Below are 115,343 nucleotides of genomic sequence, written 5' to 3' on the forward strand. Positions count from 1 at the left end.
AGCTCTGCATTAAATGCCATCTCGAAAGACGCGTTACTTTTTGCAATCCTGGAGTAGTTTAAAAAAGCATCGTCTCTCTGGTTGTTAGCTTCCTGTAGTTGCGCGAGAATATAAGTCCACCGTATTCTATACTTCTTAGGAGGATTTGTATCCAGGGCTTTTCCGAGCACTTCAAGTGCTTGTGGTGCCTTGCCTGTTCGTATCAGGAGCTGGGCATAAGACGTATAAACTTCAGTTGCCTGTTTGCTGGAAGAGTCAAGATACTTGAGCGCACTGTCAATGGTAGCTCCTGCTTCTTCAAGATAGTTCAGCTGAATTAGCGCCCGTGTTTTCCATGCCAGTGAGGAGAGCTTGAGTTCTTTCTCCGCAGGATATGTTTTAATTACGTAAGAGAAAAATTCTGAAGCATCGTAAAAATTCGCTTTCAAATAGTTAGCCTTGGCTATCAGATAGTAAGCATCATCAATATATTTACTTTGAGTCTTTTCATTAACGATGGTATTTGCTTTCTTAATCGCCGAATCAATAATGGGAGCTACAGAAGGGGCCTCCCTTTCAGAGGGGTCTTTATATATGGGTAATATCTGACTGAAATCATCATAGTATGTGTTTTCGATAGTAAGCAGACTCTCTTCAAGAAGCAAATTAGCATTGTATAGAATATTGTAACGTGTGGTAAGGTTCTGAAGGCCACGGTTTAATGTAGTATCTTTCTGTGATCTGCATCCTATGGACAGAATACAAAAAAGAGCCATGCCGGGAATATATTTTAAAGATGAGAAGATTTTCAAACTAAAGTAATTTGGTTCTAAACAAAAATACGATTTTCACAGATACGAAGCTGTATAACTCTTGTACGCAGAACATAGGAAAGGTTTACAGAAAATAGAATATTCATTATCGGAGTTCAGTCATCGGGGGCCTTAAGACAGTCGTTTCGTCGTAAGGGGTGGAGGGTAAACTTGTTTTTAAATACAAGTTTATCTAAGTTTGAAGCTGTATAATCCCGGAGGAGATGGCAGACGAGAAGAGTAACAGCACGGACCAAAATCAAAGCAGCGGAAAGAAGGCGCTTAACAGTTATGCCTACTACACCAGTATGGGTTTTCAAATGATTGCTGTGATAGGAGTTTTTGCGTTTATCGGATATAAAATTGATGAGGGGCAGGCTTCGAAAACTCCGCTTTTTACTGCATTCTTCAGTCTTGCGGGGGTTTTCATATCCTTGTATCTGGTTATCCGCTCTGTTAAAAAAAATAAATCTTGAGTATACTTCGCTTTACTTTTTTATTCGCTGTTTTTGTAACCTGTATCGGTTTACTTTTTGTGCTTTTAGATTCTGGCTTAGGTATTTCACTTTTAATCCCTAAATTCTGGGTCATTTTCGGCGGGCTCGCAGTCCTTACCTTAATGGCCTATTATTTCTCATTGACAGGCATCCGAAAAGGCGGCGAATTTTCTGTATATGCCATCCTTGGAGCCATCATTGTAAAGCTTTTGATTAGCATGCTTTTTGCTCTTGTTTACCTGCTCAGAATAAATGTTGATAAAGTGATTTTCGTCATTGATTTTATTTCAATTTATTTCTTGTTTAGTGGCTTTGAAATATGGGTGTTGTTAACTAACTTGCGCGACCAAAATAAATCGGAATAATCACGTATTAAATGGATTTTAGCGATATTTTTAAACTAAGAAAAACAGGGATAAGTGCAGTTGCCGCTCTTTTTTTATTTCTACTTAACGTTACCGACATAAAAGCCCAGCATCAAGACAGCGATACAACCTTTAGTTCTGCTGTTGAAAGTGATGCTCAGATTCCTGCTACCGAACATAAAGAAGGAGGGCATGCGGAGGGTAAATTTGATCCAACTTCAGCTATCATGGATCACATCGCAGATTCACATTACTGGCATCTTTGGGGAGAGACTTCTTTACCACTTCCGGTGATATTGATTACTGACAAAGGGGCGGAGGTTTTCTCATCTGCAAAATTCCATCATGGTGAGGATGCTTATGAAGGCAAGTACTACACATACAAGCTTATAGAAGACAAGATCTTTGCCGTTAATGCTTCGGGAGAGATAGACAAAGCTGCGTCTTCGAATGTATATGATTTTTCAATCACAAAAAATATCGCGGCGATATGGGTTGCCGTTATCCTGCTTGTACTGATATTCACGTCTGTATCCTCTGCTTATAAAAAGCGTGAAGGGAAGGCGCCGAAAGGATTTCAGTCGCTTATTGAGCCGATCATACTTTTTGTACGCGACGATATAGCAATTCCAAACATCGGTTACAAGTACACTAAATACATGCCGTTGTTATTGACGCTGTTCTTTTTCATCTGGATAAACAACATGCTTGGCCTGCTGCCTATCTTCCCGGGAGGAGCCAACGTTACGGGGAATATATTTATGACCTTCGTGCTGGCTTTTATAGTGCTTCTTGTCGTTAATTTTAGTGGTAACAAGTATTACTGGAAACATATCTTATTACCTGATGTACCCTGGTGGCTTTATCCAATCATGATCCCAGTTGAAATAATCGGTGTAATATCAAAGCCGTTTGCATTAATGATTCGTTTGTATGCGAATATTTCTGCGGGGCATATTATTGTACTTAGCTTAATTTCATTGATCTTCATCTTCAAGTCGCTCGCCATAGCGCCTGTCTCAGTCGCATTTGTACTGTTTATGGACGTTCTGGAGCTTCTGGTTGCATTTCTGCAGGCATTTATATTTACGATGCTTACAGCCCTGTTTATAGGGACTGCAGTTGATGAACATCATCATTAATAATAAGGAAACATTTTTAAACTATATAAATAACAACAATTATGGTAGGTTCAATAGCTGCAATTGGTGCAGGTTTAGCAGTAATCGGTGCTGGTTTAGGTATCGGTCAGGTTGGTGGTAAGGCAATGGAAGGTATTGCACGTCAGCCAGAGGCTGCTTCCAAAATTCAAACTGCTATGATCATCGCAGCGGCCCTTGTAGAAGGTGTTGCTCTGTTCGGTGTGGTAGTAGCCTTGTTGGGTAACAATCCTCAATAAGAAAGGGACTTCGGTCTGAAAAGAGGCCGGAGAATTAACGATTGGTTATTTTTCCGGCCTTTATTTATGAAGAAAAGACAATAAAAGATAGAAAAAATGGGAGAATTATTTGAGGGTATACTTAACCACCATTTAGGTTTTGTAGTTTGGTCGACTCTGGCATTCCTTCTGCTTTTGGTTATTTTAAGAAAATTCGCGTGGAAGCCTATCCTGAGTTCTATTAATGAACGCGAGCGTTCCATTGAAAATGCTCTTGCATCAGCTGAAAAGGCCAAGGAGGAAATGAGCAGGTTAACCAGCCAGAACGAAACTTTGCTGAAAGAGGCTCGTGCGGAACGTGACCATATTTTGAAGGAAGCAAAGGAGCTCAAAGATAAAATCATTGCTGAAGCCAGAACGAGTGCTCAAGCTGAAGGCACTAAGATGATTGAAAAGGCAAAACAGGAAATAGACAGTCAGAAAACGGCCGCCCTGAACGAAGTAAAAGGTCAGGTAGCTGCGTTATCGCTTGAGATCGCTGAGAAGGTATTACGCCGCCAGTTTGAAGATCATGCTAAACAGGAAGCACTGGTTACTGATTTGTTAAAAGAAGTAAAATTGAGTTAAGAGGTAAGAGTTAAGAGTTTAGAGTTTGCCAAATCAAAAACCCGCAACTCTGAACCTTGAACCTTGAACTAATAGAAGAAGATGTCTGAAATACAAGTAGCATCAAGATACGCTAAGTCATTAATAGATCTGGCTGAAGAGCAAAAGGCGCTTGAGCCTATTAAAGCTGATATCGATTCGTTTCTCCGTGTTGTGAAAATGAACTCGCAATTAGCTGCTATTCTCAGAAACCCTATTATCAGTCCTGATAAAAAACTTTCTATTCTGAATGAGCTGTTTGGAAAAACATTTCATAAAGTGGTTTTATCATTTTTCAGGATAGTAGTGAACAAAGGTCGTTCTGAAGTTCTTTACGCAACCGCAAGGGAGTTTGTAAATGAGTATAACCTGCGTAAAGGGATCATTAAGGCAACGGTAACTTCTGCCGCTCCTCTAAGTGAGTCGAACAGAAACCAAATCGTGCAGGCGGTTACAGAGGCTACCAAGTGTCAGGTAATTCTTGATGCGAAGGTGGATAAAGACCTGATAGGAGGCTTTGTACTCACGGTTGGCGACAAGCAGTATGATGCTACTATCCTGAACAGCTTGAACAAACTAAGGAAAGATTTCTCGCAGAAAGTGTCTGTTTAATCTACCCAATGAGATAATTAGAACAACAATTTTAAAGCATAAAATAAAAAATTAAGATAAAAAATATGGTAGAGGTAAGACCAGATGAAGTTTCGGCGATATTGCGTGAGCAGTTGTCGGGCTTTAAATCAGAGGCCGAACTTGAAGAAGTAGGTACCGTGTTACAGGTGGGCGATGGTATTGCCCGGGTATACGGCCTCACCAAAGTTCAATCAGGCGAGCTGGTTGAATTTGATAACGGACTACAAGGCGTGGTATTGAACCTTGAAGAGGATAACGTGGGTGTGGTTTTATTAGGCCCTGCTGATGAGGTTAAAGAAGGTGACACCATCAAGCGTACTAAGAGAATTGCTTCTATCCGGGTAGGAGAAGGTATGCTTGGCCGTGTTGTAAATACACTGGGACAGCCAATTGATGGTAAAGGTCCGATCACCGGCGAAACATATGAAATGCCGATCGAACGTAAAGCTCCGGGAGTAATTTATCGCCAGCCGGTAAATGAGCCTCTGCAGACTGGTATTAAAGCAATTGACGCAATGATACCGATCGGCCGCGGACAGCGCGAGCTGGTTATCGGCGATCGTCAGACTGGCAAGACTGCTGTTTGTATTGATACCATTATTAACCAGAAAGAGTTTCATGCTGCAGGAAAGCCTGTTTATTGTATTTATGTTGCTATAGGGCAGAAAAACTCTACCGTAGCCAACATTGTACGTACGCTTGAAGAAAACGGTGCTATGCCGTACTCTATAATAGTAGCTGCTTCTGCTGCAGATCCTGCTCCGATGCAGTTCTTTGCTCCGTTTGCCGGCGCTGCTATCGGCGAGTTCTTCCGCGATACCGGACGACCTGCACTTATCATTTATGATGATCTGTCAAAGCAGGCAGTTGCATACCGCGAAGTTTCCTTGTTACTTCGTCGTCCTCCGGGCCGTGAAGCTTATCCGGGTGACGTGTTCTATCTGCACAGCCGCTTGCTCGAAAGAGCAGCAAGAGTCACAAGTGCCGACAATATCGCCCGGCAGATGAATGACCTTCCGGATTCTATTAAGCACCTTGTAAAAGGTGGTGGTTCGCTTACAGCGCTTCCTATTATTGAAACTCAGGCAGGCGACGTATCGGCTTATATCCCGACCAACGTGATCTCTATTACCGATGGTCAGATATTTCTTGAATCTAACCTGTTTAACGCAGGGGTTCGCCCGGCGATTAACGTAGGTATTTCGGTATCCCGCGTAGGGGGAAATGCGCAGATCAAGTCGATGAAGAAAGTAGCAGGTACCTTAAAGCTCGATCAGGCTCAGTACCGCGAGTTGGAGGCCTTCTCTAAATTTGGATCCGACCTTGATGCGGCTACCAAATCGGTACTCGATAAGGGTGCGAGAAATGTGGAGATCCTAAAGCAGGGACAATTCTCACCAGTAACTGTAGAAAAGCAGGTAGCTATAATATATGCTGGTACGAAAGGCCTGTTACGTCAGGTACCTGTGAATAAAGTGAAACAGTTTGAAGCAGAATATACCCAGCAGCTGGAAGTACGTCATCCTGAAGTATTACAGGCACTAAAAGCTGGAAAATTTGATGACAGCATTACCGGCGTACTTGAAACAGTAGCTAAGGAATTGGCAGCAAATTATTAATGTAGTTATTAGATAGGAGAGGTGAGATAAGAGATAGGAGAACCAGTAACGGGTCTCAGGTCTCAGATCTCAGATCTCATATCTCATCAAAAGAGAATGGCTAATTTAAAAGAAGTAAGAAACAGGATCACATCTGTAAGTTCGACGCAGCAGATTACAAAAGCCATGAAGATGGTTTCGGCAGCAAAGCTTAAAAGAGCCACAAATGCCATTGTTCAACTGCGACCTTACGCCAACAAACTAAGAGATATACTGGGAAATCTTTCGGCAAGCCTTGAGGATTCGTCGTCCCCGTATATTCAGGAGCGTGAACCTGTAAGAGTGTTGATTGTTGCGGTTTCTTCAAACCGGGGACTTGCTGGTGCTTTTAATGCCAATGTTATTAAGTCGGTTAATCAGTTAATTGCTGATAAATACAAGGAGCAGTATCAGAATGGAAACGTGAGCATTGTAGCAATTGGAAAGAAGGTGCAGGATTATTTCGAACGGCGTAAATACAACGTTATTGGAAATAACACAGAACTATATACTGCACTTACTTTTGAGAATGTTTCTGCTGTTACAGAATCTATCATGCTGGGTTTCGTCAATGGAGATTACGACAGAGTAGAAGTGGTCTATAACCATTTCAGGAATGCGGCAGTTCAATATCTGATCACAGAACAGCTTCTTCCACTGCCCCGCAACACTGAAGCCCCCGACGCCGCAAAAGCTTCGAAGGTTGACTATATCCTTGAGCCTTCGCAGGAGGAGATTGTCAATGAACTGATTCCTAAGTCGATTAAGATTCAGTTATATAAAGCGGTACTAGACTCGCATGCCTCCGAGCATGGAGCCCGAATGACAGCTATGGATAAGGCGACTGATAATGCAGGCGAGTTAATACGCGCTCTTAAACTTTCGTATAACCAGGCTAGACAGGCAGCTATCACTACAGAACTTACTGAAATAGTAAGCGGCGCTGCAGCGCTATCAAACGGATAGTATTGCTATTTATCTAAAATTATTAAGTCAGCTACCCGAAGGTATACTTTCAGGTAGCTGACTTTTTTATGGGGTTATTTGTGTTTAGCAGATAGTCAGACAATGCCGTATTTACTGAGGATAGCTTTTATTTGGGGCTCTATTTTTTGCAGCATACGATCGAAACCCAGGTCGTTCGGATGAGTACCGTCAGTGGTACCTTCGTGGTCATCACCAATGAGCCCTTTGGCGTCGATAAAGTAAAGGTCTTTTACCCCCTGTTTTTGCAACAGCTCGTATTGCTTCCGCATATTTTCGTTTTGAAGTTTCATGCGGGATGTCCACTGCTTATCAATGAAACTGATTTCCCTGATAATGCTTTGAATTATGATGATTGGAGCTTTGGGATGCCTGGCTCTGATGCTTCGGACCAGGTAGGCCGTTCTTTCTGTGATCTCCTCCGGAGAAGAGTTGGGCACACAGTCGAGGATATAAGCATCAGCATCGAGTTCTGCCACCACATCAGCGACAGGTTTTTCCATTTTAGCGCTTCCGGAAAGCCCAAAGTTTATAAAATGAAGACCGGTACGTCGCGATAGTCGGGCTGGATAAGCCATGCCTGGCCGACTTGCTGAAGCGCCCTGAACAATGCTCGATCCATAGATCAGGATTCGCTTTTTAAACGGCTCAGCCCCAGCGTGGAGCTCAGATCCTTCTTCGATTCCAATTTCCAGTTTGTTCAGTTCGTCATATAGTGGGAGATAAAGGAGGAATTCTTTTGTTCCACCTTCCATGTTTTTGGTGATCTGATAGTTTGAGCACTGACCAGAAGGTCTGCCTACACCAGCAAATTGCCACTTGCCATCCCGTTTTACATATAAGTCAAGACCTTTATTGGCAATGGCTGTCATGTTTTCATTAGTCTTCGATTTAGAAACACACCATTTGGCCCATATTGTCGTACTACTGGTAGTAAAGGTCACGGCGATTCCGGCGGCATTTGTCAAAAGATGCTTTACACCGGGAGGTAGGGCCGGATAAGCGGCTGTATCAAGGCGATGAAACCCAGGAGCGTTTTCCTTTAATTTTCCGGTTATGTGAAGTGCAGAAGCCTCGGTATACTTGATTTCTTTTTGTGCAAAGGATGAATAGCTTATACCTGTCAGCAGAATAAGGATGATTAAAAAAGATTTCATGACTCTATGTAAATTGATTTTAGTGTTTGCTTTTTTTTAATGCCCTCCGATCTTTGCCTATCGAGCGGTTAGACATTGAGATATGTAGCAGGGCAAGGCTTCATATTGATGTTGATCTATATTCTGTCGTTGTTGCATTTAACTAATTTTCCCCGAGATGGGTGTTGCTAATTTATGCATTTTTAAGGTAAAGGCAGGTGCTTGAATCACCGCGCCGAAATGACCCTTTTTTGACGCCTTAAAGCCGATTAAAAACTTAATATTGTGCTGCGTGTTAGTCAAAATAAACAAATATGGAATACAGGAAATTAGGCGAATCTGACCTTGAGCTCTCCGTGATAACTTTTGGTTCGTGGGCTGCGGGAGGATGGATGTGGGGAGGTACTGAACGCTCAGATGCTGTGGATGCAATTAAAGCTTCTTATGATCTGGGAGTAACTTCAATTGACACAGCGCCAGTATATGGGCAGGGGTTAAGCGAAGAAATTGTAGGCGAAGCAATCAAGGGGCTACCCCGTGATAAGGTGCAAATACTCACCAAATACGGAATGCGATGGGATCTGGAAAAAGGGAGCCTTGCCTTTAAAAGCAAAAATAACGACGGGCAGGATATTGATATCTACAAATATGCTGGCAAGGAGAGTATAATTGAAGAATGTGAGAGCAGTCTGAGAAGGCTTGGAACTGATTATATAGATCTATATCAGATACACTGGCCTGATGTAACGACTCCGATCGAAGAAAGTATGGAAGCGGTGCAGCGACTGATTGAGCAAGGGAAGGTAAGGTACGCCGGCGTCTGCAATTATGATGCTGAACAGATGAAAACTGCTGAAAGTGCAATCCGTCTTGCTTCTAATCAGGTTCCCTATAGTATGGTAAACCGGGGGATAGAGGAGGTTGTTGTTCCATACTGCCTGGCTAATAAAAAGGCAGTTTTAGCTTACAGTCCCCTTGAGAGAGGCTTGTTAACCGGAAAGATAAAGCCGGGGCACCACTTTCAGGAGGGCGACCACCGGGCTCAGCATAAATATTTTAGTGAAGATAATGTAAAACGGGTGAATGTTTTTCTCGACAAACTACGGCCTATGGCTTTAGATAAGGGTGCATCGTTGGGCCAGTTGGTTCTGCGATGGACTATCGAGAAGCCCGGGATCACTGTTGCACTCGTAGGTGCCCGGAACGCGGAGCAAGCCGTTCAGAACGCCAAAGCTGTTGATGTGAAATTAAGCGCCGAAGAGCTCTCCTTTATCAGTCGGGAATTGTTGGCAATTGGCATTTAGGCCTTAACGGTTGGGTTTGGCAATTGGCTGTTAGCAATGGCATTTGATGGGTTGAGATTGCTTGAACTCTCAGAAGAATTGCTATTACCCAATCCCAATTGCCATACCCGGCTGCGATTCGCCTGCTATTTCTTTTTCGGTACTTTGGCGCCTTCTTCACGCGCTTCAGATAGTCCGATAGCAACTGCTTGTTTGGGGTTAGTTACTTTCTTGCCTGTGCCGGTCTTTAGCTTTCCTTCTTTCATCTCATGCATTGCTTCCTGCACCTTCTCCTGAGATTTCTCTGAATATTTTGCCATAGGATTGATTTTTAATGGTATAAACTATGTGTTGCTTGTTTTGTTTTTACCTTCAACTATAGCCTGATATCTATATCGGCATTTTTCATTGGCGGAATTTTTATAACTTAGCGGCAGTAAATAAAAAAATGGAAAACGTAAAAGAAACCTATAAAAAGAGCAGTGCGAGCGACAATGCTAACAATCCTGCTCATTACCGGCTACTAACACTTGGGATCATAATTATCATGATAGGTTGCTTACTTCGTTTTATGGGCGAATGGGCAATGATTGATATGGTATCAAACCTGATAACTATTGTTGGTATAGGTATTAGCTTGAAATCTGTTTACAATATTCTTCAGTAAGCATCCCTCTGTATGCTATAAATTCTTTCCATCTGCCTATGGAAAGGATAAACTATTTGCATCTCTTTATCGTTAATAATATGATATGATGAAGAGACTAATAATTTGTGCTACAGTACTTTTGACTGCTGCAAGCGTGTCGTTGGCAAGGGTAAAAGAGGAGCCTTTGAAAATCGGAAAATTGGTTCTTGAAAAGCGCCAGTCGCATTCTATTCAAGGGAGAGATTCTACTGTTACAATTGTAATAGATACGCTCATTATGAATGACAGATCTTCCCTGAGATTCTTCAATAAGAAAGATGTTAATCTCGTAATAAGATATGCCGTAATAGGAAAAGATTGTGTTATAGGTGGAGATGACGGAAAGAACAATGGTACCAATATCATTCTTTCTGCAAATTTCGTACAGCTGAAGAAGCTTTCTATTGATGTATCCGGCCTCGATGCTAAGATGTCGAACAGAAATTTTGACAATGGAAACGGGGGTAAAGTGGTGCTGAATTACCTTGCTGGCGGAGTAAAGCCGCAATTGTCAGATAGCCGCTCGGAAGGCTATGTAGAGATTAGCAACCACGCAGGTGGATACCGGACAAATGCTCAGAGCGATTTATATACTGTTTACAGCCGGCTGCAAAGCGGTGTTCCCGGACGGCCGCTCAGTCAGTTGCCAAACGGCAGAGTGTATTCGGGTGGCATAGGCAGGGATGGTAAATCAGATGTGATAGAAGTAAAAGAATTGCTTTCTTCTCCGGCATCCGGTACAGCCGGAAGCAAAGATTTTTAATGGTTTACTTGGGCTTATAATGCGAACGATTCAGGATTTCCTGGTATTTTGTATCCGCCATAAGTTGCTGTAGAGTGACATTTGGATTGCGTTCCATGTAATTCTTTACAATCTGCCAGCCTGTGAATAAGCCCAGCTTAGGAGCAGATTCATTCCCTGTTCCCAATCCAGGAGTAAAAGGGGCTTCCGACAGGTACTTCTGCACTTTCATATAATCCGTTTCATACAGCAGGTTTTCCTGAAGGAAATATCCCCATACGTCAGCTTCGTACGTTTCAATCCACTTTTGCTGGTCGGAGGTATAACCAATAATCGTAGAATCTGGTACTCCTGGCATGAAAGAACTCATTAAGAACAGGATTTTTCCGTTGTAGATCATCCTGTCGAGAAATGAATGATCGGTATCTGGTTCGGGAAACATATCTTCTCTTACAAAAGCTTCAATAACCCGGGGTGTAATGTTATCGGGCGTAAACCGCCGTGAGATATACAAAGGGATGCTTTCCCGGAGTGCCGGGTAGAACTTCGAGTCAGCTCCAAGAAACATGTCAAGACCGATGCCGATATAATTGTCGCCTACAGGTACCTGAACCGCGAACCCGGAGAAGAACGAAATAACTCTCGGGATCTTTTGCCCCGGGAAATAATACTTAACATGTTTAAAAGCGTCTCTAAGTTTTTCTTCGGTGGACGAGAGATCATTGAATTTTTCAGCTACCGAAGCCTGTAATGCCCGGTAATCAGTGTTGTTGATGACCGTCCTGAGATTCTTGTAGTACGTTGTATCGCTGGTATTGCCCACCCCTAACATTTCGGACATAAAATCATCATAGAAGGCGCCGTATTTCTTTTGAAGTGAAGGAACCTTTTCGATCAGGTTAACTGAGCTCACCTTTGCCAGGTCCTTATCGAAGCGCTCAATCTTTAGATCGAGTTCAATATTGCTAACATCCACCTCCTTCTTGTTCTTGCAGGAGCCGAGGGCTGCAGCAATTAAAAAAAACAAGTAGATTTGAAAACTTCTTTTGATTCTCATGTTTATATCAGAAGCGAAAATATGAAAAAACAACTTTTTATCCTCATGATGTTTTTCCTGCCCATATTGGCAGACGCTCAAACTACAACAGACAATGTACAATTAGGATTTACCACATCGCCGAATATCGGATGGCTCTCAATTGATAATAATACCAGCGGTATTGACGGCGATGGTGTGCGAACAGGATTTTCATATGGTGTACTGGCCGACATCGGCTTTGCGAGCAATTATTATTTTTCTACAGCATTTACATTGACCACAATAAACGGGAAGACGACCGAAAAGGCTTCGGGAATGTCATACAATAATATTTATAAGGTGGGGTATATAGAAGTGCCTGCAACGCTGAAGCTTAAAAGCAATCCCACCGCAATGGGAAGGTTCTATGGACAGTTCGGATTAAGCACAGGTATTAAGATAAAAGCAAAGGGAAGTTCGACTGAGAAGGTTTTAGGAGAGCCGGGTGTAGAGGGGGACAACTCGAATCTTTCGGATGTAAATACATTCAGACTCGGACTGGTAGCCGGCGCCGGCGCGGAATGGAATGTTAATGGGAATCTGAACATACTAACTGGAATTACATATAATAACGGATTCACGAGAGTTGTAAGCAAGGGACCGGATATGAGGAATTCGTATCTTTCATTAACTCTTGGGGTATTCTTTTAGACATTGCAGGATTTACAAGACGGGATGGAAGTTGACGGATCGGCGTCTGGCCGACTTTTATGGATCAAAATTACTACGAATCATCACTCAAATGAAAATAGCACTCGCTCAATTAAATTATCACATAGGAAACTTCGAATCGAATACTCAGAAGATTATCCAAACCATTCTGAAAGCAAAAGATCAGGGCGCAGACCTGGTAGTGTTTGCTGAATTAGCAGTATCGGGATACCCGCCGCGTGATTTTCTTGAATTTACGGAGTTTATCGAGCTATGCGAAGCCTCTGTAAACAAGATAACAGAAGCCTGTAGCGATATTGCGTGTATTATCGGAACGCCTACCCGTAATCCAAGGACCGAAGGGAAAGATCTGTTTAATTCTGCTGTTTTCATCACAGAAGGAAAAGTGAAAGCTACAGTTAACAAGGCATTGCTGCCTACGTATGATGTTTTTGATGAGTACCGTTATTTCGAGCCGTCGGCAGAGTTCGGTTGCATAGAGCTTAATGGTAAGAAGATAGCTCTTACGATATGCGAAGACCTCTGGAATATTAACGACAACCCTCTCTATATTACCGCTCCGATGGACCAGCTGATTGCTGAAGGTCCGGATATTATGATCAACATAGCCGCTTCTCCATTTGCCTATAATCATGATGACAACCGTGTAAAGGTGCTGAGTGATAACAGTAAGAAGTACAAGCTTCCTTTGCTGTACGTGAACCATGTAGGGGCACAGACAGAGATCATCTTCGACGGAGGCTCTTTTGTGTTTAATGAAAAGGGCGAAATGCTTGATCAGCTTAAATACTTTGAAGAGGATCTGCGGATCTACGAGTTCAATGATGGAAAGATACAGGGGCTGGAGCCTTTGCCGTATAGCCCTCTTCCTGACATTGAGCAGATCCACCAGGGCTTGCTGTTAGGAATTAAGGATTATTTTACCAAGTCGGGCTTTAGCAAGGCGGTACTGGGACTTTCGGGCGGGATCGATTCTGCAGTGGTGTGCGCCCTTGCTGCAGAAGCCTTAGGCGCCGAAAACGTTATGGCTGTATTGATGCCTTCCAAATACTCTACTGATCATTCCATCCAGGATGCTCTCGACCTGGTTGAGAATTTAGGCTGTCAGCACCACATAGTCGCTATAAAGGAAGCTGCCGATGCCTTTGAACATATGTTAGAGCCAGCGTTTAAAGGACTGCCTTTTAATGTTGCTGAAGAGAATATACAAGCGCGGTGCCGGGCTATTGTTGTTATGGCATTTTCGAATAAATTCGGTTATATTCTTCTGAATACATCGAATAAAAGTGAATGTGCTGTTGGTTACGGAACACTGTACGGCGATATGGCTGGCGCTATTTCCGTGTTGGGCGACGTATATAAAACGCAGGTTTACCAGCTCGCTAACTATATCAACCGCGAGCGGGAGATCATTCCACAAAACACTATTGTTAAACCTCCCTCCGCTGAACTCCGTCCTGGGCAAAAAGATAGTGACTCTCTGCCAGATTATGATGTGCTTGACAGTTTGCTCTATCAGTATGTTGAGCTCAAAAAGAGTTCGAGAGATATTATAGCGAAGGGTTTCGACGAAGAGCTTGTGCGGAAGGTTATAAAGATGGTAAATAAAGCCGAATTCAAGCGGTATCAAACGCCTCCAATACTCCGTGTCTCGCCTAAAGCATTTGGTATGGGCAGGAGAATGCCTATCGTAGGTAAGTATTTATCATAGACGGGTTGTTATAACCTAATCCTAAGCGGCATAAGTGTACGTTCAGAGGTTAAATCAAAAACTCTGAGCCTGGTATTTCTATGATTATAGGTTTTGCCTATAAAAGCATAGAATTAATTGATTATGATTATTTCTTCCGTTGTCCTAACTTTACAATACTCACAAAGAACAAATCATACCAAATTCATAAAAATGGAAAAAGAATCAAACGACATCAGTAAATGCCCGTTTCATAATGGGAGTATGAAACACAATGTCGGCGGTGGCGGCACCAAAAACCGGGACTGGTGGCCCAACCAGTTAAAATTAGGCATTCTTCGTCAGAACTCTCCCCTGTCAAATCCTATGGACGAGGATTTTAACTATGCCGAAGCTTTTAAGAGTCTCGACCTGGAAGCAGTAAAAAAGGATCTTCATGAACTTATGACGGATTCGCAGGACTGGTGGCCTGCGGATTTTGGCCACTATGGCGGACTATTTGTACGTATGGCATGGCACAGCGCAGGGACCTACCGTGTATGGGATGGTCGCGGTGGTGCAGGAGCAGGACAGCAACGTTTTGCGCCGCTTAACAGCTGGCCCGACAATGTAAGTCTGGATAAGGCGCGCAGGCTATTGTGGCCCATCAAACAGAAATATGGCCGGAACATCTCATGGGCTGACTTAATAATTCTCACAGGTAACGTGGCGCTGGAGTCTATGGGCTTCAAAACATTTGGATTCGCCGGTGGGCGTGCAGATGTTTGGGAAGCAGACGAGGCCGTATATTGGGGCTCGGAAAACACCTGGCTCGGGGGCGACCTTCGCTACGCACACGGATCTCCGGGAGTAGAAGGTCATGGTATCGTGGTGTCCGACGATGACGCCGATGGCGATGTTCATACCCGCGATCTCGAAAACCCCCTCGCTGCTGTACAAATGGGACTTATATACGTAAATCCCGAAGGTCCCGACGGTAATCCTGATCCTATCGCTGCGGCTAAAGACATCCGCGATACTTTCGGTCGTATGGCAATGAACGATGAAGAAACTGTTGCTCTTATTGCCGGCGGGCACAGCTTTGGAAAAACCCACGGTGCGGCTCCGGCGACGCATGTTGGCAAGGAACCTGAGGCAGCCGGTTTGGAAATGCAGGGATTGGGCTGGAGCAATAGTTATGGTTCAGGGAAGGGGCCTGATACGATTACAAGCGGTCTTGAGGTAACCTGGTCCAAAACTCCAACCCAGTGGAGTAACAGTTTCTTTGAGAACCTGTTCGGCTTTGAATGGGAGCTTTCTAAAAGTCCCGCAGGAGCACATCAATGGGTTGCTAAGAATGCAGATGCTATTATTCCGGATGCATTCGATGGCTCAAAAAAGCATATACCAACCATGCTGACCACCGACCTCTCTTTACGGTTTGATCCGGCTTATGAAAAAATCTCCCGTCGGTTCTTTGAGAATCCGGATGAGTTTGCCGATGCTTTTGCGCGGGCATGGTTTAAGCTAACACACCGTGATATGGGTCCGCGCTCACGTTATCTCGGTCCTGAAGTACCCGAAGAGGTTTTAATCTGGCAGGATCCTATCCCCGAGGTTGACCATGTATTGATAGATGAAAGCGACGTTGCCGCTCTGAAAGCGAAGATACTGGAGTCGGGGCTGAGCGTATCCGAGCTGGTATCCGCGGCCTGGGCTTCGGCCTCCACCTTCCGCGGGTCCGATAAACGGGGTGGAGCTAATGGTGCACGTATTCGGCTCGCTCCTCAGCGATACTGGCGGGTAAATAATCCAACGCAATTGCAGCGTGTTCTAAGTGTGCTGGAGTCTATTCAGAAAGAATTTAATGATGCGCAAACAGGGGGTAAAAAGGTTTCGCTGGCAGATCTGATAGTTCTGGCTGGTTGTGCAGCTGTTGTAAAAGCGGCGAAAGAGGCCGGGCATGTTATTACAGTTCCATTCACGCCGGGTCGCATGGACGCATCGCAGGAGCAAACAGACGTTGAATCGTTTGGTTATCTTGAGCCGGTAGCCGATGGCTTCCGCAATTACCGCAAGTCGAGGGGAGCTGTGCCTACCGAAGAATTGCTGATAGATAAAGCTCAGCTGCTGACACTAACGGCACCCGAATTGACAGTACTGATAGGAGGTATGCGTGTATTGAACACTAATTTTGACGGCTCCAGCCATGGTGTTTTCACGCAGCGCCCGGGTGTGCTCAGCAATGATTTCTTCGTAAATCTGCTGGACATGAGTACCGCCTGGAAAGCAGCATCCGATGACAAGGAGCTTTACCATGGTGTTGATCGCGCCACCGGTGAACCAAAATGGACTGCCACCCGCGCTGATCTGGTTATTGGATCACATGCAGAACTTAGAGCAGTTGCTGAAGTGTACGCCAGTGCAGATGGTCAGGAAAAATTCGTGAAAGACTTCGTAACGGCCTGGAATAAAGTGATGAACCTTGACCGGTTTGACATATCTTAATAAAACGACAAAACCCTCCAGATTTTCATCTGAAGGGTTTTCCTTTCTTGTGGAGGCTACTGGATTCGAACCAGTGACCCTCTGCTTGTAAGGCAGATGCTCTGAACCAGCTGAGCTCTCTCTATGCTTGTTTATTCATGTTTGCTTAATTGTTATTCAAACTACATTCAAACAAATAACCTGTTAATGTTCATTTATCACTCTTATAGAAGGGAAAAATAGCTATTGCTTATCATCTACATTGTTGGCCTAAAGTTAATATCACTATCAGTAATAATAACCACTTGAAATCGTCTGTTTGTCTTGCCATGTTTAATTAATTTCCATTAAAAAAGTCTTCTCTTTTTCGAATAACTTCTTGCCGTTCCAAATTCATATTTTTGTTTCTTAAATTCCAATTATTACTTTCTGCATAGACTAAATTGAATTTACATTCCTTTAATTCGCTTTTAGCCTCTTCCAATAATGCTTCCTTCTCTTGAATTGTCCTTTCTAACTGATAGATTTCCGCATCTTTACTTGCAATAGTTTCTTTAAATACTTTGTATTGCCAAACTAAACAGATCATTGAAGCTATTGATATTATAAATGGTAGTATGAATAGTTTCTTTATTTTACTATTTTCCATCTAGATGCTTTTCTATAATTTATTTGCTATACAATGAGCTTGCTCTTGAATAAGCCCATTAAATGGTTGACAGATTATCTGTTCATTCAATCTATTATCTTTAATAGTAATACTTTTTAGCTTTGTTGATTGAAACTTTAAAAACACAGTAGAAGAGAACTTATAATTACATTGATTTTGATTTATTCCTGTCATTGGTTGCGACAGATTAACATCCTCGGCTAAAAGAGAAATTTCTGTATTATCATCAAAGAGAAATACAAGCTGTCTTGGTACTAATGGCGACTTTGGTCTCCCGGCTAATACTTTGGCTATACAAGCGAATTTTAGGAGGTCTTTGTTATCTCCCTTTTGTACTACTACTAATTGGAAGAATGCTGTAAGCAATCCATTTTCTAAATCTTCATTCTTATAAATGCTTTCAGATTTAGCGACGTAGGCAATATCAGAATCTATTTCCGTCCTAGTTATACTACATTGTGCAAATGTGCTAATGCTTATAGCATTAATCAAGGTTGTTAAAAATAAAAAATATAATTTTCTCATAAGATTTGTACCAATGCAATTACAGATATTTCTTTTATTTTTCCATTTCTATTTGCTAAATTAATACATTTAATTAAGGTATTGCTACGTTCTTTTCAGGAGTTTAGTGGGGTCCAGATAAGCATTAGACCAGAAGCATTATTGAGGGATTCTGAAGATAAGCAACAACTTGGTTTTCTGAAGCTATATTTCTCGAAAACGGAGCTATTAACTAGAGATCGTGTAATCTACCCTAAAAACAGCTACGAAAATAAATGTAGTAGTTTTATAAATTTAGGGTAATGAAAAAAGGAAATTTCACAGAAGCACAAATCATCAAGATCTTGTCATTACAGGATTCAAGGAGGAGCGTATCGGACATTTGCCGGGAGCACGGCATAAGTCAGGCGACTTTTTACAATTGGAAGAGCAAGTATTCAGGGATGGAGGTATCTCAGCTCAAACAGATGAAAGAAATGGAGAAGGAGCTATCGCAGTATAAAAAGATTGTTGCCGAGCTAACTCTTCAAAACACGGTATTGAAGGATGTGATCGAAAAAAAGCTCTAGGGCCTGCCGAAAAGCGGGAGCTTGTCGGTTACGCCAGAGAAACGTACCGGCTGAGCCTTCGGCAGGCCTGCATGTTGTTTATGATCAGTACTCCGTTTATTATTATAAAGCAAGGAGGAAAGACGACAGCCAGGTGATGGAACAGCTTTCTTTATTGGCTGATCTGCATAAGACCTGGGGTTTCTGGATGATGTACCACCGATTGAGAAAGCTAAAGTACATGTGGAACCATAAGCGGGTATACCGTATTTATACCGCTATGCGTCTGAACCTTCGCAATAAAAGGAAGAAGCGGCTTCCAGGTCGTGTTAAAGTTCATTTAGTTTGCCCTATTGGGCCTAATATCACCTGGAGCCTGGACTTTATGCACGACACACTGACGAGTGGCAGGAGTGTGCGGACCCTCAATGTGATCGATGATTTCAATCGGGAAGCCCTCTCTATTGCCGTGGATACCAGCCTTCCGGCTCAGCGGGTGATACGGGAATTGGAACAATTGATCGAATGGCGAGGCAGGCCTGAAAAGATCCGCTCTGACAACGGACCGAATTTGTGGCTGGCATTTTAAGCAACTGGTGTCAGGACCAGGGAATTGAATGGGAGTATATTCAACCCGGAAAGCCGACGCAAAACAGCTTAATCGAGCGATTTAACAGAACATTTCGCCAGGACGTACTAGACAGTTATATGTTCGACAACCTGGTTGAGATCAGGAAATACGCCCAGGCATGGGCATGGATGTATAATAACGTCCGGCCACATTCAGCCTTAGGTCACCTCACCCCAGTGGAGTTCCTGTTGAAATATGGAAAACTCTCCGAGTTTCCCACATTCCAACAGGATAACAACAATAACAATTCTGATATTTCTCGCACCTCTGAACTGGCTTCGTAGTGCTTTGATTTTAGCATTGAATGATTCAGCTGAGGCATTGGTGCTTCTATTATCGAAGTAGTTCAGAATGTTCAGGTAATGATTTTGAATGGTGCGGGAAACAGTTTTGAAGGTGTCTATGTCAGCCTGCTCGACATCATTATGCCACCGGGCCAAACGGGTAAAGCCCACTACTTTGTCTTTGGTTTTACTAAAGATATAGGACAGCTTTCTGCTTAGCGTATAGGCTGTCTCCAGTCTTGGGTAGAGCCGGAAAAAGGGTTTCCGCCCGCTGATGTTGTGAAGGAGTCCATTTAGGTTCGTCCTTAAACAACAGGTAGCGGCTTCAGGTCAATAGTTGCTTGGTCGTGTCGCCATTCTCCAGGACGTCGGCAATATAGCTTTCTCCTACATCCTTGGCCATCGCTATCTCTTGGTTTTCCTGATCGATCCTGCCAGCGGTATTCTACCCGAAGCTGCTGTACGGCATCGGTGGCACCTTCTTTCCTTTGGCTGACTTATTAAATTACTACCGTATAAAGTTCTCCCTAGGACAGGCAGTTCTCGTCAATGCTCAGGTATTGTCCTATATTATCTTCGAATACCAACCAATCCTGAGCATGTTCCAGAGCCGTCCAGGACATGTAATCGCTTAAATAACGTACATATTGTTCCTGCAGCTGCTTGCCATCGAGCTGAAAGAACAATCCTATTGTCTTACAGCTCAGGGGATGGTTATCGATTAAATCCTTTTAAAAAAGCGGCAAACTCGATCGTTGCCGGGTGCCTTGAGCTACATGATGCCACTGATGATAGACCGTTTGGCCTGGTGTCATGATTCAGCCATTTGCAGCGCTTGAGATGAAGAAAAGAGGGTTTGCCACGAAGAGAGAAATTATGCAGCGTCGCTTCATCAAAAAATCCTTTCGATTCCAGATGCTGGCCCGTGTATTCCTTAGGGTGAATATTCTTTTCAGACAGGTAAAAGTGGTAGGAGTCTTCTTTCTTCTCCACTTTAGCCACATCAAACATCTCTAGTAAACCAGAGGGTAGCAGTAACGATAATAACTCTTTTTGGATCAAGCAAAAAAGTTGGGGAGGAATAGTTAAGAATCATAAGTTTGCAGGCAAAAAGGATTGGAAAAAGAACTACTAAGCTTATTACTGCCATCGGGATTAACAGAACTGTTTGAAGTGGAGCAGGTCGAGAAAAAGAACAATGAAATTCACTTGTACCTGTCACAGAAAAAATATCCCTCCAACGTCATATACAGGTCCCCTGTTATCCAAAGGATTCTTTGATGAGGTCACACTTCGGGACTTCCCGCTACGGGGAAAGCCCTGCTTTATTCATCTCAAGCGCTGCAAATGGCTGGATCAGGCCAGCGGAAAGATTGTTTTTCATGAGTGGGAGCAGGTGGCAGAAGGGACCCGTTTGACAGCAGAATTTGCTGCTTTTTTAAAAGGATTTAATCGATAATCATCCTGTAAGCTGTAAGATGGTGGGCCTGTTTTATCAGCTGGATGGCAAACGGTTGGAAGAACAATATGTACGTTACTTAAGTGACTTTATGGACTGGCCACAGCGGGACCATTCTCAGCAGTGGCTGATCTTTGAAGAGAATATAGGCCCCTACCTGAGTATCGATGAAACCAGTCTATCACAGGGTGAGCTTTATACCGTGGTAACCAACAAAGAGGCCAGGGGTAAAAAAGGTTCTCTGGTAGCCATTATAAAAGGAACTCAGAGTGAGAGGATTATTGAGGTCCTGAAACAAATATCTAAACGTAAGCGCAATAAAGTAAAGGAAGTTACCCTGGATCTGGCCCCTACTATGGAACGGATTGCCAGCAAAAGCTTTCCTAATGCTTCGCTGGTTTCCGACCGGTTCCATGTACAGCAGCTGGCCAGTGATGCCGTTCAGCAGCTGCGCATAGAGTACCGATGGCTGGCCATCGATCAGGAAAACAACGAGATGGCCCTGGCTAAGGAACTCAATAAAAATCATGTGCCGGACATTCTGGAAAATGGAGATACTTTAAAGCAACTACTGGCCCGTAGCCGCTATCTTTTATTTAAAGATGAATCTAAATGGGCCCCAAGCCAGGCACACCGGGCACAGATCCTCTTTCGATTATATCCTACACTGGAAACTGCCTATACCTTAAGCCGAAAGCTCTCTTACATCTTCTCTAATACAAAAGATAAAGGCATTGCCTTAACCAGACTGGCCCGCTGGTATGAAGCAGTAGAAAGGTCGGGTATTAAGGCTTTTGGAACCGTTTCCCGAAGCATTCAGAACCACTATCTCAATATTCTCAACTACTTTGACAACCGAAGTACCAACGCTTCCGCTGAATCATTCAACGCCAAGATTAAAGCGCTTCGTACACAGTTCAGAGGGGTCAGGAACATCTCTTTCTTCATGTACAGATTATCTAAAATTTATGCTTAGTCCCCAACTTTTTTGCTTGATCCCTCTTTTTCCAATGCGCTCTTTTAACACTCTCCCTCTCACACCCTGCCCCTCTCTCCAAATCCCCCTATAAACGACAAAACCCTCCAGATTTTCATCTGAAGGGTTTTCCTTTCTTGTGGAGGCTACTGGATTCGAACCAGTGACCCTCTGCTTGTAAGGCAGATGCTCTGAACCAGCTGAGCTAAGCCTCCTTCCCGTTTTAAGCAGCGTTGCTTGCGTTTGGGACTGCAAATATAGAATTGGAATTTAACTCTGCAAAATAAATTTTAACATTTTCTGCAAACCGCTTGACTACAAATACTTAGTGATTTCTGGTGACAGCGGTTTTACAGCAGACCGGAAACGGTGGATTAGTTTTCCGTTCTCGTCGATAAGGAATTTCTCGAAATTCCACTTGATCTCGCCCGTAAAATCAGGATTGCCTGCAGTTGTTAAATACTTAAACAACTCATCCATATCGTCGCCTTTTACGCTCACCTTCTCAGCCATCAGGAAGCTTACACCATAGTTCTGCTGACAGAACTCCTGGATCAGTGAATTTGTTCCCGGTTCCTGGCCGCCAAAATTATTTGCCGGAAAGCCGATGATAACGAGTTTGTCTTTATACTGCTGCGATAGTTTTTCAAGCTCTGCGTACTGTGGCGTAAAACCGCATTTTGAAGCAGTATTTACAATAAGGATCTTTTTTCCTTTGAATTTTGCAAGGTCTACCGTGCCACCATCAATAGCTGTGATCTTGAAATCATATACCGTCTTTAGAGGAAAGGCAAAAAGTGCCAAAATAATAAGTGCTGCTGTTTTCATTTCGATATGTATATAACAAAATTAAACAATTTTAACGGCTTTAATGGTTTTCTGGAACATTTACCGTTTCACCAGGCTCGACGGACTTACTGGCTCGCTTAGCAGCTTGCCAAATATCTCCCATCGTTTCTCAGGAGCTTGAGCCGTTCCTCCATTTTGCTCTACATAACGCTTTATCAAATCCTGCCCGTAGTTGTAGTTTATAACATAGCTGCGGTATTTTTTTATAAAGTCCAGTGATTTCTCTGCGGTTTCATTGTTCATCAGGCAGTACTTTTTAAGCCAGCTTAGCGCTTTGCTCCGGGTCATGGTATCGTTAATCAGTCCCCTGGCGACTTCATTTCTTGCGTAGTTGAGTTTTCCTTTTATTGCTAATGCACTAAAATAGGCAGTTACTCCCGTTGTATCACGTCCCGCCATTGGCAACAGTACGGTTTTAGCGAACGTCACCTTGTCATTCCCCGGAAAGGCTACCTCAATACCGTAATTTGCGCTGCCTTCAGCAATCAGGGATTGAGGGCTGAACAGGGGATATAAAGAAAGTTCCACCCAACCTCTGTCGTGGTAAAGGTGTTTCTCAAGCAGCATATTGTAAACGTGGTGCCCCGGATAGCTCTCATGGCTTCCGACATCAATTGCCCTGTCAATAGTGCTCTTTGTATCTGTGTTAATTTGTATTACGCTTCTGTAATTGCCTTTATACCAGTTATAACCCGACCATGGCTTGTCGGTGACAAATTCGAGCGTGAAGCTCTCTCCGGCTGGTAGCTGGTAGTGGCTTTTGGTGCGTTTGCGGGCTTCCGCGATGGCGGCCTTAGTTACCTGCTCAAGCTTGTCTTTAGGGATAACGAATTTACTGGCAAGCCTCTGGAAGCGGTCGTTCACATTTCCTTTGCCCGGCAAGATACCGTCGAGCTGCTTAACCAGAGCTTTAAAATGATTCTCCTCGTATACCGGAGCTACCACGCCAAAAAGCGCTTTTGATTCATCATCAAATGATTCGTATTCTTCGCTGAATATGCGGATGCGACGGTTAAAGGCTACTAACTGATCATACATCCAATTCGCCCTTATCTTATTTGAATCGCTGATCGAGCTGTGAGCTATCGAGCCCAGTTCATTCATTAGCTCATTTACCGATGCTACTAAGCTGTCCTTCGGAAAATCCTCTTCAGGCTCACGGCTGGGCTTTAAAGAATCTGGCCCATAATAGGCATCTACAAAGTCCTCGTCATATTGCCCGATGGTAAGGCCGAGCCGTACGTACTCCCCGGCAAGTTTGTTCAGCTTTTTATTTTCTTGTTCTTCTACCGGGTTCTTACATGCCAGAGCAAACAGGACAGAAACAATCAATAGTAAGTTTTTCATAGTTAAATATACAGGTTGCGTAAAGATCTTAATTATAACTCTATTCTTTAGATAGAATTTATAATGGAGATCTTCCGGCTACCTGTATCCGCTTGTGCTGCGCAATGCAAATAGAAATACCGGATGATTACCTGTTAAACCAAAAGTAAGCGCATCCGGTATTAGTTAATTATTTCTTCTTTTTCATTACGAGAGCGACTACAGCCGTCGTGATCAGTGCTCCAATGAATGCTTTTTGCACGAATGCTTTCCGGTTATATTTCCATTCGGATTTCAAGCCCTTCTCTGCAAAGAAGTTCGGAATGTGCCCGTGTTTCACATCATCGATGATGCCTTCTATAACGTTGATCTTGTCGGCTAATATCAATGGAAGCCAGTGTCCATAACTGCCTTCGCTGTATTTAAACGCAAACCTTCTGATCGACCCGCTAATTCCCGAAGGAGGCTGAGGTGTTCCAAATACAGCGCTCAAGTTAGGACGTTCATTTGAATGCAGTATTTCTACGTCTGCGCGTTGTTGTACCGGTCGTATCCAGTTAAGACGGTTATGATCGTCGCCGGTATACTTCTTCATTGGATATGTTGGTTCATTTTCAGGGTCGGCGTCTATGCCCCATCCCTTAATATGCGTGTAGTCCTTTGTTGTATTTTCCATAATAGTTGTTTTTATACTCTTGCCGATGGCGGGATAAGAATTGGCTTGATACAGTTGTCGAGCTTTGAAGAGAAGATATGGTAGGCTTCTGCTACTTCTTCCAGGGGAACTCTATGGGTGATGATACCCTTCGGGTTCAACACTCCTGACTTAACATGCTCTATCAGCCTCGGAAGGAGTCGTTTAACAGATGCCTGATTGGCCCGGATAGTGATTCCTTTGTTAACCACGTTCCCAATGGGAATAAGATTGCCTGTAGGGCCATATACTCCAACAATTGACACTATGCCCCCTTTTTTTACTGAATTTATTGCCCAGTGAAGAGCCGTAGCGGCGCCCGCCTGAAGCATGAGCTTTTTGCCTGTAATGGTTTGCAGTGCGCTTCCCGCGGCATCGGCACCAACGGCATCTATGCAGACATCGGCGCCGAACCAGCCGGTTGTTCGTTTTAAGAATACCACCGGATCTTCCAGGGATCTGAAGTTATAGGCTTCGCACTGTGCATACTTTCGGGCGAACTCCAGACGATATTCTATATGATCTATTATGATGACACGTGCAGCTCCGAATAACCACGAACATTTAGCCGCCATGATACCAACAGGACCTGCGCCAAAAACAACCACGGTGTCGCCTTTTTTTATACCACCCATTTCTGCGGCCTGGTATCCCGTCGGAGCCACGTCCGTTAACAGTACGGCATCATCCGGATCCATATCAGCTGGAATAACCGTTGGACCAACATCAGCATAGGGTACACGTACGTATTCCGCCTGTCCTCCGTCATAACCTCCGGCAGTGTGTGAATACCCGAATATCCCTCCCACAGCAGTGGCTTCGGGATTTGACTCATGACAATTTCCATAAAGCTCCTGCTTGCAGAAAGCGCACGTTCCGCAGGCAATGTTAAAGGGCACCAGGACGTTGTCGCCGACTTTAATGTTTTGGACAGTCGGGCCAATCTCCTCAACGACGCCAATAAATTCATGGCCGAAAGTGGTTCCCACCCGCGTATCAGGCACCAGGCCGTGATAAAGATGTAAATCCGACCCACAGATACAGGAACGAGTAACGCGCACAATTGCGTCATTCGGATGGAGCAGTTCGGGATGAGGTTTTTGGGATACGCGGATCCTGCGCGGTCCACGGTAATTCATAGCTAGCATAATTATAATCCTTCCTTTTTAAATTTCTGATCTTTTACCAGCACGAGGTAGACGATCTCAATGATTTCATAGTATAGATATGAATCAGGCTAAAAACCGTGCCACCAGGTAGTGGAAGGCCTGAAGTCATATAGAGATGTATGATTGTTAGAGTATAAGGGGCACATTTGCAGAAACAAGGCCTCTTTAGCTGTTCTATTCTGCATTTATTTCTATTCACTTGTTATAGAATAAAAGACACCAGGCAGGAAGAGGTAACTGGAATTCCCACTAGATGCGTAAGACCTGTCTGGAATTTAGTGTAAGAAAGATACGATAATCGTTGTACCCTGGTTCTGGAACTGTTCGGGGTGAGAGCACAGTGAGTGCACGGTGAGAGCACGGTGAGTGCACCTTTCTCCGGTAAAACGTGCACTCACTGTGCACTCACTGTGCTCTCACCCTGTAGTTACTCCGAACCATTCCTTTATCTTATCAGAACAAGGTTCATACAAATCTATACCTTTTCTTACTCCTTACCCAATGGTTATTATAGAAAGCGGGCAGAGACAGATAGAACCTGCGGCCTGAAAGCCGCCGCCACAGGTTTTTTAGAAGAGATGCTCCAGAGTACTTAAGTGGAAGACAGCAAAGAACGTATAAAATTGTATTTTTGCAACTTTAAACTCATAAATATGAACAGAGGACCAATTTCGCAGTTTATAGAAAAGAACTACCGGCATTTTAATGCCGCTGCGTTGCTTGATGCGGCAAAAGGGTATGAGACCCATCTTGCAGAAGGCGGGAAAATGATGATTACTCTCGCCGGTGCGATGAGTACCGCAGAACTCGGTATTTCTCTTGCAGAGATGATCAGGCAGGATAAAGTGGCAATTATCTCCTGTACCGGAGCTAATCTCGAAGAGGATATCATGAACCTTGTAGCTCATACTCATTATAAAAGAGTACCAAACTACCGCGATTTGAGTCCTCAGGAAGAGTGGGACCTTTTGGAAGAGGGGTTTAACCGGGTAACCGATACATGTATTCCGGAAGAAGAGGCTTTCAGGAGGATTCAGCGACATATTCATAAAATATGGAAAGATGCGGAGGATAAAGGCGAACGGTATTTTCCACATGAGTATATGTATAAGCTGCTGTTAAGCGGTGTTATGAAAGATACTTATGAAATACCGGTTGAGCATAGCTGGATGATTGCAGCTGCTGAGAAAAATCTTCCTATTGTCGTTCCGGGATGGGAAGACAGCACGATGGGGAACATCTTTGCGTCTTACGTTATAAAAGGCGAACTAAAGGCTTCCACCATGAAGAGCGGGATCGAATATATGGCCTGGCTAGCCGATTGGTATCGTGAGAATAGCGGAGGAAAGGGTATAGGCTTTTTCCAGATCGGCGGAGGCATAGCCGGCGACTTTCCAATTTGTGTTGTCCCTATGCTTTATCAGGACCTGGAGATGCACGATGTTCCATTCTGGAGCTATTTTTGCCAAATCTCAGACTCCACTACCTCCTATGGGTCATATTCAGGCGCAGTACCTAACGAAAAGATCACCTGGGGAAAGCTGGACATTCACACACCGAAGTTCATAGTGGAGTCGGATGCGACGATTGTAGCGCCTCTTATTTTCGCCTGGATTTTAAAACAATAACAAAAACCGAAATAACTCAAAACTGTATTCTCTATAAGAATCAGTAAACAAAATGTCAAAAAGGGGTTTCATTGATTAATGAAGCCGCTTTTTCTTGTTATTTAGAATGAGTATAAATTATTTTTACCGGTCATTATAGTGTCACACATCATTAAATTAATTATACTTTTGTCATCCGAAATTGTGATTTAGAGCACAATTTCTATTTTACATTTAAAATTTAGCGTAAAAATAGTATATGAGAAGCATCTCATTGGTTTTAAAAAGTGTTGCAAAATCATTCATCTTAGTTTCTGCTCTAAGTTTCGGTATCCAGGCTAATGCTCAAAATTCTCCGGCAGGCAATCCAGTTGCAGGGGAAGGTACTGCGGGAGCTGCTACGGCCGCAGCTGCAAGTGGAGCTGTAAAAGGCGATGCCAATGCGGGGTCTGCTCTCTTTAAGCAAAAGTGTACTTCTTGTCATGCGCTCAACCGCACTGTTGTTGGGCCGGCTTTGAAAGGTATACACGAGAGACGTGACGAAGCATGGCTTATCAAGTGGATTAAGAACTCTCAAGCTCTTGTTGCCTCGGGCGACCCTACTGCGGTTAAGGTGTTCAATGAATTCAACAAGACGGTAATGACGCCGTTCCCTGAATTAAGTGATGATGATATTAGAAACATCCTCGCCTATGTTCAGACGGAGGGAGACAAGCCCGAAGCAGCGGCAGGAGCCGCAGCGGGTGGAACTGGTACAGGTGCGGCCGGTTCTGGCCAGGGTGAAGTGAGCAACTTTATGCTTGGCGGGTTGATCGTAGTGGTTATCGTTGCCTTGCTTGTAATCCTTGTACTGAACAGAGTAATCAAAACACTGGAAAGGCTTTTACTCCAAAAGCAAGGTATTGTTATAGAAGAAGAGCCTGCAACTGCGTCAGATAGCGCTGCGGTAAGGTTTAGAAGACTGGCTAAGAACAAGAAATTTGTATTCTTTGCGGTTTTGCTCCTGATTATTTTCCTTGGATCCTGGGGCTGGACGGCAATGTGGAATACTGGTGTGCATCAGGGATACCAGCCGACTCAGCCTATTAAGTACTCGCATCAGCTGCATGCGGGTACATTGAAGATTGATTGTCAGTACTGCCATTTCGGAGCGTATAAATCTAAGAACGCATCTATTCCTTCTCTGAATGTGTGTATGAATTGCCATAACTATGTTCAGGCTACTGAAAAGTACAATGGAGAGATATCTCCGGAGATTATGAAGATCTATAAAGCGTTGGATTACGATCCTCAAAGCAAAAAATATGGATCAAATCCGAAACCGATTCAATGGGTACGAATTCATAATCTACAGGATTTTGCTTATTTCAATCACTCACAGCACGTAAGCGTAGGAGGAATACAGTGTCAGCAATGCCATGGTCCTATACAGACAATGCCTGAGGTATATCAGTTCTCGCCTCTGACAATGAAATGGTGCGTGAATTGCCACCGCCAGAACGATGTTAATTATAAGGGCAATGCCTATTATGATAAGATCATCGCAGTTCATGAGCAACTGAAGAAAGGCGAGAAAGTAACTCCCGCGGTTCTCGGTGGTCTTGAATGCGGAAAATGTCACTACTAATATTTAAAAAGAAATACGAATACAGTTTATATAGCTTAAATGGAAAGCAATAAAAAATACTGGAAAGGTTTAGAAGAGCTGCAAAGGACTCCTGAATTTGCGGAAATAAATAAGAATGAATTTGCTGAGGACCTTCCGCTGGAGGATGTACTGAGCGAATCAGGTTTAAATACAGTTACTCCCCGTCGCGATTTTCTTAAAGCATTAGGATTTGGATTAGGTGCGGTTTCACTGGCGGCGTGCCAGACAGCTCCCGTACATAAATCAATACCCTATTTAATTAAACCGGAAGAAGTCACTCCCGGTGTTCCTAATTACTATGTATCGAGCCATAACGGACAAAGTATTTTAGTGAAAACACGAGAAGGCCGCCCAATTAAAATTGAAGGAAACGCTTCCGGGCTTTATGGCAACCATGGTACGGATGCCACAACTCAGGCGTCGGTACTTGATCTTTATGATATATCAAAGTTAAAAGGGCCCAAACTAGACAATGCGGAGACCACATGGGATAAAATAGACTCTTTTGTAAAAGGGGAGCTGAATAAAGTACAAGCCTCAGGAAAGAAAATCCGGATTATCTCTTCTACTGTTAACAGTCCTTCTACTAAATCTGTTATTGCGGATTTCATAGCGCAATACCCTAACACTACACATATTCAAACGGATGCTGTTTCCTATGCCGGGATTATACAGGCTAATGGAACCAGTTTTGGGAAAGCAGTCCTTCCTCGTTACCGTTTCGACCGTGCCGATGTAATAGTAAGCTTCGGCGCTGATTTTCTCGGTACATGGATTGCCGGAGAAGAATTTACCAAACAGTATGTAAGCAACCGTAATACCGCTTCTCTGAAAAAGGGAAAAATGTCTCGCCATATCCAGTTTGAAACAGGTATGAGCATGACTGGTACTAATGCCGATTCGCGTATCCCTGTGAAGCCATCGGAGACTGGATCAGCAATTATCGCTTTATACAATGCCATTACCGGCAGCCAGCTTGCCGGTGGCCAGCTTCCGAACAACGCGATAGCTGATAAGGCAGTAAAGCTTGCAGCTAAAGAATTGCAAAATGCACGTGGGCGGGCCCTGGTGGTTTCCGGATCAAATGATGCTGCCGTCCAAACGCTGGTAAATGCTATAAATTCGGCTTTAGGCAGCTATGGAGCTACGATTGATCTTGACAATCCTTTTTACACAAATGCAGGTAGCGATGCATCTTTCGCATCCTTAATCGGTGAAATGAACAGGGGAGAAGTTGGTGCTGTTTTTATACTTAACAGTAATCCGGCTTATACCTACTTCAACAGCAAAGCGTTTACCGATAGCCTTGCTAAAGTGCCATTACGGATATCTTTCTCTGACAAAGAGGATGAGACAGCTTCTTTATGTAATGTAATCGCCCCGAACACTTATTATCTCGAATCATGGGGTGATGAAAATGTATTTGAAGGATATTATACTCTTATACAACCGGCTATAAATCCGGTGTTTAACAGCAGGCAGGCTGAGCAGAGCCTGTTGATATGGTCGGATAATCCTCAGAAGAATTATCACCAGTATGTGCGGGCTTATTGGGAGAAGAATCTTCTTCCTGCAGGAGGAAAAACGTGGAAGCAACTACTTCAAACGGGGTTTGTATATACCGGCGAAAAGCCAGCAACGAGCTATGCTTTTGCCGGAAATGCAGCGGCAGCGGCGCAATCAGTTGTTAATCAAAGTAAAACACTTGCAAAAGATATAGAGGTTCAGCTTTACCAGAGCGTAGCAATCAGGGACGGAAAACACGCAAACAATGCATTTCTGCAGGAGTTGCCTGATCCCGTTTCAAAAGTGACATGGGACAATTATGTTGCGGTGTCGCCAAAATTTGCTCAGGAACAAGGCTGGGAGGAATTTGATCTTGTCGACGTAAAAGGCGCCAACGGATATAGCATCACGCTTCCAGTGCTGCTTCAGCCGGGCCAGGCAAAGGGAACCGTCTCTATTGCTGTGGGCTACGGTCGTACAAAAGCAGGGAAGGCCGGTAATGAAGTTGGAAAAAACGCATACCCCTTGGCTGCGCTTACCAATGGTACGGTTCAATTTGATACAACCGCAACTATCAGTAAAACCGGCGGAAAGATGGAGCTTGCACAAACGCAAACGCACCACTCCTATGAAGGCCGGAATGTAATCAGAGAAACTTCTTTCAAAAAGTACCTTGCCGATCCGCATTCGGGTACAGGCAACCATCAAGGTGAGCATAAGACCTACGATCTGTGGCCTGAACATAAAGCTATCGGGCATAGCTGGGTTATGGCTATCGATTTGAATGCATGTACTGGCTGTGGTTCATGTGTTGTGGCTTGTAACGTAGAGAACAATATTCCTGTAGTTGGAAAAGATGAAGTACGCCGTCGTCGTGAAATGCATTGGATCAGGATCGACAGGTATTACAGCTTCAACGAAGGTAGCGAGTCGGTAACAGAAGAAAAGGAAATTGAGAAACTGGAAAACCTGGACGATGTTTCAGTTGTGCATCAGCCGATGCTTTGCCAGCATTGTGATCATGCTCCGTGTGAGACCGTTTGTCCGGTTATTGCCACCATGCACTCTTCTGATGGGTTGAACCACATGGCTTATAACCGTTGCGTAGGTACAAGGTATTGTGCAAACAACTGTCCATATAAAGTTCGTCGTTTCAACTGGTTTAACTACTGGAATGATTCGCGTTTTGATAATTACCTGAATAATGAATTCTCACAGCTGTTACTGAATCCTGATGTAACAACACGTTCACGCGGGGTAATGGAAAAATGTACCTTGTGTATTCAGCGTATTCAGGGAGGTCGTTTGCAGGCTAAAATGGAGAAACGTCCGTTGAAAGACGGCGAGATCATGGTTGCCTGTCAGCAGGCTTGTACTGCCGGAGCGATTATCTTTGGTGATTTTAACGATCCGAATTCTGCGGTTCGCAAGTCACTGGATAATGAACGTACCTACTACGTGCTTCAGGAACTAAATACTCAGCCAGGTGTTGGTTATCAGACAAAGGTTAGGAATACAGTTGAAGCTTAATTGATTTCATATAGGAAGTTTTATAATATATTATGTCAGCTCATAACGAATCAATATTAAGGGAACCGCTAATCACCGGTGAGAATATTACCTATTCTCAAATAACCGACGAAGTACTGGTTCCTGTAGAGAATAAGCCAAATAAAGCCTGGTGGATCGGTTTTGGCATTGCTGTTTTTTTTGCACTTACCTGGGTTGCAGCTATTAGTTATACTTTCTGGGAAGGTCTGGGCGTGTGGGGTTTGAATAAAACAGTAGGCTGGGCCTGGGATATTACCGGCTTCGTATGGTGGGTAGGTATCGGGCATGCCGGAACGCTGATCTCAGCCGTATTATTGTTATTCAGGCAGAACTGGAGAAATTCAATTAACCGTTCAGCTGAAGCGATGACGATTTTTGCGGTTATCTGCGCGGCTACTTACATTTTTGCACACATGGGGCGGCCCTGGCTGGCTTATTGGGTATTTCCTTTGCCGAATCAGTTTGGCTCTTTATGGGTGAACTTCAATTCTCCATTGGTGTGGGACGTATTCGCGATTTCCACGTATTTCTCAGTATCGCTTGTATTCTGGTACACCGGTTTACTGCCAGATATTGCAACAATACGTGATCGCGCCACTGGTGTCCGTCGCCGGATTTACTCTATCCTTTCTTTCGGCTGGGCGGGTTCTGTGAAGAACTGGCAAAGGTTTGAGTCGGTTTCACTGATACTTGCCGGTATTTCTACGCCGCTGGTACTTTCGGTACACACAATTGTATCTTTCGACTTTGCTACTTCGCTTGAGCCGGGATGGCACACAACCATTTTCCCTCCTTACTTCGTTGCCGGGGCAATATTTTCGGGATTTGCGATGGTTCAGACCCTGTTACTGGTAGCTCGTAAGGTTATGAAATGGGAAAACTACATTACCATGTTTCATATTGAATCGATGAATAAGGTAATTATCGTTACCGGTTCTATCGTGGGTATAGCCTATTTAACAGAGCTGTTTATAGCATGGTACTCAGGAGTTGAATATGAACAATATGCTTTCCTTAACCGTATCAGCGGTCCTTACTGGTGGGCATACTGGAGTATGATGACCTGTAACGTTATCTCTCCGCAGCTATTCTGGTTTAAAAAGATCCGGACAAGCATATGGGCGTCATGGGTGCTTTCTATTGTTGTGAACATCGGTATGTGGTTTGAGCGTTTTGTAATTATCGTTACATCGCTTCACCGCGACTTTATACCATCCAGCTGGGTGATGTTTTATCCAACAACGATAGATGTTCTTCTTTTTGTAGGATCTATCGGGGTATTCTTTACTCTATTCCTTTTATTCCTTCGCGTACTTCCTGGTATTGCCATCGCCGAAGTTAAATTGATCCTGAAGAGTTCAAGCGATCAGGCGAAACAAAAGCTGATCAGAGAAGGTGCTGTAGACAAGGAGCAGAGTGAATTATATCAAAAATCTTTAGAGAAGTACGATAGTGTGTCGAAGTCTGAATACGCTAATATTTAAAAAATGAGCAACATCAAATATATTTTAGGCCATTTTGAAGATCCTGATGAGATGATGCACGGGATCGGTAAGCTTCAAGAGAATAACATCAGTATTTATGATGTATACACGCCCATGCCTATCCATGGAATCGAGGAAAAGTTAGGGTATAAGAGGTCACGTCTTCCAATAGCAGCGTTCTGTTTTGGGATAACGGGTACAATTACAGCTATTTCAATGATTTATTATATGCTGGTTTATGACTGGCCTATGAATATTGGAGGGAAGCCATCATTTGCGATGCCCGATTTTGTTCCTATTACTTTTGAGCTCACTGTGCTGTTTGCAGCTTATGGAATGATGTTTACCTTTTTCTACGCTAATCATTTCTTCCCCGGTCGCGCTCCGAGAGTAATGGATCTGAGAGCAACCAACGACAGGTTTGTAATAGCCATCGATGCCAGACAAAACCCCTATCCAGATAAAATAGAGAATCTCTTAAAAGATGCCGGGGCAGTTGAAATAAAACACAACGAAAGGAAGTATGTTAGCTATGAATAAGGTCAGGATAATAAGTGCCACAGTTTTTACAGTTGCAGCAACGATTGTGATCTCGGCTTGTGGAGATAAAAAGACTCCGGGCCTCGAATTTGCCCGTAATATGTATGATCCGATTGCTTATAACCCGGATCAGCCAAATAAGAATTTTGCTAATGGACAGACTGCGCAGCTGCCACCGGAGGGTACAATGCCTGTAGGGTACGATCCTGTTGCTGATATATATCCCAATACGCCTGAAGGATATCTGGCGGCTAGTGAGAACCTTAAAAACCCGCTTCCTGCCAATCAGCAAAACCGACTGGAAGGAAGACAGCTATATCTCAGGATGTGTTCGCATTGCCATGGCAACCAGGGTAAGGGCGACGGGCCGATTGTTCAGCAGGAGTTTTTCCCGCCACCCCCATCGTATTCAACCGGTAATTCATCAAGAGGTGGGGCCATGAAAGATCTCACCGATGGCAAAATATTCCATACTATTACTTATGGTTTAAACCTGATGGGACCACACCGTACGCAGCTAAGTCCGTCGGAGAGATGGAAAATTGTTATGTACGTTCATGAATTGCAAAAGCTTCAATAGTAAATGTTTTAAGCCAAATGGGAACTCACAATCATCATACACATAATTTTAATCAACAATACGAATTCTCGGGAAAAGCTAAAACCTGGAGTTTAATTGCTATTGTAATCGGTATAGCAGCAATTGTCTATGGCTTTTTGATTGATTCGGCTGAGAATCATTCAGAACGTACCTTCGCCAATCTTCTGCTAATGAGTTATTACTTCACATGCGTGTGTGCAGCGGGAGCATTTTTCGTGGCCTTGCAGTATGTAGCTCAGGCAGGATGGCCGACCGGATTATTAAGGATTCCGCAGGCTTTCGCAAAAGTTCTGCCTGTCGCCGCTATCATATTAATCGTAGTTTGTTTAGCCGGATTGTTTACGCATAATCTTTACCACCACTGGCATCAGGAAGGGATAGCAGTAAAGGGAAGCGCGAACTATGATCCTATTATAGCAAATAAAGCAGGATATCTGAACGTTCCCTTTTTCACGATCCGTCAGGTAATTTTCTTGGGAGTATATAGCATTTTTGCAGTAGCTCTTGCACGCTTTTCTAATAGGGAAGATATCGAAGGGGGCCTGAAAAACTATAAGAAGAGCTTTAAGTTCTCTGTAATATTCCTGGTCATCTTCGGGTTTACAACGCCAATATGGGCGTTCGATACAATTATGTCGCTGGAGGCTCACTGGTTCTCAACTATGTTTGGATGGTATAATTTTGCTGCCTTATGGGTAAGCGGATTATGTGTAATAACAATAACCACCATTCTTCTGAAGAGATCGGGATATATGTCGTGGATCAACGACAGCCATCTTCATGATCTGGGCAAACTGATTTTCGGCTTCTCTATCTTCTGGACTTACCTGTGGTTTTCGCAGTTTTTGCTTACATGGTATGCGAACATTCCTGAAGAGACAGTTTATTTTTATAAGAGATGGGAAGATAATTATAAGCCATGGTTTTGGCTGAATATCGTTATCAACTTTGTAGCACCCGTTTTAATATTAATGACGAGGGATGCTAAAAGGCGAACTAACACGTTACTGTTTGTTTGTATACTTTTATTGATGGGACACTGGCTTGATTATTACATCATGATCATGCCCGGTACGGTAGAGGAGCATCCGGCTTTCGGCATCACTGAAATTGGAATTGCTATCGGTTTCGCCGGATTATTTAGTTTTCTGATGCTAAGCCAACTTAGCCGGAAGCCTCTTATTCCGAAGCAGCATCCGTTCCTTGAGGAGAGTTTGCACCATTCTATTTAATAGCTTAAGCAGATTTAAAATAACGAATAGTAGAAAGAAATGCGGTTTAATAAATTTTTGAATATCAGGAGCTTTTGCGCAGTACTCATTCTTTACATACTGGTAGGAAGCGCTAATGTATTTGCGCGGCAGACCGGTGGTACGACGGCGGGGGATATGGTTGCAGCGGATACTGCTCAGCAAATAAACTCGGAGACAGGGACAATAGGCGACACTCCTACTGCAGTGAGCGAGTCTGGGACGGATACGGGTACCACACTTGCAACGGCCGACGCAGTTGTAAAGAATACTACTCTTTATAAATCGGTTGCTTTTTATGTTACTCTCTTTTTGCTTCTATGTATATTTATAGGAGTGATCGGTAAAGTGCTCAAGGTATATGAGCTCACCCGGGAGATACAGGGTAAGCGCGAGGGTGTAAACTGGAATAAGGTACAGGCTGCTTTGTTTTTAGTTGCTCTTATTACAGGTTTCTACGGAACTTACTGGACATATGAGACCTGGGGAAATGTGGCATCAGGTGAATCTGCCTCAGAGCATGGTCTGCGAATTGATACCATGATGATGGTTACCATTACGCTAACCACCATTGTTTTCGTGATCACACAGTTCCTGTTGTTTACATTTGCATTTCGCTATAAAGGTTCAGAAAAGAGGAAGGCTTACTTTTATCCTCACAATAATGCGATTGAGCGGCTTTGGACTATCATACCTGCTCTCGTTCTTACAGCCCTTGTTGTATTTGGATTTTTCACATGGAGAAGCATTACCAATCCTCCCGAAGATGAGATGAAGAATGCCTTATCCATAGAGGTTACAGGTGAACAGTTTAAATGGAACGTTCGTTACGCAGGTGACGACAACCAGTTAGGAGTCCGTAATTATAAACTCACTACTCCGATTAACGGCCTGGGAATTGATTTTACCGACAGGAAAAGCTGGGACGATAAACTTGGCGGGGAGATCGTGATCCCGAAAGGCCGGCCCGTGCGTTTTACCATAAACTCGAAAGACATCCTTCATAGTTTTTATATTCCTGAGTTTAGGGTTCAAATGAATGCCGTTCCTGGAATGCCTACTTATTTCCAGTTTACTCCAAGGCTAACCACAGAAGAAATGCGTGAGAAAACGGGAAATGCGGCGTTTGATTTCGTATTGTTATGTAATAAGATCTGCGGTACCGGACATTATAATATGCAATATAAGGTAAGAGTGGTAGACGAAAAGGAGTTTAAAGATTGGTTAGTAAAACAGCCTTTATACTACAACGACGATATAAAAAAGGACATGCAGCAAAAGATGGTTCAGTCTAACGCCGCGTCGGATAATAAGAAAATAGCTTTAAACAATCAGTAAACAGATAGATCGAGAATATGTCAAGTACAGCGATTCATCATACATTAGAACATTCAGGGCATCAGCATGACGACCACGGTCATCATCATCAATCTTTTCTGACGAAGTATATATTCAGCCAGGATCACAAGATGATTGCCAAACAATTCCTGATCACAGGTATTATTATGGCCGTCATAGGGATGCTGTTGTCCATCGTTTTCAGGATTCAGCTCGGCTGGCCTGATCAAAGTTTTCCCTTACTCGAAACCTTCCTGGGCAAATGGGCAGAAGGCGGTCGTATAAAGCCGGATTTCTATCTTGCATTGGTCACTATCCATGGTACAATCATGGTATTTTTCGTGTTGACCGCAGGATTAAGTGGTACATTCAGTAATCTTTTGATCCCTCTGCAAATTGGAGCAAGAGATATGGCTTCGCCTCTGGTGAATATGCTGTCGTACTGGTTCTTCTTTTTAGCGTCCGTTATCATGCTGAGCTCTTTCTTCGTGGAGAGCGGACCTGCCAGTGCAGGCTGGACTATCTATCCTCCGCTATCAGCTTTGCCAAAAGCTATATCAGGATCGGGAACAGGTATGACGCTTTGGTTGATTAGTATGGTGATCTTTATAGCCTCTTCGCTAATGGGATCGCTCAATTATATCAGTACCATCCTGAATATGCGTACTAAGGGGATGGATCTTTGGAAAATGCCTCTTACTATATGGGCTCTGTTTTTGACAGCAGTCCTTGGGGTGCTTTCTTTTCCTGTTCTTGTGGCGGGTGTCGTATTGCTGATTTTCGACAGAAGTGCGGGTACTAGTTTCTATCTGTCAGACCTTGTTATTCAAGGGCAGATCATGCCGCAACAGGGTGGTAGCCCAATCCTTTTCCAGCATTTGTTCTGGTTCCTTGGTCACCCTGAAGTATACATCGTTATTATGCCGGCAATGGGTATAGCCTCTGAGGTTTTATCTGTTAATTCACGTAAACCGATATTTGGCTATCATGCAATGGTTTATTCCCTTATAGGAATAACGGTGCTGTCGTTTATCGTGTGGGGCCACCATATGTTTGTTACCGGGATGAATCCGTTTTTAGGTGGTGTATTCATGATAACCACCCTGATCATTGCAGTTCCTTCTGCGGTTAAAACATTCAACTGGCTCGCTACTTTATGGAGGGGAAACATTCGTTTTACTCCGGCGATGATGTTTGCAATCGGATTGGTGTCATTTTTCATCTCAGGAGGTTTAACCGGGATTTTCCTTGGAAATGCTTCACTTGATATAAACTTGCACGACACGTATTTCGTAGTAGCCCACTTCCACCTGGTTATGGGATCGGCAGCTATCTTCGGAATGTTGTGCGGTGTTTATCATTGGTTCCCGAAAATGTTCGGACGTATGATGGATGAGAAACTGGGTTATCTCCATTTCTGGTTAACATTTGTGGGCGCGTACCTGGTGTTTTTCCCAATGCACTTTATGGGACTTGATGGTGTGCCACGCCGGTATTATGCTTTTACAGAATTTGAATTCATGAAGGAATGGCTTACAGTGAATAAGTTCGTATCATGGGCTGCTATAATCGCTGCTTTGGGACAAGTTGCCTTCCTTTGGAACTTCTTCCATTCAATATTCTACGGTAAAAAGGCTACACAGAATCCCTGGCAGGCAAATACGCTTGAGTGGACCACTCCTGTGGAGAACCTGCACGGTAACTGGCCAGGAGAGATTCCTTCGGTATACAGATGGCCATACGATTATAGCAAACCTGGCCATGATGAAGATTATATTATGCAAACCACTCCATTCTCAGAAACGATGAGCTCTAATCTTCCTCATGACTTTGAGGGTAATCCTGAAGCTGAAAAGATACAGGTGGAGTGGCAGAAGATGCAGGAGGCTAACAGAAAGACGGAGGCCGATATTTAAAGTAAACTGTCCGGATACTCTGACGCTGCTAGCCGAACAGATATCCGGATAAATAATAATAGAAATACCTGGATACGGAATAGAAGAAGGTTTTGCTCTGTATCCAGCTAACAAAATCAATACTTTGCAATGAGAGAAGTCGTAACGGATATAAATTTGAGTGTGAATAAAGCGGTGGAGGGAACTTTTATTTCTGACTTCAAGAAACTTATTAAGCTTCGCCTGACTTTTCTCGTTGTTTTTTCCGCATCGGTATCGTTTCTCATCGGAAGCAAGGAGCAAGGCATGGTTAGCTGGTTTAACTGGATGATGCTAACGGTTGGAGGCTTTCTGGTTACCGGCGCAGCCAATGGCTTTAACGAAATTATTGAAAAGGATCTGGACAAGCTGATGAGCAGGACGAGTGACAGACCGATTCCCGCAGGACGTATGACTACGGGACAGGCTCTCGTGCTTAGTCTGTTCATGGGGATTATGGGAACGCTTATCCTTGTGCGGCTGAATATGCTTACAGGAGTTCTTGCACTCTTCTCTATCCTGCTGTATGCTGTTCTTTATACGCCTTCGAAAAGGAAATCGCCGATTGCTGTTTTTATAGGGGCTTTTCCGGGGGCATTGCCGCCGCTTATTGGATATTTTGCTGCTTTCGAAAACCCTCAGATATCCTGGATTCCAATTGTGCTGTTCCTCATTCAGTTTGTTTGGCAGTTTCCTCATTTCTGGGCGATAGCGTGGGTTCTCGACGACGACTATAAGAAAGCAGGGTTCAGGCTCTTACCCACGACGAAAAGAGACAGGGTGAGTGCATGGTTCACGGTATTTTCTACCGTCGTCCTTATTCCGGTAAGCCTTCTTCCAACCATTTTAGGCTTCGGGGGTTATACTATTGCCATTGCCTCGGTAATCCTGGGATTACTGTTTTGCTGGTATAGCATAAGCCTTTTAACCAAGCTGGATGTTGCCTCGGCAAGAAAAGTAATGTTTTGTTCATTTATTTATCTCCCGGTTGTTCAGTTAATAATGTTATTCGATTTTATTTGATAATTATGGTATCAACGACACAAGTGCCAATGGAGCAGGATAAGTTGAATTTAAGGCCAAAGAAGTTTTTGATGTGGTTGTTTGTAATTACCACATTTATGCTTTTTGCTGCTCTTACAAGTGGTTTTATCGTATATACTGCAGGCTCTCCGGCAAGGGGCATAAAAATGGTTCTTCCTGACATTTTTTTATATAGTACTTCTGTGATTCTATTAAGCAGTGTTACAATGTATTTGGCTTACAGAGCCGGCAAGACATTGCGTTTCGGTAAGCAAACACTGTTTCTGGTACTCACAATTTTATTAGGGGTATTATTCTGCATTCTGCAGATCAGATCCTGGCAGACATTTATTAACCAGGGTGTTTATTTTATAAATCCGAATGCTTCACAGTCCTTTCTTTATGTGTTTACAGGAGCACATCTACTGCATATTTTTGCGGGACTCTTAATGCTTATACATGCTTTAAGAGGAAGGCTGAGGAATATCCCCCAGGTTAAGAATTTATTTAATCTTGAGCTGACATCAATCTTCTGGCATTTTTTGGGCCTGCTGTGGCTCTATTTATACGTTTTTTTACTTTTGAATCAATAAATCAAAATGAGTACTACTGTTTCACAATTAGACGAGATTAAAACAGGTGCCTGGAGCGGCGGAAAATCGCCTGTAGATGCAGAATACGGAAAGCTGATGATGTGGTTTTTCCTGCTTTCTGATGCATTTACATTTTCAGCCTTACTAATTTATTATGGAGCACAGCGTTTTAGTAAACTTAGCTGGCCTGATCCGGATGAAGTTTTTCAGTCTATACCCGGAGTAGCTGATTCTGGCTATCCCCTTGTGTTTGTTGGTATAATGACTTTTATCCTGATTATGAGTTCTGTGACGATGGTTCTTGCTGTAGAGGCAGGGCACCGTGGCGCAAAAAAAGAGGTTGTGAACTGGATGATCCTGACGATATTGGGCGGGTTGATCTTCCTTGGCTGTCAGGCCGGTGAATGGTCGCATCTTCATCATGAAGGTTACTGGTGGGGAAGTATTCCTGAACATTATAAAGGAGTCGACGTTGTTGGCGCCACCCAATTTGCCAACCTGTTCTTTACCATCACAGGATTTCACGGCTTTCACGTGTTTAGCGGTGTCGTTATAAATATCATTATCTTACTTATGACAATAGGGAACGTTTTCGAGAAGAGAGGTACTTATTTAACAGTTGAGAAAGTTGGTTTATACTGGCACTTTGTGGACCTTGTGTGGGTCTTCGTATTTACGTTTTTCTATTTGGTTTAATTATTTAGCAGGGTTTAAAATGGCAACAGAACAACATACAAACGAACATGCGAGCATGTCAAAGAAGAAGATCTGGCAGGTGTTTTTTTACTTGCTTGGAATAACGGCACTTGAATTTTTCATTGCGCTCGTGCTCGTTAAGAATGAATATATACCACATGGATTTGCCAACTTTATTTATATTGTTCTAACTTTACTTAAGGCATATTATATAGTAGCTTATTTTATGCATTTGAAGTTTGAGAACATGACGCTTATAACAAGTATTGTGGTGTCGCTCATATTCATTGTGTATCTCATTGTGCTTCTATTAACTGAAGGATCATATTTGAACGTTCATATGAACTAATGAACAACCAGTCTTTAAAGAAAATATTAATCCTGGCAACCATACTTGCGGTGCCAGGATTTTTATATTATTTGCTACAGGAAAAAGGGAAGAACAGGTATCGTCCTCTCAGCATCTTTGGCCCTAAAGAGGTGGCCTCTACTTTTCATACGCGGCGCGGCCAACGCATTCCGGATACCATATATCATGTTATCAGTGATTTTAAGCTTACAGATCAATCAGGCAATGTAGTTTTGTTCCCTCCCGATAGCAATCATATTTCCGTTTTCAATTTCTTTTATACAAGGTGCGCCGACTGCAAGCAGATGAACAGAAGTATGGGTAAGATTGTGGAGCAGTATGAGCATAACAAAATGCTGCAATTTTATTCCATAAGTATTGATCCGGAAAATGATAGCCCCGCGGTTCTTAAAAGTTATTCTGCAGTGTTTAACATCAGGGCTGATAAATGGAGGTTTCTGACAGGTGACAGCAGCCTTATTTTCAAGCTTGCAAAGAACGACTTTCGGGTAAACGCGATGCCTGATAAAGAGAATCCCGGGAATATCATACATAGCAGGATGTTGATTCTGGTTGATCCTCAGAAACGGATAAGAGGATATTATGATTCTTCCAGTAAAGAGCAAATTGATAAATTAGCAGATGAAATTAAAGTTCTTATAGCTGAAGGGTTACGACAGGTAACGGGCCTTTAATCTATATTACAAACTTCACAGAATGAATGATAAAGTTATTTTTAGGATAATTACAGCAATATCCATTTTTGTTTTTGCTGTTGTTCTTATCCTTCAGAGCAGGGTAATCAGCCTGTTCCCGCCCGGTTCAGAGATCCCTTCGTGGGTGTTCTTTCTTCCCCGCCTCAATGCTATTATAAATGCTACCTGCAGTATTCTTCTGGTAGCTTCCCTGATCCAGATCAGGAGCAGGAATATCAAAACGCACAAGATTCTGAACATCATTACCTTTGTTCTCTCGTCTTTGTTCCTTGTTTCGTATATCATCTTTCACGCTACAGGTATTCAAACCACATATGGCGGAGCGGGAGCAGTGCGATATATATATTATTTTATACTTATAACACATATTATACTTGCTGCAGTTGTTTTGCCGTTAGTACTATTGAGCTTTTACAGTGGACTGCGGATGAATGTAGCCCGCCACAGGAGGCTGGTACGCTGGAGTTTTCCGGTATGGCTTTATGTTACTGTTACCGGAGTACTGGTTTATCTTATGATTTCGCCGTATTATACATTTTAGTTATAAAATAGGAGAAGGATATGAAAGTGATTAGATATTGGCTTGCGGTTATAACTTTCTTAGGAGTGCTTTCAATGCATACCGAAGTATCTGCTCAATGTGCTATGTGCACACTGAATGCTGAGAATTCAGTTAAAAATGGAAACACCCAGGGAAAAGGATTAAATAATGGTATTTTGTACTTGCTTGCAGCCCCCTACCTTGCCGTTGCCGGAGTAGGCTTCTTGTGGTACAAGAAATACCGGAAGAAGAACGTCAACCTGAATATGAAAGACCAGAAGATTAATTTAAACTAATCAGGTATAAGATGGGAAAGACGTCGCAAATGCAGGCTATTATTCATGCTAAATGCCCTAAATGTCGGAGAGGCGATGTTTATTCAGGGCCGATGTATGGATTGAAGCCCCAAAAAGTTAATGAAAGCTGCCCTCATTGTGGATTTCGCTTTGAAGTGGAGCCGGGATATTTTTACGCTGCTATGTATGTTAGTTATGCTTTGAATGTTGCAGAGATCGTAACGTCGGCTATTCTGACATTTTATTTAAGCGGTGGAAGCGAGTCGCCATGGCTCTACCTGGGCGTTTTGTTTGCCATCATTTTTATTCTCGCACCGTTTAATTTCAGATATTCACGCGTTATTCTACTGCACTGGCTGTCGCCTAAAGTGAAGTATAATCCCGAGCTCGACCGGTAACGTTTTTTCTGTTAGCTGTACAAATATATCGTCTTATGATTGCTTCTTCGACCTTGACTTTTTTAAAATCTGTTGCTGAGAACAATAACCGTGAGTGGTTTCAGGATCACAAGTCGGAGTACACGGCGGCGCGGGAGAATGTTCTTGATTTTACAGGAAAAGTTATCAAGGGACTAGCCCGCTTTGACCCCTCTATCCCATCAGATTTGCCGGCCAAAGATTGCGTGATGCGTATATACCGTGATATCAGGTTCAGCAAGGATAAATCGCCGCTCAAAACTAATTTTGGGATTGCCATCTCTTCTGCTGGTAAGAATTTCAAGGGGCCGGGCTATTATGTTCATATCAAGCCAGGCGAATGTTTCATTGCCGGGGGCTCCTGGTTCCCTCCTGCTGACGAACTTAAATCGATAAGACAGGAAATCGACTATAATGCGGAGGACTGGCACAGAGTTATTGATGATCCGGAGTTTGTAAGCCTTTTCGGTAGACCAGATACAGAAGGGAAACTTCGGACCGCCCCGAAAGGCTATACACCTGACCATCCGGAAATCGAGTTTTTAAAATTGAAAAGCTTCACTATGTTAAGGAAAGTATCCGAGAGGGACCTTACTTCGGATGAGTCTGTAGAATATGTAACGGGAATGTTTGAAAAATTATACCCTTTTATGCTTTTTTTGCGCAATGCGATTTCTTAATATTGTAGCATGAACAAATTAGTCCTCTTCTTATTTACAGCTCTTTTCCTGAGTTCCTGTGTCGTTTTATCACCCAAAAAGTATAAATCACTGCTGGCTCAGCGCGATTCGTTGTCTAATGGCTTAAACGAAGCGAATGCGAGGATTGAAAGTTTAGAGGAAGAGGTCTTTCGTCTTAAGTCGGATACTACACTGCTCCATAGCCAAATAGCCGATCTGACGTCAAAAATTAATGGTCTGAATAGTAATAATGCGAACCTTAGAGCAGCCAGTGATAAGTTATCTGAGAATTTGAAGCGCCGCGAGGCCCGTTTGAAAGAGGTTGAGGATATACTGCGTAAGCGGGATGAAGCTACGCTGGCGTTAAAGGACAAACTGCAAAAGGCGCTGCTCGGTTTTCAACAGAGCGGGCTTTCTGTCGAGATCAGGAACGGTAAAGTATATGTTTCATTAACAGATAAGCTTTTGTTTAGTACAGGAAGCATAATCATAGATGAAAAAGGCAAGCAAGCGCTGGCTGGGCTGGCTACTGTTCTGAAATCGCAGCCTGAGATTAACATTTCAGTTGAGGGACATACCGACAATCAAAGGGTTGTAAACCTTGGACAAATAAAAGATAACTGGGATCTTAGTGTATTACGCGCCACTTCGGTGGTTCGGTATCTGACCGACGTTCAGCAAATTGAGAGTGCGCGTCTTACAGCAACCGGTAAAGGCCAGTTTCAGCCTATCGAAGATGCAAATACCCCTGAAGCAAGAAGCAGGAACAGACGCATCGAAATAGTACTCTCTCCGAAGCTGGATGAGTTATACGACTTAATTAAATAGACTTCTGTTCTCACAAGAATAATGCGATTTTGCCAGAAAAATGCTTCAAGTCATTTTTTTTGGCAAGTTTCAGTCCTACTTTTATAGCAGTACTTCTGTTAGATAGTGATCTATTCTCAGAATCTATACAGAACTAACCTCTTATAGCCAGACAGGATGAAAATCGCTATTATTTACTGTTCTAAACATGGCACTACGGGTAAGATTGCAAAGCTGATTGCTGAAAAAAGGAGTGCAGACGACGTTGATCTTGTTAATCTCATGGACAGCGACGAGCCTGTGGTTGATCAATATGATCAGATAGTTATCGGGGGATCGATACATTACGGAAGGATACAGAAGAACATTAAACGTTTTTGTGAACGCAATACTGATAAATTAATACAAAAAGATCTTGGCCTGTTTATCTGTTGTATGCTCGACGAAAAGAAAGAGGAGCAATTTGAGAACGCATTTCCCTAGGTCTTAAGGCAACATAGCAAAGCCAAGGGTTGTTTTGGCGGAGAGTTCCTGATAGAGAAGATGAATTTTCTTGAAAAGCTTATCGTAAAAAAAGTAGCAAATACTACCGCAAGTTCTTCTCACATAAACTTTGACGAAGTGGATCATTTTATAGCGCAATTAGGTAAATAGGGCTATTGGTTTTGTTTTTTCTTGTTAGCGAGGGGCGTGTTTAACGTTCTGATCTTTTGTGATTAGTCTCTTCCAATTTAAAAAAATGTCGGAAATCATTTTTTTAAATTGAGAGGCAGTCTATTTTTACTTGCTCTAGCTGGTATATCCGGATCCTTGTTCTGAATCTATACAGTAGTAAAACTTTTATTAACATCAGAAATACAATGCAAGTAGCGATTGTTTACTGTTCTAAACACGGTGCAACAGAAAAGGTAGTGAAGCTAATTGGAGAGAAACACAACGATAATGAGGTTTATTTTTTTAATCTTCTAAAGGGCTCCGCTCCGGAGGTAAAAGAATTCGACAGGATTATAATTGGAGGCCCCATTTATTTCGGCATGATTCAAAACCCAATTAAGGATTTTTGCAAGCAGAATGCAAGGGCCCTTCTACGGAAAGAACTTGGTTTGTTCATTTGCTGCATGCTTGCTGAACAACAGAACGAGCTTTTCGAAAATGCCTTTCCCGAAAAACTACGCTTACACAGCAAGGCGAACGCTTGTTTTGGATGGGAACTGAATGTCGGAAATTTGAATTTTTTTGAAAAACTCATCGTTCAAAAGGTTGCAAATAGCCACGGCGGATCTCATATCGACATTCCGGAAATCGAGAGATTTGTAAACAGAATGAACTCGATAAGTAACAATCACACTGTTGCACACTAATCGATAAACTCCATCAAAGTATTAAAGAATACCAATTTGTTTTCGAAAGACTCCAGGAGCGGCCTGATAATTCCTGGCTCGTGAGCCTGCTTGAACATATGGTAGTTACCTATATTATTCGTTGTAACCTGGAGGCAGTAGGTCTCTCCCGCGTTTGGTGAATCAAGTACCTTTAATAATCTCTGAGAAATAAAGAGGTCTGTATTTGCGACCGCTGGGAGAAGCTTCTCATTCATCCATTCAAGCCATTCTGAATTGACTGTATCGTCAATGATAAAAGTGATATTGTATAAAATCATTTTGCGAAGATAGAACCGGGCAGTCATCTATCCAACATTATCTCCCCTTAAGTTTCTGAATCGTTTCCTTGCTTCGGTGACATAGAGGCTTCCGGGAAAAGCTGTTATCAATTTCTGGTAATACATTTTGGCTTTTTCAGGGTCATGCAATTTAGTTTCGTATGTTTCAGCAAGGATAAATAAGGCATCGTCTGCCCATACGTCATAGCTATAGAGTTCTGTTATGGCTAACAGGCATTCGACTGCTTTCTGTAGGTTATTTTGTTTCAGAAATACTTTTGATTTTGACATGAGGATGTCATCAGAAAGGGAGTTCCCGGGATATGCTTTATCAATGCTGTCAAGCGTTGATAAAGCCTCCTGGAGTTTCCCTGCGAAAATAAGCTTGTCGGCAAGCGCGTATTTTATCAGGGCATTTGTGTCGGCTAAAGATTCAGTGTTCTCAGAGATCAGGAGGCTCAGATTGAGGGCGTCATTGGCAATCAATTGCGAAGTAGAACTTTTTAATACGTCGAGCTGAGCCTTGGCCCATGCGAAATCTGCCTGGTAGTATGAAAGCTTTGCTTTCCGGTATTTGGCTTCCTGACCTATTGGCTGATCAGCAAATTCTTTTTCTGCTTGTCCGTAAATGAGAGCTGCTTCCCATAATTCGTCAGTTAAGATATAAACATCTCCCAGTTCAAGTTTTATTTGTCCGGTAACTGATGCCGGTAGTCCAGGCATTTTCAATATTTCTTCAAGCAGCGTTCTGGCTTCCGATGGTTTATTCAGATAATAAGCCTGCAGCCTCGCCAGTTCGCGCATGGCAAATACCGTCGTTTTTCCCTTGCCGGCTTCCTTCAGTAAAGTGGTATAGCTATCTTCAAGTTTTATTAAGTCTGCATCCGTAAACCTGCCTCCTGTTAGAAGATGCATGCGATGCTTCAGTATTTGCATTTTAGCTGGAATATAATATTCGCTCCCGGGGCCCTTTTTTATAAGATATTCAAGTCCTTCGATAGCCTGAAGAGATGCTTCATTGCCAATAAGCAGCGCCAGATCGTATACTCGCCCGCCATCTTCCCTGAGTCGTTTATCCGTAGCAATCACCTGCTTTAGCGCTGCTGAGTAGTCTTTTTGCTGAATATACGTCCATACCAGAAGATCTGAATATATCGTGTTGCCGGGCTCCTTCTCCATTTTTCTGAGCAGGGGGGCTTTCAAAATCGAGTAATCCTCTCCCGTCTCAAAAATAGTTGCGATCGAGCTTTTGGCCTGGCTGAGAAAACGCTCACCCTGGTCGCTGCCCAGGATATGCAGGTATTCATTAACGAGCATTTGTTTGTCTTTCTGATAGCGGTAGAGAGACAGGAGATCAAAAGAGAACGCGCTCTCGTCTTTAAGTAACTTTCGGCCATTCAGTAATGTTCTTATTGAATAGTTATAAGCGCTTGCACGATAAAACGCAACCGCGAGATCGCGGATATGATATTCATTGGGAGGAAGCTCTTTTATTAGTTTATTATACCATTCACCTGCTTTCTCCTGCTGCCCCTGATCCTGGAATATTCGTCCATAATCTACTTTATAAACATACGAATCGGGTTGAGCCTTTATCATTTGGCTAACCACTTGTTGAGCCTCTTCGTATTTTCTCAGCTTTAACAAGGTATTGAGATACTGGTCGTAATACTGGGGCTGGCGGCCTTCGTTGAACAACATTTGATAACGGGTAAAGGCCTTTTCCCAGTCGCCTGTTTGGTAATGCTGCATTGCAAGCTCATCGTCGTCCGGAAGTTGAGCAACCACCGTGAACGAAGATAAAATGACCAGCAAAACGCAACACAGCTTCTTCATTGGTATAAGAGCAAATATGAGTTAATATAACGATTGAAACAGCTTTCTTTGCATATATACGATATTTATATTTTGATGCTGGGATGACCACAGAGCTTAATTACGAGACTAAGCATCCGCTGTATTTTATTTGTTACGTGACTAAGTTAATAAAAGAAGTAATTTAGTGTTAAAATCCGCATTCTTGAACGGAGGGCTTATTGGGGAAATGTTTATGGAAAGAAAGTTTAAGACATATATGTTAATGATCGTGCTGTTCTTAATGGCTTCATGCAGCCGGGAGAAACATGCACGAATAATTCCGGTGGAAGACTTTTTCCGTAATCCCTATAAAAACTCTTTTCAAATATCGCCAGACGGGAAATATATATCATTTCTTCAGTCGTACAAGAACAGGATGAACGTTTTCGTGCAGAGCGTTAAAGGAGATAGCATTGTCAGGGTAAGTAATGAGTCGTGTTTTAACATCTCTTTTTATTTCTGGGCTAATAACAACGAAATAGTATACATGAAAGACAGCGGTAAAGGGAGAAATCCCGAATTATTCGCTGTCAACAGAAACGGGAGGGACTTCAGGCAGTTGCTGACGGAGCAGAATGTGAGGCTGAAATTTATAAATCAAAACAATGTTATAAATAATGAGATATTAATAGCGCTGAACAAACGCGATTCTACCGTTTTTGATGCATATCGCTTAAATATAAAAACCGGAGATCTTAAAATTGCCGAAAGAAATCCAGGCAATATCATACGATGGTTTTCTGATGAAAATGGAAAACTCAGGCTTGCTCTCTCGGGTGATGGAGTTAATGAAACGCTTTTGTACAGGTCAGCAGAAAGTGAGACTTTCAACCCTGTGATTACAAGCAATTTCAAAACGCGGATAACGCCGGTTGGCTTCTGCTCAGGCAACACGAGTTGCATTTACGCATTGTCTAACCTTAACCGCGACAGGAGTGCCCTTGTCGAGATAGACTGCTCCCAGGGAAAGGAAACAAAAACAATTTTTAGTCACGATTCGGTGGATATTTCCGAAGCAGGCTATTCTTCCTTGCAGCGTAAGCTTCTTTATGCAGGTTTTGAAACATGGAAAGGGCAGAGATATTATCTGGATGATTCGACCAGGAATATTTACAACTATCTCGAAAAACTGCTGCCGAACACTGAAGTTAGAATTACGGGGCAGGATAAAGCTGAAGAGAACTTTATAGTGCGAACATTTACCGACAAATCGCCGGGCACGTTCTATTTGTATAAGAGGCCAACACGCGAACTTGTAAAGCTGAGTGATATTAATCCGGCATTACCTGCCAGTCAGATGTGCAGTATGAAACCTGTTTCTTTCAAAAGCAGCGACAACTTAACGATAAACGGTTATCTCACATTACCACTGGGTTATAAAGCCGAAAGATTGCCGGTAGTTGTTATCCCTCATGGGGGGCCTGCAGCGAGGGACTCCTGGGGGTTTAACTCAGAGGTGCAGTTTCTTGCAAACCGCGGTTATGCAGTTCTGCAAGTAAACTTTAGAGGATCAAAGGGCTACGGGAAAGAATTCTGGATAGCTGGATTCAAAAAATGGGGCAGCGCTATTCAGAGCGATATCACTGCGGGGGTTCGATGGTTGATTGGTGAGGGGATTGCAGATGAAAAGCGTATAGCTATTTATGGAAGCGGCTTCGGGGGATTCAGCGCTCTTTATGGATTGTGCTTTGAGTCGTCATTATATAAATGTGGTGTATCGGAGTCGGGTTTTGTAAACTTGTTTACGTACATTAAAGCAGTTCCTCCCTACTTTAAGCCGATGCTTCAGATGTATTATGAGATGGTAGGCAATCCCGAAGAGGAGATTGATTATTTCAGATCAATTTCGCCTGTTTTCCATACAGATAAGATAAAAGCGCCGTTGCTGATCGCGCAGAACGTCAAAGACCCAAGGGTGAACGTAAACGAAACAAACCAGTTTGTGAAAGAGTTAAAAAACAGGAAAGTTCAGATAAAATACCTTGTCGGCGATAGTAATTCAAATAATTCGGAAAACCAGATGGAGTTCTATCGTGAGCTTGAATTATTCCTTAATGATCATTTAAAGAAGTAGAACAGGATGAAGGCGCGAAAAACGCAGTACCGGAGAAACAGCTGGTTGAATGCCGGTTTTCTGGTATTGATCGCCCTGTCGCTTATTGTTGCACTGGTTCTGGCGCATAGTTTGATCGAAAAGTATGTAGAGAACGAGTTCAACACCCGCAAGATAGATGTTCTGGAGGAGACACTAAAGGCTTACAATGATTTCTTTCAGAACCGCGTTCCGGAGATTTCTTTCTATCAGGGATACCTCGACTCCGCTTCTGCGGTAAAATATGCTGACACCGTGCTCAGAAAATACGCTTTTGTGAGCCGCCTCATCTTTTACGATACGGAAATAAGCAACCATCCAGTTAACAACGCCTTCCGGGTTTACAATTTCTCCATTGCGCCCCGTGCGGTTTACCAGTTCCGAAGGGCTATTCCCGCCGATTCTATCTTACTTTTTAAAAATGCCGGGACGGCCAATATTTCTGTAAAGGGAATGGACGAGTTTAATAAAATGGCAGTAAAATTTTCAGCATACATTGAGTCGGCTGATACGATAATAATACCGTCTTCCGCTGATTATGTCAGTACGTTCTATAACGTTACGCATAATCGGATAACTTTTATGAATATACCGCGTGAGGAAGACGTACGAATATTTAAAGATCTGATGTTTAAAGAGCTGCGACGGTCGCCGGTGTTTGAACAGGATATCATTTCATTCTGGTTGAATCCCGAACGCCTGCAAATCAGGAATACGCATAAGGAGCTTTACCAGGAAATCAGCATTAAGCCGCTGGTTTACGATTCTCTTGATACTAACCCGGAATTCTTAAGTACCGATCTTCCGCTTTCAGGGGCGTTTGCAGACTATAAATTATATTTCAGCTCATCGCGAAGCTTTTTAAAGAAGGAGATTTATCGTCGTTTTATCCCGGTTGCCTTCGTTATCCTTTTAATCTATGCAATGCTGATATTCCTTGCGTATCTCATTTACCGCAATCTGAATATAAACAGCAGGATGTTCAAACTGCAGTACGATTTTATTAATAACCTTACTCATGAATTTAAAACCCCGGTAAGCGTGATAAAGATTGCCGGAAATAATATTAAAAGCGCATCCAGCCTTTCCGAGGGAGAGCGTTTTCATTACGGTAAAATTCTCGACCAGGAGGCTGATAAGCTTAATGACCTGATGAATAAACTGCTTTCTTTTACGCAGATTGAAAATCAGTCGATCAATATAAAAAGAGAAAGAATAGAATTCGAACAGTTTCTTCAGAAGCTAATAAATGGCTATCGGCTGAAATATCCCGATTTTAATATCGGGTACAAGATACAGAAGCTGGAATTCTTCGATACCGACCCCGTCCTTCTTGCCAGTATTTTCCAGAATCTGATAGATAACGCGTATAAATATTCCTTACCGGGCAAGAAAAAGCTGGATATTGATGTGTTCACTGAAAAAGGAAATGCCATCTTCCGTTTTACCGATCAGGGGATTGGAATACCAAAAGAGGAGACTCAGAACGTATTCAAAAAATTTTACAGGATACAAAACCAATATAATCAGCAAGGGAGTGTGGGATTAGGACTGGCATTTTGTAAAGAACTTATTAATTTTATGAACGGAGAAATACGGTTGAAAAGCAAAGAGGGCGTAGGATCTGAATTTAGTGTTATCTTACCGTTATAGATGCAAACTAAACCGTCCCCTTCTGTTATACTATAAAAACTTTTATTTAACATACACCAGGATATGAATAAGGAAATAAAGATTGCAGTTGTTGAAGACGACGAAAACCTAAGGTTTTTGGTGTCGCATCGTCTTCGGAATGAAGGATACGTGGTTTGTGAATCAGCTAATGGAGATGATGCAACAGAACTTATATTGAGCGAACAGCCCGATATAGTCTTGCTCGACTGGATGCTGCCGGGAAAACAAGGCTCTGATATTTGCCAGGAAGTAAGGGCCCAGGGGTTTGAAAAGATTATCATCATGATGACAGCAAAAGCACAGGACGTAGATAAGATAGATGCATACAATTTTGGTGTATCCGACTACGTTACAAAGCCGTTTAATATGGATGTTCTGGTGGCCTTGCTGGAGAATAAAGTGAAGTATGTGGTCAATAATGACAAGTCGGAAGTAAGCAAGTTTGGCGACATCGAGCATCATCCCCACACTCATTCGCTGATTAAAGGCGGAAAGAAAATAGAACTCACTATTTTGGAGAACCGCATCCTGTTATACTTTCTCCAGAATGTCAATAAGGTAGTTCAGCGCGAAGAACTTATGATGGTTGTATGGGGATACAATTCGGACGTGAACACCAGGACGCTGGATATGCACATAGTGAGGTTGAGAAAGAAATTAGAAGATAATCAGGATGCGCCGACTTACCTCAAAACTGTGCGCGGTGTGGGATATAAATTTGTAATATAATTACGTTGGAAATACCTGCCGGTGCTAAAGCACGAGAGCAAATAGCCAGTTAAAAAGAAGAACCATAATAAACTGAAGGATCATAATGCCGTCGATATAGAGAAAGTAGTAATACTCATTCTTCTTAATCGACGATTTGAATATTAAAAAGCCACTCAGTAAGATAGTAACAGTTAAGCCCCAGAAGTTAGCGTCGGGTACCTTTGTAAAGAGGAATAGCAGAGTGATGTATGCTAGAAGTAAAAGCTGGCAAAAAAGATAAGCTTTCCGTTCGCCTAATATCACCGGGATTGTTTTCAGGTTGTAGTTACGATCTTGGAACAAGTCCCTTATATCGAACGGAACAGTAATCGCTGCTATAAAGAGGAAGCGTTTTCCAACAAGGAGTATTGTGTCGGCGGCGGAGATAGTAATCAGGTTCATGGCCGCTGTTTCTACTATCGGTAAAAGCACACAGCTTAGCGACCAGATTAATGCAATGAGGAATAGCTTAAGACCCGGGATATTGCGAAGCCCGAACTTTTTTTCATTCATTGTAAATAAAGGCAGATTGTAAGCCACTGCAATCACTGCCAGGAAGAATAAGAGAATAAGAGAGGGTACCGATAAAAACAGGCCGAGGGACAACAGGGATATAATAGCAATAATAGTTAAAGTAACCATCATGCGGTAATGCCCGAAAATCCATCGAACCCTTCTGAACGGTGATTTTTTGGCGTTCGCAGGTTTTGAGAGCAGCATGCTGAAGTTGTACAATGCCAGTGTAGAGCAAAACAGTACCCCCAGTACATGCTGATCTGGCTTGATATGGAGGAGCTTATAGGTGACAAGAGCTTGTGCCACTGCACAAAGGGCGATAAAGATATTGCTGAATAGAAGAAAGTCTATAGATTGACGAATGGTCCTATTTATAAATACAGACTTGGGGTCGGGCATGTAATTTCTTATAAATTAAATACTTAAGCACGTTTTAATTCAAATATCGTAATTTCAGGCAATATTCCAACTCTTCCTGGATATCCCAGGAATCCATATCCTACATTTACATATAATTGCTGCTGCTTCTCCTGATACAAGCCCGCCCACTCTTTATAAATATACTGAACAGGGCTCCATTGATATTCTTTAGTCCTTACGCCAAACTGCATGCCATGAGTATGGCCGCTGAAGGTAGCATCAATGTCTGTATAACCAAGTACCTGTGCCCTCCAGTGGGAGGGATCATGTGACAAAAGAAGTTTGAGAGGGGCGTCCTCCGTTCCTTTCATTGAGAGGTCAAGCCTTCCATGTCTTACAAACCGGCCTGCTCCCCAATTTTCTACTCCGAGAATTGCTATTTCTTCGCCATTTATTTTAAGTCGTCTGTTCTCATTCAAGAGCAGATCGTAGCCCATATTTTTGTGTATTGTTTTAATATCAGCAAGATTCTTTGCTTTTGCAGGCGAAGGCTCCCTCCCGAAATAGTAGTCGCCATAGTCGTGATTGCCTAATACCGAGAAAACGCCAAGTGGCGCTTTTACTTTATTAAAGATATCCTGGTAATCTTTCATTTCACTGGCCACATTGTTAACCAAATCGCCGGTAAAAAAGATGAAGTCGGGCTTTTCGGCCATTAACATTTCGACCCCACCAAGCACTGCTTTTCTTCTATAGAAACTGCCTGAATGAATATCTGAGATCTGTCCCAGTGTTATACCATCAAATGCTTTCGGCAGATTAGGGAAGTATAAAGTACGCCTTTTAACCCTGTAATCATATCCTCCTTCTATAATCCCCCAGCTCAGGGAGGCAAAAGGAATAGCAGCAACGGCGATACCAGCCTTAACTAAAAACTCCGAGCGGCTTATTTTTTCAGGATTATCCTGTGCCGGGACTCCCCCGGTATGCTTGGGACCACCTCTTTTTCTTCTGGCCCATACTACCCCACGCCGGATATCATCAATGAACAGAAAAGGAAGGAAAAAAACTTTAGTCACAAAGGTGATAAAAAAAGCTACCAGTATGACTGCCCTGACAGCAAGTATCAGGTTGAGGAATATGCTGGCAAAAACTCCGGCTATAAGGAGAATGGAATACCCCCACCATATGAATTTAAACGGAGGGGAACTCTTGCTCCACCGTTTTTCTATGATGGGTGTAAGCGCCTTGAAGATATACCAGTCTATCAGTAAAAGCAGACAGCTGATGATAAGCAAGGGAATAATACGATCTGACATATAAACTAAAAAATAAACGCTCCTTACAGGAAGGATATAAAGGTGATATTATTCTTCGTAATTTTCGTCGTCTTCATCAAATTTTGCGTTAAACAGACTATCGAACATGTCTTTAAATGCATAACCATTATCCAGATGAGATTTACTAATCTGAGAAAACTCTGAAAGTCCATGCAGCAAAAACTCCATGAGAAGTAACTTCTGACTTTCACTTAGATGAGGATGGAACTGTTTTATTACACCTTTTAATCCAGGAACTGAAAGGAGAGCTTCTTTATACTCTCCTAATGATTGATTGTCCTGGATGTTTAAAGCATTACCCACGCCAAACCAATCAATGATATCGGCATACGGATTTTTACCCTTAGCCCTCTTAAGTTTCTCAGGGTCCGGAAAATACTGTAACATTAAAGTTTTGATCGCCTTCCCGAGCAGAATATTAGCAACACTTGCAGAGCCTTCCTGTTCACCTTCGTATACCAGCTCAATTTTGCCGGTTATGGCGGGGATTACACCAACAAAGTCAGCGATCCTTACAAAGGTGCGTCCTTCGCCGTTAAGCAGCATTCTTCTTTCAGCGTTGCTGATAAGGTTTTCGTATGCTGTAATGGTGAGGCGGGCAGACACGCCCGACTTTTTATCAATGTACTCAGAATTTCGGGCCTCAAAGGCTATTTGCTCCACAAGGTCCTTTACCAGGCCATCAGCTTCGATTTTTTCTCTCTGATCAGGAGTTAAAGAAGCTTCCTGCTGCGTGATCTTTCTTGATATTTCGATGCTCCGGGGATAGTGGGTAAGGATCTGGCTTTCTATCCTGTCTTTTAAAGGTGTAACAATCGAACCACGGTTGGTATAGTCTTCCGGATTGGCCGTAAATACAAACTGAACATCCAGCGGAAGGCGAAGTTTGAACCCCCTGATCTGAATGTCTTTTTCCTGGAGAATATTAAAGAGGGCTACCTGGATGCGAGCCTGAAGATCGGGCAGCTCATTGATCACAAAGATGCCGCGGTGTGCACGGGGAATCAGTCCGAAATGAATTACCCGCTCGTCTGAATAAGCCATTTTCATCGTAGCAGCTTTAATCGGATCGACGTCGCCTATCAAGTCGGCTACTGTTACGTCAGGAGTAGCGAGTTTTTCGGTATAACGCTCTGAGCGGTGCATCCATGCAATGGGCGTTTGGTCTCCCTGTTCTTCCAGCCGCTTACGTGCAAACCACGAAATGGCATTAAACGGATCGTCAAATAGTTCTGAACCATCAACATAGGGGATGTATTCGTCAAGAAGGTTCACCATCAGGCGCGCGATACGTGTTTTAGCTTGCCCGCGCAGCCCTAATAAAAGGATATTATGTTTTGATAGAATCGCCGTATGCAGATCCGGAATAACGGTGTCTTCGTATCCTATGATTCCCTCAAATTCTGCTTCTTTATTCTTTAGCTGTTTTATCAGATTCTCGCGCAGCTCTTGCTTTATGCTCCGCGGTTTATAACCCGAACTCTTGAGCTCCCCAAATGTCTTTATTTCTAATAATTTACTCATCTTTTTTTGTTATAGCTGTCATACGCTGACTATCAGCCCTAAATTACCTGCAGCTGTCTGTATATATTCCGGAATCCGAGTGTCGGTAAGCTATGCCAAACCGCGTTTATCTCACCGTCCTTCTCCTGTTCCTGATGTAATCCTCAAAAATGTATTCACCTAAGCCCTTAAGCGAACTATAAAAAGCCTTTCCGCCGTTTATTTCGGTAAACTTCCGGACGAATTGCTGAAGATAAGGATCGCGCGCAATCATAAAGGTAGTGATCGGAATCCTGAGCCTTTTACATTGGGCGGCCATATTAAGCGTCTTGTTTACCACTTTGCGGTCAAGACCAATACTGTTCTTGTAATATCTGGCGCCCTCCTTCAAGCAGGTAGGTTTGCCGTCGGTAATCATGAAGATCTGCTTGTTGGTGGTCTTTCTTCTTCTTAAGATGTCTGTTGCCAGTTCGAGACCTGCATAGGTGTTGGTATGATAAGGCCCAACCTGGAGATAAGGTAAGTCTTTCAATGTTATAGACCAGGCGTCATTGCCAAATACTACGATATCAAGGGTGTCCTTTGGGTATTTCGTTTTGATCAACTCTGCAAGAGCCATTGCTACCTTTTTTGCAGGAGTGATCCGGTCCTCCCCGTATAATATCATGGAATGAGATATATCGATCATAAGAACTGTTGAAGTAAGCGTTTTATAATCCTTTTCTTCAACTTCAAGATCCCGTTCAGTCATCGTAAAGTCGGATATCCCATGGTTTATCTGGGCATTGTGGATAGAGGCGGTCATGTCTATCTGATCTGAACTATCTCCAAATTCAAATTCCCGCCTGTCGGCGTTTTTCTCTTCACCTAAACCCGATAGACTGGTAGTATGACTTCCCTTGCCCGACTTTTTCAGTTTCCCGAATATCTCTTCCAACGCTGATTTGCGAATACTTTGCTCCGATTTAGCAGTAATTATAAAGTTGCCTGGATTCTGGGCGTCATTGTCTATATACCCCTTCTTTTTAAGGTCGTCAATAAAGTCGCCCATACCATAGGTGTCATTCGTGATATTATACTGCTTGTCGAGTTCATTCATCCATGAAAGCGCTTCGTTTGCATCTCCCGATGTATAGTTAAGCAGTTCCATGAACAGCTTTAATAACTCATCAAATCCCCCTTTAGGAAGCTCATTGGCAATGTATTTAGAAAAAGAGTAGCCCCGCATATTGTCCTTATCTTTCCAGTTAATGATAACGGAAAATCTAAGTTAATAGTTTGAATGGTGGAACATGTTTTTGTTTTGTAAAAATGCGCTCCCAGGGTGGTATTCAATGTGCTATGTTACAAAAGCCGGCTTGCAGAATTATGGATAATGCCTTATTTCTGATTAATCAGATTTATTAGCCTTTAAACTGTTATTTACAATCTCTTCAGGCGAGTAGTCGGGGTTGGCTCCGGCTTTTGACGCAACAATGGCCCCGGCTGCGCACGCCCTTTCGAGCACGGTCTCTATAGGCAGATCCTGCAGGAGGCTGCTGATGAAGGCAGCCAGAAAAGCGTCTCCGGCGCCTACCGTATCAGCTACTTCGACCATGAAGCCCTGATGTTCATATAAACGGTTGTCGCTTACCACAAGGGCTCCTTTATCACCGAGGGTGACACATATCAAAGGAATATTTAACATACTGCTTAACAGTAATAAATTATCCCGTCGGGGTGCTTGGGGCAGGTTGCACATCCCTTCAAGATATGCGAGTTCGTCTTCGTTAATTTTTAACAGATTGCAATGCTGCATTAACTGAGTAATGGTTTCCTTGTTGAAATGAGGAGGCCTGAGGTTCATATCGAACACCCGGAATTTAGCCAAAGGAATAAGTTTCAGAAGCGTATTCCGGCTAGATTCGTTCCGGCTTGCAAGACTTCCAAATACCAGCAGATCTGAGTCTTTGACAGCCTGCTCAAGTTCTTTGGTATATTTTATTTCATCCCAGGCTACCGGCTCTTTGATAATGTAGCTTGCTTGTTGCTTTGAGTCGAGTTCTACTTCTACCAGCCCGGTTGGGAGGGAAGGATGTTCCTGAACTAAATCAGTGGACATACCTTGTGTCTGGAGGAAGGAAAGGAGTTCTTTTCCGTCATCATCACAGCCAAGGCTGCTGATCAGACGGCTTTGTATACCCTGCTTGTGCAGATGGAGGGCAACGTTCATCGGGGCGCCTCCTGCTTTTCTGCCTTCTTTAAAGTTATCCCAAAGGATTTCGCCAAATGTTATCGCATAGTGCATTCTGCCAGGGTTAAGAGTAAAAGTCTATAACAAAGCTAATACTTTTTGTGGAAGTGTATCAGGGTAGTACCGGCGTTTAATGGGGGTTATTCCTGTTCAAAAAACAGTGAGGAAGCGATATGATCTGCAAACAGCCTCCCTTCGTTTGTTAAGATAGCTGTGTTGTTGCTGATCTCAATCCACCTCTTGCCGATAAATTCTTGAAGGTTTATTTCTGTCTGGTTGCGGTAATCATATCCGAAATCCTGCTCTACTTTATTTAAGTCCATTCCCCACATGGTGCGGAGTGAGGTCATTATATATTCATTTATCCTGTCGGCCAGACTTAATATTTCAATTTCCGCAGGCAAGGTGTCCTGTGAGAGACTTTCTATATACTTAGGGTTATTGGCAATATTCCACTGCCGGCTAATACCGTTGAAGGAGTGCGCCGACGGTCCGATCCCGAGGTAAGGTATGCCTTTCCAATAATTTGTATTGTGGCGCGAATACTTACCAGGCCGGGCAAAGTTAGATATTTCATAATGCTCGTAACCGGCCTCTTTTAACGTATCCATGAGCAGCACGAATTGTTGTGCGCTCTGAGATTCGTTCATTGTTGGTTGTTTTCCTTTTTTTATGAAATGCGCAAGCGCTGTACGGTCTTCCACCGTCATGGAATACGCTGATATGTGAGGCACTTCCAATTCAATAACCTTACGGATATTCGCCTGCCATTTTTCGTCAGTCAGTAAGGGGAAACCATAAATGAGGTCGAGGGTAATGTTTTCAAACCCGGCGTCCTGTACCCGTTTTACCGAACTGTCTGCTTCGGCAGCTGAGTGCGCCCTGTTCATCCATTGAAGATCCTCTTCGTAAAAGGATTGGATACCTATGCTGAAGCGGTTCACTGATGTGTTTCTCAGGGCACCTACATGCGCAGCACTGAGGTCATCGGGGTTAGCCTCCATTGTAATTTCAGCATTCGGTAAAACGGTGCGGGTATCAGCAACATGGTCGATTAACTTTTGTATTTCTGAAGCATTGAGGACAGATGGAGTACCTCCGCCAAAATAGATGGTTTCTATAACATGCCCCTGGAGGTAGCCTTTCTGCAGTTCCAGTTCCCTGTGCATACTTGCCAGCAGCTCATCTTTATACTTCAGAGAAGTACTGAAATGAAAATCGCAGTAATAACATGCCTTTTTACAGAAGGGGATATGAAAATAGATGCCGGCCAAATTTTTATAAAATGCAAAAGTAAGAAAAAAGCCACTCCTTTTATGGGAGCGGCTTTGCTGATACAATATAAATGCGCAGATGTATGTCTTTTATTCGAAATACCCGAATGTTAGAAAGCTTAAGTATATTTGAAGAATAACCGAAGAATATCAACAAAATGAAAGTTAATACGAATAAGATCTTCAGTCTGCTAATGGTCTGCCTGCTAACTACTACAGTTGTGAATGCACAGACCAAGAGCGAGAAACAGGTAGCCTCCGCAGTCGAGACCTTAAAAAAGGCAATGATTGATGGCGACCGGTCGCAGCTTGAGGCAGTAGCAGCAGAGAAGCTCAGCTACGGACATTCGGGGGGAAAAGTAGAAGATAAAGCCGCTTTTGTTGAAAGTATTGCAAGCGGTAAGTCAGACTTTGTATCGATAGATTTTACTAACCAGACGATACAGGTGTCAGGTAAAACAGCGGTCGTCCGCCACCACTTGTCGGCAAAAACAAATGACGGCGGAAGCCCGGGTACCGTTAGCCTGAATATTTTGCTGGTTTTTCAGAAGCAGCATGGAAAGTGGCTGCTGCTTGCACGGCAGGCAGTAAAGGGATAAGCTAATCCCTATTGTATATTTTTACCCATTTTCTTAACTGTTCTTCTTCCTTGCCAGTAAGTTCTCCTGGCTTTAAGCGCCATTGCCAATTGTTTTCCGTTGTTGCAGGGCTGTTCATCCTTGCTTTTGCGTCAAGCCCCAGCACGTCCTGTAATGGGATGATGACCGTTTTCGCTACCGAAGCGTAAGCAAGCCTGGCCATTACCTCATGTACATTTTTCGCTTTTACGTCGACGCCGGTGTAGTCATTCAGGTTTTCGCGGATCGTTTTATCCGCATCCTTTTCAAACCATCCTCTGGTGGTGTTATTATCATGGGTACCGGTATATGCAAAGAAATTCTGTGTATACTGATGAGGTATAGCAATTGCTTGGGGCATATCATCGCCGAAAGCAAACTGAAGCACTTTCATTCCCGGAAAACCAAAGGTATCTCTGAGTTCATAAACAGGGGCGTCAATATCACCAAGATCTTCGGCAACGAAAGGAAGCTTCCCGAGTTTTTTTTGAATGGTCCTGAAAAAGTCTTTTCCCGGACCTGGCTTCCAGATGCCATTTTTTGCAGTATCCTCAGATGCTGGAACCTCCCAATAGGCAGAGAATGCTCTGAAGTGGTCAAACCGCAGTAAATCGAAAAGTTCGATATTCTTCCTGATGCGCTGCAGCCACCAGTTGTATCCCTGCTTTTTTAGGATATCCCATCGAAAAACAGGCATGCCCCACAATTGTCCGTTTTCATTGAAATAGTCAGGGGGAACCCCTGCAACTCCGGTCATATTGCCATCATTGTCAAGACAAAAGATTTCGCGGTTAGACCACACATCTGCGGAGTCGTAACTTACGTAAAAAGGCATGTCGCCAAAAAGAGCGATGCCGAGGTTATTGCAGTAAGCCTTTAAATCGTTCCATTGGGTGGCAAATATAAACTGAAGCCATCGGGCCTTATTAAGTGCATCACTATTGTTGTTCCTGAAACGATCCAGGGCCATCCTGTTCCTCAGTTTATATTCCTCCGGCCATTGATACCATGCCTGTCCCTTATGTTGCTGTTTAAGAACAATATAAAGCGAAAAATCGTCAAGCCATAGAGCTTCCTTTTTGCAAAACGCTGCAAAATCTCTCTTTAGCTTACTGAAGTCACCTTTTTGGAATTTTCGGTACGCCTTCTCAAACAGAACATCTTTTAGTTGCTCTGCTCCTTTAAAGTCGGCTTTTGACTTCAGGGGTAAATAGTAATCCTGTAGTTTTTTAGGTGAAAGGAGTCCCGCCTCTGCGAGCAGTTCGGGACTTATAAGGAGAGGATTTCCGGCCATGCTTGAGTAGGAGCTATAAGGAGAGTTGCCACTTCCCTGTTCTGTAGGACTTAAGGGCAGGATCTGCCAGTATTTTTGTCCGCTTCGCGCCAGGAAGTCTGCAAACTTTATCGCTTCCGGTCCAAAGTCGCCCGAGCCGAAAGGCGAAGGAAGCGAAGTTATGTGCATCAGAATACCCGCACCGCGCTCTTTTACCTTTCTCTCCAGCTTAAGAAGAGCTAAGGGGAGGGTATCAAATATTTCTTCAACCCGGATTTCCTGTTCGGCTTTTCCTTTCACATCTGCGTTCAGGAGGTGTTCCCATTCTCCCGTCGCCGTTTCAGGCAGAAGTATTCTCGTGTTTTTCCAGTTAAGCGACTGTATTTCGCAATCCTGTTCCCCGCACAATGCGGCAATATGGAGAGGTATAACAATAATATACCAGTTTTGCTGATACCGTCGCGCGAAAGCAAGGACATTATCTTTATAGGCACCCTTTACCTTTAGCGGAAGGTAGTCTCCCTTTTCAAACAAAGCAGAACTCGCCGCACGTTCCTTTAGGAGTATCCCGGTGATCCACAGTTTGATATGTCCCTCGTAACGTTTTTCCCAGAGGTAAGAGGGTAAGTTGCCCGAATCCTCCCGGTAACTTTCAAGCTCATTTAAAATTTGAGTACGCAGGTTGTAATCCACAGGGCGTCTATTGTCCGGATCTACCATACTCAGGTCCCAGAGCTCACAGCCCTGGTACACATCGGGGACGCCGGGACAGGTGAACTTTAATAACACCTGGGCCAGCGAGTTGATGATTCCATAGTCAGCCACCTTCTGATGAAAAGTATCGAAGCTTTTTCTGAATTTGCCCTTTGTGTCGAGCAGATTCGCAGCAAAGCGTTTGGCTGCTTCTTCATAACTGGTGTTGGGTTCGGCCCAGTCAGAGTTTTGTTTCGCCTCCCTCAGTGCTTTCTGTATATACTCCTGGATTCGCTCTTTGAAATTGTCTTCATCCTGGCCCGGCATAGGGAAAGTGCCGAGCAGGGTTTGATAGATCAGATATTCATCATTTAAGTCAGGCGAGCCCGATGGTTTAACGCTTTTGTTAAGGTCAAGCCATTCTTCAACGTTCTTAAGCCATTCGTCGGGGATGTTACTTAACACATTTAACCGTGCCCTTACATCTTCTCCTCTTTTGGTATCGTGAGTGGATGTTGCATTCATGGAGAGAGGCCAGTTCTGTTGCCTTTGTATCATTTTGGTGTGAAACTCATCCTGCGTCATACCAAATGCTTCCGGTGAATCGCCTACTTCATTATGAACAATAAAGCGGTTGTACGTATACATCAGGGTATCTTCAACTCCCTTTGCCATTAGAGGACCGCTAAACTGCATACAACGCTGATAGAAGTTTAAGGCCCTGGAGTTGTATTCAGTGTCTCCTTCTTTTGGCCTGTCAAGAAGGCTTTCTTCAAGTAGCTTAACGGCCGCCGTCAGCGCCGGCTTTTCGGAGCTGATACGACTGAATACTTTCCGGATAGCTTCTTCCTCTTTTCTATTTAATGGGAATGAATTTCCATAGTAGCGATAGACCGGACATTGAATAATGAATTCGCCTATGGTCCTTTTCAGGTCACCATCATGAATATGACGGGCGGATGTTCTTTTGAAAAGATCGGAGCTTAACAAAAGATTGTAGAGATTGTCAAGTTCCCCACCCATGTGCTGGTAAAGTATATACGCCTTTTTCGCATAAATCTGTTCCTGCACTTCGCTGCCTTCACCGATCAAATCGCTGTAAAAGCCGGTAAACTGCTTTTCACTCTTTTTAGAAGTGAAAAGATTATTTACTAAAGCCAGAAAGTCGTATCCTGTATTCCCCTGGATAGGCCAGTCCTGCGGGATCTCTTCCCCAGGTTCCAGTATTTTTTCGACCGTAACGTAAGTTTGATCTCCTACCAGTTCCCGTAACTGCTTCAGGTAAGTAGCGGGGTCAAAGAGGCCGTCAATATGGTCCACCCTGAGACCCGTAAAGATTCCCTTATCTACTAACGATTTGATATACTGATGATAAGTATTGAAAACTTCCGGATGTTGTATGTTAAGGCATATCAGGCCATTTACTGTAAAAAAGCGCCTGAAGGTTATATGTGTATCTGTTTCCTGCCAATTGCAGAGGCGGTATATCTGTTCTTCCGCCAGCTTCATTACCGTTTCGCTGCTGTCGTTTATTTTATTCAGACGATCTGTTATATAACTCCCAATAGTGTCGTTTTTCATTAAAGCAGATAGCTGAAGAAGAAATTCGTTCCAACCGTCAGCGTATTGCCGGGTATCTTCTATCTGATGGATCGAATGCATCTGAGAAAGAAGCTGTTGCAAGCCTTCCAATGGTTCATCTTCCCCTCCGCTTAATATGGTCGGATAAGAACGGGGGGTCAGGGGATATATGGAGTCATAGTAATTAAAAACAAATCTTCCATCTTTATATTCCACTTTCAGTTCCTTTTTATCGATGACATCTTCAAGGGACGAGCCCAGGAAAGGAACCATTATCCGGCCGCTGTATAATTCGCTGCTAAGGGCGGTATCAAAAAAAGAGGCATATAAAGACTGCGGACCTTTTTCAAGAACATCCATTAACCAGGTATTGTGAGGCGAGAAGGCCATATGATTGGGTACGATATCCTGAAGCCATCCCATGCCCTGCGCTTTCAGTCGCTTACTCAAATCTTTTAGCTGCTCTTCGGTTCCTATTTCTGGGTTTATTATGTGAGGGTCGAGTGTATCGTAGCCGTGCGAGCTTCCTGAAGTTGACTTGAACACCGGAGATGCATACACAGTGCGTATTCCTAACTTCTGTAAATACGGTACAATGCGTTCGAAATCAATAAAAGTAAATTCTTTATGAAATTGTAAACGGTATGTAGAAACAGGGCTTGCCGACATAGTGTTAAAATATTCAGGTTCTAAAAATGCAAATAAACATATTCCAGCATTTACAACCGAATCTCAAAGGCCTTGTTTTTGGTAACAGGAAATAAAAGCTAAGGATATTCCGGCAAACCGGATGTTTAAAGTAGATCTCGCACAAGACTAACTGCGTAGCTGTCCATTCCTAAAAAAAGTTTACATAAGAAAGTTTTCAAAGAACAAGAAAATGAGTATTAAAAATGAATTACCCCGGAAGGGAAAATTGGGAAAAGAATCGAATCATTCTGATAGTTTCAGGATTCAGGTGGCGTTAGAATATTTAGATGGCGACTATAGCCAGGCACAGGTTGAAAAAAAATACGGATTACCAGAAAGAAGTGTTTATCGTTTTGTAAATTGGTATAACGATAACCAGAAAGAGCTTATGCAAGACCAACCGGTAGAAGCACAGGAAGCTTCGTTTACTTCAAAGGAACTGGCTGCGCTTGAAAAGAAGCTATCCCTTACAGAGATGAAGATCGCAGCCCTTGAAAAAGTCATTGCTATGGCCAACGAAGAATACCGGACAGATCTTAAAAAAAAAGCTGTTACCAGGTGATGGCCGAACTGCGGGGAACACGCAAACATTATAGCTTAGCCAATCTTTGCGCGGCATTTGGTTATACCAGGCAGGCCTGGTATAACTATTTAAAAAGATCAGAACTTCAGATTTTTCAGGAGCATATTGTATTGCAGAAAATTAAAGAGATTAGAAAGGAACTGCCTAAAACCGGCTGTATCAAACTTTACAAAGAGCTCAATAATGGTTTTTTGCAGGACTTAGGGATAGCAATGGGCAGAGATGCTGTATTTGACCTGGTTAGAGAGAATGGGATGCTTGTCAAATCCAGCAAAAGGCATGTGTGTACTACCAATTCCTATCACAGGTATAGAATTCATCCTGATCTGGTGCAACGAAGGCATCCACAGCACGCTGAAGAAATATGGGTGAGTGACATTACTTACATTACCACCATGTCCGGATTCAACTACCTGTCTTTAGTAACAGATGCGTACTCAAGAAAAATAACAGGGTACTTTCTGTCAGTAAACCTCAAAGCTGAAGGATGTATAAAAGCACTCGATCAGGCACTAGCTGCAAGGATATATCCTGAAAACACATTAATACATCACTCGGACAGGGGCACGCAGTATTGTTGTGATGATTATGTGTCCAAACTCAGGCAAAGGGATATCCAGATCAGTATGACACAAACCGGCAGCCCCTATGACAATGCCATCGCAGAGCGTATTAACGGAATACTTAAAACAGAATTTGATCTTTATAAAACCTTCAAATCTCATAGCCAGGCAAACGCAGCAGTGGATAAGGCCATCTTTAATTATAACAACCTGAGGTTACATGCAAGTTGCAGCTACCAGACTCCAGAACATACCCATAATCAAGAAAAAACAAATCAAATCACCTTAAATTAAAGTTATGTAAACAAATAACAGAAAGAAAACTTAACATTGTAAACCCAACACAGTAATAATAACTTTTGCTGTAAACACAGAGTAGTAACAACATTTCTTATTGTAAACTTATTCCAGTATAGGACAAGCTATTCCTGGATAAGACATGCGTCTGAAATAGCGCGCACCTCGACCGCACTTTTAACGCACTTTGTTCGCACCTTGTTCGCTCGCCAGCGAATAATATGCGAATAAAGTGCTATTCATCTCCCTCTCAGGACTGAGTTATGAGTTGAGCACTTCTTAAACGGGTCTGGATCGCAGTGTAGCAGCATGTCTCATATTCATGATGTTTATAATCAGGGTATAAACTGCTGCGCATCATTTTTTCAGGGAGCGTTATCTTTTATAATTGCAGTACAGTATAACTAATAATTGAAAAGATGGCTGAATTAATAAACAAATTCCTTGACAAGGTCAGGGATATTCTGGAAGGACTGGACTAAGAGAGCCGATGACGGGGATCGAACCTGCGACCTACGCGTTACGAGTGCGTTGCTCTACCAACTGAGCTACATCGGCATGTGCTAAACGAGCAGTCAAATGTAGCAATTGTGTTGAATATTTAAAATTCGGCACAAAAGCTTTTATTCGAGCACCAGCACCGACTCAGGCCGCAGTGTGATAGTTTCTCCAGGGCTGAATTCTTCGGGAAAGTCAGTTTTACCCTTCCATTCGGTATCGCTGGAATGGATTATCTTCTTCCAGCTTTCCTTTGTCTCAGGTATCATAATCTGCTGTTCTTTTTCAGAGAAGTTCATCAGACAGACTATCATATGGTTTTCAAACCAGCGGTGTAATACCAGCGTTTCTGTCGTCTCGTCGCAAGAGACTCTCATTTCTTTCCGTCCCGAATTTTTAAGTACAGGGTGCGTTTTACGAAGGCTGATTAACTTTTTATAAAAGTTCAACACCGTTTTATGAGGTTCCTCTTCGATCAGATGCCACTGAAGTTTCGATTCCTGGAAAGTTTCTTCAGATATCGGATCGGGAGCTTCGCCCCGGCCATGAAATGCTGCGAATTCTTCTTTCCTTCCTTCTCTCACGCTTTCCGCCAGCTGCGGGTCAGTGTGGCTCACAAAGTAGAGGAACGGGTGAGGTTCTACCCATTCTTCTCCCATAAAGAGCATAGGTAGGTAAGGGCTTAGCAGAACTGCGCCAGCTACGAGCTTTTTCATTTCAAAGCTGAGCAGTGAATTAATCCGTTCGCCATACATGCGGTTACCAACCTGGTCGTGGTTTTGTGAAAATACAATAAACTGGCTGCCTGGGTTATTTTCTGCTTTTATACCAAAGAACTTCTTTCGGTGTCTGGAGAACTGACCGTCATAAACATAAGCATCCTGATAGCCTTTAGCTAAATGTGCAATTCCGTTAAAGTCTGAGTAATAGCCGGTTTTTTCTTCTCCGGCTGTAACACGAAGGGCATGATGGAACTCGTCGATCCATTGTGCGTCCATTCCATAACCACCCTGTTCCACCGGGTTAATGAAACGTGTATCATTCAGGTCGAGTTCAACAATGAGATAGTGTTTCTTGCCGGTTTCTGACATTAGTTTATCAACCTCCTGCCGGATCTCACGGAGGATGTGAACCGGGCTGAAATCCTTAATGGCGTGAACTGCATCCATTCTTAATGCGTCGATATGGAAGTCCCTAAACCACATTAGGGCGTTCTCTACAAAATACTGGCGCACAGCGTACGAATATTCATCGTCAAAATTAACTGCAACACCCCAGGGAGTAGTATATCTGGAAGTGAAGTAGGGCCCGAATTCGGGAAGATAATTCCCTTCGGGACCAAGGTGATTATAGACTACATCCAAAACTACAGCGATATTCTTCCTGTGACACGCATTGACGAGGTGCTGCAAGCCTTCGGCTCCGCCATAGGAATGCTGTACAGCAAAGGGAGCGACTCCATCGTACCCCCAATTCCGATCGCCGGGAAACTGGGCGACCGGCATGATTTCTATTGCAGTTATTCCAAGTTCCTTCAGGTAATCGAGCTTTTCTTCAATGGCAGCAAAAGTTCCCTCCGGTGTAAAAGTGCCAGTGTGAATTTCGTAAAGCAAATAGTCTTCGAGAGTGTGGTTTATCCAATTGCCGTCAGACCAGATGAAATCGTTCAGATTTATTGCCATCGAAGGGCCATGTACACCCTCGGGAAGGGAAAGAGATGCAGGATCTGACAGTGCTTTCTCGTCGTTTAGTTTGAATTTATAATAATCACCGGGCTTAATTAAACTTGTAGTGGTAGTCCAGTACCCCAGTTCCTGTTTTGTAAGGGGTATGGTGTCGCCGGCAGAAGGTAAAATAACTTCTGCCTTCTGAACATCCGGTGCCCATAATACAATCTCTGCCTCTCCGCCGTCATTAAATCTAAGCCCCGGCCGGTATTTGTTCAAAATGCTGTTGTCCATTTTACTTTTTCAAAGGTTGCTTAAGAAGCACTACCGACCTGCTTTCAACTTTTATTGAATCAAGTGGCTTGAATTTATCTCCCTCTTCCTTTATGGAGTTTTCGCTTGTGTCAAGTACCTTTATCCAGAGATTTCCATATTTCTCGGGAGGAAGCACAAAGCTGAGCGGTTCGTAATGCGCATTGAAGATCACATAGAAGCTGTCGTCGTATATCTGTTCTCCCTTTGGACCGACTGCTTTGATCCCTTTTCCATTGAGGAATACGCCAAGCGATTTAGCAAAATCGTGATTCCAGTTTTCGTCGGGCATTTCAGTACCGTTTGGTAAAAACCAGGCTATATCTTCCAGGCCTATTCCCTTGATCCTTTGCCCGGTGAACCAGCGCCGGCGCCGGAACGCAGGATGTTTCTTCCGGAGATGAATGAGTTTTCTGGTAAAATCAAGCAGCTCTTTATCTGCTTCGGGCCAGTTTAGCCATGATGTTTCGTTGTCCTGACAGTATGCGTTGTTATTGCCGTTCTGTGTGCGACTTATTTCATCGCCGGCAACGAGCATAGGTACACCTTGAGAAAGAAAGAGCGATGTAAGGAAGTTCCGTTTCTGGCGGTTCCTGAGTTCAATTATCAACGGGTCGTCTGTAGGTCCTTCGGCACCGCAGTTCCAGGACCGGTTGTGACTTTCACCGTCATTGTTATCTTCACCGTTTGCTTCGTTGTGTTTTTCGTTATATGAGACTAGGTCGTGCAGGGTAAAGCCATCATGGGCTGTAATAAAGTTAATGCTGGCAGTGGGACTTCTGTAGTCGTCTTTATAGAGGTCGGAACTACCTGTGAACCGTTCAGCAAATTCTGCAAGCATGCTGTCAGCACCACGCCAGTAGTCGCGAAGGCAATCTCTGTATTTTCCGTTCCATTCTGCCCATCCCGGTGGGAATTTTCCTACCTGATAGCCTCCTTCACCGATATCCCATGGTTCTGCGATCAATTTTACCTGGGAGATTGTGGGATCCTGATGGATGATGTCGAAAAAAGATCCCAGCCTGTCGACCTCATGAAGTTCGCGCGCCAGGGTAGAAGCAAGGTCGAAACGAAATCCGTCGACATGCATGTCGAGTATCCAATATCGCAAACTATCCATGATGAGTCTCAAAACATCGGGCATCTGGGCGTTTAGCGTGTTTCCGGTACCAGTATAGTCCATGTAGTACCGTTTGTTGTCTTCTGTTAACCTGTAATATGAAGCATTGTCAATTCCTTTGAACGACAGCGTTGGTCCCAGTTGATTGCCTTCGGCAGTATGATTATACACAACGTCGAGAATAACTTCTATTCCGGCTTTATGAAGTTCTTTTACCATCGCTTTGAACTCCTTTACCTGGTCGCCTAAAACTCCGCTGCTGGAGTAGCGTACATCGGGCGCAAAGAAACCGATAGTGTTATATCCCCAGTAGTTCGTAAGGTCTTTTTCTGCAAGATAGGAGTCTCTTACGAAATGATGGACGGGCATAAGTTCTACGGCGGTGACCCCGAGGTCCAGCAGATATTTGATGGTTACCGGATGTGCAAGCGCGGCATAAGTACCGCGGATCTCTTCGGGGATATCCGGGTGTAATTGCGTGAATCCCTTTACATGGGTTTCATAAATAATCGATTTATGGTACGGAATGTTGGGTGCCTTGTCATCTTCCCAGTCGAAGTTAGGATCAATCACAGCTGATTTAGGTATATATGGCGCACTGTCTTCGTCGCTAAAGCTTAAATCGGCATCGGGATGGCCAAGTTCGTAACCATAGAGCGATTTATGCCATTGAATTGTTCCTGCAATAGCTTTCGCGTAAGGATCAATCAGCAGTTTATTCGGATTAAAGCGATGTCCGTTTTCCGGTTCGTAGGGGCCGTAGACCCTATAGCCATAAAGTTGCCCGGGTTTAATTTCAGGAACGTATACGTGCCATACATGATGAGATCTTTCTCTCATTCTTATTTTAACGTTTTCAACGGGATCTTCTGTTGTATTGAAAAGGCAGAGGTCTACTCCTTCTGCATTCTCAGCATATAAAGCGAAGTTTACTCCTTCACCATCCCAGGTAGCGCCCAAAGGATAAGGAGTTCCAGGGTATACAGTTGTATTCATATGGAATAGAAAGCAATGATCAGGATAAAATGTTTGAAAAAATGAGATGTTTACGGCGCTTATTATAACAACTATTACGCTAAATAGTGATCGTCGTCATGTTTTAATACTGAAAATATCCAGTCTTTTGTAAGATACATTTAATGCCATTATTCCAATGAGTCACACATTTCACATCCCGGTATTGGGGCTGGGATTTACTATAGATACTCCCCTTAAAGTTGCACGTTACGGCATTTCATCCGTTGTATCTATAGTGGACGATATTCTCATTGAACGAATGAGAAAATTTCATACAGAGCAGGAAGGGGAAGCTTTCACACCGATAACACCTACCGAGCCAGATTCGAGAGCAAAGCGGATTACTGCGTACCTGAATTTGTTAAACCGTCAGGTAAATCAGCAATTTGATGATTTAAAGCAGCAGGCCTTTGTTGAAGGCACTGATATTACCCGTTATTTTGATCTTTTACCGGATTCTTCTACATTGAAGATTCGTTATCAGCAGATGCTCGCGGAGACCGATTCCGTTTTACGTGGTGAGCTTGAGCGGAAGTTGCGGGAAGATATGGTAAAGGGCGAGATTGATGTGAATATCATGTCGAAAGTCGATAAGATGAATTATGCTGCTAATGGAGAACCACTGAGCGATGAAAATACCGATGCGCTGGCCGGTTTGAGAGGGTTTGCTCACAGCGATCTTAGCTCTTCTGTTGTTATGTCCGCAGGTATGAATCCCAGGCTTTACAGTTATCTTGAGAGTTTTGATGACTTTTTTCCTGACAGCAGCGGAAAACTAAATAAAAAGATTATTCTTAAAGTAAGCGATTTTCGATCCGCGTTTATACAGGCGAAATTCCTTGCAAAAAAAGGCCTTTGGGTTTCGGAGTTCAGAATAGAATCGGGTTTGAATTGCGGCGGACATGCGTTTGCAACTGAGGGATATTTGCTTGGCCCTATACTTGAGGAATTTAAGACTAAAAGACAGGAAATGATTGCTGATATCTTTGCAATCTACCAGTCGGCTCTTCAGGCTAAAGGTAAAGGTATAAACGAAGCCCCAAAAATGAGGATTACCGTGCAGGGCGGAATTGGGACGGCAGAGGAGAATAGTTTCCTTCTCAATTATTATCAGCTGGATGCCACAGGTTGGGGTAGTCCATTCCTTTTGGTTCCTGAAGCTACTAATGTAGACGAAGAAACCCTTGAAAATCTAACTCATTCTGACTCATCTGATTTCTATATTAGCGGTGCATCTCCATTAGGGATTCCTTTTAATAATTACAGGAAAAGCACTGCGGAGAAGCAGCGGATTGAACGTATCGAGAAGGGGAGGCCCGGAAGTCCCTGTAAAAAGAAATTCCTGGTGTCAAATACAGAGTTTACCGAAGAGGCGATATGTACAGCTTCGAGAGAATACCAAAATCTGAAGCTTAAGCAACTGGATACTCTAAATCTTCCGCAGGATGAATACAAGAGCAGATTTGATGCTATCACAGAAAAGTTATGTCTGTGTGAAGGCCTTTGCGCATCCGCATATATTAAAAACGATATATTGAACAGGAAGGAGAGCCGGGCCGTTGCAATTTGTCCCGGGCCTAATGTCGCATACTTCTCAAGAGTGTTCTCTCTTGACGAGATGGTAAAACATATTTACGGCAAGCTAAATTTGCTGCAAGGTGTGAGCCGACCGAGCATATTTGTTAATGAGCTTAAGTTATATGTTGAATACCTTAAAAAAGACATACTTCAGCATATAAAAACCCTGGATGCGAAAAAGCTAAAACAGCTTGAAAAGTTTAAAGAACAGCTGCTCCTGGGAATTGAGTATTATAAGAAGCTTATCGGCCATATTAATAATCAAACTGAGCAGTATCTGAACAGACTTCTTGAAGAATTACTTGAAATAGAGGCGCAGATTAAGCAGGTGCTGATTCATGCAATAGTTCCTGCATAAAAGATTGTTTTTGTTCACCCTATAGCGAACAAACAATCGAAAGAATCAATACAATTGCCGTTAAAATGATGTAAACTAGTGCGTCCGATTTTCTTCGTTCGGCCATGCTAAGTCTCGACTTAAATCCGGGGTATGTTTTTGTGATCATGGAAATAGATTTGTTAATGTTATAACAATATCTGCGCCATATTATGCGGTAATTCATTGATGAAGAACTTCAAAGCCAGCTCGCTTTATATCAGCAATAAGAATTTTCTAAAATTGACCATATATAATTAGCATTTTATTAAAACGCATAGTTATTAGTTCGCTTTTTTTAGATTGTTGTACAAATACGATTTTCAAAGCATTTAAGCGAATAGTGAAATCTTTTAATGTCTTGGTCTAAAAAACTGACAGTCAGCGGAAAGTGGATAGAAAAAAGGGCGACAACTGTATAAAAAGGAAAACGCCCGGTAGGGGATACCGGACGTTCTTACTTTCGATTTAATTAGCGGCTCAAATCAATTACTTCAAGCTTCTTATTATGATATGGTTTGCTTCAGAATTTTTCTGGCAATATGGATACGGTTTTTTATTGTTCCTAGCGGCACCAGCAGGCGTTCTGTGATCTCATGATACTTATATCCATCAAGATACATCGAAAACGGCTGATAATACTGACGCGGAAGATGATTTAAGCTTGTTTTAATGCCTTCGACCCTCATATTTGATTCACCCATATTCTCAACGTGAAGCTGGATAGCTTCTTCAACATCTATGGGACAGGTATGAAAACCACGCTTTCTGTAATTGTTTACAAAAAGGTTGCGCATTATAGTGTATAACCAACCTTTGAGATTAGTCCCTTCACGAAATTTATCAGAGTTAAGAATAGCCCTCAATAACGTATCCTGAATCAGATCTTTAGCATCATCGGCATCTCTGGTAAATTTAAGGGCCTGCGGCGCCAGATACCTGCTTTGACTGGTCAACAGATGATTAAATTGCGTCTTTTCCATCTCATTAAATTTTATTTAGAGATAATCTTCAACTTGTCATTTCCGCATCACTAGTATATCATATGCAAATAAAGGATTCGGCATTGAGTCAGTAAATGATATTAGTCATATTTCACGTTGATTATAGTCAACATGCGTATGTAAGGCAGAATGAGGCACATTGATGAATTCTTTCCAGTCGAATTCCTGTTTTAATGATGCAGATCATTTTTTTACGCTAATGCCAGTCATTCTGATGTTTGAACTTATATTGCATCTTTGGTAGGATAAAAACTGATAAATGAAATCTTCATCGACATCTACTGATACTTTATGCTTTCATTGCGGAAACGACATATCGGGGCCGATATATACAGCTGATGATAAACAATTTTGTTGTGCCGGATGTAAAGGAGTTTACCAGGTGCTGAGCAATAATAACCTTTGCAATTACTATCATTATAATCAAACGCCCGGCCAGACGAAGAAAGAGGTAGAGCAGCATTATGAGTTTTTAAACGAGCCTAAAATATTCTCCCAGCTCGTAGATTATACCGACCAGAACATCACTCTGATAACTTTTTATATTCCGGCTATCCATTGCAGTTCATGCCTGTGGTTGCTTGAACATCTGCATAAACTAAACGGTGGTGTAATGCAGTCAAGGGTCGACTTTTTGAAAAAGCAGGTTGCTATTACGTTTAATCATCAAGAGATATCTCTGAAAGATTTGGTAGAACTTCTTGCTTCAATAGGGTATGAACCTCTGATAAGTCTGCAGGACATTGTTAAAGAGAAGAAAGATACGGTTAACCGGGATCTCGTCAGGAAAATTGCAGTGGCGGGGTTTTGCATGGGAAATGTAATGTTATTCAGTTTTCCCGAATATCTTGGGCTGTCGTCACTAGAGCATCAGTTTCAGTCGCTTTTTGGATGGCTGAATCTTGCATTTGCCATTGTGATTACTTTTTACTGCTGCCGGGACTTTTTTATGTCAGCCTGGGGTAGTATAAAAAACAAGGTCATCAATCTTGATACGCCTCTTGCCCTGATTGTTGCAGTACTTTTTCTACGTTCTGCTTTTGAAATAATTACTCAGACAGGCCCGGGATTTACAGATACTTTAAGTGGGCTGGCTTTTCTTCTTTTAATGGGCCGTTGGGTAAAACAGAGGACTTATAATCATATTTCCTTTAACCGCGACTACCGCTCGTATTTTCCTGTTGCTGTTACTGTTATTAAAGATGGAGAGGAGAAACCAGTTCCAATTGCAGACCTTAATATAGGAGATCGGATCCTGATCAGGAATAACGAAATAATTCCGGCTGATTCCATCCTGATGAAGGGTGAGGGATATTTTGACTTTAGTTTTGTTACCGGCGAATCTCAGCCAGTGAGTAAAGTGCTGGGAGAGATAATTTATGCCGGCGGAAGACAGATAGGTGAAGCTCTGGAAATGGAGATTGTAAAGCCTGTGTCTCAGAGTTATCTGACGAGATTGTGGAATAACGAGGCGTTTAAGGGGACGGATAGCAAGATCAAGAATTTCAATGACACTATTGCTCAATACTTCAGCGCTGCAGTGCTGTTCGTAGCCTTTGCTGCCGCTGGTTCGTGGTGGGTGCTGGGCGACACAACTAAGGCATGGGATGCTTTCTCGGCTGTTCTGATTGTAGCCTGCCCTTGCGTACTTGCTTTAAGTACCCCGCTGACATTGTCTACTGTTCTGGGGCTTTTTGATAAGAATAATTTTTATCTTAAAAATACAGACGTTGTAGAGCAACTTGCCCGGATCGATACACTCGTTTTTGATAAAACGGGTACTATAACCTGTCCTAATGTTGTCAATCTTACATTTACAGGCCGGTTAAGTACAAAGGAAGAAGAAGTTATCGCTTCTGCTGCCAGGAATTCATCCCACCCGCTTAGCAGGGAAATTGTAAAATGGCTGAGTGTTAAAGAGGTTCGCCCTGTATTTGAATACCGGGAGATTGCCGGTAAAGGTATTGTGGCGATAGTTGATCATCAGGAAGTTCAGTTAGGAAGCCGCTCTTTTATTTCTGATGATAAAGACGCTGCCGACAGTTCATCGAGCGTTCATATTAGTATCAACGGCACCTATAAAGGCTTTTTTAAGGTTAAGCAGCAATGGCGGGCTGAGTTAAAAGGATTGATTGACGCCTTAAAGCCGCAGTTCAGAATGCATCTTATTTCAGGAGATACTTTTTCGGAAAGGAAAAGCCTTGATGCTATCTTTCCCCCTTATGTTCCGATGTACTTTAAACAAAGTCCTCATGATAAACTGAATTATGTTAAAAGGTTACAGAGTGCAGGAAATAAGGTTATGATGCTGGGGGACGGTTTAAACGATGCCGGGGCATTAAGGCAAAGTGATCTTGGCGTGGCTGTAACAGATAATATCAATAATTTTACACCCGGAAGTGATGCGATACTAAAAGGAGAGGCTCTTGCTAAACTGCCCTATTTTATCAGGCATGCAAAAAGTGCTGTGCGAATAATAGAGTATAGTTTTGTTATTGCTTCTGTGTACAATCTGATCGGTGTTTACTTTGCTGTGCAGGGTAAGCTCTCGCCCCTCACCGCCGCAGTTTTAATGCCGCTAAGTACAATCACTATTATTATCTTTACGAATCTGACGAACCGCTATTTTGCTAAGAGGAACAAACTGAGATGAATATTTTGTATTTTTTAATAGGTTGCAGTATCCTGATGGCGCTCTTTTTTTTAGCAGCTTTCTTTTGGGCTTCAAAAAACGGTCAGCATGATGATGTTCATACCCCAGGGGTTCGTATGCTTTTTGATGATGATAAGCCGGAAGAAGAGGGTTGATTATTAAAGGATTGTAATATCCTGAAGTCTTTAGCAACAAGAATTCAGGATATTCTGACCTGAGAAATTACAGTTTGTTATCGATTGAAAATTTTCCGGGTCCCGTTAGAAAAAGAACGACAAACATCCCAAAATAGATGAATGCTAGTTCTTTAACATTAAAAGGATCAGGAGCGTGTACTATCAGCAGCGCCACCAGCATTGTTATCATCAGTGGTACAAGCACAATTCTCGTTAGAAATCCTAAAACCAGCAGTAGCGCACACAGGAACTCAGCAAATATGGCCAGGTAAAGCGATGTCTCAGTGCCGATTCCAATGGGATCGCCAAACTGAAGATTTCCCGCCATTACATTCTGGAGTTTTGCCCAGCCGTGGGAGAGCATCGTGCCTCCTGCTAATAACCGCAATAGTAACAATCCCGCATCTATCGAAAATGCCTTGCTGTTAAAAAGTGTTGATTTCATAATCGTTGTATTTGTGTTATTTGATTTGCTGTAACGCCGGCATTTGCCGGTAATACTAAGATACTAAAAAGCATGCGAGCATAGCGGTTTTATCAATTTTTACTTAAATCAAAATAGTGCTGAACGCCGTATCTCGTTTGTTCATGATACAATTTTCCCGGATCGTGTATAAATCCAGATTACCAGTTGTTTAACTACACATATAATCTAAAAATGTGATAATAATCATTTTCATACTACTACTCTCGTCATTAATTTAAAAGTTGCAACAAGCTATTTTTGACAATCAGAAAACATTTCTATCCATTTGATTTATGCAGCTTGAGAAATTTAATTATGACAACAAGATTGTCAGAAACTTCGGTATCGCTACGATAATTTGGGGCATCGTCGGGATGACTGTAGGGCTTTTGATCGCCATGCAGTTATTTAAACCGGCACTAAACATGGGCTCCCAATACTCGACATTCGGGAGGATACGACCTTTGCACACCAACGCGGTAATATTTGCTTTTGTTGGTAATGGTATTTTTATGGGGGTATACTACTCTCTCCAGCGTTTGTTGAAAGCCCGTATGTTCAGCGACATCCTGAGCAAAATTCATTTCTGGGGGTGGCAGCTTATTATCGTGGCTGCAGCAATTACTCTTCCTTTAGGATTGACTACCTCTCACGAGTATGCAGAGCTGGAATGGCCCATTGATATAGCTATTACACTCATTTGGGTGGTGTTCGGCATTAATATGTTTGGTACTATCATCAAAAGACGCGAACGTCATATGTACGTGGCTATTTGGTTTTATATAGCCACATTTGTGACAGTAGCGGTGCTTCATATTGTCAACTCGTTCCAATTGCCTATTTCGTCGTTCAAAAGTTACTATCTGTATGCAGGTGTGCAGGACGCACTTGTGCAATGGTGGTATGGGCATAATGCAGTTGCATTCTTTTTAACAACTCCGTATCTGGGAATGATGTATTACTTCCTTCCGAAGATGGCCAATCGTCCGGTATATTCTTATAAGTTAAGTATCCTTCACTTTTGGTCGCTGATATTTATATATATATGGGCAGGCCCGCATCACCTGTTGTATTCCTCTCTGCCTTCATGGGCACAGTCGCTTGGAGTGGTCTTTTCTATCATGCTTATCGCTCCGAGCTGGGGAGGTATGATTAACGGACTGCTTACATTGCGTGGAGCATGGGATAAAGTGCGTGAGGACGCCAAGCTGAAGTTCATGGTTGTGGGCTTAACAGCTTACGGTATGGCGACTTTCGAAGGTCCGATGCTTTCCTTGAAACAAATTAACGGGATCGCTCACTTTACAGACTGGATTGTTTCGCATGTTCACGTTGGCGCGCTTGGATGGAATGGCTTCCTTACGTTCGCTATTTTATACTGGCTGATACCTCGCATTTATCAAACTTCATTACATTCTAAAAAAGCCGCCAATTTCCATTTCTGGATAGGCACTCTCGGTATCTTGTTCTATGCAATACCAATGTACTGGTCGGGCTTCACCCAGGGATTGATGTGGAAGGAATTCACGCCAGAAGGGATGCTTAAATACCCGAACTTCCTGGAAACGACACTTAATATTATTCCAATGCATGTGTTCCGTGCCATAGGCGGTGCAATGTACCTCACGGGAGTGATTGTGATGACATGGAATCTCTGGAAGACGATGGCCCAGGGTAAACTGCTTGGCAACGAAGCTGCAGAAGCCATGCCTCTTACTCCGGCTTTTGTTCCTCACGCTTCGGAAAAGGCATGGCACCGTGTGCTTGAGCGTCGCCCGATGCAGTTTCTTGTTCTCTCGTTAATTGTTATCCTGATAGGAGGACTGATAGAGATGGTGCCAACCTTTATGGTGTCGTCCAATATTCCTACTATCTCAAGTGTAAAACCCTATACTCCCCTTGAGCTCCAGGGGCGGGATCTTTATATCAGAGAGGGCTGTGTAAATTGCCACTCTCAGATGGTGCGGCCATTCAGGTCGGAGACCGAGCGTTACGGCGACTACAGCAAAGCAGGTGAATTTGTATACGATCATCCATTCTTATGGGGCTCGAAGCGTACTGGTCCGGATTTGCACAGGGTTGGCGGAAAGTACTCGGATGCATGGCACTTCAATCATATGTTTGATCCTACAACCATGTCTCCGGGCAGTATCATGCCTCCTTACCCCTGGTTGATCGAACAACAGCTTGATACTACGACTACTTCTTCAAAGATTTCAGCGATGCGAAAGCTAGGAGTTCCATACGAAGCCGACTATGAATATGTAGCTAACCGTGATTTAAGTAAACAGGCTGAAACTATAGCAGCTGCTTTATCTAAAGACAATATTAAGGTTAAGAGCGATAGAGAGATTGTGGCAATTATCGCATACCTGCAGCGTCTGGGAACAGATATTAAGGCAAATAAAACTGCCAGCAAATAAGGCTGCCAAAAGAGTTAATGAAGAATAGATAATTAATTATTATAAAAGATATGTTTAAGCAATTTATAGACAAAGTAGCAGGCAGTGAGATTTACCTGGTATCATCACTGGGTATATTTCTGATATTTTTCATTCTTGTTGCTGTAATGCTGTTTTTAATGAATAAGGATCATATAAAGCACATGAGTGAGCTACCTTTAAATAAAGACAAAAACTAATTATATGAAAAGACTATCATACCTGTTGTTTTTACTTCTTCCTGGTGCCAGCGTATTTGCACAGGAGCAAGCTCCCGCAACTACTTCAGCATCATCTGGGAATATTATGATGGACATAGTCATTGTTGTCTTTATTATAGCTGCTCTTGTACTGTTGGGCGTGTCCGTCGTATTACTAAATACTTTCAAGACGCTTTCAAAGGAATTGCTGAATCCTACAAGGATTGAGGTTAAAGAGCCCGAGAGAAGGATGGAGTATGCCGAATGGGCTGCATTGAAAGCCGGTAAACCTGGTATCTGGTCGAAACTGCTTGGTCTTAAGCCGATTGAAGAAGAAAAGGATATCATGCTTGAGCATGAATTTGATGGCATCGCCGAATTGGATAACCCTACTCCTGCGTGGTTTATGTGGCTGTTCTATGCTTCGATTTTCTTCGCTGGCGCATACCTGTTAAACTATCATGTATTTAACTGGGGTAAGTTGCAGGACGAAGAATATGTTGCGGAGATGGAAGCTGCAAAAGTTGCCAAAGAAACTTATCTCGCAAAGGCAGCTAACCTGATTGATGAGAATTCGGTAAAAGAGAATCTTGACGGAAGTGTTGTATCGGCAGGAAAGGCGATTTTTAATACGAACTGTGTAGCTTGTCACGGTGATAAGGGCCAGGGTATAGTTGGGCCTAACCTGACAGATGACTTCTGGATCCATGGCGGCAAGATCAATAATGTTTTTAAGACGATAAAATACGGGGTTCCGGAGAAGGGAATGATCTCCTGGGAGAAAACATTGACGCCGAAACAGATATCGGAGGTCTCTAACTATATTATTTCTTTGAAAGGTACTAATCCTCCGGGGGCGAAAGAGCCTCAGGGCCAAAAGGAGTCATAGTAGTTTTAAGTAATAGGTTGTAAGTTATAAGTATTGCCTTACAACGTATTACTTAAAACTTATTACCTCAAAATACACTACAAATGGGAGAAGTTACAACATCGTTTAGGGATCACATTACTACCGTTACGGAAGATGGGAAAAAGCGTAAGTGGATCTATCCGAAGCTGATTAAGGGAAAATTATACAGATACAGGAATTATTTTGGGTGGGCTCTTCTTGCACTGCTCTTTTCCGGGCCTTTCATTAAGGTAAACGGAGAGCAGCTTATCTTATTTAACATAATCGAACGCAAGTTTGCGTTCTTTGGAGTGATTTTCTCCCCGCACGACTTTTATTTGTTTGTGCTCGGAATGCTCATCTTCGTAGTCTTCATTGTGTTATTCACTGTTGTATTCGGCCGGGTTTGGTGCGGATGGGCATGTCCACAGACGATCTTCATGGAAATAGTATTCAGGAGGATTGAGAGATGGATAGAAGGAAACGCGCAACAGCAAAAGAAGCTCGATGAATCGCCGCTTTCATTAGAGAAATTGGGTAAAAAGACTCTTAAACATTCAATATTTATTTTTATCTCCTTTTTAATTTCCAATATATTCCTAGCTTACATAATAGGTTCGGATTCACTTATTACAATTATAAGTGAGCCGGTGAGTCAACATGTTGCCGGATTTATATCCATCTGCCTGTTTACTGCAGTGTTTTACCTTGTATTTGCAAGAATGAGGGAACTGGTGTGCATTGTTGCATGTCCCTACGGTCGTTTGCAGGGAGTTCTGCTCGATAATCATTCAATGATAGTTGCTTATGATTATAAACGAGGAGAGCCAAGAGGAAAAAGGAAACGGAATAGTCCTCTTTTTGATCCTGCATCGCAGGTCGCTACCGGAGATTGTGTCGATTGCGATTTATGTGTTCAGGTTTGTCCAACCGGGATAGATATCCGCAACGGAACGCAACTCGAGTGTATAAACTGTACTCTTTGCATAGACGCGTGCGACATGGTGATGAAGAAGATCAACAGGCCCCAGCGTCTTATTGGATTTATGTCTGAGGATCAAATCACCAGTCGTAATACGTTCAAGCCAGGTAAAAGATTGTACTCTTATGCCGCTGTATTACTGGTGATGATATCGGTGCTCGCTGTGTTGCTAGTGAGGCGTACGGATATTGAGACGACAGTTCTGCGTGCCGGAGGTACTATCTACCAGCTTAGAGATGATGGCACTGTAAGCAACCTGTACAATGCTGAATTCGTAAATAATACAAATCAACCTATAGCGTTTCAGATAAAGCCTGCCGAAGACGGAACCAGAATTCAGTTTATACGGCAGGAGAATAGGGTAGAGAAGGGAGCCAGCACTAAGATGACATTCTTTGTTATTCGTCCTCAAAAAGCAATAAAAGCATATAAATCTGATATTGAATTGGATGTAATATCAGAAGGCGTGCTGCTTGATAAAATTGAGACTACCTTTATTGCACCTCCTAATTTTTAAAATATGAACTGGGGAACCAAGCTGGTCATTGCCATGGCGTTGTTTATGGCCTTTATTATAGCACTAAGTACGAAGATGATTCTTAGCGACAAGGATGACCTTGTGGATAAAGATTACTATGAAAAGGGGCTGAACTACGATCTTGACTATCAGCGCAAGCAAAATATGGAAAACGATAAGGCTGAACCTAGAATAGAGCTTGAGCCTAAAAGCATGAAGGTAGTTTTTGTTCAGCCGGCCACAGGGACTGTTACATTTGCACACTCCAAAGACCGGAGACTGGATAGAAAATTTACCATCAATACCGGAAACTCCTCCGAAGCCGTTATTTCGCTGATTGATATAGAACACGGTTCGTGGCATCTGACTTTCGAATGGAAAAGCGGAGATAAGATGTATATGTTCAAAAAAGAAGTATTTATACAATGAGTATCTGGGCATTAGCTTTTTTTACGGGGTTGTTTGGCAGTGTGCATTGCCTGGGAATGTGCGGCCCCCTGGCTTTTGCCGTTCCGTCTTTCCACTCAAACCGTGGTTTAATCCTGTTTGATAAGCTGATGTATCAATTTGGAAGGATTATATCCTATTCCGCGCTGGGAATTCTTGCTGGTTTTATTGGAAGGCAGCTTTGGCTTTCAGGACTGCAGCAGTCCCTGAGCATCGTCTGCGGGGTGCTTGTTATCATCGCCGCAGTTCAGCGTCTTTTTAAATATACCATTGCCTCTAACGCAGGATCAGTTTTTCTAAAGCCCTTTAACAGACTTTTTGGATACTTGCTGAGGAATAAAGCAAATCATCTTTTTATTGGAATGCTGAACGGCTTATTACCCTGCGGATTTGTTTACCTCGCTTTGGCCGGTGCCGTTAATACCGGTGATGTCAAAGACTCTACCGCTTATATGTTTTTATTCGGACTTGGAACCTTGCCTTTGATGCTTATCGCTGCTTTCAGTATGGGTATTGCTGCGCCATCTTTCAGACGCAGAGTAAACAGATTTATACCCTACCTGATGATTGTCCTGGGCTGCTGGTTTGTGTTAAAAGGCCTCACATTAAACATTCCCTATTTAAGCCCATCCAAGCAAATAGAGAGCGGAGTTTGTAAATAACTTTTATATTATTCAGCCATGCTGAACATGGTTGTTTTCGGCTGGTTAGCCCAAAGCCTGGCGTCTAAGGCCATGCAAATATTCCTAAGGAATCGTTTACCGGCATTTGTTACCTTTAGGTGTTTGTCGCCAAGTTCAATCAGCCCGTCTTCAGCCACCGGGATCAATCGCTCTATTCCTGCAGAAAGTGAACTGCATACCATGGAAGAATCTTCCCAACTGGTTTCGCCTTTGCACATAATATTAAGTATGTGCTTTCTGATGATAAGATCCTCATCCGTGAGGAAGTGACCTTTAAACAGAGGGAATTTTTCCTGATGGATGAGCGCCTGATAATCTTCTACCTTTTTTACATTTTGACCAAAGGCTAACCACGTGTCACTGATGGAAGAAACACCAAGTCCGATCATTAATTGGGTGTACTGATGAGTATAGCCCATAAAGTTACGATGAAGCCGACCATTTATTTCTGCCTGATAAAGACTGTCGCTTTTAAGCGAAAAGTGGTCCATTCCGATCTCCTCGTATCCAGCGGCCGTCAGCATTTTTCTTCCGAGCTCGTAGAGCTGTCTTTTAAGCTCCAAAGAAGGAAGGTCTTTTTCTGTATACCTGCGCTGCCCTGGTTTAATCCATGGCACATGAGCATAACTGTAAAAGGCAATTCTATCGGGTCGGAGGGTTAAAGTTTGTTCAATAGTGCTTTCAATTCCTTCGAGTGTCTGGACGGGCAAGCCGTAAATCAGGTCGTAATTTATGGAAGAATACCCTATTGCCCTTGCAAGCTCAGTCACCTCCTTTACCTGCGTATACGACTGTATCCTGTTAATAATTAATTGAACGCGGGGATCGAAATCCTGAATACCCAGGCTTAATCTCCGGAATCCCAGATCGAACAGCGTTTGCAAATGCGCCTCAGTTGTATTAGCAGGATGGGCTTCAAAGCTAAATTCGGCATCCTTATGAACGACAGAATTTTTAAGAAGTCCTTCAATGAGGTTCTGAAGATTTTCCGGGCTAAAAAAAGTGGGGGTGCCACCTCCAAGATGAATCTCTCTTATAACAGGTTTCGCGCTGAACAGGCCATTATAGAGTTCCCATTCCTTTAGTACCGCCTTGATATAGGGATCTTCAACACTATGATTTCTTGTGATACGGGTATTGCAGCCACAATAGGTGCAAAGACTCTCACAGTATGGTAAATGGATATATAAGCTAATGCCGTCGGTAGCGTTACTCTGGTCAAATGAAATCTGAACAGATTCTTTCCAGCGCTCTATTTGCGGCGTCTCCTGATCCCAGTAAGGCACAGTTGGATAACTGGTGTACCTTGGAGCGGGAACGTGATATTTGTCAATTAATTCTTTTGTAATCATCATCCTGCGTCGATTCCATTGTCATTTGAACGATTATTCGCTGGTAAATGCGTTGCCGGCTCTAAAACCATAGTATGCATGGACAAATGTGCCGTCGAAAATATCCAACGAACGCCAGCGCTCGTGTTATTGTTTTCCCGTTTTAGCAGGTATAATACTGTTGTTTGACATGCTGATATTTTCAGTTATATCAGTTATGTTTCTGCTTTCCTGCCAGCTATCGAGATTACGAACTGTGCTCGCTGCTATTTCATATTGGTGTAATACAAACTCAGGACCGGTAACAGGTGCACCAGCCGGTATCGTCACCACAGCAATTTTGATATTTAACTTTGAAGCAGTTACATGATCGATATTATCAGCATTCTTTGATCGGATAGTGATAAATCTGACTCCCAGGTCGGCTAACCGTATCATTACAGCTTCAGAAACATGGTCGTCTGCAGATATAATTACAGCTTCTTTTCCAGCTGCATATTCAACAGTCTCCAGACCAATAGGATTGGAGATTAGTGTAATATCATGTTTCTTATGATTGGCTTTTGCCAGCGGTTCTTTTTCAAAAGACCTTATACTATAAGCTACGGCTCTCATTTTTAATAGATATTAGCTACAAAGTTAAAAATGAGAGTCCGGATCGCCGTTGAGGCTTATCAGCGGAAAAAGTGATCTTAATCAGTTTTTCATTGTTTGTAGTCTTTTTGCGTTAAGGATAACAATCTGACTGCCTTTCTTTTCGATTAATCCTTCGTCTTTAAAGTCGCTGAGCGTTCTGCTCACGGTTTCTGTTGCCATACCCGCCATAGCGGCGAGGTCGTCACGGGAGATTTTGAGTATACCTCCATCCGGATCATTGCCGGCAAGCCGGATGAGGACCTGCGCCATTCGTTTCCTAACAGAATGATATGCCAGTTGCAAAAGCTGGTCTTCTTTTTCCTTGAGGTTGTTCGATAAAATCTTGATGAATTCTCTGCCCACCTCCGGATAGTTATTTATCAGCTGCTCAACAGTGTCTTTTGGCAGCATGCAAAGGGAAGTATCTTCAACCGCTTCTGCTGATTCATGATATGAATCGGTCATTAACAGGGCGTTCACTCCAAAGTATTCCTCGGGGCCATAGATAGCAGTGAGCAATTCTCTTCCGTCTTCACTTAATTTATAAGTCTTTACTCGTCCTCCTAAAATCAGATAGAGGCCGGCAGGCTGATCGCCTTCGTAATAAATAACCTGCTTCTTTTTAATATTCCTTATCTTCCGGTCTGATATGAGCTTTTGTAATTCGGCCATACCATCACCGTGACTTACCAGGTTATCGAGATTCTCAAGTGATTTGCTGTAAAACGCCTGCTGCTTATCCCTCTTTTGCAGCCTGCTTTCGATCGCATTTAATAATTCGACATCATCAAATGGCTTAGTAAGGTAATCGTCAGCTCCCATTTCCATTCCCTTCCTCATATCGATCCGTTCAGCTTTTGCAGTAAGAAAGATGAATGGGATAGTAGCTGTTTCAGGACTTTTATTAAGCAAATATAAAACACCATAACCATCCAGTTCAGGCATCATTATGTCGCATAATATCAGATCGGGATGATGTTTTATTGCAAGTTCCACTCCGCTTTTGCCGTTGTCGGCTGTAAGTACCTGGAAGTTTGCAAGTTCCAGGATCTCGGTGGTGCTTTCTCTGATATCGTCGTTATCCTCAATTATAAGAATAGTTGGTTTTTTCATCATCGATCAAAAAAGATATGGTAAATTTTGTGCCTTTATTAATTGTACTTTCAAAGTCTACTTCCCCATGCATTAAGCCTGCGTAACGTCTCACAATATTCAGACCCAGGCCGGTTCCCGGAATATTACCGGTGTTATGTGCCCGGAAGAAGGGTTGAAACAAATGTTTCTGGTCTGCAGCAGGAATTCCGATCCCATTATCTTTCACTGTGATAATGTATTTTTCGGACGTTACTTCTGTATTAAATTCAATGAACGTATTTTCTCCTGAATATTTTATAGCATTGGCAATCAGGTTTATGATACAGTTTTTTAGAAGATTCTGGTCGAGGCGCACCATGCTGGTCAGCCCCGTATGTTCGTATATAATATTCTGATTTTGCTTTGTTATTAATTGCATCTCTTCCGTTATTTCTTCGGATAGTTTTACGAGATCAAAGTTAGAGAAAGTTGGCTCAACCCGGCCTGCTTCAAGCCGTTCGAGAGAAAGAAAATCGTTCAATATCGTGGTAAGGTTGCCCACTGCATTTTTTATCTTATTCACATGCTTAGAAATGTTGCGATGGTCTTCCTGCACCGCATACTTTTCTATCAGTGAAGCTGATAACTGAACGGAACTTAAAGGAGTCCGGAATTCGTGAGAAGCCATGGAAACGAAACGACTTTTTAGTTGATTAAGTTCTTTTTCTTTCTCCAAAGATAAACTTACTTCTTCTTTTGCTTCCTGTAATGCCCTAACGGTTTTCCTCAAAGATAAAGTACGCTCTTCTACCAGCTCTTCGAGTTGAGCCGCGTGGTTTCTGATACGTTCTTCTGCTTCTTTTTCACGCGTCAGGTCATTAATAAAACCGGCATAGATAACTCTATCAGACAATATTACTTCACTAACGGCGAGTCTGAAAGGAAACTGCGTCCCATCTTTTCTTAGTCCGCTTACTTCCCTTCCAATTCCTATAATTCTTCGTTCACCTGTCCTCTGATAGCGTTCGAGATACCCATCATGCCTTTCTCTGTCGGGGCTGGGCATGAGCATTGAAATGTTTTTTCCAATTACTTCTTCCGGCGAAAAACCAAACAGATTACATGCTGAAGGGTTAATGGATTCGATCAATCCCCTGTTGCTGATTGTTATGATGCCGTCAATAGCATTTTCTATTATCGCTTTTAAAAGGGCTGCATCGTTCATTTTGTTGCTAAAATACCGTAAATACTTGTCAAACTTATAATTTAAATGTCAATCGATGTGATTTTGCTCACTATTCATACGTAAGTTTCTAAAAAATGTTATAAATCATATTATTGAAAATATTATTATATTATCTTTGTGTCGCATGCAGTTTCTCAGGAGATATATTGTTTTAACACTCGCTTTGCTGATTACTCTCTCAGCGACAAATAAACGTCTCTGTTCACAGGTGCTGCGGCAAAATTAAGAATTTTACGCTTTTAGGAGATAACAAAGTTTGTAGTAAGGCTGCCCGGCCTGTTTTACTCAACTGCAGCCTTAAGCAGCATAATGTACAGCTTGAACCTCAGGGAAGGAAATGTTGTAGCGATCAGAAGATTAACGTGAGTAATGAGCTGGAAGCTTCACTTCAGAAAAATCAGATCAGTGAAAAACATGTTCAGCCATTTCTTTTTTCAATCAGCTTTTTCAAAAGCTTTTTCTCTCTTGACGAATTGCCGGCGGTTAAACTACGCCCTTTTATAGAAAAACATTTTAAGGAACCTCTCATAGTCCTTCTGCAACAGTTTCGGATTTGATTAGAACCTTCTTCACAATCAGCTATCAGTCGTTAGCGATTGTAATAGAATAATCTTTTCCAAAAATCATCATTTTTAACGGACGTGAATTGATCGTAAGCTATTGTTATTGAATAGAGCTTTTATCTTTCTTCAACACCGGCATTCAATTTACATTCTGCATTTTACAAGAGTATGGTTGAGAAACTCATTGCATTTTCATTGCGCAACAGGTTTCTGGTTTTACTGATTGCGACAGCAATATTTATCTGGGGTATTTACTCAATAAAGACGAGTAAAATTGATGCTATCCCGGATCTTTCTGAAAACCAGGTTATCGTTTTTACTGAGTGGATGGGCAGAAGTCCACAGATCATAGAGGACCAGGTAACGTATCCTCTGGTGACCAACCTGCAGGGCATTCCAAAGGTAAAGTATGTGAGGGCCAATTCCATGTTCGGTATGAGCTTTATCTATCTCATTTTTGATGACGATACCGATATCTACTGGGCCCGTTCACGAGTACTGGAGCGTCTCAGTTCTATCGGGAATGTGCTCCCCCAGGGAGTCGCTCCTACGATGGGGCCTGACGGAACGGGCGTGGGGCATGTCCTTTGGTACACCCTCGATGCCCCGGGCGTCGATCTGGGCGAGCAGAGAGCACTACAGGATTGGTATATAAAGTTTGCTTTGCAGAACGTGGAGGGAGTAAGCGAAATCGCGTCTTTCGGTGGCTTTCAGAAGCAGTATCAAATATCCGTAGATCCCAATAAGTTGAGTTATTATAAGCTTACAATTAGCGATATAATGAGAGCTGTGAATGCTAATAATAACGAAGCTGGAGGCCGTAAATTCGAGATGAGCGATATTGGTTATATCATAAAGACGACCGGATATCTGCAGTCCATCGATCAGATTGAAAATCTGTCGGTAAAAACTAATAATTCGATTCCTGTGAGAATAAGAGATATAGGTACGGTACAGATGGCCGATGAAAGCAGGCTTGGCATCTTCGATTACAATGGAGAGGGAGAAACGGTTGGTGGAATTGCAGTGCTCAGGTATGGAGAAAACGCAGATCAGGTGATTCAAAGGGTCAAAGCGAAAATGGAGGAAGTGAGTAAAGGCCTTCCTAAGGGAGTGAAGTTCAATATAGTGTATGACCGCGGTGAGCTGATCGAAGAGTCTGTCTCTTCAATAAAGAATACGCTCATTGAAGAGATGATTGTTGTTTCTATAATCGTTATCGTTTTTCTGTTTCATTGGAGAAGCGCAATCAGTATAATAATTCAGATTCCCATTACCATAGCAGCGAGTTTCATAGTCCTCAACTTCTTTGATATATCTTCAAATATTATGTCTTTAACAGGTATTGCTCTGGCTATAGGGGTAATCGTCGATAATGGAATCATCATGGCCGAAAATTCATATAAACATCTTGCCGTGCGACAGGATGAGTTAAACAGGCAACAGAAAGGAGGAGAACATGTTTAGCAGATTGAAGAATCTCTTTAAGCGATCGGCTGTAAAGCCAGATTATGTAAAGCTGTCAGATGAAGAAAGGCTTGGGATAATAGAAAAGGCATGTAAGCAGGTGTCACGCGGAGTATTCTATTCCACCGTTATCATCATCACTTCTTTTCTTCCCGTATTTCTGCTGACGGGGCAGGAGGGTAAGCTTTTTCACCCGCTTGCATATACCAAGACATTTATCCTCGTTATTGATGCGTTCTTAGTAGTAACACTTGCACCGGTGCTGATATCCTTTTTTATGAAGGGCCGGTTCCGGTCTGAACACGAACACCCGGTGAACAGGTGGATGGAGAAGATCTACGAGCCGGTGATACGGAAGTGTATGAAGTTTCGTAAGACAACGCTTGGTATTAATATTTTAGCCCTTCTAGTCAGCATTCCGCTTCTTTTAAGTATGGGAAAGGAGTTTATGCCGCCGCTGGATGAGCAATCCATCTTATTCATGCCGGTTACCCTGCCGGATATCTCTAATGCCGAAGCAAAAAGACTTCTGCAAGTGCAGGATAAAATCATAAAATCCGTTCCCGAAGTGGATAAGGTGCTTGGGAAAGCCGGCAGGGCCAACACGGCAACAGATAATTCTCCGATCAGCATGATTGAAACAATTATTAAACTAAAGCCTAAAAATGAATGGCGTGCCGGATTAACCAAGCAGGACATTATACGGGAGCTGGATGAAAAGCTTCAGATTCCGGGGGTAGTAAATGGATGGACCCAGCCTATTATCAACAGAATCAATATGCTTTCTACCGGCATCCGTACGGATGTAGGAGTGAAGGTGTATGGACAGGACCTGAATAAAATTGATGACGTATCCCGGCAAATCCGCTCCCTCCTGGAAAATACCAGGGGAATAAAAGACCTGTATGTGGAGCCGGTTACTGGTGGAAAGTATCTTGAAATACGGATCAAACGCGATCAGCTTGAACGATATGGGCTTACCGTAGACGATGTTAATTCAGTAGTGGAAACCGCTATCGGTGGTGCTCCTTTTGCTACGACCATTGAGGGACGCAGACGATTCAGTATACAACTACGGCTTGGTCAGGAGTACCGGAATAGCCTTGATCGCCTGAAACGTATCCCGCTCAGCTCTCCGGGTGCAGGAACTATTCCTTTGTCTGCTGTTACCGATATTCGTTTCGTCGACGGACCTCCCATGATCACTTCCGACAATGCAATCCTTAGGGGCGCAGTAATGTTCAATGTACGTGATCGTGATTTAGGTACCACTGTACAGGAAGCAATAGATAAAATCAATGCTGAGCTCGATTTGCCTTCGGGATATTTTGTGGAATGGAGCGGACAATATGAAAACATGATCCGCGGACAGCAAACCCTCATTTATATTCTGCCGATTGTGTTGTTGATTATTTTCCTTTCACTCTATCTCGCTTTTAAATCTGTGAGAGAAGCTTTCCTAAGTCTGATCACTATCCCTTTTGCGTTGATTGGAGGAGCCTATCTTGTATATTTCTGGGGGGTGAATCTTTCTGTGGCAGTAGCAGTTGGCTTCATAGCCCTCTTTGGAATAGCCGTTGAGACGGGAGTCGTCATGGTCATTTATCTGAATGATTCCATGCGTCAACTCGTGGCCTTAAAAGGAAATTCTTCAGAATCGATTTCTAAAGACGATCTGCGGGAGTATGTTATTGCCGGTGCTGCAAAAAGGCTGAGACCTAAAATTATGACTGTGTGTGTCGCTTTGTTTGGCCTTATCCCGGTTCTATGGTCAGGCGGAGTGGGGAGCGATGTAATGAAGCCTATTGTGTTGCCAATGATAGGAGGGGTTTTGACTTCGTCAACGCATATTCTCCTCGTTACCCCCCTGATTTTTTTAATGACTAAAGAATATGAACTAAGGAAGTTCGGAAAGCTGGAGGTGTATGATGTTAAGCATTGATAGAATATTAATGATAGCCGGTTTCATCATGATTGCCAGTTCTGCTTATACTCAGGAAGTGTTAAGCATAGAACAGGTATTGAACAAAGTAGAAGAGAACAATCCGGCTTTAAAAGCCTACGAAACACGTATAAAGGGCCAGGACGCCCGGGTGCAGGGCGCAAAGGCGTGGATGGCGCCGATGATTGGGGCAGGAACTTTCATGACGCCTTACCCTGGTACTGAATTGATGCCTGATGCTGATAAAGGATCATTTATGGTGTCAGTAGAGCAGGATATTCCAAACCCCTCCAAAACGAGGGCTAAAGGAGAATACCTTGCCGCACAATCGGATATTACAAAGGCGGAAAGATTAGTTCGGTATAACCAATTACGCTTTCAGGCCAGGCAGCTGTATTATGATCTCATTATTGCGTATAGAAAAATCCGACTGCAAAATGAAAATCAGCAAATTATGAAGAACATGAAGAAGCTGGCGGAAATCCGTTACCCGTACAATCAGGGCAGTCTTAATCAGGTTTTTAAAGCCGAGGGAAGAGCCTATGAATCAGAGAATATGATTTTGATGACAGAAGGAGAGATCTGGTCGAAGAAAATTGCACTAAATGCGCTGATGAACCGTTCTTCGGATACAGCTTTTGAGCCAGACACCGCCCTTCATGTAAATTTTAAAGTGGCAGGAGCTGATTCCTCTTATTTTGCTTCCAGCCGAAGTGATATAACGCAAATGGATCGTTCCATTAAGGCGATGCAGTTGAACATTGAGCAAATGCGTAAGGAGGCCAGACCTGACTTCAGGATCAGGTTCGACCATATGAAAAACTATTCAGGTATGATGCCGGCACAGTTTACCGCTATGGCCATGATTTCGGTGCCGATAGCTCCATGGTCGTCTGGAATGTATAAGTCGGAGGTTAAATCGATGAATTTTGAGATTGAGGCGATGAGGCAGCAAAGAAGTTCAATGCTGACTGAAATGGCTGGTATGACGAAGGCGATGGAAACTGAGCTGTTGACTATGCAGAAGCAGCTTGTTAATTACGAGAAAAAGATCCTCCCTGCGTTAACCAAGAGCCTGAATACGTCTATGCTCTCCTACCAGGAGAATAAGCTCGACCTGGGTGCTGTTATAGATGCATGGGAAGCTAAGAATATGGTCCAGATGAATTATCTTGATCAGTTGCAGAAATATTATCAAATGATTGCAGAATATGAAAAGAGTATTGAAAAATAGTGCCTTCGCCGTCATCTTTTTTCTTTCTGCGCTTATTGGCTGCAAAGAGAAGCAGAAGGGAGCGCAAAGGAAAGAAGGCATACAATATACATGCCCCATGCATCCGGATGTTATAAGCGATTCTCCCGGGCAGTGTCCCATTTGCGGAATGGACCTCGTGCCCTCACATAACCATTCTGCCAGCGACAGTTCCACAGTTCAGGACAGTTTAAAGTATCTTCTTAAGCCAACAGACCAGGTAGTTGTTTCGGATATAAACACAATACGGCCTCAGAAAGGGTCGCGGTATGAAGACGAAGTTTTCAACGGCGTAATCAACTATAACACGAGGAATCTCAATATGATCTCCTCAAGGGTAAGCGGCAGGATTGAGAAGTTGTATATAAAATACAATTTTCAGAAGGTGGCGAAGGGAAGCAAGCTTATGGATGTGTATAGTCCTGATCTTGTTAACGCACAGCAGGAGTTGCTTTTTCTTAAGGATAACGCAGATGCTGAATTGCTTAACGCGGCCAAACAGAAACTTCGCTTGCTTGGAGCTACGGATAGGCAGATCAGCGATGTTTTGTGGAGTGGAAAGGTCACTTATAGGTTTAGTATCTATAGCTCTTATTCAGGTTACATTACCGAGACCTCTGCCCGCACAGGCACTTCCGCTTCTACAGGAAGCACCATGATTTCATCAGCTGATGCGGAATCGTCATCGGGATCAATGGGATCCATGGGGGCTGGAAGTTCAAATATTCCGGCGCCGCAACCCGAAGTTGCCACCGCTGGTCCCGTCTCTGTGACAGAAGGTCAGTATATTGCATCCGGCCAGAAACTGTTCAATGTGCTTAACGACAGTGAAGTATGGGCTGAGTTCTATGCCCGTTCCGAACAACTTCCCGCGCTTAAGCGGGGAAAAGATATCCTCGTATCAGCTCCGAATTCGTATGGGCTCAAGACAACAGCAAAAATTGTTCTTGTACAACCCTATTATAAGGAAGGCACAAACTTTTCACTAATACGCGCAGCAATACGTAATACATCCCGGGTTTGGAAACCTGGCCAGCTGATAGAGGTGCGTACTACAGGAAAGAACAGGAGCGGGAACTGGCTGCCGCGGACAGCTGTTTTGGAGTTAGGCAGCCGTCAGGTAGTTTTCCTAAAAAAGAACGGAGTATTTGTTCCGGATTATGTTACGGTGCTAGGAAGGGCGGGCGATTGGCTTGATGTGGGGACTAGTATCAGCTCTGACACAGAGCTGGCTGACAATGCATGGTTTCTGGTTGATACTGAAAGTTTTGTGAAGGTTAAGAAATAGAAAGCTAATGAAGAAAATATTATTTCTATCGGTATGTATTTTGCTTGCGGTGTTGACCGCCTGCAAGAATAAGGAACAGGGGCATGCACATCAGCATGCTTCCTCAGAGAAGTATACTTGTCCCATGCATCCTCAGGTGGTACAGGACGGCCCGGGTACTTGTCCTATCTGCAAAATGGATCTCGTACCCATCAGGAACAACGGCGCCAAGGGCGAGTTACAACTCAGCCAGAGGGCGGTTCAGCTTGCTAATATAAAGACGGTAAAAACCGGAAAGGGCCAGTTTCAGGCTTCAAAGGTGCTGAATGCGAGGATCGTAAACAACCCGGAATTGTCGGAAGCAGTATCAAGCCGTTATTCCGGCAGGATCGAAAAACTTTTTGTTAAAGAAACAGGCTATGCTGTTGCTGCCGGACAAGCGCTCTTCCAGATATATAGTGAACAGCTGCAATCGCTGCAGCAGGATTATTTACTGCAAGTAAGGCAATCAGAGGCTTTCCCGGGAGAGAAGATATATAAGGATTTGAAGGTGGCTGCTGCAAAAAAGCTTGGTTTGTTTGGTTTTACCCAGGCTCAGATCCGGGAACTTGTAAGGAATAACCGAACCTCTCCTTTTATTACCGTTTACTCTCCTGCATCGGGTATTGTAAATGAGTTAATGGTTTCTGAAGGACAGTATGTTTCGGAAGGCATGTCTGTTATGCGTCTTGAGAACTACAGCTCACTTTGGGTTGAGGCAGATATCTATCCAAACGAATCTGCTGTTGTAAAGATAGGTAATGTAGTGAAGGTAAGGGTAAATGGCCTTTCGGGCCAGGAGCAGGAGTCGAAGATTGACTTTATTGCTCCTCAGCTAAATGCCTCAACGCAGATTCTTACAGTAAGAGCGCCATTGAGAAATTCCCGGAATTTGTTACAGCCAGGAATGCAGGCCGAAGTATTTCTTCCCCTGTCGGGAAAAGAAGAAGCCATTAAACTTCCTTTGAATGCAGTAATACGCGATGGTAAGGGGGCTCATGTGTGGGTTATGACAGGAAATAATAAATTTGCTCTGAGACAAGTTCATACCGGAAAAGAAGATGACGCGTCAATCCTGATTGATTCAGGTTTGTCAGGCAATGAGGAAGTAGTTATCAGTGGGGCCTATTTGCTATATAGCGAGTTCACACTCAAAAAAGGATAACATTGCAAATGGCTAACGACAGAAGTAGGTAGTGAAAGTTATACGTAATAAGTCGAAGTCTAGGTATAAACAAACTATAGTCTTCGCTTTATGAAAAAACAACAAGTCATTTTACCTTTAACATAACATCAGTAACTTAATTAATATAAATAGGAAAACTCCCTTTGGGGAATTAACAGCTTAAAAGAATGAAAATGAAAAAGAATCCATTAATGAAAGGCCTTTTGGCAAGCGGCCTGATTTTAGCGTTTACAGCAGTGACGGCCTGTTCTTCTGATGGCAGCAAACATCAGAGCTCACATTCTGAAAAGGAGCACGCCACGGAGAGTGCCGCAGGACCTGAATTCAGCGACGCAAAAGTAAAAGCCGTTTATTCTCATTATGTACATGTAAAAAATGCACTAATAAGCGCAGATGCAAAAGAAGCCGCAACTGGCGGAGCTGCGTTGAAGACAGCGCTTTTAAATATAGGTAATACAAAGGCCGCAGACCTAGCCGGCAAAATTGCCGGTGCCAAAACGATAACAGAACAACGTGAGAAACTCGACGCATTGACCGCTGAAGTAGAGAAAGTTGTAAAATCAGCGAAGATCACAGGAGGGAAAATATATAAACAACACTGCCCCATGGCAAATGGAGGCAAGGGCGGTTACTGGCTTGCCAATGAGTCGTCTGTTCGCAATCCGTATTACGGCGACGATATGCTAAGTTGTGGAACAGTAGAAGAAGAGATTAAATAGCATTTCGTAAAAATAAACGTGGTGATGAAAGCTTCCTGTACCGGAAGCTTTTTTTGTTTCAGAAAAGAGTATTTGCCATGACAGTACATGACGGATGTAAAAATCCGCTTTTCTATTTTAGCCTTCAGAACGACAATTATAAATTTCCTGATCCATGCAAGTAATCTTTGGAGTAATTTTTCATTTTATCGGAGGCTTTGCCTCAGGCAGTTTTTACATACCGTATAAAAAAGTTAAAGGCTGGGCATGGGAAAGTTATTGGATAGTAGGAGGTATCTTTTCATGGCTTATTGTTCCCCCTCTTGCTGCATATCTCACTATTCCCGGATTTGCAGACATTATCAGGGGCACAGATGGGGGTATTCTCTGGATCACTTATTTCTTCGGAGTGCTTTGGGGTATTGGAGGCTTAACTTATGGCCTTGGAGTACGTTATCTTGGTGTTTCGCTGGGTAGCTCCATTATACTTGGTCTTTGTTCTATCTTCGGGGCTCTTATTCCATCTATCTATTATGATCTTTTTCCAAAGGAAGGGAAGGACACTTTTTCTATGCTGCTCCATACCACCTGGGGACAGATGGTATTAATTGGTATAGTGGTGTGTATTGCGGGGATTATAATTTGCGGAAAAGCAGGGACAATGAAGGAGAAGGAGCTTACGCAAGATGAGCGTGATGGGGGAAATAAAGAATTCAATATTGCTCTTGGATTATTTGTTTCAATTGTATCGGGTGTGCTAAGCGCCTGCTTTAATTTCGGTCTGGAAGCTGGTAAGCCAATGGCTGAAGTTGCCAATTCGATTTGGAAGAGCTCAAATCCGGGGAAGGGGGAGTTTTTATTTCAGAACAACGTTACCTATGTTGTGGTGCTCTGGGGAGGACTGACGACCAACCTCATCTGGTGTATGATCCTGAACGCCCGCAACAAAACTTTTGGTGACTATACGAATACTAAAACGCCAATACTTCGCAATATTGCTTTTTCAGCACTGGCGGGTACTACCTGGTTCCTGCAATTTTTCTTTTACGGGATGGGCGAGAGCAAGCTCGGAAACGGCGCAAGCTCATGGATCCTGCATATGGCGTTTATTATACTCGTGGCCAATGTATGGGGATTGGTGTTAAAAGAGTGGAGATCAGTAAGCCGCAAAACCTATGCTACGGTAGTAGCTGGTATACTGATTATCATCTTGTCTGTATTAATCGTTGGTTACGGTAATTCATTAAAGTAGTAAGATCAAAACAAAAAGAATATGTCTATAGTAACAGATTTTAAACACGTTAATTATTTGTGGAATGATGAAGATGCCGCAAGGTTAGAAGGGGATGAAGTAGCGCTACTGATCTATCGTTCGAACCTGCTGGGAGCAGATCTTCGTCTCACTAATTACGGAGGAGGAAATACATCCTGTAAGACTATTGAAAAGGATCCGCTCACAGGAGCAGAGACCGAAGTAATGTGGATTAAAGGGTCGGGTGGTGATATCGGTACTTTAAAACGAAGCGGCCTGGCGGGATTATATGTTGAAAGGTTGAGAAACCTCGAGAATGTTTATCGTGGTGTTGAGCATGAGGATGAAATGGTAGAGCTTTTCAATCATTGCATTTACGATCTCAAATCAAAAGCTCCTTCTATTGACACACCCCTGCACGGATTTTTGCCTTTCAAACATATAGACCATCTGCACCCTGATGCTGCCATTGCGATAGCAGCGGCGAAAGATGGGAAAAAAATTACAGAGGAGCTCTTCGGAGGAACGATCGGCTGGGTTGACTGGCAAAGGCCTGGTTTTGATCTTGGACTGCAGCTGAGGCGCTGTCTTGAAGAGAACCCTGGTATTCGTGGCATTATGCTTGGCTCTCATGGATTATTTACCTGGGGAGATACTGCGTATCAATGTTATGTAAATAGTCTTGAAGTAATAGAGGCTTGTGCCCGGTTTCTTGAAGAGAACTATGGTAAAAAAGGACTTGTTTTTGGGGGACAGCGGATAGAAAGTGCCAATCCGGAAAAACGTCGGCAGCAAGCTGCGGCTATTGCTCCTGTATTAAGGGGTTTTTGCTCAAGCGAGCGACACATGGCTGGTCACTTTACGGATGACGTGCGGGTGCTGGAGTTTATTAATTCAAGGGACCTCGACAGACTGGCTCCTATGGGTACCAGTTGTCCCGACCATTTTCTGCGCACCAAGATCAGTCCTCTTGTATTAAACCTTGAGCCTGATGCTGATCTGTCGGACGTGCAATTACTTAAAGAAAAACTTTCTCCTGCGTTCGAGGCCTACAGGAAGATGTATGCCGAATACTATGAAAGCTGTAAGCATGAAAATAGTCCGGCCATCCGCGACTCTAATCCCGTTGTTATCCTTTATCCGGGAATTGGAATGTTTACGTTCTCAAAGGATAAACAAACAGCAAGGGTCGCCGCCGAGTTCTACACCAATGCCATCAACGTGATGAAAGGGGCAGAGGCCATCTCTGAGTACACCTCCCTTCCACGTCAAGAAGCTTTTGATATTGAGTACTGGCTCCTCGAAGAAGCCAAACTGCAAAGAATGCCTAAACCTAAGCCTTTATCCGGAAGGATCGCTTTAGTGACAGGCAGCGCCGGAGGTATTGGCAAGGCTATAGCCAAAAAATTTATTGAGGAGGGAGCCTGTGTAGTGATTAACGATAACGACGCCGGTCGTCTTGAAACAGCTAAAACAGATTTTGCCAGCCATTATGGAAAAGATGCATTTGCTGCAGTCCTTTTAGATGTTACGGACACAACAAAAATAAGCGCGGCATTTGATGAAGCGGCTCTTGCTTTCGGCGGAGTGGATATTGTGGTTAATTGTGCTGGTCTTTCGATATCAAAACCGATTGAGGAGCATACAGAAAAGGATTGGGATATTTTATACGACGTGCTGGTTAAAGGTCAGTTCCTTGTAACTCAGAAAGGAGTTGAAGTGATGCGGAAGCAAGCCCTCGGAGGAGATGTATTGAATATCGTCAGTAAGAATGCCCTTGTATCAGGGCCTAATAATGCGGGGTATGGATCTGCGAAAGCGGCTCAGCTGCATTTAAGCCGATTGAATGCAGCAGAATTAGGTAAGGATGGAATCCGTGTAAATGTGGTAAATCCCGACGCTGTAATTTCCGATAGTAAGATCTGGGAAAGCGGTTGGGCCGAAGGAAGAGCTAAAGCTTACGGTGTTACCGTAGCCGAGCTTCCTGCTTATTATGCAAAACGGACTTTACTAAACAAAATAATTCTTCCGGAAGATATAGCCAACGCTTGTTTTGCTTTTGTTGGAGGTTTGATGGATAAATCAACAGGCAACGTGCTGAATGTAGATGGTGGAGTTGCAATGGCATTTGTAAGATAGTACATTGCCATTGAATAAGTAGAACAGCAATCAGGAGTGTTATAGATAGAATAACTAACAAAATTATATAATGAAAATCGAGAGGTACCAGATCGAAGAGCACAATACAAATTTGTCTCAGGATCATAAGCGGAGGTTCGAATTCCTGGCACAGGATATTAGCCGTGCAGAAGAAATTATTCAGAAATTAATAAAGTTTCAGATTGCTATACCAAGCTGGGCTTTGGGTACCGGCGGTACGCGTTTTGGAAGATTTTCAGGAGGTGGAGAGCCGGGAAACCTCGAGGAGAAAATGGAAGATATAGGTTTATTACACCAGTTAAACCAGTCGAGCGGTGCAATTTCTCTTCATATTCCATGGGATATTCCTGAAAATGCCCAGGCTGTAAAGGCGCTTGCCGCGCAATACGGTTTACGCTTCGATGCCATGAACTCCAATACCTTTCAGGATCAGCCTGACCAGAAGCTCAGCTATAAGTTCGGATCTATGCAACATGTAGATAAAGCAGTCAGGAAGCAGGCTGTGGACCATAATATCGAAGTAATAAGACATGGTATTGAGCTTGGATCAAAATCACTTACAGTTTGGCTTGCCGACGGATCTTGTTTTCCTGGACAGCTAAACTTCAGAAAAGCGTTCGAAAATACACTTGAAAGCCTTCAGGAAGTGTACGCGGCTTTGCCGGATGACTGGAAAGTGTTTGTTGAGTATAAGGCATTTGAACCTAACTTTTATTCTACAACGGTTGGCGACTGGGGTCAGTCTTTGTTATATGCAAACAAACTTGGTCCTAAAGCGTATACGCTGGTCGATCTCGGCCATCACTTGCCAAATGCCAACATAGAACAGATTGTCTCCCTGCTGCTGATGGAAGGCAAGCTTGGTGGCTTTCATTTTAACGATTCAAAATATGGTGATGATGATCTCACCGCCGGAAGTATCAAGCCATACCAGTTATTCCTTATCTTTAATGAGCTGGTAGCCGGAATGGATGCCAAGGGAATGGATCATGCTACCGGATTAGGCTGGATGATCGATGCCTCTCATAATGTAAAAGATCCTCTGGAGGATTTGTTACAGTCGGTAGAAGCTATCATGATGGCTTACGCCCAGGCGCTTTTAGTGGATGCAGATGCTTTAGAACGGGCACGGCAGGAAAATGATGTCGTTCGCTGTCAGGAAATTCTTCAGAACGCATTCCGCACGGATGTTCGTCCTCTGGTTGCCGAAGCAAGGTTAAGAAGTAATGCCGCTATTAATCCTGTTCAGTTGTTCAGGGAGCTGAAAGTGAGGGAGAAGCTGATTGCTGAACGTGGGGTGAAAACAGTAGCAACGGGACTATAAGTGTTGAAGGTTGAAGGTCGAAAGTTGAAGGGATGTCAAGCGATCTCGCTATCCATACCTCAACTTTCAACTTTCAACCTTCAACTTTGAACAAATAAGTATATGGCAATTCCTGTTATAGCAGTATTTGATGTTGGTAAAACCAACAAAAAGGTGTTCTTTTTTGATGAACAATATAAGATCGTATTAGAAAGATCTGTCCGGTTTGAAGAAACGGTGGATGAAGATGGTGACCCCTGTGAAGATATCAATCTACTTGCATCCTGGGTCAAAGAAAGACTTCGGGAGCTGGCTTCTCTCAAAGAATTTGATCTGAAAGCGGTAAACTTTTCGGCGTATGGGGCAAGTTTTGTTCATATTGACGAAAACGGCGATCCGGTCACTCCTCTTTATAATTATCTGAAGTCATACCCTGAAGAGCTCAAAAAACAGTTCTATGGTCAGTATGGAGGGGAATTAAAGATGTCGACAGAAACCGCTTCGCCGGTGCTCGGCAGTTTGAATTCCGGTATGCAGTTATACCGGTTAAAACATGAAAAGCCGGAACTCTTTAAAAAGATTGAATATTCGCTTCATCTCCCGCAATACCTTAGTTACCTGATTACACGTAAAGCATACAGCGATATTACAAGTATCGGCTGCCATACAGGTTTATGGGATTTTTCAAAAAAGGACTATCACCGCTGGGTAAAAGAGGAGGGCATTATTGAAAAGCTTGCTCCCTTGTATCCATCAGACGCAGCACTCGAGGTGCGGGCCGAAGGCAAAAAGTATTTTACAGGGGTTGGTCTTCACGACAGTTCAGCCGCTTTCATTCCCTTCATCACAAGTTTTCAGAAACCCTTTGTGTTGCTTTCCACGGGTACATGGTGTGTTAGCTTAAATGCATTTAATTCTTCACCGCTGACAGAAGAAGAACTGAAGAACGACTGCCTTTGCTACATCAGCTTCCGGGAAAACTTCGTAAAGGCATCTCGCCTGTTCGCCGGAAACGAGCATGAGCAGCAAAGTAAAAGAATAGCATCCCATTTTAACGTGGCAACCGGTTTTTATAACCGAATGCTGTATAATTCTGAAATAGCCGCCCGCCTGAAGGCTGAAAGTGACATAGTTGAACCTGCACGGCATTCGGGCGACCTCATTACCTCCGGTTTTGAGAATCGCGACCTCTCCCTATTTACGTCAAAGGAAGAAGCCTACCATCAGTTAATTATGGACTTGCTGAAAATGCAGACAAAGTCGACAAAATTAGTGTTAAACGGAACTTCTGTAAGACGTATATTTGTTGATGGAGGATTTAGCAGAAATCCGGTATATATGAACTTGCTGGCTGCGGCACTTCCTGAAATGGAGGTTTTTGCTGCTTCGGTAGCTCAGGCCACTTCTATTGGTGCCGCCCTTGCCCTGCATAATCACTGGAATTCAAATCCGCTTCCCTCCAGCATTATAGACTTAAAGTATTATTCAGCATCAGAATTAACAATATGACAGTCGGGTTATTTATACCCTGTTATGTAGATCAGTTTTATCCTCAGGCAGGCATTGCGACTTTACAGCTTCTCGAAAGGCTGGGAGTTGACGTTGTTTATCCTCCAAAGCAAACCTGTTGCGGACAGCCAATGGCCAATTCCGGCTTTTCTCATCTCACACAGGACTGTGATGATCTCATTACAGAGAGTTTTGCGGAGTTCGATTATGTAGTTGTACCTTCGGGAAGTTGTGCCCTGCACATTAAAGATCATCTGCATTCGGATAAGCATCCAGACGATGCCAGACATTTACGCACTAAGGTGTACGAACTGGTGGAATTCCTGACAGATATATTAAAGGTAAAAGATCTGAAGGCCCGGTTTCCGCACAAGGTTGGTGTTCATCAAAGCTGTCATGGCTTAAGAGGTCTCCATCTTTCGCAGATGAGTGAGCTGGTAGCCCCTCCGTTCTCTAAACCCGAACAGCTATTAAATATGGTGGAAGGGATCGAATTGATCCCTCTCAGCCGCGTCGATGAGTGCTGCGGTTTCGGCGGAACGTTTTGCGTGGCCGAAGAAGCCGTGTCTGCCAAGATGGGCAAAGATCGTGTCGCCGACCATATCAGTCATGGTGCAGAATATATTACTGGCGCCGACCTTTCCTGCTTAATGCATATGGAAGGTATTTTGCGCCGGCAAAAGAGTAACGTAAAGGTGATGCATATCGCTGAAATTTTGAATAGCTTATGAAAGACCACGCAGCGTTATCCGAAGAATTCAATATTGACGAGCCCAGGGTAAACTGGCATGATGAGACGTTATGGCTTATCAGGCAGAAACGTGATAAGGCAGTCCATGGAATTCCTGAATGGGAATGGCTGCGTGAAACGGCTTCACAGGTAAAGAACAATGTTCTTTCTAACCTGAGCGCCTATCTTGAACAGTTTGAAGCGAATGCACTTGCTAATGGCGTTTTCGTTCATTGGGCCGCCGATGCGAATGAGCACAACGAAATCATCCACTCTATTCTCAGAAAACATCAGGTGGAAAGGATGGTTAAAAGCAAGTCGATGCTTACTGAAGAGTGCCATCTGAATGACTACCTAACAGAGAATGGAATCGAAGTGATCGATTCCGATCTTGGCGAGCGGATCGTTCAGTTAGGAAATGAGCATCCCAGCCATATTGTGCTTCCCTGCATTCATAAAAAGAAGGAGGAAATAGGCGATCTCTTCCATAAATACTTGGGAACGGCGGCTGGAGAATCTGACCCGCAAATTCTTACTGAGGCGGCGAGGCAGCATCTCAGGGAAACATTCCTCACCCGCAAAGTGGCGCTTACAGGGGTAAACTTTGCCGTCGCCGAAACGGGCGAATTTGTGGTTTGTACGAATGAAGGCAATGCCGATATGGGCGCACATCTCGCTGATGTACATATAGCCAGTATGGGAATAGAAAAGATCATTCCCGAAAGAAAGCATTTAGGAGTATTCCTTCGTCTGCTCACACGAAGCGCTACCGGACAACCTATTACTACATATTCCAGCCACTTTAAAAGTCCCCGGCAGGGACAGGAAATGCATATTGTGCTGGTTGACAACGGGCGCAGCAGGCAACTGGGCCGGGAGAACTTCAGGAACTCCCTTAAATGCATTCGTTGCGGCTCATGCATGAACACCTGTCCCGTTTACCGAAGAAGCGGTGGACATAGTTATCACTCTGTGATCAGCGGACCGATTGGCTCTATTCTGGCCCCTAATCTGGATATGAAAGAATTCGCTGATCTGCCTTTTGCGTCAACGCTGTGTGGTTCCTGTTCTAATGTATGCCCGGTTAAAATAGACATCCACAATCAGCTATATAAATGGCGTCAGGTACTTGTGAAAGAGGGGTACGTAAGCAATACGAAAGCCATAAGTATGAAAACAATGACCTGGGTAATCTCTTTTCCTGCGCTATTCGCTTTTGCGGGTAAAACCGGGCGATGGGCGATGAAAAACCTGCCCTTTTTAGTAAATAATAAACTGAATCCCTGGTATAAAGCACGTGAAATGCCTGTACCCCCGAAAGAGTCGTTCAGAGACTGGTATGTTAAAAACCGGGGCCAGAAATAAAAGTCAGAATCTGAACGGATCAAAAAAGATATGCATATTGCTTTATCCCGCAACTCACAACATTCAACCCGCAACCCAGACTATGTCGAGCAGAGAAAAAATACTAGCATTAGTAAAGGCTAATCAGCCTTCCTTAACGTCACTGCCATCGCTGGATATTCCTGTCGATGTACATTTGGATCTAGTAGAGAATTTTACTTTTATAGCCACCAATATCGGAAGCAGAGTGATGGAGGTAAGCGGCTTTGATGAAATAAAGGAGACGATAGCGAAGCTTTTTTTACCCGGGCGGATCGTGTCGTCATTTCCTGAATTAGCGGATATCGCAGAAATACAACTCACAGATCCGGATCCTCATTCCTTAGCTAACGTCAATCTTGCTGTTCTCGGAGCGGAACTCGGCGTTTCAGAAAACGGGGCTTTGTGGCTGTCTGAGAACAATATGATGCAACGGGTGCTTCCCTTTATCTGTCAGCATCTTGCCCTCGTTGTGAATAAAAAAAGCATAGTAGCGAACATGCACGAAGCTTACCGGGTTTTAGGCAACAATAACCCAGGCTTTGGGGCCTTCATCGCAGGGCCATCGAAAACGGCTGATATTGAACAGTCACTTGTGCTCGGAGCACATGGCCCGAGAAGTATGACGGTTTTTTTGATCTGATTCACGACGATATTTTTACATTCCAGCTTCTTTAACCGGTTTTTTCTCCGTACGAGCAGGACAGTACAGGTTGCACAGGTGCTGCAGATTCGCTTATTTTTAGATAACCATAATATTATAAGACCTGAATGCGGAAAAAACAACGAGTGTTTCCCATTTCGCTTTGACAATATTGTTCCTATGACGTATACAATGAGGTACTTGGTGGAATTATCTGATCAGAATTTGTTTGATCTTTGCCGAAATGGTGATTCTAAAGCATTTGAAGAGCTTTATAACAGGTATTGGTCTAAATTGTATTCAAGTGCTTTTAAGAGGATTAAGGTAAGAGAAGTTGCCGAAGAGATAGTCCAGGAGCTTTTTACGAGTTTATGGACTAACCGCGAGAAAATTGCCATTCATACATCTTTTCAGAATTATTTGTACAGTTCGGTAACATATCTTGTCTTTGCTTACGTGCATAAAGAATGTAAACGCCGGTCATACGAAGAATTCACTCTTAGCAAAATAAATATTTTTGACAATTCTACCGAGGAGACCATTGCATTTAATGATTTAGGAAAGAAATTAGAAAACGAATTAAAACAACTACCCGACAGATGCCGCTCTGTTTTCGAACTGAGCCGTAAGCAATATAAATCGAATAAGGAGATAGCTTCTGTAATGGGAATCTCTGAAAAAACGGTTGAAAATCAAATTACAAAAGCACTTAGGATATTACGTGTAAACTTAAAATATCTAAGCCTCCTACTGTTTTTCGTCTTTACCAGGGCTTAATAACTTTCTCACCCGGGGCACTTAATCCTTACTTAAACTTTTTTTACTATCGCATAGGGGGAAGCCGCCCCGTAACTCACTATATAGTATAAACTGATTATAAGCTTTACTCAATTATATGAGAACGAAGATCTCTTCTGAGTTATTAGAGAAATATTTAAGGAATGAATGCAGTTCTGAAGAACTGAAATTGTTGCTGGACTGGTATGCATCCTTTGAAGATGATCTGGACCCCGTTGACATGCTTCCGCAAATACAACAGAAAGAACTGAAAGAAAGGATGCTGCAGCATATTCGGAGTAATCTGAAATATAAGCAGTTCGCATCCGAAAAGAAACCGGATACCGCTAAGCGCAACCTATATTATTCGTTGGCAGCTCTCGCCGCGGCAATTATCGTAGTATTTTCAATAGTACATTATTTTTTGCCAAAATCAGGTTCTTCAAAATCGGAAATAGTGCTGTCTGCCGATAAAACATCTTTCAGTAATGAATCTGGGAAATTAAAACACTGTACACTTCCCGATGGAAGTGATGTATGGCTTAAACCTAAAGCTAAAATCAGTTACACTCATGTTCCCCAAAGTAAATTCCGTGAAGTTAACTTGACCGGAGAATGCTTTTTTGATGTCAAACGCGATGTGCTGCATCCCTTCATTATTCGTACAGGAGAGTTGCGGACTAAGGTTCTCGGAACAAGCTTCAATGTAAAGGCATATAACAGTATGCGCTCTGCCGAAGTTTCCGTTGTTACAGGGAAGGTATACGTGTATATATCGAAGAATGGTTTTTCGGAGCGCAAAGGTATTATACTCTTACCTGCGCAAAAAGCGGTATATACACAAGGACATAAAGATATTATACAAGTTAAGGAAGATAGCCCGGACTTAAGGATATGGGAGAAGAGAAATATCTTCTTTGAAAATAAACCGATACCCCAGGTAGTGAAAGCGTTGAATGCTAAATTTAATGTCAATATAGAAGTAATAGATCCCGAGATAAATGACTACACGTTGAAAGCGGATTTTACGGGACAGAACTTGCCTGAAATTCTAGAGATGATAAGCAAGTCCCTGGATGTAAACTATGAAATAACAGAAGAAAGAATATTTATAAAAAGTAATGAGGATTAAACAAGCCAATTAAACCAACCAATATGACATGAAATAAAAAGCAGAATACTTCATAGAAAAAAGTTAAGAAGTGTGCGGGCACTTCTTAACTAAAACCTTTAGTTGAAACTATTGCACGCGGGTGCAAAGTGGTTTTTATTGTCTCATTTTTCGTCAAAATAAAACATTTAAAATTATGAAATTTTATTTACAACTTCCTAAAGACTTGTTGTTTATTATGAGAGTTACCTTAAGTCAGCTGGTTGTATTAATTGTATTGAGCGGTGTCTCCTTCGCGAGAGTGGGCAAAGCGCAGGGAATATTAAATAATACCATCAGTATTGATCTTACATCTTCCAACCTTCAAACTGCTCTTGCTGAAATAGAGAAATCAGCGAATGTTAAATTTGTGTACAGCAGAAATTTGATTAATATCGAACAAACAGTGTCCATTAAAGCGGATGACGAGAGATTATCAGAAATACTTAATTCCCTGCTCTATGAAAGGGGAATAAAGTACGACGTTATCAATAACCAAATCGTCTTAAGTAAGATGAAAAGAAAGGAAGCCCTGGAAAAAATAGACGGGCTGCTTACCCAATTATCTGAGGCGGCAGATATAATTATTTCGGGGAAAGTAACTTCGTCCCTCGGTGAGCCGTTAATTGGTGTAAGTATTAAGATAAAAGGGTCTAACCTTGGCGTAGCTACCGATGCAGGCGGTAATTACAGATTAAATGTTCCATCCGCTTATGCAAACGGAACTTTGGTAGTTACCTATTTGGGTTTCGCAACACAGGAACTGCCAGTTAATGGCCGCACCCGGATCGATATCCAGTTAAAAGAAGATGTAAGATCACTGGAGGAAGTTGTAGTGATAGGTTACGGCACGCAGAAAAAAGGAAACACGACGGGATCAATCGCTAAGATTACAGCCGAAGCGATAGAGGAACGTCCGATCACCCGTGTGGAACAGGCTTTACAGGGCCAGATGGCCGGCGTAAGTGTTCGAGCGACTTCCGGAGCCCCTGGCAGTGACATTACAGTAAGTGTAAGAGGTATCGCATCAATCGCAGGGTCTTCTGCGCCTCTCTACGTCGTCGATGGAGTTCCGCTTGATAACCTTTCGGGTATCAATCCGAGTGATATTCAATCAATCGATGTTTTGAAAGACGCTGCATCAGCAGCTATATACGGGTCAAGAGGGTCTAATGGAGTTGTTTTAGTCACGACAAAACGAGGCAAGACCGGCAAACCGGTGATTTCGCTATCAGCTTACTCTGCCGTGTCGAGCGTTGAAAGGAAAGTAGATGTGATGTCATCTGATCAATGGATTGAGTTTAACAAGAAATGGTATGACCGGCAGTGGATAATAAATAATCCTGGACAAAGCGCCTCCGCTACTCAGGCTGAAAGGATTGCTCTCCTAAGGAGCAAGACTGGCAAAGCCTATGGTACCAGAGATTCTTTATCTTCAATGAGAACCACGTATGGTATATATGATCCATTTTGGGGGACAGACGCGCTTGAGCGAATTGACTGGCAGGACGAAATATTTCGTACAGCTCCAACACACGACGTCCAGCTAAATGCTTCAGGTGCCACTGAGTCTTTGAGCTATTCAGTTTCCGGAGGCCTTTTTAAGCAAGATGGTACAATTTACGGGTCGTCCTTTAACAGGTATTCCCTGCGGGCAAATCTGGATGCCAAAATTAATGAACGTATCAAAATAGGCTTTAGCCTTGCGCCATCCGTTGGTCTGAGGGACGGATCCAATGTCGATGGAAAGGATAATGCAGTCGCCCGTTCAATAAGTTTTCCGGGATGGGTACTTGCCGGAACAGGAAGAATGGCCGGTGCCGATCCGTATAAGTTTTATGATACATGGGGACCGGGAGCAAACAACGTGAGTCCGTATGTACAGGCTGTGTATAACGAACGATACAATCGTGATACTCGTTTAAATACTTCGCTAAATGCCACGGTAAACGTAATTAAAGGATTAGATATCAATGGGCTTCTTGGATGGAATTACCGGGGCAACAGAGAACGGACTTACAGTCCCACCTGGATACAAGGGACATGGAATGCCGCCACTACTACACCAGGCTCACTATCCAGCTCAAAATATACCACCTTAACCGGTAACAGTTTATTGACTCAGGTTACGGCAACCTATAACCGGAGTTTTGGCGATCATTCTGTTGACGGCCTGCTGGGGGCCAGCGAAGAATCGTATAAAGAAGAGAATACAGATCAGGGCCAATCGGGTTTCCCGAACGACAAAAGCTGGGTTTTTATAAACATGAGAGGTACTACAACCAATTCTAATACGATTGGTTACACCGAAAATAGGTTAATATCCTATTTTGGCCGTTTTCAATATTCTTATAAAGAACGGTATTTGCTTTCTGCCTCCCTGAGATACGACGGCTCTTCTAAGTTCGGTCCGAACAATCGCTGGGGACTATTCCCCGCAGTTTCAGCAGGGTGGAAAATAAATGAAGAATCATTCCTGAGAGACGTCGATTGGCTGGGCACGGCGAAAATCCGCGCGAGCTGGGGGCAGGCTGGCAATGACCGGATCGGAACAGCATTGTTTCTTTCTAGTATGAGCGCTCTTAACTATCCTTTTGGCGACGCTCAGACCATGAATAATGGATTTGTGGTAGGGAATATTTCAAATTCTCTATTACGATGGGAAAAAACCAATAGCTACAATATTGGATTAGACTTCGGCATCTTGCGCGACAGAATATTCCTTTCTGCCGACTTTTATCATAAAAAGACTGTTGATTTATTGTTGAGTTCGCCTGTGTCGTTAACAACTGGCTTTGCCAATATGATGAGGAATATTGGAAATGTTGAAAACAGGGGCTTTGAACTTGAATTGAACTCGGTGAATCTTACAGGTAAATTCAGATGGAATACCTCGTTTAATTTATCCCTCAACAGAAACAAGATTACCAGCCTGACATCGGATAATGCCGATATAAGGTCTGGGCAGGGTAATACAATCATTCAAAGGGTAGGCAGTCCAATAAATTCCTACTATTTACTGGATGCTGTGGGGGTCTTGAGAGAAGCCGACTTTAATAAAGACGCCAGCGGAAACTGGATTGCTAAAGTCCCGGTCTTTTCTGGCCAGAAACCCGGGGATACCAAATACCGGGACGTGACAGGAGACGGAGTTATCAATGCGGCTGATTATATAGTTGCGGGAAACTACCAGCCAGACTTTGAATGGGGCTTAACCAACACGTTTTATTATAAAAAATTTGACCTTTCAATCCTCTTGCAAGGAAGGGTTGGTGGAGATTTGCTTTCCATTGGATCAAGGGGATGGAACAGAGCTACAAATGATCCCCGCTGGCTGTATATGGAGCAATGGTTAACTAAGGCATATTGGTCTGAAGAAGAACCTGGAGATGGTAAGGTGCCTGCATTCTTCTCAGCAGTTACTAGTGAATACGATACAAACTGGTTGTATGATGCAACGTATCTGAGAATTAAGAATATTGCTCTCGGGTACAATATTCCAATTAAAAATAAGGTGTTTAATAAGCTCAGGATTTATACCTCCTGCGACAATGTTTACATGTGGGATAACTACTATCCTGGTTTTTCTCCTGAAGCGGCAACACAGGATAATGCATCTTCCGATTGGGGTGCTTATCCTCAGGCAAGAACGTTTTCTTTTGGGATAAATGCAACGTTTTAATTCACACTAAATTTTGAAAGAGATGAATCCATTGAAAATAAATTTATCGTTAATCGCAGCAACTGTTATAATCGTTTTCATTTCCTCATGCGAAAGCAAACTGGATATTACACCGGTCGAAAATAACACATCCGGTCAGTTCTATACCAATGAAATTGAGATGAAACAGGCCGTCGTCGGAATATATGCCAGACTTGGCAGAAATGGCACAAATACTGATTTTGCAACCGATTATTTCTGGCTTGCTTCAGAAAACAGGTCTGATTTGTTGTACATAGCTGGCGAAACTTCTGCGCAAAATGATCAGCTTGAGCTCAGAAAGTATATCATTTCTCCTAATTCAGGAACAGTTTCTGCTATTTTTTCCCGGCTTTATGCACTTATTAAAGACGCAAATAACCTTTTGTACAATACAAAAGACGGCGAATATATGCGCTACAGAGCAGAAGCAAGCTTTCTAAGAGCGTATGCCTATTTTGAATTAGTTAGGTCGTTCGGTCCGGTTGCCCTGATTACAAAACCCATTGAGACCGAAGAAGCTGCAGGGCTTCCGCGCGAATCACCGGAGAATATATATGCTCAAATTATTGCCGATTTGCAATATGCTGCGGCAAATCTGTCTAAAGTCTACACTGGTGCTGAATCTGGAAGAGTTGGAAGCCTTGCTGCAAATGCACTACTGGGAGAAGTGTACATGACTATGGCTGGTTATCCGATGAATGATGCCTCCGCTTATGGAAAGGCTGAGGCTGCGTTAGCTGGAATTATTACAGATGTTAATGCCAGGTTCGGACCTGTATATTCTCAATTATTTACACTGGCCAATGAGAATAAGTACGACCTGTTTTCCATTCAGTTTGCTTCGGGGAATTCCACTACCGGATCCAGCCTCCCTGGTTACATTACGAGTTCCAGTGCTTCGGGAACACCATTTCCCGATTGGGCTTTTTCCTCTTTTAACCAGCAAGGCCAGGATATGAGAGTCGACACTATCTTGATTAAGGAGATGAAGGCAAATAACGATCTGCGGTTCAGTGCAAGTATTGATACCGGATTTTGGAGTACTTCCGTACCAACTACAAGGACATGGATTTCAAAGAATATTATTACTAAGTTTCTTGAAAAGGACAATACCAATTCTAGAATTAAAGCATGGAATGACTACCCGAGAAATTTTCCGATTATAAGGGATGCTGACGTATTCTTGTTATATGCCGAAGCTCTTGTCAGGAACAACAAAGCATCTCTGGCGAAACAATATGTTGACCGGATCAGGACCAGGGCCGGGCTTAATGCTTTGGCCAGCGATCCAACGATAGATGACATCAAGAGAGAAAGAAAATATGAATTTATCGGCGAAGGCCGGCGCTACTTTGATCTTGTGAGATGGGGCGAAACAGAGGCTATTTCCATATTGACAAACTTTGCGCGTAATTATCATTCCAAAACAAACGGGCAGCTTCCAACTAAAAAGGATTTACTGTTACCCATCCCTCAAAATGAACTGAAAACCCGGAATAACTGGGATCAGAATTTTGGGTATTAAACAAACTGCTTGCAGTAAATGGTCTTGTTTTAACAGGGCCATTTACTCACTTATACCCTCCGAAAATGTGCATAGACCGGCTTTGAATACCGCCTCTGTTTCGTTCTAAAATCGCTCTTTGTTGCTACATCCCATTTATTGCTCCCACTCTCTGGATGGAGCAAAATTTTTGCAAAAACGGGATACGGCAGGTTGCCGTTGGCAAACATCCGTCATGATTTTAATGATTTGAAAAACGATAAACCAATTATATCTATAAATATGACAATTCAAGTGAGGAAAACGGCGAAAGCCTCTGTTATAGTCCATAATTATAAGATGGCGGTCTGCCTGATGGTTACCCTGGTGCTGACAAATGTTGCCATGTCGCAGAAAATTTTAGAAACTGGCTCTGTAAGTCCAATGCCTGAAGAGTGGATCGATAAAGATACCGGGCATAAAATAGTCCGCCTATCCAGGTTGCAGGGTAACAACGCAAGTTTTTATTTTCACAACAATCCGTTTTTAAGACCAGATTTGATGGCGTTCTTCCATTCAGACGAGGCAGGCGACAGACAGATTCATACTGTGGACCTAAATACTTTAAAGACAACTGCACTTACAAATTCTCCATCCAGAAAGGGAGCAGAAATAGTTTCTCCGTTAACATCCGAGGTTTTTTATCAAACAAAAGACAGTGTTTTCGCCGTATCTGCAGTTACCAGAAAAGTAAGGCTCGTTTATGTTTTTCCGGCAGATTTTAAAGCAAACATCACCACATTAAATGCTGATGCAAGTATGCTGGCTGGCACATATGCTACAAAGGAGCAACAAGATATACTGAAGCGATATCCTGAAAAGCGTGACTTTTTCACGAGGATATATGATGCCCACTTACCTAATACCTTGTTTACAATCAATATTAAAACGGGCGAGCTGAAAAAGATCCATACAGAAAACACATGGCTGGGACACGTTCAGTTTTCGCCGGTAAATCCTAAGCTGCTGATGTTCTGTCATGAGGGGCCCTGGCATAAGGTTGATCGTATCTGGACTATAGATATAGGGAGCCGGGAGGAGAAATTAATGCACAAGCGTTCAATGGATATGGAAATAGCAGGACACGAGTTTTTTAGTCCGGATGGTCAAACAATCTGGTTCGACTTGCAGAAGCCGCGGGGAGAGACCTTCTATCTGGCTGGAACCGATATTAAAACCGGAAAAGAGCGATCCTTTCAGTTAAGCCGCGACGAATGGTCTATTCATTACAATATATTTAAAAACGGAGAAATATTTGCGGGAGATGGCGCCAATTCATCGCAGGTCGCTAAGGCCGAAAATGGTATGTGGATATACCTTTTTAAACCAGATGGTGAGCGATTCAAATCAGAGAAGCTTGTTAATATGAAGAAACATAATTATGCGTTAGAGCCAAATGTCCACTTCTCACCTAACGGGAAGTGGATTATTTTCAGAGCTAACTTTGAGGGAAGCGAGCAGATATACGCCGCTGCGATTAATAAATAATTTCCCATGTCAGCGAATGAAGAAATATCATGACTAACAGGATAGCTATAAGACGAAACCAGTCTTAGCAGAAGCCGCTGCTCTGAGCGACGGTCCTATTTCCGAGGTTTGTACGAAGTTAAAATTTATAGACGGAGCTTGAAATGGAAGGCTAGCATGTTTAGTGCAATAATTATGTAACAGAACCGACACTTCCGCCGTATTTAAAGCGTTATGGACGATTAGAAAGGTCTCAGCTTCTTTTCCTTGATGTTTTATGAAAAACCGGGTAACTTCATCCCAACGATCAGAAACGTTTGGGTTGAAAATCTCGACGTCGAAAGAGGGGGAACTTAAGGCCTCCTTGTCCTCGTTTACAAGGAATCGCCCGTAGAAGATCTCAGGATGATTAATTGTACGATAAAAGGAGTCAATACTCCTTATAAAGTAGATTATGTACGAAGTTTGCACCTGGAAAATGTAAAGATAAACGGTGAAATGGTAATATTGCCTGATACGCTGAAGGTAAGGTGAGGAAGGTTGAAAGGCATAAAGTGGGAAGGTAAGAGGTTAAAGGTTAAAGCAAAAAGCGACTGATATAGGTGTTAAATTGAGGCATGCAAGCAGGAAGCTTTTAACTTTAGACTTTAAGTTTTCTGCTTAAAATATAATGTTCATGATAAAAAAACGCGTTTCAGTATTTATAATAGGGTTACTGGTAGGTTGGAGAAGCACAGGGATGGCACAGCAACCGGTATCGCAGCAGCAGGGATGGTGGCATGGTATTGAACGTGAGATGCATTACAAGCCAGACGGAGCTGACTTTCTACTGGTAAATGGGAAGAAACGTTTTAACCGTGCCTTGTATGGAACAAATACGGCGTTCAGGGTTGAAGCTGGAGACCTTCCTGAATTTGCGTTGTACATGCCTGGAATGGGAGGAAATCTGAAATTCGGATTAATCGCTGGAAACACGAGTAAATGGCTGATCGATGCGAAGGAAATCATAACAAGGTACAGCCCAGGAGAGATGCACTATGATATTAAGGATCCCATTCTTGGAAACGGA

99 protein-coding genes, 3 tRNA genes and 1 pseudogene (2 of these 103 cut by a window edge) are annotated in these 115,343 nt (G+C 43.0%); 71 read left to right on the forward strand and 32 right to left on the reverse strand.

Translation table 11 applies throughout. The features are described 5' to 3' along the window. Positions 1–755, reverse strand: partial view of a type IX secretion system periplasmic lipoprotein PorW/SprE gene (gene porW / locus BDE36_RS03870; protein WP_141813801.1) — the start only. Its footprint begins 1,969 nt before the window's first position; 755 of the gene's 2,724 nt are visible here — the first part of the coding sequence; it begins with the start codon at positions 753–755; its stop codon lies beyond the left edge, outside the window. A gap of 260 nt (positions 756–1,015) precedes the next feature. Here porW and BDE36_RS03875 point away from each other — a divergent pair, with 260 nt between their 5' ends. The 8 genes from BDE36_RS03875 to atpG all read left to right on the forward strand — a co-directional run bounded on the left by BDE36_RS03875 (position 1,016) and on the right by atpG (position 6,912). Then, positions 1,016–1,267 carry an AtpZ/AtpI family protein gene (locus BDE36_RS03875; RefSeq protein WP_141813802.1) on the forward strand — a complete coding sequence of 84 codons (252 nt, stop codon included), beginning with the start codon at positions 1,016–1,018 and terminating at the stop codon, positions 1,265–1,267. Positions 1,268–1,410: 143 nt separating this feature from the next. Beyond that, positions 1,411–1,653, forward strand: a complete 243-nt coding sequence (locus BDE36_RS23950) for a hypothetical protein (protein ID WP_211360907.1) — start codon at positions 1,411–1,413, stop codon at positions 1,651–1,653. 11 nt (positions 1,654–1,664) lie between these two features. Then, a complete protein-coding gene (atpB, locus tag BDE36_RS03885) occupies positions 1,665–2,795 on the forward strand; it encodes a F0F1 ATP synthase subunit A (RefSeq protein WP_141813804.1) in 1,131 nt (376 codons plus the stop codon). A 41-nt stretch (positions 2,796–2,836) separates the two neighbouring features. Then, positions 2,837–3,052: an ATP synthase F0 subunit C gene (gene atpE, locus BDE36_RS03890; RefSeq protein ID WP_128771318.1), complete on the forward strand. Its 216-nt coding sequence runs from the start codon at positions 2,837–2,839 to the stop codon at positions 3,050–3,052. A 96-nt stretch (positions 3,053–3,148) separates the two neighbouring features. Beyond that, positions 3,149–3,658 carry a F0F1 ATP synthase subunit B gene (locus BDE36_RS03895; protein WP_141813805.1) on the forward strand — a complete coding sequence of 170 codons (510 nt, stop codon included), beginning with the start codon at positions 3,149–3,151 and terminating at the stop codon, positions 3,656–3,658. Positions 3,659–3,739: 81 nt separating this feature from the next. Then, positions 3,740–4,288, forward strand: coding sequence for an ATP synthase F1 subunit delta (gene atpH, locus BDE36_RS03900; RefSeq protein WP_128771316.1), 549 nt, complete (start codon positions 3,740–3,742; stop codon positions 4,286–4,288). Positions 4,289–4,353: 65 nt separating this feature from the next. Beyond that, entirely contained in the window at positions 4,354–5,928 is a 1,575-nt protein-coding gene (gene atpA, locus BDE36_RS03905) for a F0F1 ATP synthase subunit alpha (RefSeq protein ID WP_141813806.1), read from the forward strand. A 96-nt stretch (positions 5,929–6,024) separates the two neighbouring features. After that, complete coding sequence (gene atpG, locus BDE36_RS03910) at positions 6,025–6,912, forward strand: ATP synthase F1 subunit gamma (protein WP_141813807.1); 888 nt, start codon at positions 6,025–6,027, stop codon at positions 6,910–6,912. A gap of 95 nt (positions 6,913–7,007) precedes the next feature. On the opposite strand, the gene BDE36_RS03915 is transcribed toward atpG, so the two are convergent. Next, complete coding sequence (locus BDE36_RS03915; protein WP_141813808.1) at positions 7,008–8,087, reverse strand: SGNH/GDSL hydrolase family protein; 1,080 nt, start codon at positions 8,085–8,087, stop codon at positions 7,008–7,010. Between the two features lie 293 nt (positions 8,088–8,380). On the opposite strand from BDE36_RS03915, the gene BDE36_RS03920 reads away from it, so the two are divergent. Continuing rightward, complete coding sequence (locus BDE36_RS03920; protein ID WP_141813809.1) at positions 8,381–9,370, forward strand: aldo/keto reductase; 990 nt, start codon at positions 8,381–8,383, stop codon at positions 9,368–9,370. Between the two features lie 125 nt (positions 9,371–9,495). On the opposite strand, the gene BDE36_RS23875 is transcribed toward BDE36_RS03920, so the two are convergent. Next, positions 9,496–9,669: a DUF6496 domain-containing protein gene (locus tag BDE36_RS23875; RefSeq protein WP_170205913.1), complete on the reverse strand. Its 174-nt coding sequence runs from the start codon at positions 9,667–9,669 to the stop codon at positions 9,496–9,498. Positions 9,670–9,797: 128 nt separating this feature from the next. Here BDE36_RS23875 and BDE36_RS03925 point away from each other — a divergent pair, with 128 nt between their 5' ends. Next, positions 9,798–10,016, forward strand: coding sequence for a hypothetical protein (locus BDE36_RS03925; protein ID WP_128771311.1), 219 nt, complete (start codon positions 9,798–9,800; stop codon positions 10,014–10,016). 85 nt (positions 10,017–10,101) lie between these two features. Then, positions 10,102–10,800: a hypothetical protein gene (locus tag BDE36_RS03930; RefSeq protein ID WP_141813810.1), complete on the forward strand. Its 699-nt coding sequence runs from the start codon at positions 10,102–10,104 to the stop codon at positions 10,798–10,800. Between the two features lie 4 nt (positions 10,801–10,804). On the opposite strand, the gene gldB is transcribed toward BDE36_RS03930, so the two are convergent. Then, positions 10,805–11,836: a gliding motility lipoprotein GldB gene (gene gldB / locus BDE36_RS03935; RefSeq protein ID WP_141813811.1), complete on the reverse strand. Its 1,032-nt coding sequence runs from the start codon at positions 11,834–11,836 to the stop codon at positions 10,805–10,807. 21 nt (positions 11,837–11,857) lie between these two features. Here gldB and BDE36_RS03940 point away from each other — a divergent pair, with 21 nt between their 5' ends. The 3 genes from BDE36_RS03940 (at position 11,858) to katG (ending at position 16,706) form a co-directional block, all read left to right on the forward strand. Then, positions 11,858–12,508: a porin family protein gene (locus BDE36_RS03940; RefSeq protein ID WP_141813812.1), complete on the forward strand. Its 651-nt coding sequence runs from the start codon at positions 11,858–11,860 to the stop codon at positions 12,506–12,508. Between the two features lie 91 nt (positions 12,509–12,599). After that, positions 12,600–14,240, forward strand: coding sequence for an NAD+ synthase (locus BDE36_RS03945; RefSeq protein ID WP_141813813.1), 1,641 nt, complete (start codon positions 12,600–12,602; stop codon positions 14,238–14,240). 192 nt (positions 14,241–14,432) lie between these two features. Next, on the forward strand, positions 14,433–16,706 hold the full coding sequence (gene katG / locus BDE36_RS03950) for a catalase/peroxidase HPI (protein WP_141813814.1): 2,274 nt from the start codon (positions 14,433–14,435) through the stop codon (positions 16,704–16,706). Between the two features lie 50 nt (positions 16,707–16,756). Here the strand turns inward: katG and BDE36_RS03955 are convergent. The 3 genes from BDE36_RS03955 to BDE36_RS03965 all read right to left on the reverse strand — a co-directional run bounded on the left by BDE36_RS03955 (position 16,757) and on the right by BDE36_RS03965 (position 17,880). Further along, a tRNA-Val gene (locus BDE36_RS03955) sits at positions 16,757–16,823 on the reverse strand. A gap of 199 nt (positions 16,824–17,022) precedes the next feature. After that, entirely contained in the window at positions 17,023–17,334 is a 312-nt protein-coding gene (locus BDE36_RS03960; RefSeq protein WP_141813815.1) for a hypothetical protein, read from the reverse strand. Between the two features lie 12 nt (positions 17,335–17,346). Then, complete coding sequence (locus tag BDE36_RS03965; protein ID WP_141813816.1) at positions 17,347–17,880, reverse strand: hypothetical protein; 534 nt, start codon at positions 17,878–17,880, stop codon at positions 17,347–17,349. Positions 17,881–18,161: 281 nt separating this feature from the next. On the opposite strand from BDE36_RS03965, the pseudogene BDE36_RS03970 reads away from it, so the two are divergent. Next, positions 18,162–19,232: pseudogene (locus tag BDE36_RS03970) on the forward strand (IS3 family transposase); the annotation flags it as partial. On the opposite strand, the gene BDE36_RS24100 reads toward BDE36_RS03970, so the two are convergent. Beyond that, entirely contained in the window at positions 19,197–19,598 is a 402-nt protein-coding gene (locus BDE36_RS24100; protein WP_317132931.1) for a transposase, read from the reverse strand. The pseudogene BDE36_RS03970 and the gene BDE36_RS24100 sit on opposite strands and share 36 nt — an antisense overlap. Positions 19,599–20,036: 438 nt before the next feature. Beyond that, complete coding sequence (locus BDE36_RS03980) at positions 20,037–20,384, reverse strand: ISAon1 family transposase N-terminal region protein (protein WP_420837434.1); 348 nt, start codon at positions 20,382–20,384, stop codon at positions 20,037–20,039. A 136-nt stretch (positions 20,385–20,520) separates the two neighbouring features. Between BDE36_RS03980 and BDE36_RS03985 the strand changes: the two genes are divergently transcribed. Both BDE36_RS03985 and BDE36_RS03990 read left to right on the forward strand, forming a co-directional pair. Then, the gene (locus BDE36_RS03985) at positions 20,521–20,781 is read left to right on the forward strand and encodes an ISAon1 family transposase N-terminal region protein (RefSeq protein ID WP_141813818.1); all 261 of its coding nucleotides are present in this window, start codon (positions 20,521–20,523) and stop codon (positions 20,779–20,781) included. A 19-nt stretch (positions 20,782–20,800) separates the two neighbouring features. Then, complete coding sequence (locus BDE36_RS03990) at positions 20,801–21,757, forward strand: ISAon1 family transposase (RefSeq protein ID WP_141813819.1); 957 nt, start codon at positions 20,801–20,803, stop codon at positions 21,755–21,757. A gap of 140 nt (positions 21,758–21,897) precedes the next feature. Here the strand turns inward: BDE36_RS03990 and BDE36_RS03995 are convergent. The 5 genes from BDE36_RS03995 to BDE36_RS04015 all read right to left on the reverse strand — a co-directional run bounded on the left by BDE36_RS03995 (position 21,898) and on the right by BDE36_RS04015 (position 25,765). After that, positions 21,898–21,972 (reverse strand) — tRNA-Val (locus tag BDE36_RS03995). A 100-nt stretch (positions 21,973–22,072) separates the two neighbouring features. Then, positions 22,073–22,585, reverse strand: coding sequence for a glutathione peroxidase (locus BDE36_RS04000; protein ID WP_141813820.1), 513 nt, complete (start codon positions 22,583–22,585; stop codon positions 22,073–22,075). 60 nt (positions 22,586–22,645) lie between these two features. Continuing rightward, positions 22,646–23,953, reverse strand: a complete 1,308-nt coding sequence (locus BDE36_RS04005) for a hypothetical protein (protein ID WP_141813821.1) — start codon at positions 23,951–23,953, stop codon at positions 22,646–22,648. A 169-nt stretch (positions 23,954–24,122) separates the two neighbouring features. Further along, entirely contained in the window at positions 24,123–24,608 is a 486-nt protein-coding gene (locus tag BDE36_RS04010; RefSeq protein WP_141813822.1) for a hypothetical protein, read from the reverse strand. A gap of 11 nt (positions 24,609–24,619) precedes the next feature. After that, positions 24,620–25,765: a zinc-dependent alcohol dehydrogenase gene (locus tag BDE36_RS04015; RefSeq protein ID WP_235904435.1), complete on the reverse strand. Its 1,146-nt coding sequence runs from the start codon at positions 25,763–25,765 to the stop codon at positions 24,620–24,622. Between the two features lie 677 nt (positions 25,766–26,442). On the opposite strand from BDE36_RS04015, the gene BDE36_RS04020 reads away from it, so the two are divergent. The 21 genes from BDE36_RS04020 (at position 26,443) to BDE36_RS04120 (ending at position 46,732) form a co-directional block, all read left to right on the forward strand. Then, entirely contained in the window at positions 26,443–27,423 is a 981-nt protein-coding gene (locus BDE36_RS04020; protein ID WP_141816487.1) for a deoxyhypusine synthase family protein, read from the forward strand. 238 nt (positions 27,424–27,661) lie between these two features. Then, on the forward strand, positions 27,662–29,029 hold the full coding sequence (locus BDE36_RS04025) for a c-type cytochrome (protein WP_141813824.1): 1,368 nt from the start codon (positions 27,662–27,664) through the stop codon (positions 29,027–29,029). A gap of 39 nt (positions 29,030–29,068) precedes the next feature. Next, positions 29,069–32,086 carry a TAT-variant-translocated molybdopterin oxidoreductase gene (locus BDE36_RS04030; RefSeq protein ID WP_141813825.1) on the forward strand — a complete coding sequence of 1,006 codons (3,018 nt, stop codon included), beginning with the start codon at positions 29,069–29,071 and terminating at the stop codon, positions 32,084–32,086. 32 nt (positions 32,087–32,118) lie between these two features. Further along, positions 32,119–33,591, forward strand: coding sequence for an NrfD/PsrC family molybdoenzyme membrane anchor subunit (gene nrfD / locus BDE36_RS04035; protein ID WP_141813826.1), 1,473 nt, complete (start codon positions 32,119–32,121; stop codon positions 33,589–33,591). Positions 33,592–33,594: 3 nt separating this feature from the next. Next, complete coding sequence (locus BDE36_RS04040; RefSeq protein ID WP_128771115.1) at positions 33,595–34,131, forward strand: DUF3341 domain-containing protein; 537 nt, start codon at positions 33,595–33,597, stop codon at positions 34,129–34,131. Continuing rightward, positions 34,124–34,711 carry a c-type cytochrome gene (locus tag BDE36_RS04045; RefSeq protein ID WP_235904436.1) on the forward strand — a complete coding sequence of 196 codons (588 nt, stop codon included), beginning with the start codon at positions 34,124–34,126 and terminating at the stop codon, positions 34,709–34,711. The genes BDE36_RS04040 and BDE36_RS04045 overlap by 8 nt, the downstream gene beginning before the upstream one ends. Positions 34,712–34,728: 17 nt before the next feature. Beyond that, positions 34,729–35,964 (forward strand): quinol:cytochrome C oxidoreductase, encoded by a 1,236-nt coding sequence (locus BDE36_RS04050; protein WP_128771113.1) that lies wholly within the window; start codon positions 34,729–34,731, stop codon positions 35,962–35,964. 39 nt (positions 35,965–36,003) lie between these two features. Next, the gene (locus tag BDE36_RS04055) at positions 36,004–37,320 is read left to right on the forward strand and encodes a cytochrome c oxidase subunit II (protein WP_141813828.1); all 1,317 of its coding nucleotides are present in this window, start codon (positions 36,004–36,006) and stop codon (positions 37,318–37,320) included. Positions 37,321–37,337: 17 nt separating this feature from the next. Beyond that, positions 37,338–39,236, forward strand: coding sequence for a cytochrome c oxidase subunit I (locus tag BDE36_RS04060; RefSeq protein ID WP_202618199.1), 1,899 nt, complete (start codon positions 37,338–37,340; stop codon positions 39,234–39,236). Positions 39,237–39,365: 129 nt separating this feature from the next. Continuing rightward, the gene (gene cyoE, locus BDE36_RS04065) at positions 39,366–40,277 is read left to right on the forward strand and encodes a heme o synthase (protein ID WP_141813829.1); all 912 of its coding nucleotides are present in this window, start codon (positions 39,366–39,368) and stop codon (positions 40,275–40,277) included. Between the two features lie 71 nt (positions 40,278–40,348). After that, positions 40,349–40,870: a cytochrome c oxidase subunit 3 gene (locus BDE36_RS04070; RefSeq protein WP_276483544.1), complete on the forward strand. Its 522-nt coding sequence runs from the start codon at positions 40,349–40,351 to the stop codon at positions 40,868–40,870. A 6-nt stretch (positions 40,871–40,876) separates the two neighbouring features. Continuing rightward, entirely contained in the window at positions 40,877–41,566 is a 690-nt protein-coding gene (locus tag BDE36_RS04075; protein ID WP_141813831.1) for a cytochrome c oxidase subunit 3, read from the forward strand. A 19-nt stretch (positions 41,567–41,585) separates the two neighbouring features. Beyond that, positions 41,586–41,915 (forward strand): cytochrome C oxidase subunit IV family protein, encoded by a 330-nt coding sequence (locus BDE36_RS04080; protein WP_141813832.1) that lies wholly within the window; start codon positions 41,586–41,588, stop codon positions 41,913–41,915. Continuing rightward, entirely contained in the window at positions 41,915–42,610 is a 696-nt protein-coding gene (locus BDE36_RS04085; protein WP_141813833.1) for an SCO family protein, read from the forward strand. Before BDE36_RS04080 ends, BDE36_RS04085 begins: the two co-directional genes overlap by 1 nt. 22 nt (positions 42,611–42,632) lie before the next feature. After that, positions 42,633–43,172, forward strand: coding sequence for a DUF420 domain-containing protein (locus BDE36_RS04090; protein ID WP_141813834.1), 540 nt, complete (start codon positions 42,633–42,635; stop codon positions 43,170–43,172). Between the two features lie 74 nt (positions 43,173–43,246). Continuing rightward, positions 43,247–43,468, forward strand: a complete 222-nt coding sequence (locus BDE36_RS04095; RefSeq protein WP_394366871.1) for a hypothetical protein — start codon at positions 43,247–43,249, stop codon at positions 43,466–43,468. Positions 43,469–43,479: 11 nt separating this feature from the next. Beyond that, a complete protein-coding gene (locus BDE36_RS04100) occupies positions 43,480–43,866 on the forward strand; it encodes a DUF983 domain-containing protein (RefSeq protein ID WP_128771104.1) in 387 nt (128 codons plus the stop codon). 35 nt (positions 43,867–43,901) lie between these two features. Continuing rightward, on the forward strand, positions 43,902–44,564 hold the full coding sequence (locus BDE36_RS04105; RefSeq protein ID WP_141813836.1) for a DUF2461 domain-containing protein: 663 nt from the start codon (positions 43,902–43,904) through the stop codon (positions 44,562–44,564). A 9-nt stretch (positions 44,565–44,573) separates the two neighbouring features. Then, positions 44,574–45,392: an OmpA family protein gene (locus tag BDE36_RS04110; protein ID WP_141813837.1), complete on the forward strand. Its 819-nt coding sequence runs from the start codon at positions 44,574–44,576 to the stop codon at positions 45,390–45,392. A 156-nt stretch (positions 45,393–45,548) separates the two neighbouring features. After that, on the forward strand, positions 45,549–45,854 hold the full coding sequence (locus tag BDE36_RS04115; protein ID WP_141813838.1) for a flavodoxin domain-containing protein: 306 nt from the start codon (positions 45,549–45,551) through the stop codon (positions 45,852–45,854). A gap of 377 nt (positions 45,855–46,231) precedes the next feature. Continuing rightward, entirely contained in the window at positions 46,232–46,732 is a 501-nt protein-coding gene (locus BDE36_RS04120) for a flavodoxin domain-containing protein (protein ID WP_141813839.1), read from the forward strand. Here BDE36_RS04120 and BDE36_RS04125 read toward each other — a convergent pair. Next, positions 46,729–47,031, reverse strand: a complete 303-nt coding sequence (locus BDE36_RS04125; protein WP_161987531.1) for a DUF4286 family protein — start codon at positions 47,029–47,031, stop codon at positions 46,729–46,731. The genes BDE36_RS04120 and BDE36_RS04125 overlap by 4 nt on opposite strands. Before the next feature lie 27 nt (positions 47,032–47,058). After that, positions 47,059–48,867: a tetratricopeptide repeat protein gene (locus BDE36_RS04130; RefSeq protein WP_141813841.1), complete on the reverse strand. Its 1,809-nt coding sequence runs from the start codon at positions 48,865–48,867 to the stop codon at positions 47,059–47,061. 214 nt (positions 48,868–49,081) lie between these two features. Between BDE36_RS04130 and BDE36_RS04135 the strand changes: the two genes are divergently transcribed. From BDE36_RS04135 to BDE36_RS04145, 3 genes are all read left to right on the forward strand, one after another. Further along, on the forward strand, positions 49,082–50,962 hold the full coding sequence (locus tag BDE36_RS04135) for a S9 family peptidase (RefSeq protein ID WP_235904439.1): 1,881 nt from the start codon (positions 49,082–49,084) through the stop codon (positions 50,960–50,962). A 6-nt stretch (positions 50,963–50,968) separates the two neighbouring features. Beyond that, positions 50,969–52,633, forward strand: coding sequence for a sensor histidine kinase (locus tag BDE36_RS04140; protein ID WP_141813842.1), 1,665 nt, complete (start codon positions 50,969–50,971; stop codon positions 52,631–52,633). Between the two features lie 63 nt (positions 52,634–52,696). Continuing rightward, a complete protein-coding gene (locus BDE36_RS04145; protein WP_141813843.1) occupies positions 52,697–53,383 on the forward strand; it encodes a response regulator transcription factor in 687 nt (228 codons plus the stop codon). A 24-nt stretch (positions 53,384–53,407) separates the two neighbouring features. On the opposite strand, the gene BDE36_RS04150 is transcribed toward BDE36_RS04145, so the two are convergent. From BDE36_RS04150 to hemW, 6 genes are all read right to left on the reverse strand, one after another. Beyond that, positions 53,408–54,319: a UbiA prenyltransferase family protein gene (locus BDE36_RS04150; protein WP_141813844.1), complete on the reverse strand. Its 912-nt coding sequence runs from the start codon at positions 54,317–54,319 to the stop codon at positions 53,408–53,410. A 23-nt stretch (positions 54,320–54,342) separates the two neighbouring features. Continuing rightward, positions 54,343–55,599, reverse strand: a complete 1,257-nt coding sequence (locus BDE36_RS04155) for a metallophosphoesterase (protein ID WP_141813845.1) — start codon at positions 55,597–55,599, stop codon at positions 54,343–54,345. A gap of 48 nt (positions 55,600–55,647) precedes the next feature. After that, on the reverse strand, positions 55,648–57,144 hold the full coding sequence (locus BDE36_RS04160) for a sigma 54-interacting transcriptional regulator (RefSeq protein WP_141813846.1): 1,497 nt from the start codon (positions 57,142–57,144) through the stop codon (positions 55,648–55,650). Between the two features lie 106 nt (positions 57,145–57,250). After that, complete coding sequence (locus BDE36_RS04165; protein ID WP_141813847.1) at positions 57,251–58,351, reverse strand: vWA domain-containing protein; 1,101 nt, start codon at positions 58,349–58,351, stop codon at positions 57,251–57,253. 162 nt (positions 58,352–58,513) lie between these two features. Next, entirely contained in the window at positions 58,514–59,410 is an 897-nt protein-coding gene (locus tag BDE36_RS04170; RefSeq protein WP_141813848.1) for a carbohydrate kinase family protein, read from the reverse strand. A gap of 86 nt (positions 59,411–59,496) precedes the next feature. Then, positions 59,497–60,630: a radical SAM family heme chaperone HemW gene (gene hemW, locus BDE36_RS04175; RefSeq protein ID WP_141813849.1), complete on the reverse strand. Its 1,134-nt coding sequence runs from the start codon at positions 60,628–60,630 to the stop codon at positions 59,497–59,499. Positions 60,631–60,788: 158 nt separating this feature from the next. Between hemW and BDE36_RS04180 the strand changes: the two genes are divergently transcribed. Then, positions 60,789–61,229, forward strand: coding sequence for a nuclear transport factor 2 family protein (locus tag BDE36_RS04180; protein WP_170205914.1), 441 nt, complete (start codon positions 60,789–60,791; stop codon positions 61,227–61,229). A gap of 1 nt (position 61,230) precedes the next feature. Here the strand turns inward: BDE36_RS04180 and treY are convergent, their stop codons facing one another. After that, positions 61,231–65,463 carry a malto-oligosyltrehalose synthase gene (treY, locus tag BDE36_RS04185; protein WP_141813850.1) on the reverse strand — a complete coding sequence of 1,411 codons (4,233 nt, stop codon included), beginning with the start codon at positions 65,461–65,463 and terminating at the stop codon, positions 61,231–61,233. 211 nt (positions 65,464–65,674) lie between these two features. Between treY and BDE36_RS04190 the strand changes: the two genes are divergently transcribed. Then, positions 65,675–66,046 carry a helix-turn-helix domain-containing protein gene (locus BDE36_RS04190; protein ID WP_141813851.1) on the forward strand — a complete coding sequence of 124 codons (372 nt, stop codon included), beginning with the start codon at positions 65,675–65,677 and terminating at the stop codon, positions 66,044–66,046. Then, positions 66,046–66,924, forward strand: coding sequence for an IS3 family transposase (locus tag BDE36_RS04195; protein WP_141813263.1), 879 nt, complete (start codon positions 66,046–66,048; stop codon positions 66,922–66,924). Before BDE36_RS04190 ends, BDE36_RS04195 begins: the two co-directional genes overlap by 1 nt. A 488-nt stretch (positions 66,925–67,412) precedes the next feature. On the opposite strand, the gene BDE36_RS04200 is transcribed toward BDE36_RS04195, so the two are convergent. The 3 genes from BDE36_RS04200 to glgX form a co-directional block, all read right to left on the reverse strand. Then, positions 67,413–67,485, reverse strand: a tRNA-Thr gene (locus tag BDE36_RS04200). 65 nt (positions 67,486–67,550) lie between these two features. Then, positions 67,551–69,386, reverse strand: coding sequence for a malto-oligosyltrehalose trehalohydrolase (treZ, locus tag BDE36_RS04205; protein ID WP_141813852.1), 1,836 nt, complete (start codon positions 69,384–69,386; stop codon positions 67,551–67,553). A gap of 1 nt (position 69,387) precedes the next feature. After that, positions 69,388–71,520: a glycogen debranching protein GlgX gene (gene glgX / locus BDE36_RS04210; protein WP_141813853.1), complete on the reverse strand. Its 2,133-nt coding sequence runs from the start codon at positions 71,518–71,520 to the stop codon at positions 69,388–69,390. A gap of 157 nt (positions 71,521–71,677) precedes the next feature. Here glgX and BDE36_RS04215 point away from each other — a divergent pair, with 157 nt between their 5' ends. Continuing rightward, entirely contained in the window at positions 71,678–73,477 is a 1,800-nt protein-coding gene (locus BDE36_RS04215; RefSeq protein ID WP_141813854.1) for a hypothetical protein, read from the forward strand. 524 nt (positions 73,478–74,001) lie between these two features. On the opposite strand, the gene BDE36_RS04220 is transcribed toward BDE36_RS04215, so the two are convergent. Continuing rightward, entirely contained in the window at positions 74,002–74,478 is a 477-nt protein-coding gene (locus BDE36_RS04220) for an RNA polymerase sigma factor (RefSeq protein ID WP_141813855.1), read from the reverse strand. A gap of 280 nt (positions 74,479–74,758) precedes the next feature. Between BDE36_RS04220 and BDE36_RS04225 the strand changes: the two genes are divergently transcribed. Both BDE36_RS04225 and ccoS read left to right on the forward strand, forming a co-directional pair. Next, entirely contained in the window at positions 74,759–77,152 is a 2,394-nt protein-coding gene (locus tag BDE36_RS04225; protein WP_141813856.1) for a heavy metal translocating P-type ATPase, read from the forward strand. Then, on the forward strand, positions 77,149–77,307 hold the full coding sequence (gene ccoS / locus BDE36_RS04230) for a cbb3-type cytochrome oxidase assembly protein CcoS (protein WP_141813857.1): 159 nt from the start codon (positions 77,149–77,151) through the stop codon (positions 77,305–77,307). Before BDE36_RS04225 ends, ccoS begins: the two co-directional genes overlap by 4 nt. 67 nt (positions 77,308–77,374) lie before the next feature. Here ccoS and BDE36_RS04235 read toward each other — a convergent pair whose 3' ends face one another. Continuing rightward, a complete protein-coding gene (locus BDE36_RS04235; RefSeq protein ID WP_141813858.1) occupies positions 77,375–77,773 on the reverse strand; it encodes a DoxX family protein in 399 nt (132 codons plus the stop codon). 314 nt (positions 77,774–78,087) lie between these two features. Between BDE36_RS04235 and ccoN the strand changes: the two genes are divergently transcribed. The 5 genes from ccoN (at position 78,088) to BDE36_RS04260 (ending at position 83,932) form a co-directional block, all read left to right on the forward strand. Beyond that, positions 78,088–80,217: a cytochrome-c oxidase, cbb3-type subunit I gene (gene ccoN, locus BDE36_RS04240; protein WP_141813859.1), complete on the forward strand. Its 2,130-nt coding sequence runs from the start codon at positions 78,088–78,090 to the stop codon at positions 80,215–80,217. Positions 80,218–80,439: 222 nt separating this feature from the next. Beyond that, positions 80,440–81,324, forward strand: a complete 885-nt coding sequence (locus tag BDE36_RS04245; RefSeq protein WP_235833182.1) for a cbb3-type cytochrome c oxidase N-terminal domain-containing protein — start codon at positions 80,440–80,442, stop codon at positions 81,322–81,324. An 83-nt stretch (positions 81,325–81,407) separates the two neighbouring features. Continuing rightward, a complete protein-coding gene (gene ccoG, locus BDE36_RS04250) occupies positions 81,408–82,823 on the forward strand; it encodes a cytochrome c oxidase accessory protein CcoG (RefSeq protein WP_141813860.1) in 1,416 nt (471 codons plus the stop codon). Between the two features lie 3 nt (positions 82,824–82,826). Further along, entirely contained in the window at positions 82,827–83,252 is a 426-nt protein-coding gene (locus BDE36_RS04255; RefSeq protein WP_141813861.1) for a FixH family protein, read from the forward strand. Then, positions 83,249–83,932, forward strand: coding sequence for a sulfite exporter TauE/SafE family protein (locus BDE36_RS04260; RefSeq protein ID WP_141813862.1), 684 nt, complete (start codon positions 83,249–83,251; stop codon positions 83,930–83,932). The genes BDE36_RS04255 and BDE36_RS04260 overlap by 4 nt, the downstream gene beginning before the upstream one ends. 8 nt (positions 83,933–83,940) lie before the next feature. On the opposite strand, the gene hemN is transcribed toward BDE36_RS04260, so the two are convergent. The 4 genes from hemN to BDE36_RS04280 form a co-directional block, all read right to left on the reverse strand. After that, positions 83,941–85,305: an oxygen-independent coproporphyrinogen III oxidase gene (gene hemN, locus BDE36_RS04265; protein WP_202618085.1), complete on the reverse strand. Its 1,365-nt coding sequence runs from the start codon at positions 85,303–85,305 to the stop codon at positions 83,941–83,943. A gap of 126 nt (positions 85,306–85,431) precedes the next feature. Beyond that, a complete protein-coding gene (locus BDE36_RS04270; RefSeq protein ID WP_128771076.1) occupies positions 85,432–85,899 on the reverse strand; it encodes a Rossmann-fold NAD(P)-binding domain-containing protein in 468 nt (155 codons plus the stop codon). Positions 85,900–85,980: 81 nt separating this feature from the next. Continuing rightward, positions 85,981–87,033 (reverse strand): response regulator, encoded by a 1,053-nt coding sequence (locus BDE36_RS04275; protein WP_128771128.1) that lies wholly within the window; start codon positions 87,031–87,033, stop codon positions 85,981–85,983. After that, on the reverse strand, positions 87,005–88,219 hold the full coding sequence (locus BDE36_RS04280; protein WP_128771075.1) for a PAS domain-containing sensor histidine kinase: 1,215 nt from the start codon (positions 88,217–88,219) through the stop codon (positions 87,005–87,007). The genes BDE36_RS04275 and BDE36_RS04280 overlap by 29 nt, the downstream gene beginning before the upstream one ends. Positions 88,220–88,971: 752 nt before the next feature. Here BDE36_RS04280 and BDE36_RS24225 point away from each other — a divergent pair. The 19 genes from BDE36_RS24225 to BDE36_RS04375 form a co-directional block, all read left to right on the forward strand. After that, positions 88,972–90,270 (forward strand): efflux RND transporter permease subunit, encoded by a 1,299-nt coding sequence (locus tag BDE36_RS24225; RefSeq protein ID WP_141813863.1) that lies wholly within the window; start codon positions 88,972–88,974, stop codon positions 90,268–90,270. Continuing rightward, positions 90,263–92,212, forward strand: coding sequence for an efflux RND transporter permease subunit (locus BDE36_RS24230; protein ID WP_141813864.1), 1,950 nt, complete (start codon positions 90,263–90,265; stop codon positions 92,210–92,212). Before BDE36_RS24225 ends, BDE36_RS24230 begins: the two co-directional genes overlap by 8 nt. Next, complete coding sequence (locus tag BDE36_RS04295; protein WP_235904164.1) at positions 92,196–93,446, forward strand: TolC family protein; 1,251 nt, start codon at positions 92,196–92,198, stop codon at positions 93,444–93,446. Before BDE36_RS24230 ends, BDE36_RS04295 begins: the two co-directional genes overlap by 17 nt. After that, a complete protein-coding gene (locus BDE36_RS04300) occupies positions 93,424–94,752 on the forward strand; it encodes a heavy metal-binding domain-containing protein (RefSeq protein ID WP_141813865.1) in 1,329 nt (442 codons plus the stop codon). Before BDE36_RS04295 ends, BDE36_RS04300 begins: the two co-directional genes overlap by 23 nt. Before the next feature lie 7 nt (positions 94,753–94,759). Beyond that, positions 94,760–95,935: an efflux RND transporter periplasmic adaptor subunit gene (locus tag BDE36_RS04305; protein ID WP_161987532.1), complete on the forward strand. Its 1,176-nt coding sequence runs from the start codon at positions 94,760–94,762 to the stop codon at positions 95,933–95,935. A 194-nt stretch (positions 95,936–96,129) separates the two neighbouring features. Further along, the gene (locus tag BDE36_RS04310) at positions 96,130–96,675 is read left to right on the forward strand and encodes a DUF3347 domain-containing protein (protein ID WP_161987533.1); all 546 of its coding nucleotides are present in this window, start codon (positions 96,130–96,132) and stop codon (positions 96,673–96,675) included. Positions 96,676–96,829: 154 nt separating this feature from the next. Further along, positions 96,830–97,906 (forward strand): L-rhamnose/proton symporter RhaT, encoded by a 1,077-nt coding sequence (gene rhaT, locus BDE36_RS04315; RefSeq protein ID WP_141813867.1) that lies wholly within the window; start codon positions 96,830–96,832, stop codon positions 97,904–97,906. Between the two features lie 21 nt (positions 97,907–97,927). After that, positions 97,928–100,045 carry a bifunctional aldolase/short-chain dehydrogenase gene (locus BDE36_RS04320; protein WP_141813868.1) on the forward strand — a complete coding sequence of 706 codons (2,118 nt, stop codon included), beginning with the start codon at positions 97,928–97,930 and terminating at the stop codon, positions 100,043–100,045. Between the two features lie 70 nt (positions 100,046–100,115). Then, a complete protein-coding gene (locus BDE36_RS04325; RefSeq protein WP_141813869.1) occupies positions 100,116–101,390 on the forward strand; it encodes a sugar isomerase in 1,275 nt (424 codons plus the stop codon). A 102-nt stretch (positions 101,391–101,492) separates the two neighbouring features. Continuing rightward, positions 101,493–102,878, forward strand: a complete 1,386-nt coding sequence (locus tag BDE36_RS04330; RefSeq protein WP_141813870.1) for an FGGY-family carbohydrate kinase — start codon at positions 101,493–101,495, stop codon at positions 102,876–102,878. Further along, positions 102,875–103,609: a (Fe-S)-binding protein gene (locus BDE36_RS04335; protein ID WP_141813871.1), complete on the forward strand. Its 735-nt coding sequence runs from the start codon at positions 102,875–102,877 to the stop codon at positions 103,607–103,609. Before BDE36_RS04330 ends, BDE36_RS04335 begins: the two co-directional genes overlap by 4 nt. After that, a complete protein-coding gene (locus BDE36_RS04340; protein WP_141813872.1) occupies positions 103,606–104,973 on the forward strand; it encodes a lactate utilization protein B in 1,368 nt (455 codons plus the stop codon). The genes BDE36_RS04335 and BDE36_RS04340 overlap by 4 nt, the downstream gene beginning before the upstream one ends. A gap of 82 nt (positions 104,974–105,055) precedes the next feature. Beyond that, positions 105,056–105,634, forward strand: a complete 579-nt coding sequence (locus BDE36_RS04345; protein ID WP_141813873.1) for a LutC/YkgG family protein — start codon at positions 105,056–105,058, stop codon at positions 105,632–105,634. A 192-nt stretch (positions 105,635–105,826) separates the two neighbouring features. After that, positions 105,827–106,411, forward strand: coding sequence for an RNA polymerase sigma-70 factor (locus BDE36_RS04350; RefSeq protein WP_161987534.1), 585 nt, complete (start codon positions 105,827–105,829; stop codon positions 106,409–106,411). Positions 106,412–106,529: 118 nt separating this feature from the next. Next, positions 106,530–107,543: a FecR family protein gene (locus BDE36_RS04355; protein WP_141813875.1), complete on the forward strand. Its 1,014-nt coding sequence runs from the start codon at positions 106,530–106,532 to the stop codon at positions 107,541–107,543. Positions 107,544–107,718: 175 nt separating this feature from the next. Next, positions 107,719–111,243, forward strand: coding sequence for a TonB-dependent receptor (locus tag BDE36_RS04360; protein WP_235904165.1), 3,525 nt, complete (start codon positions 107,719–107,721; stop codon positions 111,241–111,243). A gap of 22 nt (positions 111,244–111,265) precedes the next feature. Further along, positions 111,266–112,789: a RagB/SusD family nutrient uptake outer membrane protein gene (locus BDE36_RS04365; RefSeq protein WP_141813876.1), complete on the forward strand. Its 1,524-nt coding sequence runs from the start codon at positions 111,266–111,268 to the stop codon at positions 112,787–112,789. Between the two features lie 261 nt (positions 112,790–113,050). Beyond that, the gene (locus BDE36_RS04370; RefSeq protein ID WP_235904167.1) at positions 113,051–114,295 is read left to right on the forward strand and encodes an oligogalacturonate lyase family protein; all 1,245 of its coding nucleotides are present in this window, start codon (positions 113,051–113,053) and stop codon (positions 114,293–114,295) included. Between the two features lie 655 nt (positions 114,296–114,950). Continuing rightward, on the forward strand, positions 114,951–115,343 hold the beginning of the coding sequence (locus tag BDE36_RS04375) for a DUF4450 domain-containing protein (protein WP_202618079.1). Its footprint extends 3,249 nt past the window's final position; the window shows 393 of its 3,642 coding nt (coding positions 1–393); it begins with the start codon at positions 114,951–114,953; the stop codon falls past the right edge of the window.

The organism is Arcticibacter tournemirensis (assembly GCF_006716645.1).
In the GTDB taxonomy this organism is placed as follows: Bacteria; Bacteroidota; Bacteroidia; order Sphingobacteriales; family Sphingobacteriaceae; genus Arcticibacter; species Arcticibacter tournemirensis.

Excerpts from the sequence above, each read along its gene's own strand:
- BDE36_RS03875 (WP_141813802.1), top strand. The coding sequence starts at position 1,016 with ATGGCAGACGAGAAGAGTAACAGCACGGACCAAAATCAAAGCAGCGGA.
- BDE36_RS23950 (WP_211360907.1), top strand. The coding sequence starts at position 1,411 with ATGGCCTATTATTTCTCATTGACAGGCATCCGAAAAGGCGGCGAATTT.
- atpB (WP_141813804.1), top strand. The coding sequence starts at position 1,665 with ATGGATTTTAGCGATATTTTTAAACTAAGAAAAACAGGGATAAGTGCA.
- atpE (WP_128771318.1), top strand. The coding sequence starts at position 2,837 with ATGGTAGGTTCAATAGCTGCAATTGGTGCAGGTTTAGCAGTAATCGGT.
- BDE36_RS03895 (WP_141813805.1), top strand. The coding sequence starts at position 3,149 with ATGGGAGAATTATTTGAGGGTATACTTAACCACCATTTAGGTTTTGTA.
- atpH (WP_128771316.1), top strand. The coding sequence starts at position 3,740 with ATGTCTGAAATACAAGTAGCATCAAGATACGCTAAGTCATTAATAGAT.
- atpA (WP_141813806.1), top strand. The coding sequence starts at position 4,354 with ATGGTAGAGGTAAGACCAGATGAAGTTTCGGCGATATTGCGTGAGCAG.
- atpG (WP_141813807.1), top strand. The coding sequence starts at position 6,025 with ATGGCTAATTTAAAAGAAGTAAGAAACAGGATCACATCTGTAAGTTCG.
- BDE36_RS03915 (WP_141813808.1), bottom strand. The coding sequence starts at position 8,087 with ATGAAATCTTTTTTAATCATCCTTATTCTGCTGACAGGTATAAGCTAT.
- BDE36_RS03920 (WP_141813809.1), top strand. The coding sequence starts at position 8,381 with ATGGAATACAGGAAATTAGGCGAATCTGACCTTGAGCTCTCCGTGATA.
- BDE36_RS23875 (WP_170205913.1), bottom strand. The coding sequence starts at position 9,669 with ATGGCAAAATATTCAGAGAAATCTCAGGAGAAGGTGCAGGAAGCAATG.
- BDE36_RS03925 (WP_128771311.1), top strand. The coding sequence starts at position 9,798 with ATGGAAAACGTAAAAGAAACCTATAAAAAGAGCAGTGCGAGCGACAAT.
- BDE36_RS03930 (WP_141813810.1), top strand. The coding sequence starts at position 10,102 with ATGATGAAGAGACTAATAATTTGTGCTACAGTACTTTTGACTGCTGCA.
- gldB (WP_141813811.1), bottom strand. The coding sequence starts at position 11,836 with ATGAGAATCAAAAGAAGTTTTCAAATCTACTTGTTTTTTTTAATTGCT.
- BDE36_RS03940 (WP_141813812.1), top strand. The coding sequence starts at position 11,858 with ATGAAAAAACAACTTTTTATCCTCATGATGTTTTTCCTGCCCATATTG.
- BDE36_RS03945 (WP_141813813.1), top strand. The coding sequence starts at position 12,600 with ATGAAAATAGCACTCGCTCAATTAAATTATCACATAGGAAACTTCGAA.
- katG (WP_141813814.1), top strand. The coding sequence starts at position 14,433 with ATGGAAAAAGAATCAAACGACATCAGTAAATGCCCGTTTCATAATGGG.
- BDE36_RS03960 (WP_141813815.1), bottom strand. The coding sequence starts at position 17,334 with ATGGAAAATAGTAAAATAAAGAAACTATTCATACTACCATTTATAATA.
- BDE36_RS03965 (WP_141813816.1), bottom strand. The coding sequence starts at position 17,880 with ATGAGAAAATTATATTTTTTATTTTTAACAACCTTGATTAATGCTATA.
- BDE36_RS03985 (WP_141813818.1), top strand. The coding sequence starts at position 20,521 with ATGAAATTCACTTGTACCTGTCACAGAAAAAATATCCCTCCAACGTCA.
- BDE36_RS03990 (WP_141813819.1), top strand. The coding sequence starts at position 20,801 with ATGGTGGGCCTGTTTTATCAGCTGGATGGCAAACGGTTGGAAGAACAA.
- BDE36_RS04000 (WP_141813820.1), bottom strand. The coding sequence starts at position 22,585 with ATGAAAACAGCAGCACTTATTATTTTGGCACTTTTTGCCTTTCCTCTA.
- BDE36_RS04005 (WP_141813821.1), bottom strand. The coding sequence starts at position 23,953 with ATGAAAAACTTACTATTGATTGTTTCTGTCCTGTTTGCTCTGGCATGT.
- BDE36_RS04010 (WP_141813822.1), bottom strand. The coding sequence starts at position 24,608 with ATGGAAAATACAACAAAGGACTACACGCATATTAAGGGATGGGGCATA.
- BDE36_RS04015 (WP_235904435.1), bottom strand. The coding sequence starts at position 25,765 with ATGAATTACCGTGGACCGCGCAGGATCCGCGTATCCCAAAAACCTCAT.
- BDE36_RS04025 (WP_141813824.1), top strand. The coding sequence starts at position 27,662 with ATGAGAAGCATCTCATTGGTTTTAAAAAGTGTTGCAAAATCATTCATC.
- BDE36_RS04030 (WP_141813825.1), top strand. The coding sequence starts at position 29,069 with ATGGAAAGCAATAAAAAATACTGGAAAGGTTTAGAAGAGCTGCAAAGG.
- nrfD (WP_141813826.1), top strand. The coding sequence starts at position 32,119 with ATGTCAGCTCATAACGAATCAATATTAAGGGAACCGCTAATCACCGGT.
- BDE36_RS04040 (WP_128771115.1), top strand. The coding sequence starts at position 33,595 with ATGAGCAACATCAAATATATTTTAGGCCATTTTGAAGATCCTGATGAG.
- BDE36_RS04045 (WP_235904436.1), top strand. The coding sequence starts at position 34,124 with ATGAATAAGGTCAGGATAATAAGTGCCACAGTTTTTACAGTTGCAGCA.
- BDE36_RS04050 (WP_128771113.1), top strand. The coding sequence starts at position 34,729 with ATGGGAACTCACAATCATCATACACATAATTTTAATCAACAATACGAA.
- BDE36_RS04055 (WP_141813828.1), top strand. The coding sequence starts at position 36,004 with ATGCGGTTTAATAAATTTTTGAATATCAGGAGCTTTTGCGCAGTACTC.
- BDE36_RS04060 (WP_202618199.1), top strand. The coding sequence starts at position 37,338 with ATGTCAAGTACAGCGATTCATCATACATTAGAACATTCAGGGCATCAG.
- cyoE (WP_141813829.1), top strand. The coding sequence starts at position 39,366 with ATGAGAGAAGTCGTAACGGATATAAATTTGAGTGTGAATAAAGCGGTG.
- BDE36_RS04070 (WP_276483544.1), top strand. The coding sequence starts at position 40,349 with ATGTGGTTGTTTGTAATTACCACATTTATGCTTTTTGCTGCTCTTACA.
- BDE36_RS04075 (WP_141813831.1), top strand. The coding sequence starts at position 40,877 with ATGAGTACTACTGTTTCACAATTAGACGAGATTAAAACAGGTGCCTGG.
- BDE36_RS04080 (WP_141813832.1), top strand. The coding sequence starts at position 41,586 with ATGGCAACAGAACAACATACAAACGAACATGCGAGCATGTCAAAGAAG.
- BDE36_RS04085 (WP_141813833.1), top strand. The coding sequence starts at position 41,915 with ATGAACAACCAGTCTTTAAAGAAAATATTAATCCTGGCAACCATACTT.
- BDE36_RS04090 (WP_141813834.1), top strand. The coding sequence starts at position 42,633 with ATGAATGATAAAGTTATTTTTAGGATAATTACAGCAATATCCATTTTT.
- BDE36_RS04095 (WP_394366871.1), top strand. The coding sequence starts at position 43,247 with ATGCATACCGAAGTATCTGCTCAATGTGCTATGTGCACACTGAATGCT.
- BDE36_RS04100 (WP_128771104.1), top strand. The coding sequence starts at position 43,480 with ATGGGAAAGACGTCGCAAATGCAGGCTATTATTCATGCTAAATGCCCT.
- BDE36_RS04105 (WP_141813836.1), top strand. The coding sequence starts at position 43,902 with ATGATTGCTTCTTCGACCTTGACTTTTTTAAAATCTGTTGCTGAGAAC.
- BDE36_RS04110 (WP_141813837.1), top strand. The coding sequence starts at position 44,574 with ATGAACAAATTAGTCCTCTTCTTATTTACAGCTCTTTTCCTGAGTTCC.
- BDE36_RS04115 (WP_141813838.1), top strand. The coding sequence starts at position 45,549 with ATGAAAATCGCTATTATTTACTGTTCTAAACATGGCACTACGGGTAAG.
- BDE36_RS04120 (WP_141813839.1), top strand. The coding sequence starts at position 46,232 with ATGCAAGTAGCGATTGTTTACTGTTCTAAACACGGTGCAACAGAAAAG.
- BDE36_RS04125 (WP_161987531.1), bottom strand. The coding sequence starts at position 47,031 with ATGATTTTATACAATATCACTTTTATCATTGACGATACAGTCAATTCA.
- BDE36_RS04130 (WP_141813841.1), bottom strand. The coding sequence starts at position 48,867 with ATGAAGAAGCTGTGTTGCGTTTTGCTGGTCATTTTATCTTCGTTCACG.
- BDE36_RS04135 (WP_235904439.1), top strand. The coding sequence starts at position 49,082 with ATGGAAAGAAAGTTTAAGACATATATGTTAATGATCGTGCTGTTCTTA.
- BDE36_RS04140 (WP_141813842.1), top strand. The coding sequence starts at position 50,969 with ATGAAGGCGCGAAAAACGCAGTACCGGAGAAACAGCTGGTTGAATGCC.
- BDE36_RS04145 (WP_141813843.1), top strand. The coding sequence starts at position 52,697 with ATGAATAAGGAAATAAAGATTGCAGTTGTTGAAGACGACGAAAACCTA.
- BDE36_RS04150 (WP_141813844.1), bottom strand. The coding sequence starts at position 54,319 with ATGCCCGACCCCAAGTCTGTATTTATAAATAGGACCATTCGTCAATCT.
- BDE36_RS04155 (WP_141813845.1), bottom strand. The coding sequence starts at position 55,599 with ATGTCAGATCGTATTATTCCCTTGCTTATCATCAGCTGTCTGCTTTTA.
- BDE36_RS04160 (WP_141813846.1), bottom strand. The coding sequence starts at position 57,144 with ATGAGTAAATTATTAGAAATAAAGACATTTGGGGAGCTCAAGAGTTCG.
- BDE36_RS04165 (WP_141813847.1), bottom strand. The coding sequence starts at position 58,351 with ATGCGGGGCTACTCTTTTTCTAAATACATTGCCAATGAGCTTCCTAAA.
- BDE36_RS04170 (WP_141813848.1), bottom strand. The coding sequence starts at position 59,410 with ATGCACTATGCGATAACATTTGGCGAAATCCTTTGGGATAACTTTAAA.
- BDE36_RS04180 (WP_170205914.1), top strand. The coding sequence starts at position 60,789 with ATGAAAGTTAATACGAATAAGATCTTCAGTCTGCTAATGGTCTGCCTG.
- treY (WP_141813850.1), bottom strand. The coding sequence starts at position 65,463 with ATGTCGGCAAGCCCTGTTTCTACATACCGTTTACAATTTCATAAAGAA.
- BDE36_RS04190 (WP_141813851.1), top strand. The coding sequence starts at position 65,675 with ATGAGTATTAAAAATGAATTACCCCGGAAGGGAAAATTGGGAAAAGAA.
- BDE36_RS04195 (WP_141813263.1), top strand. The coding sequence starts at position 66,046 with ATGGCCGAACTGCGGGGAACACGCAAACATTATAGCTTAGCCAATCTT.
- treZ (WP_141813852.1), bottom strand. The coding sequence starts at position 69,386 with ATGGACAACAGCATTTTGAACAAATACCGGCCGGGGCTTAGATTTAAT.
- glgX (WP_141813853.1), bottom strand. The coding sequence starts at position 71,520 with ATGAATACAACTGTATACCCTGGAACTCCTTATCCTTTGGGCGCTACC.
- BDE36_RS04215 (WP_141813854.1), top strand. The coding sequence starts at position 71,678 with ATGAGTCACACATTTCACATCCCGGTATTGGGGCTGGGATTTACTATA.
- BDE36_RS04220 (WP_141813855.1), bottom strand. The coding sequence starts at position 74,478 with ATGGAAAAGACGCAATTTAATCATCTGTTGACCAGTCAAAGCAGGTAT.
- BDE36_RS04225 (WP_141813856.1), top strand. The coding sequence starts at position 74,759 with ATGAAATCTTCATCGACATCTACTGATACTTTATGCTTTCATTGCGGA.
- ccoS (WP_141813857.1), top strand. The coding sequence starts at position 77,149 with ATGAATATTTTGTATTTTTTAATAGGTTGCAGTATCCTGATGGCGCTC.
- BDE36_RS04235 (WP_141813858.1), bottom strand. The coding sequence starts at position 77,773 with ATGAAATCAACACTTTTTAACAGCAAGGCATTTTCGATAGATGCGGGA.
- ccoN (WP_141813859.1), top strand. The coding sequence starts at position 78,088 with ATGCAGCTTGAGAAATTTAATTATGACAACAAGATTGTCAGAAACTTC.
- BDE36_RS04245 (WP_235833182.1), top strand. The coding sequence starts at position 80,440 with ATGAAAAGACTATCATACCTGTTGTTTTTACTTCTTCCTGGTGCCAGC.
- ccoG (WP_141813860.1), top strand. The coding sequence starts at position 81,408 with ATGGGAGAAGTTACAACATCGTTTAGGGATCACATTACTACCGTTACG.
- BDE36_RS04255 (WP_141813861.1), top strand. The coding sequence starts at position 82,827 with ATGAACTGGGGAACCAAGCTGGTCATTGCCATGGCGTTGTTTATGGCC.
- BDE36_RS04260 (WP_141813862.1), top strand. The coding sequence starts at position 83,249 with ATGAGTATCTGGGCATTAGCTTTTTTTACGGGGTTGTTTGGCAGTGTG.
- hemN (WP_202618085.1), bottom strand. The coding sequence starts at position 85,305 with ATGATTACAAAAGAATTAATTGACAAATATCACGTTCCCGCTCCAAGG.
- BDE36_RS04270 (WP_128771076.1), bottom strand. The coding sequence starts at position 85,899 with ATGAGAGCCGTAGCTTATAGTATAAGGTCTTTTGAAAAAGAACCGCTG.
- BDE36_RS04275 (WP_128771128.1), bottom strand. The coding sequence starts at position 87,033 with ATGAAAAAACCAACTATTCTTATAATTGAGGATAACGACGATATCAGA.
- BDE36_RS04280 (WP_128771075.1), bottom strand. The coding sequence starts at position 88,219 with ATGAACGATGCAGCCCTTTTAAAAGCGATAATAGAAAATGCTATTGAC.
- BDE36_RS24225 (WP_141813863.1), top strand. The coding sequence starts at position 88,972 with ATGGTTGAGAAACTCATTGCATTTTCATTGCGCAACAGGTTTCTGGTT.
- BDE36_RS24230 (WP_141813864.1), top strand. The coding sequence starts at position 90,263 with ATGTTTAGCAGATTGAAGAATCTCTTTAAGCGATCGGCTGTAAAGCCA.
- BDE36_RS04295 (WP_235904164.1), top strand. The coding sequence starts at position 92,196 with ATGATGTTAAGCATTGATAGAATATTAATGATAGCCGGTTTCATCATG.
- BDE36_RS04300 (WP_141813865.1), top strand. The coding sequence starts at position 93,424 with ATGAAAAGAGTATTGAAAAATAGTGCCTTCGCCGTCATCTTTTTTCTT.
- BDE36_RS04305 (WP_161987532.1), top strand. The coding sequence starts at position 94,760 with ATGAAGAAAATATTATTTCTATCGGTATGTATTTTGCTTGCGGTGTTG.
- BDE36_RS04310 (WP_161987533.1), top strand. The coding sequence starts at position 96,130 with ATGAAAAAGAATCCATTAATGAAAGGCCTTTTGGCAAGCGGCCTGATT.
- rhaT (WP_141813867.1), top strand. The coding sequence starts at position 96,830 with ATGCAAGTAATCTTTGGAGTAATTTTTCATTTTATCGGAGGCTTTGCC.
- BDE36_RS04320 (WP_141813868.1), top strand. The coding sequence starts at position 97,928 with ATGTCTATAGTAACAGATTTTAAACACGTTAATTATTTGTGGAATGAT.
- BDE36_RS04325 (WP_141813869.1), top strand. The coding sequence starts at position 100,116 with ATGAAAATCGAGAGGTACCAGATCGAAGAGCACAATACAAATTTGTCT.
- BDE36_RS04330 (WP_141813870.1), top strand. The coding sequence starts at position 101,493 with ATGGCAATTCCTGTTATAGCAGTATTTGATGTTGGTAAAACCAACAAA.
- BDE36_RS04335 (WP_141813871.1), top strand. The coding sequence starts at position 102,875 with ATGACAGTCGGGTTATTTATACCCTGTTATGTAGATCAGTTTTATCCT.
- BDE36_RS04340 (WP_141813872.1), top strand. The coding sequence starts at position 103,606 with ATGAAAGACCACGCAGCGTTATCCGAAGAATTCAATATTGACGAGCCC.
- BDE36_RS04345 (WP_141813873.1), top strand. The coding sequence starts at position 105,056 with ATGTCGAGCAGAGAAAAAATACTAGCATTAGTAAAGGCTAATCAGCCT.
- BDE36_RS04350 (WP_161987534.1), top strand. The coding sequence starts at position 105,827 with ATGAGGTACTTGGTGGAATTATCTGATCAGAATTTGTTTGATCTTTGC.
- BDE36_RS04355 (WP_141813875.1), top strand. The coding sequence starts at position 106,530 with ATGAGAACGAAGATCTCTTCTGAGTTATTAGAGAAATATTTAAGGAAT.
- BDE36_RS04360 (WP_235904165.1), top strand. The coding sequence starts at position 107,719 with ATGAAATTTTATTTACAACTTCCTAAAGACTTGTTGTTTATTATGAGA.
- BDE36_RS04365 (WP_141813876.1), top strand. The coding sequence starts at position 111,266 with ATGAATCCATTGAAAATAAATTTATCGTTAATCGCAGCAACTGTTATA.
- BDE36_RS04370 (WP_235904167.1), top strand. The coding sequence starts at position 113,051 with ATGACAATTCAAGTGAGGAAAACGGCGAAAGCCTCTGTTATAGTCCAT.